The organism is Arthrobacter sp. CC3 (assembly GCF_039907775.1).
Taxonomy (GTDB): Bacteria; Actinomycetota; Actinomycetes; order Actinomycetales; family Micrococcaceae; genus Arthrobacter.
In genome coordinates, this window is sequence record NZ_JARCCY010000007.1 from 1 (window position 1) to 115343 (window position 115343).

Consider the following 115343-nt stretch of genomic DNA (forward strand, 5'->3'; position numbering starts at 1 on the left):
AGCTGGACGAACTCCGGGCCCATCTGGACCTTGGCCTTGATCCACTCCGGCTTACGCTCCACCGGGGTGGCCGCATTGCGCTGCTCAATACGCAGCATCTTCCGGCCTTCTGGTGCCAGTGTCACAGTAGAGCTCCTTCGGGGCTTGAAACGAGTGCTTCTTCGTGCTTGCGGAATTCGGCCACGACCTGGTCCGCGATATCACCGGGGGTGATGGTCCTGCCGGCTTCAAGGGACATCGTGGTGACGCCGGCGTCGGTGATACCGCAGGCAATGATCTGGGCATACGGTGCCAGGTCGTTGCTGCAGTTGATGGCGATGCCGTGCATGGTGACCCCGTCGAGGACGCGGATTCCGATTGCGGCAATCTTCCGGTCCGGCCCTTTGCTGTCAGCCTTGATCCAGACGCCGGCGCGTCCCTTGATCCGCTCCGCTTTGATGCCGTAATCGGCCATGACCGCGATCATCACGGCTTCGAGCCGTTCGACGTAGTCGCGGATCCCTGACCGGTTTTTCAGCTTGAGGATCGGATAGGCAATCAGCTGGCCGGGACCGTGCCAGGTCAGCTTGCCGCCGCGGTCCACCGCGACGACGGGGGTTCCGTCGAACGGCCGTTCGTGGTCTTCTGTGAGCTTGCCGGCCGTATATACGGCGGCATGCTCAAGGAGCAGGACTGTGCTGGGTGCCTCAGCTGCGACGACTTTGTCATGGAGTTCGCGCTGGATGTCCCAGCCCTTCATGTAATCAACGAAATCCGGAGCAAGACCCAGCGTGGAAAACTCAAGAGTCATGGCATCCAGCTTAGACCCCGTCCGCCGTCGTGCCTGATTCTGTGCTTAACCTCTCACTGCACTGCCTGTGGATAACTTCTGCGGAATTCTGCCGATTCCGCTATTCCTTGGGTATGGAGAAATACGATGAGGACGGCACGGTTCCGGACGTTCCCGGCTATGAGGTGGTGCGTGAACTCGGCCGGGGCGGAAGCGCCAGCGTGTGGCTTGTCCGGGACGAGCAGACACTCCGGGAATTTGCGGTGAAGTGCTTTGACGCCGCGGAAAGCCGTTCGCCATCCGCGGACGACGGCGGTGTTCCCGGCAGGGAGGCGCGGTTCACGGCAGACGCCGTGCGCCGTGAACTCAGGATTCTTTCCGCGCTGGACCACGGCCACCTGGTACGGGCCCATGATGTGGTCGGGCTCCGAGGGGGAGCAGGCGGGGGCCTGGGGCTGGTCATGGATTACGCGGCAGGCGGCTCCCTGGCCCAGCTGGTCACCTGCCGCGGTCCGTTGAGCATCGGGGAAACAGTGACTGTCCTGACGCCCCTGGCCCAGGCACTGGCGTACCTCCACGGTCAGGGTTTCATGCACTCGGATGTTTCGCCGGGTAACGTGCTGTTCACCGCCCACGGCAAGCCCCTGCTGGCGGACCTTGGCGTGACGCGCATGGTGGGTGACGCCGCGGATCCTTCCTCGGCCGGCACGGCCGGTTTCCTGGACCCGGCGCCGGTGGATGCCCTAAGGGCAGGGCTGCAGCCCGAGCGGGACGTCTATTCGGCCGCAGCCGTCGGCTGGTACTGCCTGACCGGCAAGCCACCGGAGCCCGGCCCGGAGCGACCGCCCCTGTCACTTCTGATTCCCGGCGTTCCCGCCGCCCTCGCTTCCGCGCTGGAGGCGGGTCTGCGGGAGGACCGGCGGGGACGGCCGACGGCCTTGGAGTTTGCGGCTGCCGTCTACCGCAGCGCGGACGCTGCCCCCGTGGACCTCGCCGGCGCGGTCCATCCCACGGTCCTTCCCCAGCTGCTCACCCGCCGCAACGTCCCGCCCTCCCGCAACGCGCGCGGCGCGGCGAAACTCCGTGCCCTGCGACGCCGCCTCGGGCGCCGCGGTGGTCCCTTCAGCCGCCGGGGACGCGCCGCCGGCCGGCATGCCGGGGGCAAACGCCGCCGGATTGGCGCCCTGGCGGCAGCGGTTGCCTGCTCGGTCATCGTTGCCGCGTGGTTCCTGGCCGGGCCGCAGCAGGTCGCATGGCAGGGAGCCGAGCCGCAGTCCGTGCACACAGCGGCGGCGCCGTCGCCGGACGTCCGGCCCGGGGCGGCAGGAAGTCCAGTTCAGGCGGAGGCCCGTCAGCGGGCTCTTTCGCAGCGGCCCGAGGAGGCGGTGCGCGGGCTGGCGGAACTAAGGTCGGCTGCGTTGAGCTCCGGGGAACTCGGGCTGCTGGACGAGGTCAACCTGGAGAACTCCCCGGCTGCCGCAGCCGACGCCAAAGTCAGCGGGAAGCTCAGGGACGCCGGCCATGTCCTGGCCGGCTTCAGCACCACCGTGACCCGGGCCGAGGCGGCACCCGGCGGTTCGGATGCACGGGCAGTGGTGGCCATCACCGCAGTCAACTCCGAATATCGGGAGACCGACGCCGGCGGAAATGTCGTGGCAGTGGAACCTGCCGGTCCGGAGCAGCGGCTTCGCCTGGTCCTGGTCAGTTCCGGCGGGCGTTGGCGGATCCAGGAGATCCTGCCCGAGGCCTAGCTTCGGAATGCTCAGTCCCGGCCGGTTGCCCACGCCGCTGCGTCGGACAACGAGGGATGCTGCCACTCGAACCCGGCCTCGGCCAGCAGGGCGGGCTCCATGCGCTGGCTCCCGAGGAGGAGCTCATCGGCCAGTTTTCCCATGACCACCCGCAGCACCGGCCCCGGCACCCGGAGGAGGGCCGGCCGGTGGAGTGCGGCGGCAAGCCTTGCCACCAGGGCATTGACGTCGGCGGTCTCCGGCGCGCAGAGGTTGACCGGACCTGACAAGGGGGCTGCGAGCAGGAAACTGAAAGCCGAGGATACGTCCGGCAGCGTGATCCACGGCCAGCACTGCCTGCCGTTCCCGAGGGGACCTCCAAGGCCGAGCCGGAGCAACGGCAGCAGCCGTCCCAGCGCGCCTCCCGACCGGCTGAGGACCACCCCCGTCCGGGGCGTCACCACACGGACGCCCGCCGGAGCCGTATGCGCCGCTGCCTCCCACTCCCGGCAGATCCGCGCCATGATGCCGGAACCGTTCGGGGCGTGTTCGCGGAGAACCGCGGCCCCGCTGTCCCCGTAGTAGTTCGAGCCTGACTGGCTGATGAAGACCTTGGGCGGCTGCCCTGTTTTCGCCATCGCCGCCGCCAGCGTGTGCGTGGGGTCCAGCCGCGACCGGAACAGCTCGTCGATCCGTCCCCGGGTCCACGGCCGGTCCCCGATCCCGGCCCCTGCCAGGTTGATCACGGCGTCCGCGCCCTCAAGGTGCGCGGGATCAAGCTGCCCGGCTGCCGGATCCCACTGCAGTTCGCCTGCAGTTGCCGGTGCCCGGCGCACCAGGCGGATGACCTCATGGCCGCCCTCGCGCAGGTGGGCGGACATGTCGGTTCCGATGAGGCCTGAGGCGCCGGCCATGATGATTCGCATGATCCATCTCACCATGCCCGGCACGGCGGTGGAACCTCCCGTCCGGCCCACTGGACTTTGACTATGATCTAACGATGACCTCTTCGAGCTACTTTCGTTTCCCGCATCTGCACGGCGATCTGGTCACCTTCGTGGCCGAAGACGACGTCTGGATTGCGCCCCTGGACGGAGGCCGCGCCTGGCGGGTTTCCTCCCTTCAGCTGCCGGCCCGCAACCCGCGCTTCACACCCGATGGCAAGCGCCTGGTGTGGACGGTTGTGCAGGGAACAGCGCCCGAGGTTGTCACTGCGGAGGTCGACGGCGGAGGCTACCGCCAGCTGACCTACTTCGGCCATGCGTCCACCCGGGTCAAGGGCTTCACCGCGGCCGGTGATGTCCTGGTTACGAGCGCCTTCCGGCAGGCGGAAAGCCGTCACACGCACGCCTACAGTGTTCCGCTGGAGGGAGGCTGGTCGGAGGAACTCGCGTTCGGGCCGGTCGAGTCCGTGGCCTTCGGCCCGGAGATCGGCGACGAACGCCCCGTGGTCGTAGCCAGCGTCCTCTCCCGAGAGCCGGCCTGGTGGAAGCGGTACCGCGGCGGCACCGCCGGCAAGCTGTGGATCGACGCCGACGGCAACGGCGAGTTCGAACGCCTTGTTCCCGAACTGGACGGCAACCTTGCGGATCCCATGTGGGTTGGCGGGCGGGTGGCTTTCCTCTCGGACCACGAAGGCTACGGGAACCTGTATTCAGTGCTGCCGAACGGCACCGGGCTGCGCCGCCACACGGACCACGAGGACTTCTATGTGCGCCACGCGGCCACGGACGGCAAGCGCGTGGTGTTCGAATCCGCCGGCGAGCTCTGGCTGGTCCCTGACCTGGACTCCGACGCAGTAAAACTCAACATATCGCTCGGGTCAGCCTCGCAGGGGCGGAGGCCTGCACTCCTGAAAACCGCCAGGCACCTTGGCGGCGTGATTCCGGACCACACCGGTTCCTCAAGCGCCGTCGAAGCGCATGGCACCATCCACTGGCTCCGGCACAAGGACGGGCCGTCGCGGGTCGTTGAAGCCGCGCCCGGTGTCCGTGCCCGGCTGCCGCGGCCCCTGAGCGAGGGCCGCATTGCCTATGTGGCCGACCACGACGGCGCGGAAGCCCTGTACATCAAGGAGATTGCTCCGCAGGTGGCCGGTGCGCAGGCAGCGGCTGCCGCCCGGCCCCAGCGGCCCGCCGGGCAGGACACCGGAACGTCCCTTCCGAAGCCCGTCCCGGCCGCCGGGATGAGCACCCCCGGCGCGGCATCACCCGCCGTTGACGGCGGCAGTGACGTGGCTGGCGGGGCGCCGGAAGACGCGGTCGTCCCGGCCGGGGGCGCCGGTGCCGGGCCTCTGCAGAAGATCGATTTCCCCAAGTCCACCCGGGCAAGCGCCATGGAGGCCAGCCCCGACGGCCGCTCCCTTGCCGTGGGAACGTCCTTCGGCGATGTCTATCTGGCCGACACCCGGAGCGGCAGCATCAAGCTCATCACCAGCATCGGCGAGGGCACCATCGACGGTCTGTGCTGGTCACCGGACTCCGCGTGGCTCGGCTGGTCCGAACCGGTCACGTCCTTTGGTTCACGCAGCCGGCTCCGCATTGTTAACGTGGACGATCCGGAGTTCCGGATCGTTGATGTCACGGACGGACGCTTCCGGGACGCCTCGCCCTCGTTCACCCCCGACGGCAAATTCCTGGCGTTCCTCTCGAACCGGAGTTTCGACCCCGTATACGACGGACACTCCTTTGATTTGTCCTTCCCCAGCCCCATCAAGCCCTACCTTGTGGCGCTTGCTGCTGACACGCCGTCGCCGTTTGGTCCCTCGGTGGACCTCTCGGACGGACCGGACGGCGCCTCCGCGGAAGGCGCCGAAGACGGCGCGGGTTCTGCGGCGCCTGCCGTCCGCGTGGACGCAGAGGGCCTGGCGCATCGCGTCATCGGAGTGCCCGTTCCGCAGGGCAACTACTCGGCGCTCGAGGCGACGCCGGGCGCTTTGCTCTGGCTGGACAACGCCCTTGCCGGCGTCACCGGCGACGGCCGGGCCAGCACCGACGACAAGGACACCGCCCCCAGCCTGGTGCGGTTTGACATGGCCAGGCGCAAGACGGCCACGCTTGTGGACGCCCTGGACAGCTACCGGGTGTCCGGCGACGGCCGGAAAGTGGTTTTCCTGCACGACAAGCAGATCCGGGTGGCGCCCGCCGATTCCAAGGGCGACGAGGATTCGGGGCAACTGGTGAAGGTGGACGTCAGCCGCATCCGCGTGCTCCTGCATCCGCTGAGCGTCTGGGGCCAGGCGTTCGACGAGGCCTGGCGGCTCCAGCGTGACTTCTTCTGGACCGAAGACATGGCAGGCCAGGACTGGGAATCGGTACACCGCCGCTACCGTCCCCTGGTGGACCGGCTCGGCTCGCACGATGACCTGGTGGACCTGCTGTGGGAACTCCATGGGGAACTGGGCACGTCGCACGCGTACGTTCGTCCGGCAGCAGTCACCGAAAACGGCAGCAACGGGCAGGGCCGGCTGGGCGCGGATCTGGCCTTCACCGGAACAGGCTGGGAAATCACCCGCATCCTGGCGGGGGAGTCATCTGACCCGCTCGCCACGTCACCGCTGACCAGGCCGGGCGCAGACGCCAAGGCGGGGGATGTCCTGCTCGCAATCGACGGCGTGGAACTGTCCGAAACGCTGACGCCCGCCATGCAGCTCGTGGGCGCCGCCGGAAAGGCCGTGGAGCTGACCCTGCGCAACGGCGCGGCCCACGGTGAGGCGGCAGGCAAGCAGCGCCGCATCGCCGTGGTGCCGGTCAAGGACGAGGAGCGTCTGCGGTACCAGGAATGGGTGGCCGGCAATCGGCGGACAGTGCGTGAAGCCTCCGGCGGAACGTACGGTTACCTCCACATCCCGGACATGCTCGCGAACGGCTGGGCGCAGCTCCACCGCGACCTCGACACCGAGACCGCCCTGGACGGGCTGATCGTGGATGTCCGGCGCAACCGGGGCGGGCACACGTCCCAGCTCGTTGCGGAACTCATCGGCCGCAAGGTGACCGGATGGAGCATGCCGCGCGGTGAAAGGCCCCGGACGTACCCCCATCACGCGCCGCGTGGACCGGTGGTCATCCTGACGGACGAATTTGCCGGCTCGGACGGGGACATCATCACCCAGGTGTCCAAGCTGCGCGGGATCGGGCCGGTCATCGGCACCCGGACCTGGGGCGGTGTGGTGGGCATCGACAACCGTTTCTCGCTGGCGGACGGAACCGGCGTGACGCAGCCGCGGTACGCCACCTGGTTCAGCGGCGGCGTGGGCTGGGGCGTCGAGAACTACGGTGTGACGCCGGACATTGAGGTGACGTTTCCGCCGCACGCCTATGCTGCCGGCAGGGACCCCCAGCTCGAGTACGGCATCGGCGCCCTCAAGGAAATGATCCAGGAACTTCCCACGGACCGCCCCCCGCTCCGTGAAGGCTACCGGCGGCTCCTCCCGGCGCCCCTGCCTGCCCGCACCGCCAAGGACTGAACCGGCGGGCTGCCGGGGACGACGAAGGCCCCGCCGCTTCCTGGTGACAACCAGGAAGGGGCGGGGCCTTTGCCGTGCGGCGGTGCGGCATCCCCAGGAGCGGCCGCACCCCTGCAGCCTAGGAAGCGGCGAGCGTCGCGTCCATGGTGATGTCGATGCTGGCCAGGGCACCGGAGACAGGGCAGCCCACCTTGGCTTCCCCGGCGATCTTCTGGAACTCTTCTTCCGAAATGCCCGGGATGGTGGCGTTCACCGTCAGGTGGCTACCGGTGATGCCGGTGCCCGGAACGAAAGTGACATCGGCCTTGGTGTTGATCTCTTCAACGGTGAAGCCGGCCTGGCTCAGCGCCAGGCTGAACGCCATGGAGAAGCAGGACGAGTGCGCGGCGGCGATCAGCTCTTCGGGGCTGGTCTTGCCTTCCGACTGTTCTGCGCGGGCCTTCCACGTGACGGCGTAAGTACCCAGCCCGGAGCTGTCCAGCGTGGTGTTGCCGGACCCCTCGAACAGGTCGCCGTTCCATACGGTGTGCGCGGTGCGTATTGCTGCCATATCCACTCCTCAGCTTAGATTCGATCCGGTCCGGGCTTCCGCCCAGACCTTCCGCATCAATCCTATGGATTCAAGAGCCGCGGCGCACGGGCTGTCCGCTGTCAGAGGATTATGACCGTCTACACTGGCGCAATGGAAACTCAACGCCGAAGGGATCCTGCCGTGGTGGCCCCGCAGGCCAGGATCGCGGCCATCATGGTCAATGCCGTGAACGCGGAAGAGCTTGCGGCATTTTGGGCTGCGCTGCTGGGAACCACGGTCTCCGCCCGCTTTGACCAGTTCGTCTGGCTCAAGCCGGCCGCCCCCGGAGCCCCGCAGCTTGCCTTCCAGGAGGTCCCTGACGCCACCCAGGGCCGGCGGCGGCTGCACCTTGACGTCCACGGACCGGACCCGGAGAGCCTGCGGGCCCACGCTGAATCGCTGGGAGCCGTGTTCGTCGAAGGGCATGACATCGGCGACTTCCACTGGGACGTGATGCATGACCCCGAAGGAAACGAATTCTGCATCGCCAGCGACTGACTGGCCGACTCAACCTGCCACCGGACTACCGCTGGCCAGCCACAACGACGACGGCGACCCTCCCGGCCAGGGAGGGTCGCCGTCGTCGTTGGCGCAGTGAGTTACTGCCGGAGTCGCGTTACTGCCAGAGGGTGGCGATGGCAACGTTCAGCAGCGCCAGGCCGCCCACGCCGTGGGCCAGTCCCTTGCTGATCGGCTCGTCCTTCTTGTATTTGCGGCGGCCCATGAAGGCGAGGACCCCGACCGCCAGCGCGATGGCGAACTTGATGCCGAGCTTGAAGTAGTTCGCCTCCATGTCCAGTGCCGGGATGAGCCCCATCATCACGATGCCCGTGATGATCTGCAGGGCTGCGCCGTCGAATTGCCGCGGATGCACGGTGGGCTTTTTCATGTTGCCGATCCAGATGCCGACAATCATGGCTGCGCCGACGATGTGCAGGAAGACCATGATGTTGTAAACGATGTCCATGGGCCCAGTCTAGCCAGACGGTTCTACGCTACGTAGTAAGCCCCGCGGAAGCTTTGGAGACGATTCGGTAACCAAAAACGACGGCGGTGCGGGCCTTCCGGTGGTTGCCCACCGGTGCCCGCACCGCCGTCGTTGTTTGTTGCTGGTTACAGCCCCAGGTCCGCCTCGAAGGCGCCGGCCTCAAGGCGGGCCTTGAGGGTCTGCAGGAAGCGTCCTGCGTCGGCGCCGTCCACCAGGCGGTGGTCGTACGTCAGGGAGAGGTACATCATGGAGCGGATGGCGATCGAGTCGTCGCCGTTTTCGTCCGTGACCACCACGGGGCGCTTGACGATCGCACCGGTGCCGAGGATGCCCACCTGCGGCTGGTTGATGATCGGGGTGTCGAACAGTGCGCCAACAGAACCGATGTTGGTGATGCTGAACGTTCCGCCGGACAGCTCGTCCGGGCCGATCTTGCCGTCGCGGGTGCGGCCGGCGACGTCCGCGATCTTGCCGGCCAGGCCGGCAAGGTTCAGGCTGCCGGCGTCGGAGATGACGGGAACCAGGAGGCCCTTGTCCGTGTCAACGGCAATCGCCAGGTGCTCGGTGTTGTGGTAGGTGATCTCCTGCTTGTCTTCGTCGTAGGCCGCGTTCACCTTCGGGTGCTGCTTCAGCGCTTCGGCGACGGCCTTGGCGATGAACGGCAGGAAAGTCAGCTTCACGCCGTTCTGGGCCTGGAAGGAGTTCTTGGCCTTGAGGCGCAGCTTGGCGATCTTGGTCATGTCCACTTCGTGGACCTGCGTCAGCTGCGTGGAGACGTCAAGCGACTCACGCATGCGCCGGGCGATGACCTGGCGGATGCGGGGTGCCTTCTGCACGGTGCCGCGCAGGGAGGACTCTGCACCTGAAGCCGGTGCAGCCGCTGCGGACGGGGCCGGGGCTGCGGCGGCGGGAGCTGCCTTGGCCTCGGCGGCAGCGAGCACATCCTGCTTGCGGATGCGTCCGCCAACACCGGTGCCGGTCAGCGAAGCGATGTCCACGCCCTGCTGGTTGGCGAGCTTGCGCACCAGGGGAGTGACGTAGCCGGACTCGGCTGGCGCTGCAGCTTCCGCGGCAGGAGCAGCAGCCGGGGCCGGGGCTTCCTGCTTGGGCGCTGCCGGTGCTTCTTCCTTGGCAGGCGCTGCGGCCGGGGCCGCGGGTGCTGCTGCGGGAGCCGCGGCGGGTGCTTCCTGCTTGGGAGCAGGAGCTGCCGGTGCGGCAGCCGGAGCGGCTGCGCCGGAGCCGATGACGGCAAGGACGGAGCCTACCTCGGCGGTCTCGTCCTCGTTGACCCGGATCTCCTGCAGGGTGCCGGCAACCGGCGACGGGATTTCGGTGTCCACCTTGTCGGTGGATACCTCCAGGAGCGGCTCGTCAACCTCGACGGAGTCGCCCACGGCCTTGAGCCAGCGGGTGACGGTGCCTTCGGTGACGGATTCGCCGAGCGCCGGAAGGGTTACTTCGTGGCTTTCGCCGGAGGCTGCGGGGGCTGCTTCGGCAGCGGGGGCCTCAGCCGGGGCAGGCGCCTCGGTGGAGGGTGCTTCTTCGGCGGGTGCTTCTTCGGCTGCGGGGGCCTGCTCGGCCGGGGCGGCCTCGGCGGGGGCAGCTGCTTCGGATGCGCCGGCGGAACCCGAGCCGTCACCAATGCGGACGAGCGGAGCGCCGACTTCGGCGGTCTCATCTTCGGCGACGAGGATTTCCTCAATCACGCCAGCAATCGGAGAGGGGATTTCGGTGTCTACTTTGTCGGTGGAAACCTCGAGCAGCGGCTCGTCCACCTCTACCCGGTCACCTACCTGCTTGAGCCAGCGGGTGACGGTTCCTTCGGTGACACTCTCACCGAGGGCGGGCAAGTTAACGGATTCAGACATGTCGTCCCCGTTCTCCTTATTGATCTTTAGTGCGGATGATTGCTGCCGTGTTCGAGCTTAGTGCACCCTGCGGATCATGCCGGGTGCACTAAGCCCTGTGGTAAAGCGGAAGTACTAGCCGTGGAGGGCTTTGCCCGCGAGGGCAAGGTGGGCCTCGCCCAGGGCCTCGTTCTGGGTCGGGTGGGCGTGCAGGAGCTGTGCCACGTCCTCCGGGTAGGCTTCCCAGTTCACGATCAGCTGTGCTTCACCGATCTGCTCGCCCATGCGGGAACCGATCATGTGGACGCCCACCACGGGGCCGTCCTTCTGGCGGACCAGCTTGACGATGCCGCCGGTGCCGAGGATGGAGCTCTTGCCGTTGCCGGCGAGGTTGTATTCCTGGGTTTCGACCTGGTCGTCGCCGAACTTTTCCTTGGCAGCCTTTTCGGTGTAGCCCACGGTGGCGATTTCAGGCTCGGAGTAGGTGACCTTCGGGATGTTGACATCCTCGACGATGACCGGCTTCAGGCCTGCGATTTCCTCTGCCACGAAAATGCCCTGCTGGTAGCCGCGGTGGGCCAGCTGGACGCCCGGGACGATGTCGCCCACGGCGTAGACGTTGCCGACGCCGGTGTGCAGGCGTTCGTTGGTGATGACGAAGCCGCGGTCGATGGTGATGCCGGCTTCTTCGTAGCCCAGGTTGGCGGTGACCGGTCCGCGGCCGACTGCCACCAGGAGCAGGTCGGCTTCGAAGGTCTTGCCGTCAACGAGGGTGACCTTGACGCCGTCGTTGTTCTGCTCAACGCCCTGGAAGAACACGCCGGTGGAGAACTTGATGCCGCGCTTCTTGAATGCACGCTCGAAGTTCTTGACGATCGCGGCATCCTCGTTCGGAACCAGCGACGGCAGGCCTTCAACGATGGTGACGTCCACGCCGAACGACTTCCAGACCGAAGCGAACTCGACGCCGATCACGCCGCCGCCCAGGATGATCGCGCTCTTGGGGATGTAATCCATGGTGAGGGCTTCGTCGGAGGTGATGACCTTGCCGCCGATTTCCAGGCCCGGCAGGGTGCGGGAGTAGGAACCCGTGGCGAGCACGATGTTCTTGCCCTTGTAGGCAGTGCCGTTCACGACGACGGTGTCGGTGCCCTGCAGTTTGCCTTCACCTTCGATGACGGTGATGCCCTTGGACTTGATCAGGCCCTGCAGGCCCTTGAACTTGCCGGCGATGATGCCGTCTTTGTAAGCGTTGACTGCGCTCATGTCGATGCTGTCCAGCGTGACGTTGACGCCGTACTTTGCGGAATCGCGGGCGTGGTCGGCGAGCTCGGCCGAGTGCAGGAGGGCCTTCGTGGGGATGCAGCCGTTGTGCAGGCAGGTGCCCCCGAGTTTCCCCTTCTCCACGAGGCCTACAGTGAGGCCCAGCTGAACTGCACGGAGTGCCGTGGCGTATCCGCCGCTGCCACCGCCGAGTACCAGGATGTCGAATTCTTGCGCAGTTGCCTGATCGGCCACTTAGACGCTCCCTCGCGTGAACGATGACACGAGAGTACGCATCATCTGGTCTTGGAACTTGCTCTGCCGTGATTATGCCAGCAGGCCGGTTCTCTTGCATTTGTGACTACCGCAGTTCACCTTAGCGAACCACTTATCCATGCTCCACCTTGTCACGGCGTTTGTGGAGCGCTTGTGTCGAGTGTCACGCGGCTTTGTGGCGGACGGATCATGACCCGCCACAAAGCCTCGAACGGCCTCACCGGCCCTGCGGAGGGCGGTGAGGCGGAGCCCGTTACGCGGAGGCCGCCAGGACGTCCTCGACGTAGGCCACCAGGGTGCGCACGGTGCAGCCGGTGCCCTGCTTGGGGGTGTAGCCGTACGGGCTGCCGTTGTTAAAGGACGGGCCGGCGATATCGATGTGGGCCCACGGGATCTGCTCGCCGTCCTTGCCCTTGCCGACGAATTCACGCAGGAACACGGCAGCGGTCATCATGCCGCCGTGGCGCTCACCGATGTTGGCCAGGTCCGCCACCTCGGAATCGATGCTGGCGCGGAGCTCTTCCGGCAACGGCATCGGCCACACCAGCTCGCCGGCGCGGTCCGCCGCGGCCTTGAGCGGTCCCGTGACGCTGTCCGAGCCCATGACGCCCGCGGTCCGGTTGCCCAGCGCGATCAGCTGCGCACCGGTGAGGGTGGCGACGTCGATGATGGCGTCCGGGTATTCCTGGCTGGCGGCCACGATGCCGTCGGCCATGACCAGCCGGCCTTCGGCATCCGTATTAAGGACCTCGACGGTCTTCCCGCCGAACATGGTGAGGACGTCCGCCGGGCGCTGCGCCGCGCCGGAGGGCATGTTTTCAGCAATGCACAGCCATGCGGTCACCTTAACGGGAAGGCCCAGGCCCGCGATTGCCAGCACGGTGTTAAGTACGACGGCGGCGCCGGCCATATCGCTCTTCATGTCACCCATGCCGAGGGCGGGCTTGATGGAAATTCCGCCGGTGTCGAAGGTGATGCCCTTGCCCACAAGCGCGATCTTGGCCGCTGCCTTGGACGGGGCATATTCCACCTTGACCAGCCTGGGCTGCCGGGTGGATCCCTTGCCAACACCCATGATCCCGCCGAAGCCCTCCTTTTCGAGGCGCTTTTCGTCCCACACAGTGACCTTGACCGGCAGGCCCTTGGAGAGTTCCTTGGCGGCGTCGGCAAAGGACTCGGGGAACAGGTGGCTGGGGGGCTGGTTCACCAGCGAACGGGTCGCGTTGACTGCTTTCCCGATGAGGGCGGAACGGTCCAGCAGGGGCTGCAGGTCCTTGTCGGCGGCGAAGTCCGTGAAGATGACGACGTTCTTCACGGGGTCCTTGCGGCCGTTGGCAGCTGAACGGTATTCCGTGAATGAGTACGAACCCATGGCCGCGCCTTCGGCGACGGCGGCGACGTCGGCGAGGGACGCCGTCGGGAGCGCCAGCGTCACGGTGGTGAGTCCGGCAAGCTGCCGGACAGCGGAACCGGCGGCGCGGCGCAGCGCCTCTTCGGCGAGCTTTCCTCCGGCGCCGGGTTTGCCAACCCCTGCCAGGACCAGGACGGCGGCGCCGGCTTCCGGAAGCCCGGGCAGCCTGTGGACCTGGTCGGCCGCGCCGGTGAGGCCAAGAACCTTCAGGGACTCCGCGATGGCCTCGGCGGACTTGGCCGTCAGCGGGTTGTCCAGCAGTACTGGTCCGTCGGGACCCTGCGCCACTCCAATGACCAGTGCGTCCGTGGGCGACTTCTTAACGTCACGCGCAATGACGCTAAGTTTGATTTCAGTATTCTTGACCACGAGGATCAGTCCTCAATTCTCTGTGATTTTCGGCAGGATGCGCATGTTGGGCGCCCCGCCATGGAACAGGCCGTCGTCGGCTTGAGACGCAACCCGGTGTCTGCCAGGCCGTCCGTAGGGCCAGTTCCGATCGTAGTCTCTCCGTCCCGGTCGCGTTGAATTTGATGAGACCTGCAGCACATTGCCGCTGCGCGCGCCGGACCCGGAATGCATCGGGCGGCCGGTGCGTTGTAGAAAATATCCGGCGGACCTGTGCGGACCACCCCACCCAAAGCGCTGCCGACCCCCGCCTCCGCCGCCACCTCGAAAGGAACACGCCGTGCTTGAACGGATTTCCGGCTCCCTGCTGGACCCCGACGCTCTCTTTGTGAGCAATGCCGAGCTGTTCGACGACCCGGCCCTCCGCGGACTCAACCTGGTGATGGGCTTCACGGGATTCGCGGACGCGGGCCACGTGGTCAAGCAGATCACTGCTGAATTGCTGGACACCCTCGACTCTGAGGTGGTGGCTGTTTTCGACGCCGACCAGCTCATCGACTACCGCTCGCGCCGCCCGCACGTCACCTTCGTGGAGGATCACCTCCAGGACTACCAGGCCCCCAGCCTCGCCCTGTACCGGCTGGTGGACGGACTGGGCAAACCCTTCCTGTTCCTTGCCGGCTTCGAGCCCGATCTCCAGTGGGAGCGGTTCGCCCGGGCCGTTGTCCGGATCGTGGAGCATCTCGACGTGAACCTGGTGACCTGGATCCATTCCATCCCGATGCCCGTTCCCCATACCCGGCCGGTGGGAGTCACGGTCCACGGCAACCGACCCGAACTCATCGAGGGCATCTCCGTCTGGAAGCCCACAGTGGAAGTTCCCGCCGCGGTGGGCCACATCCTGGAACTGCGCCTCACCGAGGCCGGCCGCAATATTGCCGGCTACGTCATCCACGTGCCGCATTACCTTGCGGACGCCGAGTACCCCAACGCGGCCGTGGCCGGGCTTGAGTACCTTGGCGCGGCCACCTCGTTGATGCTTCCCACTGACCGCCTGCGGGAGGCCGGCCGCGAAGTCGGGCGCCAGATCGCCGAGCAGCTGGAAGCCTCCGAAGAAGTGCAGCAGGTGGTGTCGCGCCTGGAGACGCGCTATGACGAGAAGGCTGAGGGCACCGTCCGCCGCTCACTGCTGGCTGATGAAAACGACGAACTGCCGAACGCCGACGCGCTCGGCGCTGCCGTGGAGGCGTATCTCGCCCGGGAAGAGCCCCGTCAATAATCCCGAGAAGGCCCCCGTCAATAAATAGGACTTATCCAGCCAGCGGGCATAATGGAGGCGTGACTGCACCGCGCGCCTGGCTCATCTGGACCGTCGGAATTTTCGCGTATCTGGTTGCGGTCAGCCAACGCACATCCTTTGGCGTCGTGGGCCTGGAGGCAACCGAGCGGTTCCATGCCACCGCAGCGGAGATCTCCTTCTTTACCGTGCTGCAACTCCTGGTCTACGCCGGCCTGCAGATCCCGGTCGGCGTCCTCGTCGACCGGCTGGGGTCACGGACCATGATCGCCGGGGGAGCCGTCCTCATGGGACTCGGCCAGCTTCAGCTGGCCTTCGCGGACAACATCCCGGGCGGCGTGCTGGGACGGGTACTGGTGGGCGCCGGGGACGCCATGACGTTCATTTCGGTGATCCGGTTGATCCCGCTGTGGTTCGCCCCGGCCAGGGTGCCGCTCATCACGCAGCTGACAGGAATGTCGGGCCAGCTCGGCCAGCTCTTCAGTGTGGTCCCGTTCGCAATGATCCTCCATTCGGCCGGCTGGACCCCCGCATTCCTGACGCTGGCAGCCATGTCATCGCTCGCCGTCGTCCTGGTCCTGGCGGTGCTGAAGGACCAGCCGCCCGGGCACCCCCGGCCGGACACAGGCCAGGGCCTCAAGGCCACCGGCATTTCACTCTCCCGCGCCTGGCGCCAGCCCGGCACCCGGCTGGGGCTTTGGAGCCACTTCACCATCCAGTTCAGCGGCACGGTGTTCGCCATGACCTGGGGCTACCCGTTCCTGATCTCCGCCCAGGGCCTTAGCGCCGGGACCGTGTCCGGCCTGATGGCCATCTACGTCGCCGCTGCCATCGCAGCGGGTCCGCTGATCGGCAGGTTCGTCTCCCGGCACCCGCTCCGCCGCTCCACCATGGTGCTCCTCATCGCAGGCACTACGGCTGCGGCCTGGGCCGCCGTGCTGCTCATGCCCGGCCGTTCTCCGCTGTGGATGCTGGCCGGGCTGGTGGTGGTGCTGGCCATCGGAGGGCCGGGATCCATGATCGGCTTCGACTTCGCAAGAACCTTCAATCCTGCCCACCGGATCGGAACCGCCACCGGAATCGTCAACGTCGGCGGCTTCATTGCGGCGCTCGTGGCCATCTACCTCGTAGGCGTCGTGCTGGACGTGCTCCACGCCGCCGGGTTCTCGCAGGGCGAGCTCTACGGCCTCGACCCGTTCCGGATCGCACTCAGTGTCCAGTTCGTGCTGATCGGAATCGGTTCCGCGGCGATTATCTACACCCGGCGCAAGGTGCGGCGGCAGATGGCGGCCCAGGGCGTCGTGGTTCCGCCGCTGCTCAAAGCCCTCGCGCAGCAGCGCCGCCGCAACCTGGAACGCCGCCGCGCCGAGTAGGGCTGTTTCCACATAGCGCTGAAAAGCTATTAACGCGGGACGCCGGCCGTTCCAGTCTGGATACATGACACCTCCAGAACGACTGACCATCACCGGCCCCGAGGACATCCTGGGCTTCATTCCACATTCCCTTGGCTACTGGCCGGCCAACAGCCTGGTGGCCATGACCATGCAGGGAAAGCGGCTGGGTGCCACCCTCCGCGTCGACCTCCCGGACCTTGATTCGGATCCGGGGCTGCTTCGGTTTGCCCGTACCGTCAGGGACTACCTTGACGCGGACCACGACGCCGACGGCGCCCTCCTGGTGCTCTTCAGCGAGGAAGGATGGATGGACGGGTCGGGCGGATGGCCCGGTGGTGTCCCCGCCGGGGCGCCGATGGAGGGGACATTGGCGAGGCTGCTGGCGGCTCTGGAAGTCGAGCTGGAATTATCCGGGCTCCCGGTCCGCGACGCCTGGTACGTCGGCGGGTCCTTCTGGCGGAACGCATACTGCTTCGATCCCGCCTGCTGCCCGTTTCCCGGCCGCTCGGTGGATGAGATCCGGGACAGCCGGCTCAACGCCGAGATGGTGTTCCGCGGGAGCAGCGTGGGCGAGGACCCCTCGTCCGCGGGCGCCCTGCCCGCGGCCGCGGCCGCGGAGGCTGATGCGTGCGTGCTGGAATCGGAACAACAGTGGTCCACTGAATTTGCTCCGCTCCGGGGGAGTTGCACCCAGTTCGCCAAGATACTGGACGTGTGGGGGTGCGTGCTGGCCGACGGAGGGCAGGGGCACCTGCCGGCCGAGCTGTCCGGGTATCTCCGGGCTTCCCTGCGCATACCGCATTGGCGGGACGCCGTGCTGGTGATGAGCGCGGCGGGACGGCCGGCCGCGGAACAAGGCGCGGAGGACTTCGGGATCTTCGCGCCGGACGCAGGCCTGCGGGTGGTGTCACCTCCTCCTGGCGCTTGGTCGGCACTCGGACCGGCGGAAGACATGCCGGACGAGGGGGCATTCCCGATTCCCGGGTACGGGGAGGTGCTTCTGGGGCTGGCACCGCCATCGCCCCGCTGGGACCGGATGAGGGCACTGGAGCGCGTGCTGCAGCAGCTCGGCATGGCCGGCGGGGGAGAAGGCGGCGCTGCATCGCTCACGGGACGGGCCTGGATTGAGTGGTGCCGCGGCAGGGGGTCGTTCGCCCATGCGCTGCTGGACCGGGCCGTCGCGGAGCACCCCGGATACCGGCTCGCGGAACTGCTGTCCGAACTGGTCAGCCGCGGAACGCTGTGCGGATGGGCCGGGCGCCGTGACGCGGCCTGGCAGAAGTTTGAAACGGATGCGGCCTAAGGCGGGCCCGCATACTGATGCGCCGGGCGGGGAGAGAGGCCGGTCCGCCGAAACATTCGGCCCCGGCGGCGGCCCTGAGGGGCCGATTCGGAAAATCATGAGACAATGGATGCCGAGACCCGGTTGGGTCCGTGAATCAAGTGCATGTAGTGATGCCCGGAAACGGGAACATTACGGCCGTTCCGGCAGTTCTACTTAATGGCTCTGCTGGCCGCGATCGCACCTGATGTGAATCACGGACTTGACAGGGTCATAGTGGTGTTGCCCGTATGGTGATTCCACAGACCGCCGCTAGAAAGGTTTTCTGTGACCCCGTCTTCCGCCAAGAAGGAACCCGCCGACCAGGCCGAATTGTCCCCTGAGGAGAAGAAGGCGGCGACGAGCGCCAAGCGTGCCGCCACGCGCGCAGCCAATAAGGCTGCGGCCGCCGAAGGCGGCGCCCCGACAAAGCCCGAGCCTAAGAAGCGCGGACCCAAGCCCGGCGCCAAGGCTGCCGCCGAGGCTGCCGGAAAGTCCGACGACGATGCAGAGGACGTCGAGCTGGACGAAGATCTGGACGACGTCAGTCCGGATCCGTCAGAGCTGAGCGAGGAAGAGGCCGCCAGCAAGACCGGTGCCGCCGCCACCGGCACAGGCTTTGTCTACTCCGACGCCGATGACGACGATGCTCCGGTCCAGCAGGTCATGTCGGCCGGCGCCACGGCCGACCCCGTCAAGGACTACCTGAAGCAGATCGGCAAGGTTGCCCTGCTGAACGCGGAGCAGGAAGTGGACCTTGCCCTCCGGATCGAGGCGGGCCTGTTCGCCGAAGAGAAGATCGCGGCGGACGACGGTTCCATGGATCCGAAGCTCAAGCGCGAGCTCGAGTTCGTCATCCACGACGGCAAGCGCGCCAAGAACCACCTGCTGGAGGCCAACCTCCGCCTCGTTGTTTCGCTCGCCAAGCGCTACACCGGCCGCGGCATGCTGTTCCTGGACCTCATCCAGGAAGGCAACCTGGGCCTGATCCGTGCGGTCGAAAAGTTCGACTACACCAAGGGCTTCAAGTTCTCCACGTACGCCACCTGGTGGATCCGCCAGGCCATCACGCGTGCCATGGCCGACCAGGCCCGCACCATCCGCATCCCGGTGCACATGGTGGAAGTCATCAACAAGCTGGCCCGTGTCCAGCGTCAGATGCTGCAGGACCTTGGGCGCGAACCTACGCCCGAGGAGCTGGCCCTCGAACTGGACATGACACCGGAGAAGGTTGTCGAAGTCCAGAAGTACGGCCGCGAGCCGATCTCGCTGCACACGCCCCTGGGTGAGGACGGCGACTCGGAGTTCGGTGACCTCATCGAGGACTCGGAAGCCGTGGTTCCCGCCGACGCAGTCAGCTTCACGTTGCTGCAGGAGCAGCTGCACTCCGTGCTGGACACCCTGTCGGAGCGCGAAGCCGGCGTTGTGGCGATGCGGTTCGGCCTCACCGACGGACAGCCGAAGACTTTAGACGAAATCGGCAAGGTCTACGGCGTCACGCGTGAGCGGATCCGCCAGATCGAATCGAAGACGATGTCCAAGCTGCGGCACCCGTCCCGGTCCCAGGTCCTGCGCGACTACCTGGACTAAACAGCAGAAACACATACGTGAGGCCCCGCCGTCCGGCGGGGCCTCACGTATGTGTGGATTTGTCTGGGTCCAGGGCAAAACGAACAGGGCCCCTCCGAACGGAGGAGCCCTGTTGCTGTCAGAGAGTTGCCTAGTCCACCGATACCGGCGGCTTCTCGTGAAGCCGGCCCGTCTCGTCGTGCCAGTCGGAGCTCAGCGGCTTAAGCGTCGCTTCGACTGCCCGCGCGTGGTGGCCGCAGAAGAGCAGCTCCCCGCCGGAGGACTCGAGAACAACCCGGACGTACGCCTGTGCTCCGCAACGATCGCACCGGTCCAGTGCGTTGAGCGTGCGGTCCGCAACTGCTGTTGTCATTTCGGCCTCCTTAGTAGATCTGTACATCCATATAACCAGCATTCGTAGCAAAACCATGACAAGGATGGATCACTTTCGCTGTGCGCGTATCACCATTCCGTAACGGGTACTGCCGGATGACGCCGATGTTGGAGTGGCTGGCAGGGGTCCCGGCGCGGGCCGACTAACCTAGGAGGAGCGTCAAAAGCCTTAGCTGTTCCGTCACTGAAGGAGTTCACAACCCGTGGCACCAAGTTCTGATTACACTGCCCGGCACCTGTCTGTACTGGAAGGCCTCGAGGCCGTCCGCAAGCGCCCGGGCATGTACATCGGTTCCACCGACTCCCGCGGCCTGATGCACTGCCTGTGGGAAATCATTGACAACTCCGTCGACGAGGCACTGGCCGGCTTCGGCCACGACATCCAGATCATCCTCCACGCCGACAACTCCGTGGAGATTCACGATGACGGCCGCGGCATCCCCATCGACGTTGAGCCCAAGACCGGACTGACCGGCGTCGAAGTCGTCTTTACCAAACTGCACGCAGGCGGCAAGTTCGGCGGCGGATCCTATACGGCGTCAGGCGGCCTGCACGGCGTCGGTGCCTCGGTGGTCAACGCGCTGTCCTCCCGGCTGGACGTGGAGGTGGACCGCGGCGGCAAGACGTACAAGATGTCCTTCCGCCGGGGCGAACCGGGGCGGTTCAAGGACCCGGGGACCAAACCCGATCCGGCGGCGACGTTCGAACCGTTCGTCAACGACTCGGTCCTTGACGTGGTGGGCAAGGCCAAGCGCGGCGTCACCGGCACCCGGATCCGCTACTGGGCGGACCGCCAGATCTTCACCCCGGACGCCAAGTTCTCCTACGAGGAACTGGCCGCCCGGGCCCGTCAGACATCCTTCCTGATCCCGGGCCTGAAACTCACCGTCCGGGACCAGCGCAGGCTTCCGGGCACTCCCGGCGAGCTTGCCGGCCATGAGGAAGTCTTCCACCACGACGGCGGCATCTCCGAGTTTGTCGATTTCCTTGCCGCCGATCCTGCGGTCACGGACACCTGGCGGCTGCACGGCTCGGGCAAGTTCAAGGAAACAGTCCCTGTCCTGGACGAGCGGGGCCACAGCCAGCTGGCCGAGGTGGAACGCGACTGTGAAGTGGACGTGGCGCTCCGGTGGGGGATCGGTTACGACAACACCGTGCGCAGCTTTGTGAACATCATTTCCACCCCCAAGGGCGGCACGCACCAGTCCGGCTTCGAGCAGGCCCTGGTGAAGACGTTCCGTAAGGCCGTGGAAACAAATGCCCGCAAGCTCAAGGCCGGCAACGACAAGATCGAAAAGGACGACATCTTCGCGGGACTGACCGCGGTGTTGACGGTGCGCCTGGCCGAGCCGCAGTTCGAGGGCCAGACCAAGGAAATCCTCGGCACGTCCGCGGTCCGGGCCATCGTGGCCCGCGTGGTGGAGAAGGAGATCAATGCCAAACTGACCTCCGCCAACCGCAATGACAAGGCGCAGTCCGCGCTGCTCCTGGAAAAAATCGTCAGCGAGATGAAGTCCAGGATTTCCGCGCGTGTCCACAAGGAGACGCAGCGCCGCAAGAACGCGCTGGAGACATCCTCGATGCCCACCAAACTGGCGGACTGCCGCACGGATGACGTGGCCCGCTCGGAACTGTTCATCGTGGAGGGAGACTCCGCGCTGGGTACTGCCAAGCTGGCCCGCTCCTCGGACTTCCAGGCGCTCCTGCCCATCCGCGGCAAGATCCTCAACGTTCAGAAGGCCTCGGTGGGGGACATGCTGTCCAACGCCGAGTGCGCCGCGCTCATCCAGGTGGTGGGCGCCGGGTCCGGGCGCAGCTTCGACATCACGGCGGCACGTTACGGCAAGGTGATCCTGATGACGGACGCCGACGTGGACGGCGCCCACATCCGGACACTCCTGCTCACGCTCTTCTTCCGCTACATGCGGCCCATGATCGATGAGGGCCGGGTGTTCGCCGCAGTGCCGCCGCTGCACCGCGTGGAGGTGATCAACGCCGGGCAGAAAGCCAACGAGATGATCTACACCTACTCCGAGGCTGAACTCCACGTGCTGCTGGCGCGGCTGGCCAAGGAGGGCAAGCGCTACAAGGAGCCCATCCAGCGTTACAAGGGCCTCGGTGAAATGGACGCGGAACAGCTGGCGGAAACCACCATGGATCCGCGCCACCGGACCCTGCGCAAAGTGGGGATCGAAAACGCCAAGCAGGCAGAAGAGACCTTCGACCTGCTGATGGGCTCCGACGTTGCGCCGCGCAAGGACTTCATCATCGCCGGTGCTGCGAGCCTGGACCGGGAGCGGATCGACGCCTGAGGCCGGCGGCCGGGGAACACCCGGCCGCCTGGCCTGTTAGCCAAGCAGCCCCGGGACTATCAGCAAAGCGGTGGGCACCGCCAGCAGCAGCAGGCAGCCCGCAAGGACCAAAGCCCTCAGCGGGGCCGGCAGCGGCTCCTGGGGGGACAGCAGCCGGCGGACCCGGGACATGGTGGTGCCTGCCGAACTCGCGCTGCCCGGCGAACCCTGGAGACCGGCGTCGACCATTCCGGCCGCGCTGATTCCAGCCGTGCTGATGCCGGCCGTGCTGATGCCGGCCGCGCCGGCTTCGGCGGACGGCAGGTCGCCGCCGTTGAACGCCACGCGGCCGCCGGGGACGCCGGCGGGACCGCTGGCAACGATGGCGATGGCCTTGATAAGTGTTGCCTTGCTTTCGGTCTTCAGGGCGACGTCGTCAGCAAGCATTTCGATCAGGGTGCTCACGGATTCCTGGGCAAGGCGGGTGGTGGGCAGCCAGGGGAGGGCCTGGCGCCAGGCCGCGAATGCCCACAACAGGAGGTGGTGGCGCTGGCTCAGGTGGGCGTTCTCGTGGATGAGCACGGCGCGGAGTTCTGCCGGCTCCAGCGCAGCCATCAGGCCGTCGCTCAGTACCGTGACGGACCGCGCGCCCCCCGGAAGGCAGTAGGCAACAGGCGAATCGTGGTTGATCACCACGGTTCCCGGACCGTCCGTGGACGGTGACGCCAGGAGGGCAAGGAGTTCGCGGTGGCGCCGGCGCTGCCGCTCGATCCGGTAGTAGGTCAGCAGTAGCGTAAAGACGAGGTGTGCCGTGAGGAGCGCCGCCGCGGACAACGCGAAGAGATGCCAGAAACCCAGCGCGGTGGTGGGGGCATTAAATAGGACCATGCCGGCCAGGCCGCGCAGGCCGGCCAGGAGGTTGTCACCGATCGGCTCGAGGCCGTAGACCAGCATGGCGCCGATCATGGACAGGCCGCCGGCAAGGGCGATTGCCTGCCAGAGCAGCATGGCCGTGAACGGTGACCGGGCCGGCCATTGCGCGCGCGAAAGAAGGATAGGCACCGGCCATGCCAGGACTATCGCCAGGACCGCCAGCAAATATGAGGTCCAGAACATGCGCTGTTAGTTGTGGCCAAGCAGTTTGCGCAGTGTTTCGGCTTCACTTTCGGTGACGGAGCCAATAAAGCGGGCAAGCACGGCTTCGCGGTCCGGCGCCGAACCGAGGACCTCGTGCATGAGTTCGGCCGTGTGGTCCGCCCTGCTGGAAACAGCCTGGTAGCGGTGCGGACGGGTGCCGCGTTCGCGCTCAACGAGTCCCTTCTTCTCCAGGCGTGAAAGCACGGTCAGGACGGTGGTTACGGCGAGATCCTTTCCCTCATGGCCGGCCGTGCCGCCCTGGGCCTGGGTGCTCTGCGCCAGCAGGTCCCGTAGGGTGTTGGCGGTGGCCGCTTCCTGGCCTGCCCAGAGCAAATCCATCACTGCCCGTTCCAGTTCACCAAGACTTGCCATTCCGTACATCCTTCTTAAAGTTCCGCTCCGCGAAGCCGTGGCGGCCTTCGCGGAGCGTAGTTGAATACTTAGGTTCTAAATTTACCTCTTTTTGCAGTTTCTTTCTACGTGAGGTAGAACAATCGGCGCGTCGCGCCCTTGCCAGTGGGTCCGGCCGGTGGAACTGTTGATTACAGCGCTCGCCGAAAGTGTTCTACACTCTGTAGAAGTTAGTCTTCTACGCAGCGTAGAAGACTTGGACTGATGAAAGCCTAGCCAAAAGTAGGGACTGCCTTGGACGCTTTGGAAATCGCACGCTGGCAATTCGGAATCACCACCGTGTACCACTTCATGATGGTCCCGCTGACCATCGGGCTGGGCCTCGTGGTGGCAGTCATCCAGACAGTCTGGTACCGCACCGGCAAACCGGAATACCTCCGCATGACCAAGTTCTGGGGGAAGCTGTTCCTCATCAACTTCATCATGGGCGTCGCCACCGGTATCGTGCAGGAGTTCCAGTTCGGCATGGCCTGGAGCGAGTACAGCCGCTTCGTGGGCGACGTTTTCGGGGCGCCGCTGGCGCTTGAAGCACTCCTCGCCTTCTTCGTGGAGTCCACCTTCCTGGGGCTCTGGATCTTCGGCTGGAAGCAACTCAAGAGGGGCGTCCACCTGGCCTGCCTCTGGATTGCCGTGATCGGCTCGGTGTTCTCCGCGTACTTCATCATCGTGGCGAACAGTTGGATGCAGCATCCCGTCGGTGTGGAAATGATCAACGGGCGTCCGGTCATGACCGATGCCTGGGCCGTCTTCACCAACAACACCGCCCTCGTTGCAGTCCCGCACACCCTCTTCGGCGCGCTGGCCGTTGCCGGAGGCTTCCTGCTGGGCATCGCCTGGTACCACCTGTGGCGCCGCCGCCATGACGGCATCGACACCGTGGGCCCCGACGGCAAGGTCATCCCCGGTGAAGCCGACATCCCCGGCCGCGACAAGGCCGACTACAAGGTCTGGATCACCTCGCTGAGGATCGGCGCAATAGTGGCCATGATTTCCTTCGCCGGAACCGCGCTTACCGGCGACCTCCAGGGCAAGCTCATGTTCGAACAGCAGCCCATGAAGATGGCAGCGGCCGAGGCTGCCTGCCACGACGGCACGGGCTTCTCCGTCCTCAGCGTCGGCAACATCGGCTCACAGAACTGCGACGAGATCGTGGCGGTCATCGAAGTTCCCGGAATCCTGTCCTTCCTGGCCAAGGGCGACTTCACCACGGAGGTGAAGGGCGTCAACAGCCTGCTGGAACAGTACAAGGCCGACTACGGAACGCACCTCGCGGACAACCCCATCTACGGTGACCGTGCGGGGCAGGAAATCGAGTACGTTCCCGTCATGGAGGTGACCTACTGGGGCTTCCGGATGATGATCGGCTTCGGTGGCCTCGCCGCCCTTGCCGCCCTCGTGGCACTCTGGGCCACCCGCAAGGGCACGGTGCCGGCCTCCCGCGGACTCATGCGGCTCGCCGTCGTCGGCATTATGGCGCCGTTCGGCGCCAATGCCGCCGGCTGGATCTTCACCGAGATGGGCCGCCAGCCGTTCGTGGTGGCACCCAACCCGGACCCCAGCGGGATCGACCAGGTGTTTATGTTCACCGCCGCTGCGGTCTCACCCGGCGTTTCCGCCGGAGAACTTCTCACCTCCCTGGTGGTGCTGACCGCCGTGTACGCCGTGCTGCTGGTGGTGGAGGTGAAGCTGCTGGTGAAGTACATCCGCGGCGGCGTGGTTTCCGCAATGCCCGAACTCGCCCACGCACCGGCCGGTGAAAACGAGGACGCCGCACCCGGCCCCGGCAAGCCCGGCGGCTCCGACGACGTCCTGGCATTCGCCTACTAAGCGCAGAGGAAATTCGACCATGGAACTGCTGCCCACCATCTGGTTCATCGCCATCGCGGTGTTGTGGACGGGATACCTTTTTCTCGAAGGGTTCGACCTCGGCGTCGGCATGCTGATGAAGCTCTTCGCCCGCAACAACACCGAACGCCGTGTCCTGCTCAACACGATCGGCCCGGTCTGGGACGGCAATGAGGTCTGGCTGCTGACCGCCGGCGGAGCGACGTTTGCCGCCTTCCCGCTCTGGTACGCTTCCCTGTTCTCCGCACTGTACCTTCCGCTGCTGCTGGTCCTGGTGGCACTCATCTTCCGCGCCGTGGCCTTCGAATACCGCGGCAAGGTGGACACGGACCGCTGGCGCGCGGTGTGGGACTGGGCCATCGCGGCCGGATCCCTCGTGGCTGCCTTCGGCGTCGGCGCGGCGCTGGCACTGACCACCACCGGGCTTCCGCTCAACGCCAACGGCGACCGTGAGGGCGGACCGTTCGCCTGGTTCAGCGGCTACGCCGTGCTGGGCGGGCTCGCCGTTGTGTGCTTCTCCCTGCTGCACGCACTGGCGTTCCTCGCCCTGAAGACCGACGGCGATGTCCGGCACCGCGCCCGGAACTGGTTCGTCCGGCTCCTGCCGGTCCTCCTGCTCCCCATCGCAGGCTGGGCCATCAGCGTGCAGCTGCTCAGCGGCGAAGCCTGGACCATCGCCGCGGTTGCCGCGGCTGTGGTGGCCGCGGTGTTCGCCTGGCAGTTCGGCCGGAACGGACTCGAAGGGAAGGCGTTCCTGTCGCTCGGGGTGTTCCTGCTCCTGGGCAGCGCGTCGATCTTCGGCGCAGCCTTCCCGGTGGTGCTTCCCTCCACCCTCAACCCGGACTTTAACCTGACCATCTCCAATGCCTCATCCTCCGACTACACCCTGGGGCTCATGACCATCGTGGCGGGCGTGGGACTGCCGCTGGTGCTCGCTTACCAGGCCTGGACCTACTGGGTGTTCCGCCGCCGGGTCAGTGCCGCCCACATCCCGGAAGCCCACAGTTTCCTGCCCGCCATCGCCGCCAGGGCGCTGGCCCCCAAAGACTAGGACCCCATGAGACCGCAGTTCCCGGCCGGACCCGCAAACCGGCTCGCGCTTTATTGGCTGGGCTTCCTCGCCGCCCTCAAGGCATTGTCCCTGGTGCTGATGGCGCAGGCGGTCGCATCGGTCCTGGCCGGGCTGGTGTCCCAGAACCCGGCGTGGGCGGACCAGCTGGGCTGGGGTCTGGCCGGTGTGGTCCTCCGGTCCCTCACGGTGTGGGCGCAAGGGGTGGCCTCGCGCCGGGCGGCCCTCGGGGTCAAGGAGGAACTGCGCGCAGCACTGCTCGAACGCGCGCTGCGGAACGGCACACGGGCGGCAGGCCCCTCCGACGGCGGCTTGGCGATCCTCGCCACCAGGGGCCTGGACGCACTGGACAGCTACTACACCCAGTTCCTGCCCGCCCTCGTCAACTGCGCCGCCATCCCGCTCCTGCTGGGAGTCCGGATCCTGTTCGCCGATTGGGTCAGTGCAGTGGTGGTCGTCCTGACCGTACCGCTCGTGCCGGTGTTCATGGTGCTGATCGGCCGGTACACCGAAGACCGGGTCCGCGCCGCGCAAACGGCCCTGGCCCGGCTGTCGGGCCACATGCTGGAACTGGCCAAAGGGCTGCCCGTGCTGGTGGGCCTGGGCCGGGCCAGCGCCCAGCGGAAGGCACTCGAGGACATTTCGGAGCAGTACCGCTCCCGGACGATGGACACCCTGCGGACTGCCTTCCTTTCCGCGCTCGCCCTCGAGCTCATCGCCACGATTTCGGTGGCCGTAGTGGCCGTCTTCATCGGCGTGCGCCTGGTCCACGGCGACATGGCACTCGAAGCCGGGCTGCTGGCCCTGATCCTGGCCCCCGACTGCTATCTGCCGTTGCGGGAACTGGGCACCGCCCACCACTCAAGCGACGACGGACGGGCCGCCCTGGCCGAGGTCACCGCGGTCATGGACGCGCCGGAGGTCCGGCCGCTGCAGCCCCAGAATGACGGCTCGCAGCCGCACAACGGTTCTCTTCCGCTGAATGGCTCACGGCCGCAGGGCCGCCTGCATCCCCGGAACGGAGCGTCCGACGGCGGTGCGGGACTTCCGGCGGTGACCGTCAGGAACCTGACGGTCACGTACGGCGGGCGGCTGGAACCCGCCGTCGGACCGCTCAGCTTCGACGCGCCCGCAGGGCTGATCACCGCCCTCGATGGGGCCAGCGGGGCAGGCAAGAGCACCATTCTGGGCGTCCTGGCGGGAATCGTCGGAACCGGCGGCGGTGCAGCGGTGAACGGCCGGATCTCCGGGTTCTCGCCGGCGGACGTCGCCTGGGTGCCGCAGCATCCCGTCATGGTGGAGGCCAGCGTGCTGGCCGAGGTGACGCTCTACCTGGCGGGCGGCGCTGCCGGCACGGGCTCCGCCGCTGCCGCCACCGAGAAGGCCAGGGCCTGCCTTGAGGCGGCGGGAGCCGGGCACCTGGCTGCGAAGCACCCCGCCGAGCTCAGCCCGGGGGAGCTACGCAGGGTTGCCCTGGCGCGCGGCCTGGCCCGGATCGAGGCCGGTGCCACCCTGCTGCTGCTGGATGAGCCCACCGCGCATCTGGACCGCGAATCCGCCAACGTGGTCAACGGCTCCATCCTGAAGCTTCGCGGCCGGGCTACCGTGCTGCTCGTGGCCCACGACCGCCTCACCAGGGAACTGGCGGACCACGTAGTGCCTGTCACGGCCGGTTCCGCACTGCGACGGCCGGCCGCAGACGCCGCCCCGTCACGGCTTTCCACGGTTCTTCCGGCCCCGGACGCGGGACTGGATGCGGCACAGGCGGCGACGCGGGCGACCACGCAGGCGGCGACGCGGGCGACCGCGCGGGCGGCCGGGCGGCCTGCCGCAGCGGGTACCCGAGGCCGGGCCGAGGGTCCCGCGGGGGGCCGGACGCACAACACTCCCGCCCGGATCTTCAGGCTCCTGCGGCCGGAGTCCCTCAAGTTCGGCGCGGCCGGCGTCGTGGGGGTGCTGGCGGCCCTGTTCGCCGTCGCCCTCGCAGGATTGTCCGGCTGGCTCATCATCCGTGCCAGCGAGCAGCCGCCCATCCTCTACCTCCTGACCGCCATCGTGGGCGTGCGGTTCTTCGGCATCGGCAGGGCCGTCCTGCGCTACACCGAACGGCTCCTGCTGCATGATGCAGTCTTCGCCTCGCTCACCAGGCTGCGCGGCCGGCTCTGGGATTCCCTGAGCCGGCGTGCCCTGTCCCTGCGGCGGCTGCTGCAGGGCGGAAATGTCCTGGGAACGGTGATTGACGACGTCGACACGGTCCGGGACCTGCTGCCCCGGGTGGTCCTGCCGCCCGTGACCGCCGTGGCCGTAGGCGCATCCGCCGTCGCGGCCACAGCCCTCCTGCTGCCCGCGGCGCTGCCCGCGGTCATCTCAGCTGCCGTGGTTTCCCTGGTCGCCGCGCCGGCCGCGGCACTCCTGGCAGACAGGATGTCCGCACAGGCCGAGCAGCGGCTCCGCTCAGGGGTCCTGCGGGACATCGCCGCGGCGCTGGACGCGCGGGCTGAACTGCACGCCAACGGTGTTGCCGCACCTGTCCTGTCCGCCATCGGCGTTGCCGATAAGGAAGCAACAGCCGCCTCGCAGCGGTCCGCGTGGGCCGAAGGGCTGGGCCAGGCGCTCACCGTCCTGGCCTGCGGTACCGCCGCCCTGGCCACTGCCGTGCTGGCCGGCCCCGAGGTGACGGGCGGATCCGTTGCCCCGGCCACGGCCGCCGTCGTAGTCCTGCTGCAACTGGCGCTGGTGGATCCGTACGCCGCCATCACGACGGCGGTACGCCAGTACCCGGCGCTCCGCCTGGTCCTGGACCGGATCAGCGAGGCCGGCGTTCTGGAGGCCTCCGAAGCAGTTGACGCAAACGTTCCTGCCGGAGTCACACCCGCTGCGGAAGCCGCTGGACGGAACGGCGGGACACCCGGACTGGAACCTGTTGCCCAACGCCCCGGCGCGCTGCCCGGCATCGAGCTTGAGTCGCTCTCCGCCGCCTGGCCCGCGGGCCCGGAAGTCTTCAGCGCTGTTTCCGCGACGGCGGAACCCGGCCGCTGGCTCGCCGTGACCGGAACTTCGGGCTCCGGAAAGTCAACCCTGCTGGCCGTCCTGCTCGGGTTCCTGCCGCCACGCTCCGGCCGCATCGCCGTCACCGGACGCGCCGCCTGGTGTCCGCAGGAAGCGCATCTTTTCGACTCCACCATCCGCGGCAACCTCCTGCTCGGCCGGCCGGAAGGCAAAGACGGCGACGCCGGTCAGGAAATCGCTGAGGCCCTGGCAGCCGTGGGGCTGGAGCCGCTGCTGCGCCGGCTGGAGGACGGCGCCGACACCCGGATCGGACCAGGCGGCGCCTTCCTCAGCGGCGGGGAACGCCAGCGGCTCGCGGTTGCCCGCACCCTCATGACCGGGGCGGACGTGATCCTGCTGGACGAACCCACCGCGCACCTGGACGCCGAAGCCGGCCGGGAAATGCTTGCTGACCTTCGGCGGGGTCTCGCCGGGCGGACCGTGGTCCTGGTGACCCACAATCCCGACGACATCGACCCGGCAGACCGCAGGCTGGACCTCGACGCAGGGGCGCGGGCCGGCGTTGGGCATGTTCTGGCGCGGGGCGGGGCCGGCAGTTAGCCTGTTGGCATGCTGATCAACGATGCTCCGATGCCCGGATCCTGGCGGGACGCACTGGCCGGTGAGGGACTGGCCTGGCGTCCGGCCGACGAACCGGACATTGCGGCGTGGGCTGCCCTGATTGCCCGGACGGCCGAGGCGGAACGGCCGGTGTGGTTTGAACGGGCCGCCGACCTTGAACAGGTCCTGCAGTCGACGAAGAACCATCCGGCCGCCAACACCCTGCTGGTGCTGGACGGCGGGTCCATTCCCCGGGCCTATGCGCGCATCACGAAAAACCCGGACGGCGACAAGGCCTACGGTTTCGGCTGCGTCGACCCGGCCTGGCAGCGCAGGGGGATCGGCACGGCGCTGCTGGGATGGCTCAGCGAGCGGACCCTCGAGCGCTTCGCGGAAGACCCTGGGGCGGACGACGGCGGCCCGGAAGGCAGCGGCACAAAAGGCAGCGGCACGGAAGGCAGCGGCCCGGTGCCGCGGCTGCGCGTCCACATGGAGCAGCAGCACGAGCACCAGCAGCGGCTGCTCCGCCGGAACGGATTCCGCGTGGTGCGCTATTTCAACGAGATGCACCGGCGCCTGGACGGCGTTCCGCTTCCCGAAGTGCGGCTCGATGACGGGCTGGAGCTGGCCACCATGCGGCCGGAGCTGACTGAGGAGGTCCGGCTGGCCCACAACGCAGCCTTCCGTGACCATTGGGGAAGCGAGCCCCGGGATGAGGAATCCTGGGGCTTCACCGTCAACGATCCGCAGGCCAGGCCGGACCTGAGCGCAGTGGTCCTGGACCGCAGCTCCGGAATCGTGGCAGGCTACCAGCTGGCCAGCCACGACCCGGACAGTGCGGTATCCCGGGGGTACAGCGAGGGGTATACGGAACTGCTGGGCGTCCGCCGCGAGTACCGCGGACGAGGGGTCGCCCGGGCCTTGCTGGCCGATGCGATGCGGCGCTTTGCGGCGGCGGGGATGGACCGCGCCTCCCTCGACGTCGATTCAGAGAACCCCACCGGCGCGCTCGCCCTCTACGAAAAGATGGGGTACGCCGCCGTCAACCGGAGCCTGGCGTGGGACAAGGAACTCGCGCCGCCCACCTGAAACCCGCCTGGCTCAGCGCGCCTAGGCGTCGACGTCGTGCAGGTGATGGACGACGTCGTGCAGGAAGTACTGCGCGAGGGTCATCACCGTGAACTCCGAACCGTTGCTCCGGAGGCCTTTCCGGCCCCACTCGTCCTCGTGCACGCCGGCGAACGATGCCGCGATCTGCTCGCCCTCGGCGGTCAGTTCCGCACTGACGATGGCGGGGTCGGCATTGGCGTAATCCTGCTCCACGGCGGTCTTGTCCTGGTCCCAGTTCTCGAACCGGGCATCATCGGAAGTCAGCATCAGGTTAAGCCGGCGGTCGAAGAGGCTGAAGACGTCCCGGACATGCGATGCGTACTCCAGCACGGACCAGGTGGCCTCGTCCGGTCGTTCAGCGACATCGGGCCGGCGCAGTGCCGCCCGCCAGCGCGGCAGCATGTTCGTGACGCTGCCGGGAACCGTGGCCGGAGTGACCGTTGAGGCGTCGAATCCGCAGTCCGGGCATACCCTGGTCAGCACCCAGGTCCAGTCTTTTTCATCGGGGATGATAGGCATGCCAGTAGTCTAGGCCCAGGTCATGCTGGGCCCAATGGCGTCCACGGCCTGCGACAGCGGGATGCCGGAACCGTCCCGTCGGCCATGCTCCTGCGGTAGCGACCGCGCCACCCCTGCCAGCGAGGACGCCTTGGCCGGACCGTGTCCGGCCCATGCAATGAGCAGGGTATCTTCGCCCTTCAGGAACCGGTGTGCCCGCACTCCCGCAGTGGCCCTGCCCTTGGCCGGGTACTCCGCGAAGGCCGTCACCTTTCCGGCTCCCGGAGCCGTGCCCGGCAGGGCGCCGTCGGTCCCGGAAACAGTCACGACGACGGCCTCCTCGTCGCCGGGGGCAACGGTCCCGAAGAACAGCACTTCGTCCCCGGCTCCCAGTTTGATGCCCGCCATGCCGCCCGCGGTGCGGCCCTGCGGCCGGACATTGGCCGCGGAGAAGCGCAGCAGCTGCGCCTGCTTGGTGAGGAACACGAGGTCGACGTCGTCCGCCCCGGCAGGCTCAACGCCCACCACGGTGTCCTTGTCCTTGAGGGCAATGACTTCCCAGTCCTCGCGGTTGAGGGGGTAGTCGGGCTGCACGCGTTTGACGATGCCCTGCGCCGTCCCGATCGCCAGGACTTTATCCAGCGGGGCGAAAGCGACGAGCGTCTCGCCCTTCAGCAGCGTGATGAAGTCCTTGGCAGGCACGCCGCCGGCCAGGTTGGGAAGCCCGGACATCGGCGGCAACACGGGCATGTCCATGACCTGCAGGCGCAGCATCCTGCCCTGGGAGGTGACTGCCGCGATCTCGCCGCGCGCGGAGGTCTTCACCACGGACCGGAAGACGTCGTGCCGTGACCGCGGACCGGACTCGGCCAGCGGTTCCTGGTTTGAGGTCCGGGCGATCTGCCCGCTGGCGCTCAGGATGGCCCAGCAGGGATCGTCGGCTATTTCCAGGGCGAGCGGGGCCGCCTTGCCCTTGCCGCCGGGCGCAGCGGCCAGCGCGGCAACGGTGGGGGAGACCGCCTCGGATTCAAGCAGCACCGTCCGGCGGGGAGTGCCGTACTTTTCCGCGATGTCACCCAGTTCGTCGGAGACCAGTTCACGCAGGCGCTGGTCCGAGCCCAGGATGGCCTCGAGCTCCGCGATCTCACGTTTGAGCTGGTCCTGCTCTTTTTCGAGCTCAATCCGGGAGTACTTGGTGAGCTGCCGGAGCCGGAGCTCCAGGATGTAGTTCGCCTGGATTTCGGTGAGGTCGTAGATGGACATGAGGCGTTCACGGGCGGCGGCAACCTCGTCGGAGGACCGGATGATCTGGATGACCTCGTCGATGTCCACGATGGCGATCAGGAGGCCCTCCACCAGGTGGAGCCGATCCTTTTTCTTTGCCAGCCGGAACGCCGTGCGGCGCCGCACCACGTTGATGCGGTGGTCCACGTAGACGGAGAGCAGCTGCACCAGGCCGAGCGTCTGCGGCTGGCCGTCCACCAGCGTCACGTTGTTGATGCCGAAGGAATCCTCCATCGGCGAGAAACGGTACAGCTGCTGGAGCACTGCGTTGGGGTTGAAGCCGTTCTTCAGCTCGATCACCAGCCGCAGCCCGTGCTTGCGGTCGGTCAGGTCCACGATGTCGCTGATGCCGGTCAGCTTCTTGCCGTTGACGGCGTCCTTGATCTTCTCGATCACCTTCTCCGGGCCCACCATGTAGGGAAGTTCGGTGACCACCAGGCCGGTGCGGCGGGCGGACAGCTGCTCGATCTCCACCTTCGCCCGGGTCTTGAACGAGCCGCGGCCCGTGGCATAGGCGTCGCGGATGCCGTCCAGGCCAACGATCCGGCCGCCCGTGGGCAGGTCCGGGCCGGGCACGAACCGCATGAGGTCCTCCAGGGTGGCCTCGGGGTTCGCGATCAGGTGCCGGGCTGCGGAGATGACCTCCACGAGGTTGTGCGGGGCCATGTTCGTGGCCATGCCCACGGCGATGCCCGTGGCGCCGTTGACCAGCAGGTTGGGGAATGCCGCCGGCAGGACATCCGGCTGGGTCAGCTGGTTGTCGTAGTTGGGGACGAAATCCACCACGTCTTCGTCGAGGTGGTCGGTGAGGGTGAGCGCAGCCGCCGCGAGGCGGGCCTCGGTGTACCGCGGGGCTGCCGGGCCGTCGTCGAGCGAGCCGAAGTTGCCGTGGCCGTCGATCAGCGGCAGCCGCAGCGAAAAGTCCTGCGCCATGCGGACCATGGCGTCGTAGATCGCGGTGTCGCCGTGCGGGTGCAGCTTGCCCATGACCTCGCCCACCACGCGGGCGCTCTTGACGTGGCCGCGGTCAGGGCGCAGGCCCATTTCGCTCATCATGTAGAGGATGCGCCGCTGCACCGGTTTCAGGCCGTCACGGGCATCCGGGAGGGCCCGTGAATAGATGACCGAATAGGCGTACTCGAGGAACGAGCCTTCCATTTCCGACGTGACGTCGATGTCAACGATGTTCTCGGTGTAGTCCTGGACGGCGTCCCCTGCCGGGGCGGAACTTTGGCGGCGGGCCATGGGGCTGGTGGATCCTTAACGGTTTACTGGCGAGTTTTAGCTAGGCTAACCCTATGGTGGATCAGCCCGGGGACGGCGTATATCCGGAATATTGGGAAGCCGATGTCGTTCTGCGGGACGGAGGGACGGCTCATCTGCGCCCGATCCACCCCTCAGATGCCGACGCCGTGCAGGCTTTCCATACCGGCCAGTCGCAGAAGTCCATCTACATGCGGTTCTTCGCCTTCAAGGCGAGGCTCTCCAGCAAGGAGCTGAAGCGCTTCACGGAGGTGGACTACAAGGACCGGGTGGCGCTGGTGATCACCATTGGCGGTGAAATCCTGGGCATCGGCCGCTACGACCGGCTGACCGATCCCGAAGAAGCCGAGGTTGCCTTCAATATAGCCGACGCCCACCAGGGCCGCGGCATCGGATCCATCCTGCTGGAACACCTGGCCGCCGCCGCACGCGAAAACGGCATCCGCAAATTCAGCGCCGAAGTGCTGCCGGAAAACCGCAAAATGCTGATGGTCTTCTCCGACGCCGGTTACGACGTCAAGAGGCATTTCGACGACGGCGTGGTGAGCCTCGAGTTCAACATCGACCCCACGGAAAAATCCCGGGCCGTGATGGAGTCACGTGAGCACCGCGCGGAGGCGCGCAGCATCCAGGAGCTGCTGGCGCCGTCGTCGGTCGCGGTGATTGGGGCCAGCCGCAAGTGGGGCACCATCGGCTACCAGCTGCTCGAACACATCATCGAAGGCGGCTTCACCGGGCCGGTCTATGCCATCAACCCCGAGGCGCTCGAACTTGCCGGGATGCTGTCCTTCGCAAGGCTCTCCGAGGTACCGGACCCGGTCCGGCTGGCCATCATCGCCGTCCCCTATGAGGAAGTCCCCAAAGTGGTGGCGGACTGCGCGGCCGCGGGCGTCAAAGGCGTTGTGGTGGCGACGGCCGGGTACGCCGACGACGGTGAGCGCGGGCTTGCCCGGCAGCGGGAGCTGGTCCGCCAGGCCCGCTCCAACGGGATGCGGGTGATCGGCCCCGCATCCCTGGGCATCGTCAACACCAACCCGGCCGTGTCCCTGAACGCCTCCATGGCGCCAAGCCTGCCGCGCCGGGGCGGCCTGGGACTCTTCAGCCAGTCCGCCGCCATCGGCGTGGCGTTGTACGCCGCCTCCAGCCGGCGCCGCCTGGGCCTTTCCACGTTCCTGTCCGCCGGCAACCGGGCGGACGTCTCGGGCAACGACATGATGCAGTTCTGGGAAGACGACGCCGACACCGCCGCGGTGGGGCTGTACCTCGAATCCATCGGCAATCCGCGCAAGTTTTCCCGGCTCGCCCGCCGCCTTGCCCGCACGAAGCCCGTCATCGTGGCGAAATCGGACTCGATGGGCCTGCAGTTGCCTCCGGGGCATGCGGTACGGACCACGCAGGCGCCTGCCGGCGCCCTGGACGCGATGATGCGCCAGTCCGGCGTGATCAGGGTGGAAACGATCGAGCAGCTGATGGACGTGGCCCAGATCGTCGCCGGCCAGCCGCTGCCGGCCGGGGCGGACATCGCCGTGTTCAGCAACTCCCGGGCCCTCGGCAAAGTGGTCGCGGACAGTGCCGCCGCCAACGGGCTCGGCGTTGAACGGATCGTCACCGACGTGGACCTCGACGCGGGCATGTCCCTGGCGCTGCCGGCCCTCCGGGAGAGCCTGGCCGGGATCCTTGCCTCGGACTCCATCCACGCCGTCGTAGTGGCGCTGCTGCCGGCACGGGGCCTCACTGTGGAGAAAATTGCCGGCGTCCTCGCGGAATGCTCCGCCGCGGCCGGAAAGCCGGTGGTTGCCGCCTTCACCGGAATCCTGGACCCGTCCGTCTATGTTGAGGGCATGGTGGGCGCGGACCCGGCGGGGGCTGGACCTGTCCACGCCGTGGGCGCCGAATCCGTACCGTGCTACTCCAACCCCGGCGCCGCCGTCGCAGCGCTCGCCGCCGTGGTCAAATACGCCGAGTGGGTGGAACGCGACCAGGGCCTCTTCGCGGAGCCGGAGGGATGCGACCCCGAAAGCGTCCGGGCCGAGCTGGAGGACCTGCTCCATGACGTCCCCGGCGAACAACTGGTGCAGCTCGCCCCGGCCAAGGCGGCAACGCTGCTGGCCCACTATGGCATCGACGTGGTGCCCTCCGTGGGCTTCGAGACACCCGACCAAGCTGTTGCAGCCGCTGAGCGGCTTGGCTGGCCCGTGGTGCTGAAGACCACCGATCCGACCCTGCGCCACCGGCTGGACCTTGGCGGTGTGCGGCTGGACATCCAGGACGCCGAATCGTTGCGGCGCAACATCGTCGAGATGCACCGCGCCCTGGCGCCCTACGGCTCGCCGTCCATGGAAGTACAGATGATGGCTCCGGTGGGCCAGGCGTGCACGTTCCGGGCCATTGAGGATCCGTTGCTGGGCCCGGTGGTTTCCTTCGGACTGGCCGGGGACGCGGTGAATTTGCTGGAGGACTGGGCCCACCGGGTTCCGCCGCTGTCCGGCGCCGATGTCCACGACTTCATCCGTGCGCCGCGCGCGGCCAGGAAACTGTTCGGCTACCAGGGCCTTCCCGCGGTGGATGTGGCCGCGCTGGAGGACCTTGCCGCGCGGTTGACCCGGCTCAAGGACAACCATCCCGAAATAGCGCTGGTCGAGTTCAACCCTGTCCTGGCCGGGCTTCGCGGCGTATCGATCCTGGCCGCTGATGTCCGGATCGCGAACGCCGCCCAGCGGACAGACAGCGCCCGCCGGGCGATGCGCAGCTAGCCCGCCGCGGGCGCACAGTTAGCAAGTGCCCAGTCGATCTGTGAAAATGGAGTAATGAGCCCCCAGCCTCCCACGTCGAAGCCGCACGCACCCCGCCCCGGTCACCAGGCCTCGCACGGGCATAGCGCACATGACCACGGCGTCCAGGGCCAGAGCCTGGAAGGAGCGCTCCAGCAGGCAGGCTTCTACCCCCGGCTGGTGGCCGACGTCGTTGATGACGCCCTGGACGGGCGCGACTGCATGGCGCACCTTGTGCATCTTGAAACGCATTTCGACCGCGCGGAGGTGCGCCGCCACATCACTGTGCTGGTGCTGACGGACGACATGCTGGTCATCGCCCACGTTGACGACCAGCAGCTCGACGAGGCCGGCGAACAGATTGTCGCCCAGATTTCCACCGAGTCAGTGCCCGTGGCGCAGATCCGTTCCGTGGTGCTGAGCTACATGTACGCCCAGCCGCAGAACTACAAGCCCTCCGATCCCGTGCGGGAACTCACCCTTTCCATCGCCTGGTCCGGCGGCCAGCGCCTGGACATGGGGCCGGCCAGCTGCGGGGATCCCCAGTGCGAAGCGGACCACGGCTACAGCGGCACCATCGCCCAGGAGGACATTGTGCTGCGCATCAGCGCCGAAGCCGACGGCCTGCAGGCCGTCCAGGACGCCAAGCTGTTCGCCCGCGCGCTGCGCGCCGTCAACACCGGTTCGGCGCCCCTGCCGCACAGCGGTCCGGTGGCCGCGCCACGTCCGCGCACCGGCGTTTTTGGAAACCGCCTCAGCCGCGGGCACCAGCGCTGAGATGATTCCCGGAAACAATGCTGAGCCGTCAGCCCTCGCCATCGCCGAGGGTGCCCCCGTTCCTTCACCGATGCCCCCGGCGCCTGCCTTCGGCCAACGTTCCATCGCCGAAGTACTGACCAGCGCGGCAGCGAGCCTGGGGATTGAGGGCTTCGAGAACCGGCTGAACCTGCCCGCCGCCAAGCGGGTGTGCGTTGTCCTCGCCGACGGCCTGGGCCGCGGCCTGCTCAAACAAAAGTCGGCGCACACGCCCTTCCTCCGGTCCGTGATGCAGCAGGGGCAGGGGGCGGTTCCGGTAGCGCTGGACTCCGCTTTCCCCTCAACCACTGCATCCTCCCTCGCCAGCTTCGGAACAGGGCTCCCGGCCGGCCAGCACGGAATGGTGGGCTATGACGTCCTCGATCCCGGACAGGACAAGGTGGTCAACATGCTGGGCAACTGGGATGCCGGCGTGGACCCGCTCGAGTGGCAGCCGTTTCCCACGGTGTTCGAGCGCGCCGCCGCCCACACCGACGTCACCACCATCAGCCTTCCGCAGTTCGGCGCCTCGCCCATGACCCAGGCCGCCCTTCGCGGCGGCCGGTTCATCGCCGCCGGTACTCCGCATGCCAGGACTGCTGCCGCGGCGGAAGCCATGCTGCACGCCGAAAGCTCCCTGATGTACTTCTACGTCAACGACCTGGACAAAGCCGGGCACCGCTACGGCTGCCAGTCCGCCCAGTGGGAACACCAGTTGGAAGAACTCGACGCAACGGTTCGCCGGCTCAATGCCACGCTTCCGCCGGGGACCACCGTCCTGTTGACGGCGGATCACGGCATGCTCGACGTCCCGGAGTCGCAGCGGTTCGACTACTCCGCGGAACCGGCCCTCATTGCCGGTGTGCGGCACACAGCGGGGGAGCCGCGCATGGTCCACCTGTACTTGGAGCCCGACGCCGGTGAACAGGACCGGGCACGGCTGATCGAGTCGTGGCGGGAGCGGTTTGGTGACAGGATCTGGGCGTTCACCCGCGACGAGGCCGTGTCCGCCGGACTCTTCGGCGACGTCCGGCCCGAGGTCAGTGCGCGCATCGGCGACGTCATGATCGCCGCCCGGGACGCCCTCGCGCTCTACGACACGCGCCGCGTCCGCTCCACCGCCCTGGAGGTCGTCGGGCAGCACGGGTCGCTGACCAAGGCCGAGCGGGAGGTTCCGCTGTTGTATTTCCAGGCCCAAGGCAGAAAGGGAGCGCGTGGCTGAACTCGTCTTCTTCTCAGGAACGATGGACTGCGGAAAATCCACTCTGGCCCTGCAGATGGACCACAACCACCGGGCCCGCGGCCGCGGCGGCGTCCGGTTCAGCCGCAACGACCGTGCCGGCGGTGCAAGGATCTCCAGCCGGCTCGGGCTCGAAACGGACTGCGTGGAAGTCCTGGACTCCACGGACTTCTGGGACGAGGTCATCCAACGCCGCACCCGCGGCCTCCGGGTGGACTACCTGATCTGTGACGAAGCCCAGTTCTACTCACCGCTGCAGGTGGAACAGCTCGCCCGGATTGTGGACGAGATCGACGTCGACGTGTTTGCTTTCGGGATCAGCGCCGACTTCCGCACCCGCCTCTTCCCGGGGTCGCAGCGGCTCATCGAGCTGGCGGACCGTGTCCAGGTCCTGCAGGTGGAGGCGCTGTGCTGGTGCGGACGCCGGGCCACCCACAATGCCCGCACGGTCGACGGCGTGATGGTCACCGAAGGTGCGCAGGTGGTGGTGGGCGACGTCGACATGGCCGGCGACCAGGCCTCCACCGGCGCGGCGGACCACGCCCCCGTGGTGGGCTACGAGACGTTGTGCCGGCGGCACTTCATGCGGCGGGTCACCGCCCACGGCGCCAACGTCATGGCCCAGCAGGACCAGCTGCTCCCGTTCGAGGTGGACGCCTGCCTGTGGCACGGTGCCGGAGAAACCCGGCCCGGCTGACACGCTACGCCGGGCGGTTCAGTCGCCGCGTGCGCCGAAAACTATCTCATCCCAGCTCGGTACGCTGGAACGCTTGGGTTTGGACGGCTGCCGTTCGGGCTGCTCCGCGTCCCGGTCGTTTCTGGGGGTGGCCGGTGCCTCGTCCCGGGTCCGGCGCGGGCTCCCTCCACCCAGCAGTTCATCCAGCCCCACGTTCGGAGCGGATTCGCGGTTCCAGCCGGTCTGGCGGGGACGCGCCGTTTCCCTGACCGGAGCAGTTTCCGCCGCGGCGGCTTCATCGCCGTCCGGGCTGGCGGCGGGTACCGCCGGCGTGCTGCCGGAGTCTTCAGCGGACGCTTGGTCCGGGTCCGTCACCGGACGCAGCGGGGAGGCCACGATGGTGATTTCGCGGGTTTCCGTGCTGACGCCGTCGTGGAGTTTCAGCCGTTCATCGTCGTCCCCGGTGTGCCGGGGAGCCAGGCTGAGGCGGGACAGCATTGACGCGCGGACTTCACGCTTGCGGGTGAACGAGTCTCCCTTGGCGGCCGGGGATTCGGCTTCTTCGCGGCTTTCCGTCCCCGTTGCGTCGTCGTCGGAGTCGGGCTCCGCTACCACTTCGGAGGGCCGGGGGTGGGCCGCCGGAACACCGTTGGTGAGCAGCAGTGCCAAGGCGTCGTCGGCGTCCTCGTCCACACCGAGCCGCTGTCCGCGGCGTGAGCGCAGCATCTCGAGCAGGCCGTCCGAGTCCTTGCCGGGCTGGCCGGATGCCGTCCGGGCAGCGGCCGCCTCGGCGTCGGTCTCAAAGTCAAACGGGCGGTCGGACACTGCCGACAGGCGGCGGGCGGGCACAGGACCGTCGAGCGGTTCCAGCTCGCTGAGCTGCTGTGCCCAGCGGTTGGCGTTCTGCAGGGATTTCCGGGCGGGACTGAAAGTCCACATGGCGGGCGGTTCCTCGCCGATGCTGGTGTGCGCGCCGGTATTGGTTTCGAAGCGTGCCACCACGGTCCAGGTGCCGTCCGGGCGCCGCCAGGAGTCCCACTCGACGGTGGAGGATTCGATGCCGTGGGCGTTGAGGCGGTGTGCCACCATGTCGCCGAGGGTTGCCGGGTTGTCGCCGAAGGCGGAGCGGAAGACGTCATGGCCCGGCGCAGGGGAGGCCACCTCGATTTTTCGCGCCTGCTGTGCCACGTAGTCGCGTTCGGCAAGTACGGGGCCTTCATAGCGCTGGACCTTGGCCAGGGGGATGCCCGAGAGTTCCGAAACCTCCGCGGCCGTGGCGCCGCTTCTGATGCGCGCCTGGATGTCCCGCGGGGACATGGCAACAGGCGCAACTGCAGCGGCCGCTTTCGCCGGAGAGCGGCTGGCCGCGAGCCGAAGGGCTTCGTTGATCGGCAGCCGGAACATCTCGCCGCCGGTGCCGCTCAACAGGAGATGCTCCCCGTCGTCGTGGACGCCTACAAGCCGTAGATCCTGCATACAAATCCTCCACCCTGGCATTACTGACATTCGAAACTCTGCCACTCGGCAGTCGCAATTCGGGGGAGGGGAGAGGGCGCGCCGCAATATTCCAGGGTTTTCCAGTCGTCAAGGGCGTTTTTACTGCTTCCGGCCTCCGGCGGGCGGGCCCGGCCGGCACCCGCCTCGCACAGACCACGCTTTCCCATTCCGCTCAGGGAAAAATGGGCGCCTGAGTCGGGCACAAAATGAGTCAAGCCAGCGTTGACATCGGTGAACCGGCCCGGGGGACCAGCCCGGCGGACGATGTCCGTCCCGAAGAGGCCACCGGCGCCCGGCCATCCAACCGAAAAATCGGAGTGTGAACAGAAGATAATGGCGACAGACTACGATGCGCCGCGGAAATCAGAAGAGGACCTGAACGAAGATTCCATCGAGGCATTGAAGACCCGCCGCGTGGACAAGCCAACGGCAGTGGTGGATGAGGACGAAGCCGAGCTGGCTGAAGGCTACGAACTCCCGGGGGCAGACCTGTCCGGCGAAGAACTCCTGGTCCGCGTCCTGCCGGCCCAGGCTGATGAATTCACCTGCTCGTCATGCTTCCTGGTCCGTCACCGCTCGCAGATCGCCCGGGAAAAGGACGGTTTGCTCTTCTGCAAGGAGTGCGAGGGCTGACAGAGGGGCCTTAGGCGCGGGTGAGGGCGGCGGTCAACTGTGCCGGGTGCCGCGTGGAGGTGAGCCAGTAAGGCGTGGGGTCGGATGGATCCGTGATGTCGATCCTCACCACCGGGTCCACCCAGCCCCGGATGCAGAGGTATGCCAGTCCGTTCAGGCGTGTGCCGCGTTCCGCCGTCGCCTCCTTGCCGGTGAACGGTGTCACGGTCCCTATATAACGACGCTCGATGGTGGCCCGCCCCACTTGGAGCGTTTCTGCCGTCACCGTTATCGACGGCGTGGACAGGATCAGCAGCACCGTGATGATGCTGAACAGCACCAGTGCCGCCGTGATGCCGGCCGCCATGCTGATCGGAGCAAACACGAGGATGCCTGCGCCGGACAGTCCGGCTGCGACGAGCCAGATCCAAAGGTTGGGGTGGAGTTTCTCGCTGTACAGAACGGCTGTTCCGCGGGGTGTGCTGTTGGGGGCAGGCACAGCTGCACTAGATTCCGGCATAGGCCCAGCTTTCCACTTTTTCCGGAGTATTTCACCTTGGCCCGGCAGCGGCCGCTGCCCGCGGCGGCCAGTCCGCGGCTAGGCCAAGGTGCGCCGCTCGCGTTAGAGTAAATGACTGTGACTGAAGAAACTGCAGCCGTGAGTACTTTGCCGCCGAACTCCCTGGAAGGCAGCGCCGCGGCCTACGGATCGCCCACGCTGTCGGTCCAGCTGAAAATGCTCGACGCCGGCCTCGAAGCCCCGTCCTACGCGCACCCCGGCGACGCCGGTGCGGACCTTCGCGCCCGCGAGGACGTAGTCCTTGAACCAGGCGAACGCCGGCTGGTGCCCACGGGGGTTTCCATCGCCCTCCCCAACGGTTATGTCGCCCTCATCCACCCCCGGTCCGGGCTGGCCACCAAGCATGGCCTGACAGTGGTCAACGCCCCCGGGACCGTGGACGCGGGATACCGCGGCGAGATCGCCGTGACGCTGCTGAACACGGACCGTGAGAAGGCCATCGAGCTGCGGCGCGGCGATAGAATTGCACAGATGGTCATTCAGCGCGTGGAGTACGCACAGTTTGTGGCCGTTGCGGAATTGAGCGACTCGGTCCGCGGTGACGGCGGCTTCGGTTCCACCGGCGGATTCGGTTCCGCCGCCGGGTTCGGAACACCGCAGGCCTAGCCGCGGGCGCTGCCCGGCTCAGCCGGTGCTGCATGACTTACCGCGCGGCCCACAGTGGCACGGCGGGAATTGATCACTACTAAGGAGACAAACCCGATGGTTTTTGGGCGTGGCAAGAAGGCCAAGAAGGACCAGGCGGCAGAGACCGCGGAAAGCCCGGAAACTGCAGGCTCCGTTGCCGAGGAGCGCACTGGCCGGGCAGCCACGGGGCCCTTTGACGTCTCCGAAGTCGACAGCACTGACGGCTACGTTGACCTGGGAGCCCTCCTGATTGCTCCCCGGGAAGGCCTCCAGCTCCGTCTCGAGATCGAGGAAGCCACCCAGCGGGTTGTGGCTGTGACCATGGACCTCGACGGGTCGAGCCTCCAGCTCCAGGCCTTCGCCGCGCCCCGCACCGAGGGGCTCTGGGACGAGATCCGTGAACAGATCGGCCAGTCCGTGGGAAGCCAGGGCGGCCAGGTCGAGGAGATTCCCGGCGTTTTCGGTACCGAACTGGTGGCCAAACTTCCGGCAGGAACGGCCGACGGCGCGGGCGGCTACCGCGTGGCCCGCTTCATCGGCGTCGACGGCCCCCGCTGGTTCCTCCGCGGCGTGCTGGGCGGCGAAGCTGCCCTGGACCGCGACGCCGCGGCGAACCTGGAATCGCTGTTCCGGCAGATCGTGGTGGTCCGCGGCGAGAGCCCCATGCCGCCGCGTGACCTGCTGCAGCTCCGCCTGCCGAAGGATTCCGCTCCCGCGCCGCTGCAGGGCGCACCCGAGTTCGAGCAACCCGAGCGCGGACCGGAGATCACCCAGATTGGCTGACCCGGCCGGCGAATATCCGCAGCCCGAACTTTCCATCAGTGGATTGCCGGACCGTGGACGGGTGCTGTGCCGTGGCTTCATCGAGTCCGTGACCTACGTACCGGCCGCACAGGTTGCCAGCTTCACCGCGATCATCACGGACCACGACCTGCCGCGCACCAAGGGAGGCGTTGCCCCCGCCGCGGTGGAACCGGCGTCGGCCCGAAGGCCCGGAGGACCCGGCCGGCGCGACCGGCTGCGGGTCGTGTGGCTCGGCCGGCGTCGCGTTCCCGGCGTCGACCCCGGCTGCGAACTCCGGCTGGAAGGCATGCTGACGTTGCGCGACGGGCTGCCCACCATGTTCAACCCCCGCTACGAAATACTGTCCCGCCAGGAGAACCAATGACGCCGTCCGAGACTCCGGATCCCGCTGCCGGACCGGCCGCATCCGAACCGGTCAAACCACGGGCCGCGCCCGAGCCGCCGTCAGTGGCAGACCTCGCGGAAGGCTACGCGGTCAAGGCCGGCCTGCACCGGACCAAGGACGGCAGCATCGATGTGCTGAAGACCGCCGGCGGCGTCCAGGGTATCGCCGAGAGCATCGTCCCCGGACTCACCTTCCTCGTAGCCTTCACCATCACCCGCGACCTCACCCTGTCCCTGATCGGGGCCCTTGCCGCGGCCGCAGCCTTCACCATTGCCCGGCTGGTCCAGCGGCGTCCTCTGACCCAGGCGCTGGCCGGGATAGTCGGCGTCGGAATTTCGGCGTGGCTGGCGAACACCACCGGCAAGGCGGAGAACTTCTACGTTCTGGGGTTCTTCACCAACGCCGCCTACATTGCAGGCATGGTGGTGTCCATAGCACTGCGCTGGCCCATCGCCGGCCTGCTGTTCGGTTTCATCAGGAACGAGGGCCTGGAGTGGCGCAAGGACCCGGCCCGGGTCAGGGCCTACCGCCTGGGCACGTGGATCATCGTGGGTGTCCTGGTGCTGCGGCTGCTGGTACAGGTGCCGCTCTACCTCCTCGGCGAGCAGGGACTGAACGGCCTCGCCACCACACGGCTCCTGATGGGCGTCCCGCTGTACATCCTGGGCATCTGGGTTGCGTGGCTCATCACCAAGCCCGACCGTAGCCGCCCGAACTAACCGTCGAAGCCGTCGTCCTCGGGAGCCTGCTGCTCCCGGGGCTGGGCGGCGGCCGGGTGCCCCTCGTCCTCCTGTGCACCGTCCGTGTCCCGGTCCTGCTGTTCAGGGGACAGCAGCGCCCTGAGCTGGTCTTCGGCAGCAATGGTGGTGACGAAAAACAGTTCGTCCCCGCCGTCGAGCACATCGTCCCGGCTGGGCGTGATGGGGGCCTGGTCCCGCAGGATCGCCACCAAGGTGGAGTCCTCGGGCCAGTCAATGTCTCCCACGGTGGTTCCGATGACGTGCGAGTCGTGGGGCACGGTGAACTCGACCAGGGACGACACCCCGGTCTGCAGCGTGAGCAGCCGGACGAGGTCGCCGATTTCCACCGCTTCCTCAACGAGCGCAGTCATCAGCTGCGGGGTGTTGACTGCGACGTCCACGCCCCACGAATCATTGAACATCCAGTCATTCTTGGGGTTGTTGACGCGTCCCACCGTGCGTCCGACGCCGAATTCGGTTTTGGCCAGCAGGGACACCACAAGGTTCACCTTGTCATCACCCGTGGCTGAAACCACCACCTCGGCGTCCTCTAGCTTGGCGTCCTGGAGCGTGCTCAGTTCGCACGCGTCGCCCACCAGCCAGTGCGCCCCGCGGAGCCCGCTGCGGCCGATCACTTCCGGTTTCAGGTCGATCAGCAGGATTTCGTGTTTGTGGGCAAGAAGCTCACGGGCGATCGAGGAACCGACGCTGCCTGCCCCGACGATGACGACTTTCACTTACTGCTCCTTGGGGGGTTCTTTGGCAAGAATGTGGCCTACCTCGGCGCTGCGGTCCACGCGAAGCATGGCGTGGACGGTATCGCCCTCCTGATAGGACGTGCCGGCGGCCGGCAGCATACCTTCGCCAAACCTGGTCAGGTAGGCAACCCGGATTCCGGCCGCCTTCTCGATCTGGGCGACGGAGTGCCCGATCCACGCCGGGTCGAGGTCGATTTCGGCCAGGACCAGCCGGCCGGAGGGCTCACGGAAGTCGCCGGCGAGGTGCTGTTCGGGCAGGATCCGGCGCAGCACCTGGTCCGCGCTCCAGCGCACTGCCGCGACCGTGGGAATGCCCAGGCGCTGGTAGATCTCGGCGCGGCCGGGGTCGTAGATCCTTGCCACCACGTGCGGGACGTGGAACGTTTCGCGGGCCACCCGGGTGGCCAGGATGTTGGAGTTGTCACCGCTGGACACGGCCGCGAAGGCATACGCCTCGCTGACGCCGGCCTGTTTCAGGGTCTCCCGGTCGAACCCGACTCCGGTGACCTTGCGACCGGAAAAGCCGGTGCGGAGCCTGCGGAAGGCACGGTCGTCCTGGTCGATAATGGCCACCGAATGGCCCGCATCCTCGAGGGTGTGCGCAAGCGTTGCTCCCACACGCCCACATCCCATGATCACGAAGTGCGCCACCCGTGCCTCCTCAGTCTTTTTCCTGTTGCTGCGTAAGACTCTACCGGCCGTCGGCGCCACTCGGCCCGGTGGCCGCAACTTCCCGCCCGGTGGCCTCACCGGCGGCCGCGGGGGCGCCGCGGAGTGGCCCCGGGGCGAACAGCCACATGCCGTCATGACATCGCGTCCGAATCAGACTAGCTTTGTGGAGTGCTGACAATATTGAATGCCGTGAAGCGGGTGCTGGTGGGGAGGCCCTTCCGGAACGACCGGCTGGCCCACACCCTCCTGCCGAAGCGGATCGCGCTTCCGGTCTTCGCCTCGGATGCCCTGTCCTCTGTGGCCTACGCGCCCGACGAAATCCTCCTGACCCTGGCACTGGCGGGCGTCAGCGCGGTTGCCTTTTCACCATGGGTGGGCCTCGCCGTCATGGTGGTGCTGCTCACGGTGGTGGCGTCCTACCGCCAGAACGTCCACGCCTACCCGTCCGGCGGCGGCGACTACGAAATAGCCAACGTCAACCTGGGCAAGTACGCCGGATTGACCGTGGCCTCAGCGCTGCTCGTTGACTATGTGCTCACGGTTGCCGTCTCGATGTCCTCCGCGGCAACCTACCTCACCGCAGCGGTCCCGGCGCTTCACGGCCAACAGGCACTGATTGCCACCGTGGGCGTGGTCATCCTGGCGCTGGTAAACCTGCGGGGCATCAAGGAAGCAGGCAGCGTCTTTGCCGTTCCCACCTACATCTTCATGGCGTCCATCCTGGGCATGACCGCCGTCGGCGTCTTCCAGGCGGCAACCGGCCAGCTCGGCGAGGCCCCGTCCGCGAACTTCACGATTGTTCCGGCGGCCGGGTTCGACGAGGGGCTGGTGGGGCTTGCCGGCGCCTTCCTGCTGCTCCGCGCGTTCTCCTCGGGTGCCGCGGCCCTGACGGGCGTGGAAGCCATCAGCAACGGCGTTCCGAATTTCCAGAAACCCAAGAGCAAGAACGCCGCCACCACGCTGCTGCTGCTGGGCGTCATCGCTTCCGCAATGCTCGCCGGCATCATCTACCTGGCCAACGCCACCAAGGTGCACATTGTGCTGGACCCGGCCACGGAATTCCTGGTCAACGGGCAGCCGCTGCCGGAAGGCTACATCCAGAGTCCGGCCATCAGCCAAATCGCCCAGACCATCTTCGGGCCGGGTTCGGTGCTGTTCTACATCGTGGTGGCCGCAACCGGCGTCATCCTGGTTTTTGCCTCGAATACAGCCTTCAACGGTTTCCCGGTCCTCGGATCCATCCTCGCGCAGGACGGCTACCTCCCGCGCCAGCTGCGCACGCGCGGTGACCGCCTGGCCTTCAGCAACGGCGTGCTCGCCCTCGCCGCAGGCGCCCTGGTGCTCATCCTGGCCTTCAACGCCGACGTCACCAAGCTCATCCAGCTCTACATCGTCGGCGTTTTCATCTCCTTCACGGCAAGCCAGCTGGGCATGGTCCGGCACTGGGGGCGCGAACTCAAGCTGGCACGGGACAGGACCGTTCGCCGCCGGATGCTGAAGTCGCGCACCATCAACATGATCGGGTTCGGCATGACCGCCCTGGTCCTGACCATCGTGCTGATCACCAAATTCGAGCAGGGGGCATGGATCGCCCTGCTTGCGATGTTCGTGCTCTTCCTCATCATGTGGAGCATCCGTGCGCACTACGACAACGTGGCCAAGGAACTGGCCGTGGACGAGGACTCCTCCCCGCGCGCCCTTCCGTCCCGGGTCCACGCCGTGCTCCTGGTGTCCCACGTCCGGAAGCCCGTCCTGCGGGCCCTGGCCTATGCGCGCGCGTCCCGGCCCTCGCGGCTCGACGCCATCACGGTGGATATCAACTCCGAAGAAACGGCCCACACCCTCGCGGACTGGGAGAAGCTCGAAATTCCGGTGCCGCTGACGGTCCTCGCCAGCCCGTACCGGGAAACGGTGACCCCCATCATGGAATACGTCAAGAACATGCGGCGGGATTCGCCCCGCGACCTCATCGTGGTCTACATCCCCGAGTACGTGGTGGGCAAGTGGTGGGAACAGCTGGTCCACAACCAGACCGCCCTCCGCATCAAAACCCGCCTCCACTTCGAGCCGGGTGTCATGGTGGCCAGCGTCCCCTGGCAGCTGAAATCGTCCGAAGAAGCCAAGAAATTGCAGGATATCCAATGAACCCCGAGACCCAGACCCGCACGCATGCCGAACTTGTGGTGGATGTCGGGCCCATAGCCCACGGCGGCCACTGCGTGGCCCGCCACGAAGGCCGCGTGGTGTTTGTCCGGCACGCCATTCCCGGCGAAAAGGTCAGGATCCGGCTGACGGACGCCGGCGAGGACTCCAAGTTCTGGCGCGCCGACGTTGTGGAGGTGCTCGAAGCGTCACCGGACCGCGTGCCCCATTTCTGGCACGTGGCGGATTCCCTGCGTGCCTGGTCCCACGGCCACCCGCCCGTGGGCGGCGCCGAACTGGGCCACGTCTCCCTGGAACGCCAGCGCAGCCTCAAAGCTGAGGTCCTGGCGGAACAGCTGAAGCGGCTCGCCGGCGTCGAACATCCGGCTGCGTGGGCGGACCCCGCCGGCCGGGAGAACATCGTCGAAGCTGTGGGGGAAGCTGCGGCGGCCGACGGCACCCCCGGCGCGGCAGGCCTCGGCTGGCGCACGCGGGCAAGTTTTGCCGTGACGCCCGCCGGGAAGCTGGGCATGCACGCCCACCGTTCCGATCAGGTCATCGCCATCCGTGAGATGCCCCTCGCCGTGGCCGGAATCAACGAGCTTAAGCTCTGGGACGTCGACCTCCAGGGCGTCGAGCGCGTGGAAGTGGCAGCCCCCGCCAACGGATCGCGCCCGCTGGTGCTGCTGGCCCCGGCCGCAGGCACCCGCGCCAAGCGCCTCAGCGGCATCCTGGCGCAGCTTCCCGACGACGTCTCCGTGGCCAGTTTCGATCCGGCCAAGGGCGAGGTGCTGCAGCTGCGCGGCCGCACCTGGGTCCAGGAGACCGCCGCCGGACACGAATACCGGGTCACGGGGGAGGGCTTCTGGCAGATCCACCGGGACGCGCCAGACACCCTCGTCGGGGCGGTCAAAGGATTCCTGCACGACGGCGGATACCTTGAGCCGGGCGCGGTGGTGGCCGACCTGTACGCCGGGGCGGGCCTTTTCACCGCAGCCCTCGCCGACGCCGTCGGTGTCACCGGTTCGGTGCTCTCCGTTGAAGGTGCCCCCGGCACCAGCCGCGACGCGCGGAAAAACCTCCACGGGGCGCCGCAAGTGGAGATCGTGCAGGGACGCGTGGAACGTGTGCTGCGCCAGAAACCCCGCAACTTCGACGCCGTCGTCCTTGATCCGCCCCGCGCCGGCGCGGGCAAAGCCGTGGTCAGCCAGTTGATGGCTGCGGGGCCGCGGGCGGTCGCCTATGTGTCCTGCGATCCGGCGTCGTTCGCCCGGGACCTGGGGTACTTCCAGCCGGGCGGCTGGTCGCTCGCAGGGCTGCGGGCGTTCGATCTGTATCCCCACACCCACCACATGGAGACAGTGGCGTTGCTGACGCCCCCGGCCTGATGTGACTAGGATGGGCGTAGTAGTCCCACGTCGCGCGCCGAATTCTCGGCTGACCCCATGCTCTTTTGTATGACCTTGTACTAATTAGGATGACCTAACTAGCAAGCGGTCTACCGCGCGACAAAGATGAAACTGTTGCGAGAGGAGTCCTGCGATGAGCATTGTGGACAGCTTCGGTTCAAAAGGCAAACTTAATGTAGCCGGTACCGAATACGAAATTTTCCGGTTGAACTCCGTTGAAGGTGCAGAAAACCTTCCGTTCAGCCTCAAGGTATTGCTTGAAAACCTGTTGAGGACCGAGGACGGCGCGAACATTACGGCCGATCACGTCCGAGCACTGGCCGGTTGGGATCCCAACGCCCAGCCCGACACTGAAATCCAGTTCACGCCGGCGCGCGTGATCATGCAGGACTTCACTGGCGTGCCCTGCGTTGTGGACCTCGCCACCATGCGTGAGGCCGTCAAGGAGCTCGGCGGTGACCCCAAGCGGGTCAACCCGCTGGCTCCCGCCGAGATGGTGATCGACCACTCGGTGCAGATCGACGCATTCGGTAACTCCGGCGCACTGGAGCGCAACATGGAGATCGAATACCAGCGGAACGGGGAGCGCTACCAGTTCCTCCGCTGGGGCCAGACCGCGTTTGACGACTTCAAGGTCGTCCCGCCGGGAACCGGCATCGTGCACCAGGTCAACATCGAGTACCTGGCCCGCACCGTGATGACCCGTGAAGTTGACGGCGTTGTCCGGGCCTACCCGGACACCTGCGTCGGCACCGACTCGCACACCACCATGGTTAACGGCCTGGGCGTGCTGGGCTGGGGCGTTGGCGGCATCGAAGCCGAAGCTGCAATGCTGGGCCAGCCCGTGTCCATGCTGATCCCGCGCGTCGTGGGCTTCAAGCTGGCCGGATCCATCCCGGCCGGCGCCACCGCCACCGACGTCGTCCTGACCATCACCGAGCAGCTGCGCAAGCACGGTGTTGTGGGCAAGTTCGTGGAATTCTACGGCGAAGGTGTGGCGGCAGTGCCGCTGGCCAACCGCGCCACCATCGGCAACATGAGCCCGGAGTTCGGCTCCACGGCCGCCATGTTCCCGATCGACGACGTCACCCTCGACTACCTGCGCCTCACCGGCCGGTCCGAAGAGAACGTTGCCCTCGTGGAGTCCTACGCGAAGGAACAGGGCCTCTGGCACGATCCTTCCAAGGAGATCAAGTTCTCCGAGTACCTCGAGCTGGACCTGTCCACGGTTGTTCCCTCCATCTCCGGCCCGAAGCGTCCCCAGGACCGCATCGAGCTCACGGATGCCAAGGAGCAGTTCCGCAAGGACATCCACAACTACGTGAGCATCGAAGACGGCAGCGTCGACGAGTCCCTGGAAGAGTCCTTCCCGGCCTCCGACCCGCCCTCCTTCACCCACGCCGATTCCCACACCACCGAAACTGCGCGCGTTGAGTCTGCCGCCAACGGTGCCCATGGGCGTCCGTCCACCCCGGTGCACGTTGTCACCGCGGACGGCCGCGAGTTCGAGCTGGACCACGGCGCGGTCTCGATCGCCTCGATCACGTCCTGCACCAACACGTCCAACCCGTCCGTGATGCTTGCTGCCGCACTGCTGGCCCGCAACGCCGTGGACAAGGGCCTGGCCGCAAAGCCGTGGGTCAAAACCTCCGTGGCTCCGGGCTCCAAGGTAGTCACCGACTACTACGAGAAGTCCGGCCTCACGCCGTACCTGGAGAAGCTCGGCTTCTACATCGTGGGCTACGGCTGCGCCACCTGCATCGGCAACTCCGGCCCGCTGGACGCCGAAATCTCCGAGGCCATCCAGGCCAACGACCTTTCCGTCACCGCGGTGCTCTCCGGTAACCGCAACTTCGAAGGCCGGATCAACCCGGACGTGAAGATGAACTACCTGGCCTCCCCGCCGCTGGTCATCGCCTACGCCCTGGCCGGAACCATGGACTTCGACTTCGACACCGATGCCCTCGGCCAGGACGAAGCCGGAAACGACGTCTTCCTGAAGGACATCTGGCCGAACCCGGTCGAGGTCCAGCAGGTCATCGACTCCTCGATCGACAAGGAAATGTTCGCCCGCGGCTACGAGGGCGTCTTCGACGGCGACGACCGCTGGAAGGCACTCGACACCCCGGCCGGCGACACCTTCGCCTGGGACGAGAAGTCCACGTATGTCCGGAAGCCCCCGTACTTCGAAGGTATGAAGGCCAAGCCGGAGCCCGTCACGGACATCACCAGTGCCCGCGTGCTGCTCAAGCTCGGCGATTCGGTCACCACCGACCACATCTCCCCGGCCGGTTCCTTCAAGTCGGACACCCCGGCCGGCCAGTACCTGCTGGCCAACGGTGTGGAGCGCAAGGACTTCAACTCCTACGGCTCGCGCCGTGGCAACCACGAAGTCATGATCCGCGGCACGTTCGCGAACATCCGCATCAAGAACCAGCTGCTCGACGGCGTCGAAGGTGGCTTCACCCGCGACTTCACCCAGGCGGACGGTCCCCAGGCGTACGTTTACGACGCCGCCCAGAACTACCAGGCAGCCGGCACCCCGCTGGTCGTCCTGGCAGGCAAGGAATACGGCTCCGGCTCATCCCGTGACTGGGCTGCCAAGGGCACCGCGCTCCTGGGCGTCAAGGCTGTCGTGGCCGAAAGCTACGAGCGCATCCACCGCTCGAACCTGATCGGCATGGGCGTCCTGCCGCTGCAGTTCCCGGCCGGCGAATCAGCCGCGACCCTGGGCCTGACCGGCACGGAAACCTTCGCAGTCGAGGGCGTCACGGCCCTCAACGAAGGCACCACGCCGAAGACCCTCAAGGTCACCGCTACAGCTGAAGACGGCTCCGCCAAGTCCTTCGACGCGGTCCTCCGCATCGATACCCCGGGCGAAGCGGACTACTACCGCAACGGCGGCATCCTGCAGTACGTGCTGCGCCAGATCTCCGCCAACTAGCGGCAGAGGTCACAACCGGCACCACCCAAAAGCCCCGGACTGTCACCGACAGGCCGGGGCTTTTGCGTGGCGGCCATCGCTCCCTGCGTCCGGCCCGCCGTCGAGGCGTTAGAGTTAAAAGGCATGTCTACCACCCGAAGGAGGCCCCGTTGGGAATTTTGGACACCATCCGGAATCCGCAGGACCTGAGCAAGTTGACCGAAGAACAGCTGACCCAGCTGGCTGCGGAGGTCAGGAGTTTCCTGATCGGCAACGTGTCGCAGACGGGTGGCCACCTCGGACCGAACCTCGGCGTTGTGGAACTGACCATGGCCGTGCACCGTATTTTCGATTCCCCCCGGGACAGCATTGTCTTTGATACCGGGCACCAGTCGTATGTCCACAAGCTCCTCACCGGACGCCAGGACTTCAGCACGCTCCGCCAGGAAGGCGGCATGTCCGGCTACCCGGACCGTGCGGAGTCCGAGCATGACATCGTGGAAAGCTCCCACGCCTCCTCTTCGCTGTCCTGGGCCGACGGCATCTCCCGCGCCCGGCAGCTGACCGGCGACGGTGACCGCTACGTGATTGCCGTGGTGGGCGACGGCGCCCTCACCGGCGGCATGGCCTGGGAAGCGATCAACAACATCGCAGCGGACAAGAAGCGCCGCGTTGTCATCGTGGTCAACGACAACGGCCGGTCCTACGCGGCAACCGTCGGCGGCTTCGCCGACTACCTCGCATCCCTGCGTCCCACCATCGATTCGTTCCGCGCGGCCCCGGCCTACGAGGGCACCCTGGACTGGTGGAAGCGGAAGCTCCAAAACGGCGGACCCGTGGGGCAGTTCACCTACCGGAGCCTGCATGCCATGAAGAAGGGCATCAAGGACTGGTGGGCGCCGCAGGGCATGTTCGAGGACCTGGGCATGAAGTACATCGGCCCGGTGGACGGACACAACCTCCAGGCCATGGAGCACGCCCTCTCGACTGCGAAGAACTACGCCGGTCCGGTCATTGTGCACGCGATGACCGAAAAGGGCCACGGCTACGCGCCGGCACGCGCGCACGAAGCCGATCAGTTCCACGCCGTCGGCATCATCGATCCTGAAACCGGGGAGCCCACCGAGGCGGGTGGCGCCCAGTCCTGGACATCGGTCTTCGCCGACGAAATCGCCGCGATCGCCGATGAACGCCAGGACATCGTGGGTATTACCGGTGCCATGCTCATTCCGGTGGGCCTGCACAAATTCGCCGCACGGCACCCGGAACGCGTCTTCGACGTCGGCATCGCCGAGCAGCACGCGCTGACCTCTGCCGCCGGCATGGCCTTCGGCGGGCTCCACCCCGTCGTCGCCGTCTACGCGACCTTCCTGAACCGCGCCTTCGACCAGCTGCTCATGGACGTTGCCCTGCACCGGGCCGGCGTCACCATCGTGCTGGACCGCGCCGGCGTGACAGGGCCCGACGGCGCCAGCCACCACGGCATGTGGGACATGGCCATGGTCCAGATCGTCCCGGGGCTCCACCTGGCAGCGCCACGCGACGCCACAAGGCTCCGCGAAGAACTCCGCGAAGCCGTGGCTATCAAGGACGCGCCCTCCGTTGTCCGCTATTCCAAGGGCAGCGTTGGCGCCGAAGTGGAAGCGCTGGAGCGCCTGGGCGACGGCGTGGACGTGCTGGCCCGCCGTCCCGCAGGCTCCAGCGAAAACGACGTGCTGATCGTGAGCGTGGGCGCCATGTCCGAGCTCGCCCTGGATGTCTCCAACCGGCTGGGCGCCCAAGGCATCAGCTCCACGGTGGTGGACCCCCGCTGGCTGCTGCCGGTCCGGAAGTCCATCATTGCGCTGGCTGCCCGCCACCGCCTGGTCATCTGCATCGAGGACGGCGTCCGCGCCGGCGGTGTGGGTTCACGCATCCGGCAGGAAATGCGCGCCGCGGGCGTGGACACCGCCCTCAACGAGGTGGGCCTGCCGGTGGAGTTCCTGGACCACGGCACGCGTGCGCAGGTGCTGGAACGGGTCGGTTTGACGGCCCGCCAGATCACGCACGACGTCGTTGCCCAGGTCCTGGGGACCAAGGTGCCTTTCGCCCGTCCCCTGCCCGGCCAGGAACACCCGACTACGGGCAGCCTGCCAAAACTGTGATCCCGCACGAGGCCGAACCTCCCGGGGACCTGGCACCGGGAGACCTGGTGGTGGCGCGGAACCGCAAATGGGACGGTGGCGCGCACTGGGTGGTACCGGGCAGCTACCTCGGCGCCGACAGCCACGGCTGGTGGATCTTCCAGCCCAAGGGATCGTTCATTTCGCGGCCCGGAGCGGCTTTCCACGCCCGGTCCGACGCGGTCTTGCTTGTTCCGCGGACCGGCGATTACGTGGCGACGTTCTACGACGACACCTACCCCGGGGACTTCCGGGTGTACGTGGACCTCGCCGTGGGCCACGGTTGGAACGTCCTCCGGCCCGGCACGCTGGAGTTCCACGTGATCGATATGGACCTGGACGTCATCCGGTCCGTGACCCGCGGCGTCTACATCGACGACGAAGACGAATTCGCCGAGCACCAGGTGCGTATGGAGTATCCGCGGGACCTCGTGGACCGCATGCTCCGGGAGACAGAACAGCTTTACCAGGCCGTGAAGGCACAGCAGGCACCGTTCGACGGCACAGACGCCGAGTGGTTCAGGAGAGGACGGGCATGAGCGGAATTATCAGGGTCTACAAACGAGACGACGAAGGGGTCCTGCTGTTCCGGGAAGCCTGGTTCGATGAGGACTACAGCCAGTTCGTCATGAACCACGGCGTGGTCGGGCACCAGAGCAAGACGGACGAAACGGACGTCGCCGATGCCGGGGCCGCCGAAGGCCTCATGGACGCCTTCGCGGTGCAGTGCGCCGAGGACGGCTACGCCGAGATTGCCGACGAAGAGCAGTTCTGGGTGGTTGCGCAGTACGCACTGAAAACCAAGGACGGCACCGACCGTGACCGCTACCTGGAGGAAAAGGCCAAGGACGCCCTCATCAGCCACCTTGCCTGGCGCGGACTCGGCACCGTGGAGCGGTCAGAATTCGGCGATGCCAAACTCAACATCTTTTGCCTCTGCCCGGACGTCAACAAGGCCGTCAATGCCATCAAAGTCTGCATCCGCGGCGAGGACCTGGACTTCACCAAGCTCAGCATCGGGGCTGCGCCGTTCGGGGCACCAGAGGCCTTTAAGCTGAAGCACTCGCCGAAACCGGCTTCGGGCTTTACTCTCTAAGAGGGGGGGCAACCGACTGACTGGGAGGCAACCGCTATGGCGCCAAAATCCGTTCAACCAGGCCACACCCCGATTCCCCGCGGAATCGGCGCGCCTGCCCGCCGGGCCATGGCCCACGCGGGGCTGGAAACCTTGGAACAGGTGGTCCAGTACCCCCAGCGGGAATTGTTGAAGTTGCACGGAATGGGCGTCAAGACCATGGCACAGCTCCAGGACGCCATGGACGAGCACGGACTCGAGTTCCCCGCCACCTGACACGGCTTCCGGCCTCCGGCCACGGTCCGGACGCAGCCCCGAAGGGCTGCGTCCGGACCTGTATTGCGGCCGTTATACGCTGAATTCATGACTGAATACCGCCGCCTTGGAAAATCCGGATTGACCGTCTCCGTTGTTGGCCTCGGCTGCAACAATCTTGGCCGGGCCAATACCGTGACGGAGTCGCAGGAGGGGACCGACGCCGTCGTGCATGCCGCCCTGGACGCCGGCATTACGCTCTTTGACGTCGCGGACACCTACGGCCGGGAGCCCGGACTCAGCGAGACCATGCTGGGCAAAGCCCTTGCAGGCCGGCGCGGTGACGCTATTGTGGCCACGAAGTTCGGCATGGACATGCGCGGAGCCAACGGCAACGACTTCGGGGCCCGCGGATCACGGCGCTACATCGTCAAGGCCGCCGAAGCCTCGCTGCGGCGGCTCGGCACCGACTGGATCGACCTCTACCAGTTCCACACCCCGGACCCGCTGACGCCCATCGACGAGACACTTGCCGCCCTGGACGACCTCGTCACCAGCGGCAAGGTCCGCTACCTCGGGCACTCCAACCGGGCCGGCTGGCAGGTGGCCGAGGCCGAATTCGTTGCCCGCGCCCGCGGAGGTTCTCGCTTTGTGTCCACCCAGAACCACTACAACCTGCTGGACCGCCGCGCAGAAGCCGAAATCACGCCCGCCGCAGAAGCCTACGGCCTGGGCGTGCTGCCCTACTTCCCGCTGGCCAACGGACTGCTGACCGGCAAGTATGCGCCCGGCAAAGCTCCGGAAGGCTCCCGCCTCAGCCACACCCGCACCAACCTGGTCCACGACGCCGACTGGGACCAGCTGGAGAAGTTCAGCGCGTTCGCCGCAGAGCGCAACCTCACCGAAATTCAGGTGGCGTTCTCCTGGCTGGCGGCCCAGCCGTCCGTCAGCAGCGTGATCGCGGGCGCCACGAAGCCGGAACAGGTCCGCGAGAACGCCGCCGCCGTGGCCTGGGTGCCTGCTGCCGACGAACTTGCCCGGCTCGATGAGATCTTCCCCCGTGCGCCCAAGGTGGCACTCTTCTGATGCAGTCGGTCCTGATGGACGTGGACACCGGGATTGACGACGCCCTGGCCCTGGTGTACCTCGCCTCGCTACCGGACGTGGAGTTCGTAGCGGTTACGGCGTCGCCCGGAAACGTGGACGCGCACCAGGTGGCACGCAACACCCTGGCCATCCTGGAACTGTGCGGCCGCCGCGGCGTTGAGGTGGCCGTCGGCGCTGAGGGTCCGCTGTCGATTCCGCTCGTGACTACGCCGGAGACCCATGGCCCGCAGGGGCTGGGGCATGCCGTGCTGCCACCGCCTGCGGGAACCGTGTCCGCCCGGCACGCCGCGGACCTGTGGGTGGAGGCGGCGCGGGCTCGGCCGGGGGAGCTGACCGCCCTGATTACGGCGCCCCTGACCAACTTCGCGCTGGCCATCCGGCGGGAGCCGCGACTGCCCGAACTGCTGGGCAAGGTGGTCATCATGGGTGGCAGCTTCTATCACCAGGGGAACACCACGCCCACGGCCGAATGGAACACCCACGTTGATCCGCATGCGGCAAAGGAAGTCTACGCGGCCTACCGCGGGATGCCCTCTGAACGCCTTCCGATAATCTGTTCGCTGGACACCACGGAACGGATGGAGATGCGGCCGGAGCACCTGCTGCGGCTCGCGCAGGAAGCGGGGTGCGCAGAGCCGGAACTGGTGCTCCCGGAAGATCCCGAAGGCCGCAGGAGCACCGCCGGAAACGCCCTGGTCCGCCGCCTGTCCGATGCCCTGCGGTTCTACTTTGAGTTTCACCGCCGCTACGACCAGGGATATCTGGCCCACGTGCACGACGCTTTCGCCGCCTGCGTGGCGGTGGGGCGGACGGACGTGGCCACTGCGCTGGCCACGGTGGACGTCGAAACCGTATCCCCGCTGCTGATGGGCACCACCGTGGCGGACTACCGGGGGCTGTGGGGCCTGCCGCCCAACGCCCGGATTGTGATGTCGAACAATCCGAAGCAGTGCTTTGATGAGCTCATCGAATCAGTGGGGGCGCTGGCAGGGCGACTGCCCTAAGATGGTAGCTGCGCCGAGGTGACATAGGCGCACGTCTGCCGATCCCGGTACCGGTGTACCCAAGTCCGTGTACCCGAGGAACGCAGCCCACAGCCAAAGGAACAGCCATGTCACAGCAATCCCGGACCCTGCCCGCCCCTGGACAGGCGGCGGTCCGCAACCGCCGCCTGCTTGAAATCCTTGGTGCGGTGTCCATTGCGGCAACCTTCATTTTCCTCGTCCTGACGCAGCCCGCGGACATCACCAACGGGCTGGCGGGCGGATCCACCCTCGTGGCCCTGGGCGGTTTCCTGCTGGGAGCCATCCTCCTGATCATCGGTGTGCTCCCCACCCTCCCCACCTCCACACTCGTGCTGATTCCGGTGGCACTCGTCCTCAACATCGCCCTCGGGCAGATCATGGGCTCCACCGGACTGCCGTTCTACTTCGATGCGATCGGCACGGTGCTTATTGCCGTCCTGGCCGGTCCGGCCGCCGGAGCCGCAACGGGTGCCCTCAGCAGCGTCGTGTGGTCCTTCATCAACCCCACCGTGCTGCCCTTCGCTGCCGGTGCGGCGCTCATCGGTTTCCTGGCGGGCCTCGCCGCCCGCTACGGGCTGTTCCGCCGCTTCTACCTGGCCCCGGTGGCAGGCTTCGTGACGGGCATCCTGGCCGGCGTCGTCTCCGCACCGATCGCGGCTTTCGTCTTCGGCGGCACCTCCGGTGTCGGGACCGGCGCGATTGTCAGCGCTTTCCGGGCCATGGGCGATACCCTGCTGGCGGCCATCACCAAGCAGGCGCTCATTTCGGACCCCATGGACAAGGCCATTGTCTTCGCCGTCGTCGCGATGCTGGCGTACGCGCTGCCGCGCGGGACCACGCTGCAGTTCGCCTTCGTCCGCCGCTTCAACGTGCTCGCAGGCAAGAAGCGGGAAGCGCCGGACGCCTGATTCCGTGCCTGCCCGACTGAACCCTCCCGCCGCGCCCAACCCCCTGACCGCACTCGCGGCTGCCGTCGCGACCGCAGCAATCACGACGGCGGTGTCCAGCTGGGCCGTTTCCCTCGCCGTTGCCCTCGCCTGCGCGATGCTGGCAGTGCGGTCCCGAGTGGCCGGCCGGCTGGCTCCGGCGGCAGCGGTGATCCTGGCGCCGTTCTGGCTGTCGCTTCTGGTCATGCACGGGCTGTTCTTTCCCGAGGGCAGGACGGTCCTGGCGGACTGGGGCGCAGCCAGGGTCACGGCGGAGGGGCTGGGTTTCGCGCTGGACATGGGTGCGCGGACGGCCGCATACGTCATGGTCTTCCTGCTTTTTTCGTTCACGGTCCGTGTGCCGGACCTGGTGGCGGTGATGGCGGCGCGGCGCGTGCCCCCGCAGTTCGGCTACGTCCTGGCATCCACCCTGACGCTGGCACCGGCCATCAGCGGAAAGCTGGCGCGGATCCGGCAGGCCCAGGAATCCCGGGGACTGGTGCTGGGAGGCGGACCGCTGCGGCGGCTGGCGGCCGCCCGGCTGCAGATGGTTCCGTTGGTCCTCTCGCTCATCGAGGATGCCGGTGAGCGGGCACAGGCGCTGGATGCCCGGGGCTTCAACGGCAGCCGGACCCGCACCAGCTACCGGGACGTGCCGGATACTGTTGCCCAACGGGCATTCCGGGCCGTCGCCCTGCTGCTGGCCGCAGCCGCGGTGGCGCTGCGGCTCTCCGGACAGTGGCCCGAGCTCCAGGGGGTCCCGCTCCAGGGGTTCGCAATGCTGTGGCCCGGCGGAGTGCCGGGATGAGGAGTGTGGCCCTGCTCGAGGCCCGGATTGAAGCCTTCAGCTATCACGGCGAGGACGCGTCCGTTCTCCACGACGTCGAGGTTGTTGCGGCACCGGGTACGCTCACTGCCGTGCTGGGCGGTTCCGGCAGCGGCAAGTCCACCCTCGGCCGGCTGCTGGCCGGCTGGCTGTCCGGTGGGAACTCCGGACAGTTCAAGGGCAGCCTGCACCTGCGTACTTCCGACCTGCGTGCTTCCGACCTGCGTGCTTCCGACCTGTCTGATTCGGGCAGGCACGCGGCGCCGGGGGACGACGGGCCCCTCGTTTTTCACGGCACGCCGGACGACCCCCGGATTAACGCGGCCCTCTGGTCCGATCAGGTGGGGTTCGTGCCGCAGGATGCCGCAGCCCTGTTGTCCACCGTGGGGTTCACAGTGGCCGAGGAGCTGGCGTTCGGCCTCGAGAACCGGGGCATGGACAGGACCCTGATGCACGCGGAGGTGTCGCGTGCCGCCGAATCCGCCGGACTGACCGGGCTGCTGGAACGCGATCCGGCCACCCTCTCCGGCGGCGAACTGCGGCGGCTCGCGGTGGCCTGTTCCGCCATGACGCGCCCCGGCGTGCTGGTGCTCGATGAACCGCTGGGCTCGCTGGATGCCGCAGGCTCAGCCTCGGTGCGTGCGCTGGTCCGTCAGCTTCTGGACGCCGGCACCGCCGTCGTTGTCCTGGGCCAGGCCGTGGACGAGCTGGCGATGTCAGCCACCCGCTGGCTGGTGCTCGACGGCGGCACGGTCACCGCACGCGGCACCCCCGGTGAGCTGGCGGGCTGCCCCGCGCTGCTGCAGTCCGGCGTTGTGGTTCCCGCGCCGGCGGACGACGGTTCCGGCCTGCGCTGCCGGACCGTTGACCGGCAGCTGGCCGCTGCCGGTCCCGGAACGGAAAATCCCGCTGCTGCCGTCCTGGAACTGGACCGTCTCAGTTTTGGCTACCCGGCAGGCAGGGGAAAAACGGGTCCGGGCGTGCTGGGCGATCTCAGCCTCGCAGTGGCTGCCGGACAGGTCGTCGCCGTGACGGGTCCGAACGGAGCCGGCAAGTCAACGCTGCTGAGGCATCTCAACGGCCTGCTCCGCCCAATGCGGGGGGCCGTCCGGATCGAGGGCAAGGACATCGCCGGCATTCCGACGGGGCGTGTGGCGGACCGGGTGGGCCTGCTCTTCCAGCATCCGCGGGACCAGCTCTTTGAGCGAACGGTCCTGCGCGAGGTGCTGTTTGGCCTCGAGCGGAAGGTCGGTGCGGCGGCGGAAGCAGCCGCGCGGGCGGCGCTGGCCGCCGTCGGACTCGGTGGCCAGCTGGCGGCCCATCCGCATGAGCTTCCGGCGTCCCGGCAGCGGCTCCTCGCCCTTGCCACGGTCCTGGCCCGGGAACCGGTCCTCATTGCCCTGGACGAGCCCACCGTGGGCCTGGACCGCCACGGCCTCGAACGCCTGGATGAGGCGCTAGGCGCGGCGGCCGAGCGTGGTGCAGCCGTCGTTATGGTCACGCACGAGCTCGCCTATGCCCGGGCCACGGCCCACCGGGTCCTCGAACTGCGGGACGGCACGCTCCGGGAGGTTTGAACGTTTGTCCCTCCACACGCAGCAGCACCGAACGCAGAAACGCCGCCGCCCGCACCGGATAAGGTGCGGGCGGCGGCGCCGTCGGTTGGGCAGTGGGGGTGGACTGCTGCCCCGCGGCCCTAGGCCGGTACTGCCGCGGACGCTACGCCGGGAGCGAGGAACTTCCTGCCGTTGACCCGTTCGGAGGCCCCGACGCGGTCCAGGTAGGGGGTGATGCCCCCGAGGAACATCGGCCAGCCGGCTCCGAGGATCATGCAGAGGTCGATGTCTTCCGGACCTGCCACCACGCCTTCTTCCAGCATGAGTCCGATTTCCTCCGCCAGCGCATCCTGCGTGCGGCGGAGGACTTCCTCCCCGGTGGAGGGGGAGGTGCCGAAGGACAGCAGCGCCAGCGTGTCGGCGGGGATGAACGGCTTTCCGTCCGGCCCCTTTTCCGGCACCCCGTTCTGCACGGCCCAGATGGATTTTACGCCGTTGTCGATCAGCTTTTGCAGGTTCTGCGAAACGCTGAAGCGGTCCCCGAACGCGGCATGCAGGGATTCCTGCACGTGCTGCGCCACGGGCAGGCCAACCATCGCCCCGAGCGTAAACGGCGTCATGGGCAGCCCCATGGTCCGCAGCGCGTTGTCGGCCACGTCCGCCGGAGTTCCCTCGTCGAACGCCGCTGTCACTTCGCCCATGAGGCGCAGCAGGATGCGGTTGACCACAAACGCGGCGGCATCCTTGGCCAGGACGGCGGTCTTCTTCAGGCCCTTGGCAAGTTCGAACGCGGTGGCCAGCACGGCGTCGTCGGTCTTTGGCGCCCGGACGATCTCCAGCAGCGGCATCACGGCCACCGGGTTGAAGAAGTGGAAGCCCACCAGACGCTCAGGGTGCTTCAGGTCCTCAGCCATGGCAGTGACAGACAGTGAGGACGTGTTCGTGGCCAGGATGCACTCGGGGGAGACAATCGCCTCCACCTCCGCGAACACCTGCTTCTTGACGTTCAGTTCCTCAAACACGGCCTCGATGACGAAGTCGGCGTCGGCGAACGCCGCCTTGGAAACCGAGCCCGTCACAAGTGCCTTGGTGCGGTTGGCGGCGTCAGCACTGAGCCGCTTCTTCGCGAGCATCTTGTCCACTTCGGCGTGGACGTAGCCCACACCCTTGTCCACGCGGTCCTGGTCGATGTCCGTCATGACCACCGGCACCTTCAGCTGCCGGGCGAAGAGCAGCGCCAGCTGGCTGGCCATCAGGCCTGCGCCCACCACGCCCACCTTGGTCACCGGCCGGGCCAGCTTGCGGTCAGGTGCCCCCGCCGGGCGCTTGGAACGCTTTTGCACGAGGTCCAGGAAGGCGTACACCGTCGAGCGGAATTCGTCGGTCTGCATGAGTCCGGCCAGGGTCTCGCATTCGAGTGCTGCCGATTCCGCCTGGCTCATGGTCCGGTTGGCCTCCATGATGTCCAGCACTTCGGCCGGCGCGGGCGAGGCATTGGACGTCTTGGCCTCCACGAAGGCCCGCCCGGCGGCAACGGCCGCCGCCCAGCGGCCGGCAACCTCCGGATCGGAAGGCTCGACGGCGTTGGGCCGCTTCGGGGAGACCTCGCCGGAAATGACGCCGGCCGCCCAGGCGAGGGACTGCTCCACGAAGTCGGCCGGTTCGAACATGGCGTCGGCGATGCCCAGGCTGAAGGCCTGCGGACCGGTGAGCGTCCGGTTGTTGCTGAGCGGATTCTCGATCATCACCTTGACGGCGTTCTCCGGTCCGATCAGCCTCGGAAGGATGTAAACGCCGCCCCAGCCGGGCACCAGGCCGAGGAAAGCTTCGGGAAGCGCCAGGGCACCGGCGCCGGTGGACACCGTCCGGTAAGTGGACTGCAGGGCGATCTCCAGGCCGCCGCCCAGGGCCACGCCGTTGATGAAGGCGAAGCTGGGCACGCCCAGGTTGGCGAGGGTGGCGTAGACGTCGTGGCCGAGCTGCGCCATCCAGAGTCCGTGGTCCCGGTGGTTCAGGGACTTCACGGCGGACAGGTCCGCGCCGGCCACGAGGTAATAGGGCTTGCCGGTCACGCCGACGCCCACAATCTCGCCGCGGGCGGCCCGGTCCTTGAGGCCCTCCAGGACCGTACCCAGTTCCACCAGGGTATTCGGGCCCAGCGTGGTGGGCTTGGAGTGGTCAAAGCCGTTGTCCAGGGTGATCAGCGCGAACGTTCCCGGGCTCGGCTTGCCGGCGGCAGCCGGCAGCTCGATGTCCTGGACATAGGAGTGCGTGACGGCCTCGTCAGGGAAAAGGTCGGCAAGCTTGCGGAAATCGGCGGCGCTCATGCTGCTGCTCCTTCAGTCTGGGTGATGGCGGGATCGGTGCTGGCGGTGTCATCGGCGGGCGACACGGCGCCGCTGTAGTCTGTGTATTCCGAGTGACGAGGGTTTTCCCAGATGACGGTGGCGCCCATGCCCAGGCCGATGCACATGGTGGTCATGCCGAAACGGACCGACGGGTCCTCCTCGAACTGGCGCGCCAGCTGGTTCATCAGCCGCACTCCGGAGGAGGCCAGCGGATGCCCGACGGCGATCGCACCGCCGTAGCGGTTGACGCGGGGATCGTCGTCGGCAATGCCGAAGTGGTCCAGGAAGCTCAACACCTGGACGGCGAATGCCTCGTTGATTTCGAACAGCCCGATGTCCGAGATGTCCAGGCCTGCGTTCTTCAGCGCCTTTTCCGTGGCGGGGACCGGTCCGATGCCCATGACTTCGGGCTCCACGCCGGCAAAGGCGTAGCTGACCAGGCGCATTTTCACCGGCAGCCCAAGCTCCGCCGCGGCCTCCGCGGAGGCGAGCAGGGCCGCCGTCGCGCCGTCGTTCAGACCGGCGGCATTGCCGGCGGTCACCCGGCCGTGGGGGCGGAAAGGCGTGCGCAGCGCGGCAAGGTCCTCGAGGGAGGTTCCCGGCCGGGGCGGTTCGTCAACGGTGTTGACCGTCCAGCCCTGCCCTGGCTTCATGGTGGCCACCGGCACCAGGTCCGGCTGGATCTGGCCCTTTCCGTAGGCCGCCGCCAGTTTGTCCTGGGATGCCACGGCGTAGGCGTCCGTGCGGTCCTTGGTGATGGCCGGGAAACGGTCGTGCAGGTTCTCGGCGGTGTTTCCCATGTTCAGGGCGGCGGGGTCCACGAGGCGCTCGGACATGAACCGCGGATTGGGATCGGCGCCCTCGCCCATCGGGTGGTTGCCCATATGTTCCACTCCGCCGGCGATGACGACGTCGTACGCTCCGAAAGCGATGCCGCTGGCAGTGGTGGTGACAGCGGTCATGGCGCCGGCGCACATGCGGTCCACGGCGAAGCCGGGGACGGTGCGGGGGAGTCCGGCCAGGAGGGCCGCCGTGCGGCCGATGGTGAGCCCCTGGTCGCCGGTCTGGGTGGTGGCGGCTACTGCCACCTCGTCAATGCGGTCGGCCGGGAGGGAAGGGTTGCGGCGCATGAGTTCGCGGATGCACTTGACCACGAGGTCATCGGCGCGGGTTCCGGCGTAGATGCCCTTTTCGCCCGCGCGGCCGAACGGGGTGCGGACACCGTCCACAAAGACGACGTCGCGGACGGTCCTGTTCCTTCCACTGCTGTGGGTTCCGCTGCTTTGTTCTCCGCTGTGGCGGGGCTGGCTCACGTGATACTCCTCATCGAGACATTGGTGCCGGACGCGCGCCAGTGGCAGCGGCAATCCGGGCGGCATTGATTCCAATGTTACTCGTGAGTAACTTAGCTGGCAAGGACCCGCGCGACGGTTGTTGTCCGGCCCCGGCGGGACTGCCGACGCAGCCTGTCGATTGAGGTCGAGGAAGCCTAGCTCGCGGTTCCGGGCGCGGCCCGGGGCTCCTTCGGTTCCTTGGGAGGCAGCGGCTGCGGATTGAGGAAGGCGGCAGTGATCAGGGGGGCCGTCAGCTCGATCTGCCACGGCCGTGCACCCAGTTCGCTGAGCTCTTCGGCGATCGCCTCTTCGTTGAGTTCCGCCGGCGGACGCCATGCCACCCGGCGGAGGAAGTCGGGCGTGAGCAGGTTTTCGACAGGGAGGTTCAGTTCGTCGGCTTTGTCCTGGAGCAGCGGCCTGGCGGTCGTCAGGCGTTCGGCTGCGGCCGGGTCCCTGTCCGCCCAGACGCGCGGCGGCGGCGGAGCATTCGTGGGCAGGTGCAGCGGCGGCAGTTCCTCCATGCTCCTGGCTGTCGCGATGCACCGCAGCCAGCGCGGAGCCTCGCGCTGCGCGGCACGGCCGTGGAAGCCCTTGGTTCCCAGCAGCTGTGGAACGGTGGTGGGCATGGCCTTGGCGGCTGCCACCAGCGAAGAGTCGGGGATGAGCCGGCCGGGAGCGACGTCGCGCTTGCGGGCCAGGGAGTCGCGCTCCAGCCACATCTCGCGGACCGCTGCCAGCTGCCGGCGGTCCCTGATCTGGTGCAGCCCCGAGGTCTTGCGCCAGGGATCCACGCGCGGCGGGGCGAGTCCGGCCGCGAGGATGGCGGCGAACTCCTGTTCGGCGAATTCAAGCTTCCCGTCGGCCTGGAGCAGTTCGATGAGTTCCTCGCGTAGTTCGGTGAGGACCTCGACGTCGAGGGCCGCGTAACGAAGCCAGGGTTCCGGGAGCGGACGGGTGGACCAGTCGGCGGCTGAATGCTCCTTGGCGAGGCCGAAGCCCAGGAGTTGCTCGATGACAGCCGCGAGACCCACCCGCGGCAGGCCGGCAAGCCGCGCGGCCAGTTCGGTATCGAAGAGTTTGTGGGGCCACATGCCAAGCTCCGACAGGCACGGAAGGTCCTGGCTCGCCGCGTGCAGGATCCATTCGACGCCCTCGAGGGCGTCGTTGATGATCCGCAGGTCCCCGAAGGGTTCCGGGTCGATGAGCCACGTTCCCGAGCCTTCGCGCCGGATCTGGACCAGGAAGGCCCGTTGCCCGTAGCGGAAGCCCGAAGCGCGTTCCGCATCCACCCCTGCCGGGCCGGTCCCGGCGGCAATGGCGGCCGCGCAACGCTCCAACCCGGCCGGAGTTTCAATGACTAGCGGCACTCCGTCGCGGGGGGAATCCAGGTCGATGACCTCGGGGACCAGGCTGTCGAAGCCTTCCACCGTGATGTGGGGAGTAATGTCAGCAGCCGGGACGCCGGCCGTGGTGTGTTCCGGATTTTGAGGGGTCATGATGCCTTCAGTTTACCGACATCGCGCTGCAGGGCGTCCCGCCGTGGTCCGCCATGGTCAGTTGCGCCGCCGGCGGGGCAGGGCGGATACGCCCTCGGGCAGCGGCGGGAGCCCGGCGAAGGTGCAGACCATGTCCGACCACGCCTCCAAATGGGAGCGGATATCACGCCCCGCAGGGGTCCAGGACGCCCGCAGCTCGATGTCGATGGAACCGGGCCTGTCGGCGAGGGTGCCGAAGCTTTCGGACAGGATCCGGGTGGCTGTTCCGCCCGCCGCACGGTAGGGCGCGTTGTGGTTCTCCAGCGCCTCCACGAGCCAGGTCCACGCTACCGAGCCCAGCATTTCGTCGTTGCCCATCTCCGCCTCCAGCTGGGCACGGATGTAGGTGACGATCCGGAACTCGCCGTCCCACACCGCCGAGCCGTCGGGATCGTAGAGCAGGATGAACCGTCCGGTGGCGAGTTCCTCGGCGTCGTCACCGACGGTTCCTGCGGCCCGCACCAGTGCGGCGGAAACCGGTCCGTGCACGGCGGCGGGGGCCGGCCCCGGAACAGGGCCTATGACCTCCGCGCCCAGGGCCACTGCGAAGGGGGCCAGCCTGGACGGCGCGGGGATCTCGTCCAGGTACAGCTCACCGCGGCACCGTGCTTTTCGTAGGGATTCCAACGCGGTAAGGAACTCCGCGGGAACCTGGGCGAGTGCGTTCACATTGGCAGGTTACGCAAAAGGTGGCGTCGAACCCGGCAGGCTCGCCGCCCCGTGCGCCCGCTCAACGGGCCGCCAACTCCCCCTTGATGGCAGCGACAAACGAATCCACGTCTTCTTCACTGGTGTCGAAGGAGCACATCCAGCGGACTTCCCTCGCAGCTTCATTCCAGTCGTAGAAGCGGAAGGATTCACGCAACCGGTCGGCCACGCCCTCGGGCAGGATGGCGAACACGCCGTTGGATTCCGTCTTCTGGGTGGGTTCCACGCCGTCGATCCCGTCCACGGCAGCGCGCAGCCGGGCAGCCATGGCGTTCGCGTGCCGGGCCGATCGCAGCCAGAGGTCGCCCTCGAGCAGCGCGATGAACTGGGCGGACATGAACCTCATTTTGGAGGCCAGCTGCATGTTCATCTTGCGGAGGTAGACCAGGCCGTGCGCGGTGTCGGGGTTGAGTGCCACCACCACCTCACCGAACAGCAGTCCGTTCTTGGTGCCGCCGAAGGAGAGGATGTCCACACCGGCGTCGCGCGTGAACGCCCGGAGCGGCACGTCGAGGTGGGCTGCGGCGTTGGCCAGCCGGGCGCCGTCCATGTGGAGCTTCATGCCCTTGGCATGGACGTGGTCCGCGATGGCGCGGACCTCCTCCGGCGTGTAGCAGGTGCCCAGTTCGGTGGTCTGGGTGATGGAGACGGCCAGCGGCTGGGCGCGGTGCTCGTCGCCCCAGCCCCAGGCTTCCCTGTCGATCAACTCGGGGGTGAGCTTTCCGTCGGTGGTGGGGACCTGCAGCAGCTTGATGCCGCCGATCCGCTCCGGGGCGCCGTTCTCGTCCATGTTGATGTGCGCCGTCGACGCACAGATCACTGCGCCCCAGCGGGGGAGCAGGGACTGGAGCGAGAGGACGTTGGCGCCTGTTCCATTGAAGACAGGGAAGCATTCGATGCCGGCGCCGAAGTGCTCCTCCATGAGCACCTGCAGCCGAGCGGTGTAGTCGTCTTCGCCGTAGGAGACCTGGTGCCCCTCATTGGCCGCAGCCAGGGCAGCCAGGACTTCGGGGTGCACGCCGGAATAGTTGTCCGAGGCGAACCCCCGCACGGCAGGGTCGTGGAGCCGCGCCGCGGTGGCGGCAGGGGCAGTTTCAACTGTGGTTGTCATCGCTTTGGTCACGCTTTCAGTCTAGGGATGTGGGCCGTTATCGGCTAAGAACCAGCCGCCGGCCGTTCAGTTCCGCCGCCGGGGCGGTAAAAAGTCCGACGGCGGCTGCCGCCAGGTCCGAAACGTCGGTGAAGCCGGGGAAGCTGCGTTCGGGGGACCGGGCACGCATCCCGGCGTCCACGAGGCCTTTTGCCACGAAGATGACGGCGGCGCTGTGCGTCCCCGTGCTGAAGCCTTCGGCAACAGCAAGGGTCCATGCCTCGGCGGCCGCCTTCGCCGCAGCATAGCTCGCACCGGACGCCGTCGGGGTTGCAACAGCCGTGGAAGTGACCATGGCGAACCGGCCGGCCTCCGAGGCTGCGAGGTCGTCGTAAAACACCCTGGTGACATTCCGCACGGTGGTGAGGGCGCTGCGTTCCAGGAAGTCCCAGTCCTCGTCGGTCTGGTCGGTGATGCCCTGGGCGCCGCGCCAGCCGCCCACCAGGTGGATAACGCCGTCGATCCTTCCGGCAGTGGCGGAAATGGTGGCGTGCAGCGCCCGGACGTCTGCCAGGTTGGCGAGGTCGCAGACGAGGGGGATGACGCCGTCGCCCGCTTCCGCGGCGGCAGCCTCAATCCGGGGACCGTCCGAACCGACCGTAAAGACCGTATGGCCTGCTTCGCGCAGCGCGCGTGCCGTGGCGATCCCGGACGGTCCGCTGCCGCCCGTGACCACCACGTTCAAGGGGCGTCCGGCACTCATCCGGCGTTCATGGCCAGCGTGTTGATGCCGGTGCCGGTGGCTGAAGAACCGGTGATGCCGGCCGTTGATTCGATGACGGGGCGCATCTTCTTTTCGAGGGCTTCATAGAACATCGACAGCGGGAATTCGTCATCGAGCACCTGGTCCGTCAGACCGCGGGGCGGCCCGGCCAGCGGCAGCGCGTCCGGACCCTTGGCCCAGACGGACGACGGGTTCGGCGTGACGGTCCCGGCGATCAGTTCGTACGCGGCCAGCCAGTGGGCCATCTTGGGGCGGTCGATGGAGCGCCAGTAGAGCTCCTCGATCCTGGCGCCGAGTTCCACCACGACGTCGGCAACTTCGTCCCAGTCGATGCTGAGCTTGCTGTCGGTCCAGTGCAGGACGCGGTGCTGGTGCATCCAGGCGAACAGCAGCTGTCCGCCGAGGCCGTCGTAGTTGCGTACGCGGCTGCCGGTGATGGCGAAGCGGAAAATCCGGTCGAAGATGACGGCGTACTGGACCAGCTTGGCGTGCCGGCGTGCTTCCGGGTCCGCCTCCTCGTCCTTTTCGATCTTCACCGATTCGCGGAATGCCGTCAGATCGCAGCGGAGTTCCTCCAGTGAGTAAAGGAAGTACGGCATGCGCTGTTTGATCATGAAGGGATCGAAGGGGAGGTCGCCGCGCATGTGGGTGCGGTCGTGGATCAGGTCCCACATCACGAACGTTTCCTGGGTGAGCTTTTGGTTCTCCAGGAGCTCGGCGGCTTCGGCGGGGAGCTCGAGGCGGGTGATGTCGGCAGCAGCTCCGAGGACCCGGCGGAAGCGTGCTGCTTCCCGGTCCGCAAAGATGGCACCCCAGGTGAACGTCGGGGTTTCCCGGACCGCCACGGTTTCCGGGAACAGCACGGCCGAGTTGGTGTTGTAGCCGGGGGTGAAGTCCAGGAAGCGGATGGGAACGAAGAGCTTGTTGGAGTACTCGCCCTCCTCGAGTCCGGCGATGAACTCCGGCCAGATGACCTCGATCAGGACTGCTTCCACAAGGCGGCTGCTGCTGCCGTTCTGGGTGTACATGGGGAAGACCACCAGGTGCTGCAGCCCGTCGATGCGGTGCTGCTGGGGCTGGAAGGCGAGCAGCGAGTCGAGGAAGTCCGGCACCCCGAAGCCGTTGGAGGCCCAGCGGCCGAAGTCGCTCACCAGGAGCTCGAGGTACCGGGAGTCGTGCGCAAAGGACGGAGCCAGCGCTTCCACGGCCGCGCAGATGGTGCCGACGTGCGCGGAAGCGGCTTCGTGGTCAGCGGCGTCCGGGACCGAGCCGTCCTGGGCCTGCAGGGCCTGGATTGCCGTCGCGGCAGCTTTGAGCCTCACCCACTCGGGGTGGTTTGCGGTGAGCGGAGCGTGTGCGGTGAGAGCGGTCGTGGTCATCGTCGGCGATCGCCTTTCTGGGTTGCTTGGAGCTTCTACGGCGAGCGTAGCAAGCAATCAGAGCTCCTAATGCAAAATTAGCCCGAGCATAAGAAAGACTGGTGCAAGTGGTTGAGCAGACCCGCCCCAGCCATAGCGGGGGCGGGTCCTTGCAGAGACGTCTGGCGGCGCTTACTTTTCGGCGTCGTCCGCTGAAACGAGCGTCAGCGAGACGGAGTTGATGCAGAAGCGTTGGTCCGTGGGTGTGCCGTAGCCCTCGCCCTCGAACACGTGGCCCAGGTGCGAATCGCAGCTTGCGCAGCGGACCTCCACACGGTCCATGCCCATGGTGCGGTCATGGACGTAGCGGACCGTTCCGTCTGCGAGCGGTGCCCAGAAGGACGGCCATCCGCAGTGGGAATCGAACTTCTCATTGCTGGTAAACAGTTCGGCTCCGCAGGCGCGGCAGTTGTAGACACCCGCCGTGTGGGTATCCGTGTACTTGCCGGTGTAGGGGCGCTCGGTCCCCGCCTGCCGGAGCACCCGGTACTCCTCCGGTGTCAGCTCCTGCCGCCATTGCTCATCTGTCTTTTCAATCCGCGGAGTGCTGTTTTCCGCGGCGGATCCGTCGCCGGGAACCTGGACGGGCGCGACTTTTGGCTTGTTGCTAAAGATGCTCATGGTTTCAACAACGCTCAGGAGTCGCCGATAAATCCCGAACCGGCATACAGGTGCAGCACGGGCAGTCCCAGCTGGTCCTGGGCCTTGTTGGCCCAGTCGGTATGGAAGGTGTCCGCGATGGCATGGGGGCGTGTGATGACGACCGCCTGGCCGGCGCCGACTTCCTTGACTTTAGCCACCAGTCCTTGCACGGCCCCGCCCTCCACCACTTCGCCGGTGACGCCGCCGCCGATTCCGGCCAGCGCGTTAAGTGATACCGCGAGCGTTTCGGCGGCGGCAGCGCGTTCGGTGGCGGGATCCGGGGCATGGGAAGTCAGCTCCCGGAAAGCTTTGGCGACGTCCAGGAGGGACAGGTTTTCGAGGAAGTCCACCAGCAGGTGCCGTTCCGTGTTGGCCGGCACCAGCACCAGGAGGGGCGCGTCACCCCCGTCCACCAGGCGTTCGATGTTCACGCGGTCGTCCGCACCCAGCGGCTCTTCTGTCAAAATGACGATTGGATCGCTCATGACCCCAGCCTAGTCCCGGCCTGACCTTCCCGCACGGATTTCGTCCGGGCCTCCGGCCGCCGGCGGTGTGCCCGAATATGATCGGAGGGCCGGCAGCAGTAAGAATGGATCCATGGCATCAATTCCGGGGCTGCGCCCGGCCACTCCGACGAATCCGCCCCGTGCCTTGGACCGGGTCCAGGGCACCCCCGAGGCGGGCATGTCCGCCAGCGCCAAATGGGCCGTGGGCGGCGTAATCGCCGGAGGTGCCGCCGCGGGACTGCTGGGTGCAGGGTCCTCTGCCCTCGCTCTCTATTTCGCCCGGCGGGTCATCACGCCCGTGCGGGTCCGGGATGAGAACCAGGAAGTGCTGGCTGTCATCCGGGCCGCGGACGGACTCCAGATCATCCTTGCCGCCACCGAAGACACCACGGTTGAGGGCACCTACGGGCTGATCTTCGACGGCGGCCGCGGGCACGCACGGATTGGCAGGATCCTTTCGTACTCACCCGCGGAACGCACCGTCCTGCGCGAGGTCGAAGCAGTCTATTCCGGCGACCTCACCACCGCCCGCCGTGGCTACTGGAGCGGGGCTTCCTACCCGGACCCGGCGTCCATCGGGCTGCCGGTCGAGGACGTTGAAGTCGACGTCGAGGGCGGTGTTGCGCCGGCGTGGCTGGTGCGCGCGCCGGCGCCGTCGGACATCTGGGCCATCATGGTCCACGGACGCGGTGCAAGCCGGCAGGAATGCCTACGGGCGCTCCGGCCGGCACAGGTTCTCGGCATGACCGGCCTGGTGATTTCCTACCGCAACGACGGCCTGGCGCCTTCGGCCCCGGACGGGCGCTACGGCCTCGGGTCCACCGAATGGCGCGACGTCGAGGCAGCCATCACTTTCGCCGTCGCCAACGGCGCCAGGGAAGTGGTGCTGTTTGGCTGGTCCATGGGCGGCGCGATCTGCCTGCAGACGGCCGACCTCTCACGGCACCACCACCTGATCCGGGCGATGGTGCTCGATGCGCCGGTCATCGACTGGGTGAACGTGCTGGCGCACCATGCGCAGCTGAACCGCATCCCGTCCGCCGTCGGGCGGTACGGGCAGCTGATGATGGGCCACCGCCTGGGCCGGCGGCTGACGGGACTGGCGGCGCCCGTGGACCTGAAATCGATGGACTGGGTCTCCCGCGCCGTGGAACTCAGGACTCCCACACTGATCCTGCACAGCGTCGACGACGAATATGTGCCCTACGGGCCATCGGCCACCATTGCAGAAAAAAACCCGGAGATGGTCACGTTCGAGTCTTTCCAGGATGCCCGCCATACCAAGGAGTGGAACGTCGATCCGGAGCGCTGGGAAGGCCTGGTCACCGCCTGGCTGCGGCGTCAGCTGGCCCCGCGGGCCAACCCGGGCTCCCGCCCCCGGAAGTCCGTGCCGTCCGGAACGGACGCTAATATGACAGACGCTAGCGGTCCGGAGTAGCTTTCGGGCCTGTGCCGATGCGGGCGGTGATGGCGCCGGTGAGCCGGACAAGGTGGCCCGGGTCCAGTTCGATATCCAGCCCGCGCCGGCCGCCGGAGACCAGAATGCTTTCCTGGCCCAGGGCGCTCTCGTCCAGGACGGTGGGCGAGGGCTGGCGCTGCCCCAGCGGTGATATTCCGCCCAGTACGTACCCGGTCCTGCGCTGCGCCGTGGCAGGATCTGCCATGGCGGCCTTCTTGGCGCCCAGTGCAGCCGCGATTGCCTTCAGGTCCAGGTTGCCGTGCACCGGGACTATCCCCACCGCGAGCCTGCCGTCGACGTCCACCATGAGCGTCTTGAAGACTTTTGCGGGATCCACGCCCAGCACTTCCGCCGCTTCCATCCCGTAGCTGGCAGCCGAGGGATCGTGGCTGTACGGATGCAGCACGAAAGGAACGCCGGCCGCAGCAAGTGCTGCTGTAGCCGGCGTTCCCTGTGAAGCCTGTTTGCGCGCCATATGGTGCCCGGGCCTTCCGGCCTAGGCCTTCAGTGCGGCGGAGGCAGCCACCTTGCGCTTGATGCGTCCCAGCATGGCCGTCATTCCCCGCATCCGCAGGGGAGTGATGGCGCGGGTGAGCCCCAGCAACTCGGGCATGTCATCCGGCACCGAGAGGATCTCCGGCGCCGTGAGGCCGTTGAGTCCTTCATAGAGGACACCGGCGAATCCGCGGGTGGTGGGTGCTTCCGGCGGCGCCTTGAAGTACAGGCGCACACTGTCCGGGGAACCGGCGTCGTGCTTTTCCGTCTCAATGGTCAGGAACAGCGGCGACTGGCACTCAACTACCTGCTCTAGAAGCTCCGGGTGGTCCTTCAACCGGTCCGGAAGCTCGGGGAGACCCTGGGAGAACTCCAGCAGCAGTTGCAGCCGCTCGGGTTCGGTCAGGGCCTGGAAGTCGTCAACTATTTCCGCCAGCGCGGCGGGAAGGGCTTGGGTATTCATCAAGTCCAGTTTACGCCGGTACCGTGCCGCGTTCGGTTCCCTTGGTGATGGGCACGCGGACGGCGTTGCCCCATTCGGTCCAGGAACCGTCGTAGTTGCGCACGGTCTCGAAGCCCAGCAAGTACTTCAGGGCGAACCAGGTGTGGCTGGAACGCTCGCCGATGCGGCAGTATGCCACGACGTCGTCGCCCTCCTTGAGGCCGGCCTCGCCCAGGTACAGGGCCTCGAGCTCGGCCCGGTTGCGGTACGTGCCGTCGCCGGCTGCCGCCCGTGCCCAGGGGATCGAGGCAGCAGTGGGGATGTGGCCGCCGCGCAGGGCGCCTTCCTCAGGGTAGGCCGGCATGTGGGTGCGCTGGCCGCTGTATTCCTCGGGGGAGCGGACGTCGATCAGCGGCTTGCCGAAGTGCGCCAGCACGTCTTCCTTGAAGGCGCGGATGGGGGCATCGTTGCGCTCCACCTCCGGGTATTCGGCGGGGGAGGGGACAGTGACGTCGGTGGTCAGCCTGTGGCCTTCGGCGATCCATTTGTCTCGGCCGCCGTCAAGCAGGCGGACGTCTTCGTGGCCGAAGAGGGTGAAGACCCACAGGGCATAGGCGGCCCACCAGTTGGACTTGTCGCCGTAGATGACCACGGTGGAATCGCGGGAGATGCCCTTGGCGGCGGCCAGGGCGGCAAACGCCTTGCCGTCGACGTAGTCGCGGGTGACCTCATCGTTCAGGTCGGTGTGCCAGTCGATCTTGACGGCGCCCGGGATGTGGCCGGTTTCGTAGAGCAGGACATCCTCATCGGACTCCACCACTACGAGCTTGCCGTCGGCGACGGCGCCGTTTTCAATGGCCTCTGCGAGCCATTCGGTGGACACAAGGCGTTCCGGGTTCGCGTACTCGGCGAACTTTTCGTTCTGTTCAACGGGGTAGGACACAGGGATGGCCTTTCACTGAAACGGTCAGGGGACCCATGCCACCGGGAAGCGTCGCTGCGGCCGGGCCAGTTCCAACACTAGCCACGGGCCGGCACTTATGCGCCCCTGCGTTCACAGAGGGAAATATGGCCTTGGTCACGTGTGCGCACCGCGTAATGGGGCCGGTGCCCCATTGCCGGTATCCTTTCTGGGGACACGAGACCAGCAGAACGGACCACCTTGGTACAGATCGAACAGCTCTCCGCGCGGACACCGTCGGTTTCCGTGGATGAACTCCTCAAGGGTTTTTATCCCTCCCCGCGGTTCGGAGAGGTTTCCTTCGCAAGCTACCGGCCCGACCCGTCGCAGCCGAGCCAGTCCGGGGCGGTCACGGCGCTGCAGTCCTTCGCCACCGGCGTTGGCGCCAACGGAAGCTCCGGACTTTTCAAGAAGCTGTTTGGCAAGAAGGACAAGGACAGTTCCCGCGCCGGCATCTACCTGGACGGCGGTTTCGGCGTGGGCAAGACCCACCTGCTGGCCTCGCTGTGGCACGCGGCTCCCGGCCCCAAGGCCTTCGGCACCTTCGTCGAATACACCAACCTGGTGGGCGCGCTGTCCTTCCGCAAGACCGTTGAAGCGCTCAGCAGCTACAAGCTCGTGTGCATCGACGAGTTCGAACTCGACGACCCGGGGGACACCGTCCTGATGTCCCGCCTGATGCGCGAACTGGCCGATGCCGGCGTCAAACTGGCCGCGACGTCGAACACCCTCCCCGGTTCGCTGGGCGACGGACGGTTCGCCGCCGTCGACTTCCAGCGTGAAATCCAGGTGCTGGCAGACCAGTTCGACGTCGTCAGGATCGACGGCGAGGACTTCCGCCACCGCGGCCTCCCGGCGGCGCCGGCTCCGCTGAAGAACGCAGACCTGACGCACCACATGCAGGCGGAATTCCATGGCAAAACGGTGGCCCGGGATGATTTCAAGACCCTCATCAACCACCTGGCGGGCGTCCACCCCAGCCGGTACCGGCAGCTCCTGGCCGGCATCGAGGGTGTTGTGTGGCGTGATGTGGAAACCATCACCGAGCAGGCAGTCGCCCTCCGGTTCGTGGTGCTCGCGGACCGGCTCTATGACAAGGACGTTCCGATCCTCGCCAGCGGGGTTCCGTTCGACCAGCTCTTTACCGAGGAAATGATGACCGGCGGCTACACCAAGAAGTACTTCCGTGCGGTGTCGCGTCTGACGGCGCTCGCCCGGGAAGGGCAAAACCACGAACCGTCATAGCCTTAAACGTTGCCCTTAAACGCTGCGCTTAAACGCTGCGCTTAAACGCCAAAGGTGCCGGCGCCGCCTCACGGCGGGACCGGCACCTCGCTGACGTTCCTGGGTTAGAGGCCCTGCTGCCGGGGTTCACCGGTTACAGGGGGCTCTCCGGCGACGGGAGGTTCTTCGACCGGAGCCGGGTGCGGCTTCGGGTCGACCTTGTCCACGAGGCCGGCTGCGCCTTTCTGGACGGTATCGATCTTATCGGCGTACTTTCCGCCGGTCTTTGAGTCGATGAAATCACCGGCTTTGCCGATGCCGTCCTTGATGGCCTGTTCATTGCCACCAACCAGTCGCTGAGCCTTGCCCTTTAGATCGTCAAGAATACCCACGGGCACCTCCCTTCTGTCGCGGAGCCAGATCGCTCCTCCGCTTTCGATCCTAGCCCGGGACCCCGGGTGTGCCAAGGGCACGCGCCGCGACCTGTCTAGGGTCCTGATGCCCCATTTGGGTGCCCACGACATTTTTGGCCCCGGAATCCGGGCAAGAAAAAAGCAGCTCCGGAGAGCTGCTTTGTGGTGGGCGATACTGGGATCGAACCAGTGACCTCTTCCGTGTCAGGGAAGCGCGCTACCGCTGCGCCAATCGCCCGCACCGGAAGGATCCGGAGTGGAATTGTAAATAACAGAGCGGACGACGAGATTCGAACTCGCGACATCCACCTTGGCAAGGTGGTGCTCTACCAGCTGAGCTACGTCCGCATTTAGTCCATGCCGGCTGGGCCGGTGGTACTGGATCAAGCAAGTTTCCTTGCTTTGGTGGGCGATACTGGGATCGAACCAGTGACCTCTTCCGTGTCAGGGAAGCGCGCTACCGCTGCGCCAATCGCCCAAATGTTCTCCGGGATGAACCGGATACCAAGGTTTTCACCGAGGTGGGTACGGGATTCGAACCCGTGTATACGGCTTTGCAGGCCGCTGCCTCGCCTCTCGGCCAACCCACCGTGTAAGCCAGGTTCCTGGGAACCTTTGCCATGACAGTGTCCTGCGAGCGGACGACGAGATTCGAACTCGCGACATCCACCTTGGCAAGGTGGTGCTCTACCAGCTGAGCTACGTCCGCATTATTGTCAGCATTTCCGTGCCGCATTCGGCATTTCCTCGCGTTCCAACGAGTAAGAACTCTATAGGAGGTTCGGGGAACTTACAAATCGGCGCCTTGTCCTCGGCGCCCGATGCCCTTACTTCCTTGGAATCTAGGGGATAAAGCTAATGACAGCCGTGTAATTCGACGGTTCGTTTCGGCGTCGAGGGGCTCGATTTCCAAATGCCGCCAGGGTGGGCTAGCATTCAATGGCATTGGGGCGATTGGCGCAGTGGTAGCGCGCTTCGTTCACACCGAAGAGGTCACTGGTTCGAACCCAGTATCGCCCACCAATGAATGGCCCGTTCCGCTGAATCAGCGGGGCGGGCCATTTCGCTTTCCGGCCACGTCTCCTGCCGCCGGGTAATCCTGTCAGCCCTTCATGAAAGAGTGTTTGCATGACTGATCCACTCCTTGCCCACGCCACGGACTACGGGCGGATGTATGCACGCTCGACCTCCGAGTCGTTTTCCGTGCCGTCCATTACCACCGTCATCGGCCAGCAGCCGCACGGCCTCGACGGCTGGTTCGGGTACATGGGGGCAAACAGCCTGGCCAGCGATCCGCTGCTTCCCGGGATCCTGGGGAGCCCCGCAAAGGTCCGCCAGGCGGTCAGCCGCGCTGCCAAGGCAGCGGAAACCTACCGTGACGACGCTGCCCGGCGAGGCGACCGGGTGCACAACTACTGTGAACAGGTTGCGCTCAGGGCCCTCGGGCGGCCGCATCAGATGAAGGAAACGCGGGAGGCGCTGGCAGCAAACGGCGAGGAAGGCTTTGCTGCGCGGTTCGATGAGTGGTGGGAACTGTTTGGCGTGGAGCCCGTCGCACCCGAAGTCACCGTCTGGAATAAGACGGTGGGCTATGCGGGCACCCTGGACCTTGTAGCCAGGATCAACGGCAGGACCTGCATCATCGATTACAAGACCAAGGGCACATCCCGGGACGGCACGGTCAAGCCGCTGGACGACAAAGTGGTGATGCAGCTGGTGGCCGGAATGAAGGCCGAGGAAAGCCTTGTTGATCCTGTCGCCGGGGAGTGGGAGCCCTGGCAGCACGGCGAATCCCCGATCCTGCTGGCGGTCGCCATCGGGGAGACGGAGGTCCGGCCGATGCGTGCCAACCCGGAGGTGCTCAAGCACCATTGGTGGAAGTTCTGCGCCCTCCGGCGCGTCTGGGAGATGTCGGCTGACACCGTCAGCGCCGGAACAGCCCTGCTCCCGCTGGCGCCGCCGCCGTTGCCTGTGGCAGCGCCCGCACTGCAGGCTGTGCCCGGCAGGTAGCCGGCCAACTAAACTGGACTGGATCCCGTACAGCTCACCCAGCACCACCGAAGGACAGATTGCACATGGCCATTTTGAGTATCCGCATCATCGGCGACCCTGTGCTGCGCACAGTTGCCGATCCCGTGACGGAATTCGGGCCGGAACTCGCAAAGCTCGTCGCCGACATGACCGAAACCATGGAAGACGTGGACGGCGCAGGACTGGCCGCACCCCAGATCGGCGTCAGCAAGAGGGTCTTCACCTACCGGATCGGCGGAGTGGAAGGCCACATCATCAACCCGGTGCTGGAGAACAGCGACGACTTCCAGCCCGATGAAGTGGAAGGCTGCCTCTCCATACCTGGCCTCGGTTTCCCGGTCCGCCGGCGCCGTGCCACCCGGGTTACCGGCGTCGACCTGCACGGAAACCCCGTCACGGTGGACGGCGAGGGCATGCTGGCCCGCTGCTTCCAGCACGAAACGGACCACCTGGACGGCATCCTGTTCACGGACAGGCTCGAGGGCGAAGACCGCAAGGCCGCCCTGCGTTCCATCCGCAACGCCAATTACGACGCCATTACCGAGCGGACGACGTCGAAGCGGGCCAAGACTGTCGGCTCCAGTTTTGGCGGCGGCAGCTTCGGCGGCGGCAGTTTCGGCGCCGCCGAGTGAGGGTCCTGTTCGCCGGGACGCCCGCTGTCGCGGTCCCCTCCCTGGACGCTTTGGTGCAGGCCGGCTTTGACGTCGTCGCCGTCCTGACCCGTCCGGACGCTCCGATCGGACGCAAACGCGTGCTCACGCCGTCGCCCGTTGCCGCCCGCGCCGCCGAACTCGGCATCGAGGTGATCCATGCGGCGAAGGTGGACGCGGACGTGACGGCAAGGATTGCCGCCACGGCACCGGATGCCGCGGCCATCGTCGCCTATGGCGGCCTCATTCCGCGCGCCGCGCTGGACGTTCCGCGGCACGGCTGGATCAACCTGCACTTCTCCCTGCTCCCCGCCTGGCGCGGCGCCGCGCCCGTGCAGCGCGCGGTCATTGCCGGCGACGACATCACCGGCGCCGTCACGTTCCTGCTCGAGGAGGGGCTGGACACCGGCCCGGTCTTCGGCACCCTGACCGAAGCTGTCCGTCCTGACGACACCTCCGGGGCACTCCTGGAACGGCTTTCCCATAGCGGCGCCGTGTTGCTCGCCCAGACTCTTTCGGCGATCGAGGCCGGACGGGCGGTTGCTGTTCCGCAGTCGGGGGACGTGTCCCTGGCGCCAAAACTGGGCATCGACGACGGCCGGATCGACTGGCACCAGCCCGCCCTTGCCATCGGGCGCCGGGCCCGCGGGGTCACGCCCGAACCAGGGGCGTGGACCACACTGGAGGGGCAGCGGGTCAAACTCGACCCCGTTGTACTCAGGGCCGGGGCGCCGTCGCAGAAGCCGGGACAGGTGCTGCTCGACGGCAAGAGCGTTTTGGTGGGGACAGGTTCCCATCCCGTTGAGTTGACGCGGATCCAGCCTTCGGGCAAAAAGATGATGGCCGCCGCCGACTGGGCGCGCGGACAGGCAGCACTGGAAGGCGTGGTATTCGAATGAGTGAGTCCGGAACGGGCGGCAGCAGCCGCGGCAGGACCCCCCGTCAGGGGCGAACAGGCGGCGGCGGGCAATACGGCGGATCCGGCAACAGCCGCAGCGGCAGCCAGCGGGATGCCCAGGGCAGGGAACGCAACCGTGGCCCCAAGCGGAACTTCACCGAGAATGCCCCTTCGCAGCGCACCCGGCGTGCCGACCCGGCCCGGCTGGTGGCGTTTGAAGTGCTGCGTGCGGTCGCGGCGGAAGACGCCTATGCAAACCTGGTCCTGCCGGCCCGGATCCGCCACCACGGCCTGGACAAGCGTGACGCCGGGTTCGCCACCGAGCTGAGCTACGGGGCGCTTCGCGGCCAGGGAACCTATGACGCCGTCCTGGCCCGCTGCGTCGACCGGCCGCTGGACCAGCTGGATCCGGCCATCCTGGACGCCCTTCGGATCGGCGCCCACCAGCTGCTGGCCATGCGCGTACCCGCCCACGCAGCCCTGGACCAGACCGTGGGACTGGCCCGCGCGGTCATCGGGGCCGGCCCGTCGGCCCTGATCAATGCCGTCCTGCGCAAAGTCTCCGCCCACACCCTGGACGAGTGGCTGGAGATGCTCCTCAGCGACGAGCAGGACGAAACCCGGGTGGCGTCCATCCGCTACGCACACCCCGAGTGGATTGTCCGCGCCCTGCGGCAGTCCCTGGTGGCACACGGACGCCCGGTGACCGAAATCAACGAACTCCTTGAGGCTGACAACGCCGCACCGGTGGTCAACCTCGTCGCACTGCCCGGGCTGGGAAGCCTTGACGAAGCACTGGAAGGCGGAGCCACTGCCGGCGAGCTGGTGGAGGGCTCGGCCCTGTCCAGCGGCGGCGACCTCGGCCGGCTGGCATCGGTGCGGGAAGGCAGCACCAGGGTCCAGGACGTCGGCTCGCAGCTGGTTGCCCGCGCCATGGCAGCCGTGGACCTGGCGCCGGCTCCGGAGGCACAGTCCGCCGGCGAAGGCGGCGAAAAATGGCTGGACCTCTGCGCCGGACCGGGCGGCAAGGCGGCCCTGCTGGGTGCCCTCGCACGGCAGCAGGGTGCCACCCTGCTGGCCAACGAACCCGCCCCGCACCGTGCCAAGCTGGTACGGCAGGCCCTGGCCGCCGTCCCGCACGAGGTGTGGCATGTCCGGACCGGCGACGGCCGCGACGTAGGTACTGAAATGGCGGGGACTTTTGACCGCGTGCTCGTCGACGTTCCCTGCAGCGGACTCGGCGCCCTCCGGCGCAGGCCCGAATCGCGGTGGCGACGCACGCCCAAGGACCTCGCGGATCTGGGCCCGCTGCAGCGCGAACTGCTGAAGTCGGCACTGGACGCTGTCCGGCCCGGCGGCGTGGTGGCGTACGTGACCTGCTCGCCGCACCCCGCCGAGACCACCGCCGTCGTAACCGATGCGCTGCGCAAGCGCGACGACCTGGAACTGCTCGACGCCGGTGCTGCCCTGGACAAGGTGAGCCTGTCCGGCCACCTGGAGGCCGGCCATGACCTGACCGCCCAGCTGTGGCCGCATGTCCACCGCACGGACGCCATGTTCCTGGCACTCATCCACAAAAAACCCTGATCCCTCAGCCTTCAGTGAAAGGAGCCGACATGGCTCAGTGCTGCATCAACCCCAGCATTCTCTCCGCCGACTTCGTCAACCTTGAGGCAGAGCTGCGCAGAATCAGCAACGCGGATGCCGTCCACGTGGACGTCATGGACAACCACTTTGTGCCGAACCTGACCCTTGGCCTGCCCGTGGTGCAGCGCATCCAGGCCGTGAGTCCGGTGCCGCTGGACGCGCACCTGATGATCGCCGACGCCGACCGCTGGGCGCCCGCTTACGCGGACGCGGGACTCGCGTCAGTAACGTTCCATGTTGAAGCCTCGATCGCCCCCATCAAACTGGCCCGGGAACTGCGCGCGCGCGGGGCCAAGGCCGGAATGGCGCTGCGCCCCGGGACGCCGGTGGAGCCCTACCTGGACATGCTGTCGGAACTGGACCTCCTGCTGATCATGACCGTGGAACCCGGTTTTGGCGGCCAGTCCTTCCTCGACCTGACGCTCCCGAAGATCAGGCGTGCCCGCGCAGCGATCGACGGCTCCGGCACCGGGGTGGCGCTGCAGGTGGATGGAGGCATCACCGAGGAGACCATTGTCCGAGCAGCCGAAGCCGGCGCCAATGTGTTTGTTGCAGGCTCCGCGGTGTACGGCGCGGAGGACCCCGCGACGGCGATTGACCGCCTTCGGGCAGCCGGCTCGCGCCCGGTTTCAGCCGGCTCCGGCTCTGTTTCGCAATCATGACGGAGTCTGACGGGAATACACGGACCAGTCACTCAGTTGTGACAGAATAACAACACACACTACGTGCTCCGGGGTCGGTGTAAGTCCGAACCGGCGGTGACAGTCCGCGACCCGCGAGCCGGCACAGATCCTTTTGGGGAACTGGTCCGGCGGACGGTTGAACCGGTGAAATTCCGGTACCGACAGTTAAAGTCTGGATGAGAGAAGCACGTACAGCTGTTACTGCACTGCCCTTTCGGCGGTGCGGTATTGCGCTGTCGTATACCCCCGGAGCCAACTCGGTTTCGAGGGAAGGAACGACGAACGCTTTGACGCCGCAGACAACAGCGCCGCAGACTACGGACCAGTTCAGTGCTGCCGAGATCGACGCCATGGAGGCTGCCCTCGCCGCAGCGCTCCACGGTCCCCGCGGGGCAAACCCGCTCGTGGGCGCCGTCGTCATCGGATCCGATGGACGGCAACTGGTGACCGGTTACCACCGTGGCGCCGGTACGGCGCACGCGGAGGCCGATGCCATTGCCCAGGCCGGCATGAAGGGCATCGACCTGGCAGGATCCACCATGGTGGTCACCCTGGAGCCCTGCAACCACTGCGGACGGACCGGGCCATGCGCCCAGGCAATCATCGACGCCGGCATCGCTTCAGTGGTGTACGCCGTGGACGACCCCCACGATCCTGCCGCCGGCGGAGCCGCAACGCTGCGCGCCGCGGGCGTCCGCGTCCGTTCAGGCCTGTCCGCCCGCGCCGCCTACGAGCTGAACCGCCGCTGGTTTGAAGCCGTGTTCGGCCAGCGCCCCTTCGTCACCCTCCACATTGCCCAGACCCTGGACAGCCGCATCGCGGCGGCTGACGGCACCAGCCAGTGGATCTCCAGCCCCGAATCCCTCGCCGACAACCACGGACTCCGCAGCCGGGTTGATGCCATCCTGGTAGGCACGCAGACCCTCCTGGTGGACAACCCGCGGCTCACCGCCCGGGATTCGTCCGGCCGGCCGGCCGGCAGCCAGCCGCTGCGCGCCGTCATGGGCCTCCGGGGAATTCCCTACGACGCCGCCATCCACGGGGATGACGGCCGCGTGCTGCACCTGCCCACCCGGGACCCGCATGAAGCCCTGGCCCGGCTGTTCGCCGCCGGGGTCCGCCACGTCATGGTGGAAGGCGGGTCCAGCATCCTGAGCGCCTTCCTCGCCGCCGGACTCGTGGACGAACTGATCGTCTACCTCGCGCCCACCCTCCTCGGGTCCGGCACGGCAGCCCTCGGCGACCTCGGCATCAGCACCCTCGCAGAGGCCCAGGCCTGGGACTGGGACCAGGCATCAGGGGGAGCCGTTCAGACCCTCGGCCGGGACCTGCGGCTCCACCTCTTCCCGGGCGACACCGTAGCTGCGCACACAGTATCCGCGCACACTCAGCATGCGCCTGCCGAACAGACAGCCGCCCCGGAACTGATTTCATCCCTCACCAGCTCACCCGAATCCTTACCGCACCGCACCGGCGCGGGCACCGCCACAGGAGGCAACTGATGTTTACCGGAATTATTGCCGAACAGGGCAGGGTCCTGTCCGTAGAACGCGACGGCGCCGTCAGTGCCACGGTGCGCCTCCATGCGCCCACCAGCACAGAGGGATTGGCCCTGGGAGGTTCGGTGGCCGTCAACGGAGTATGCCTGACCGCTACGGACATCGACGGCAAGGACTTCAGCGTCGACGTCATGGGTGAGACCCTGGTCCGCAGCACCATCGGCGAGCTGAAGGCGGGCGACACCGTCAACCTGGAGCGCTGCGTTCCTGCCGGCGGGCGCCTCGACGGACACGTTGTCCAGGGCCACGTAGACGGGGTGGGCGAGCTCCTCGAGCGCGAAGCACTGGGCAACTGGGACCGCCTGCGGTTCGGCGTGCCCGTGCGCCTTGCCCGCTACATCGCCGAAAAGGGTTCCATCGCCGTCGACGGCGTCTCCCTCACGGTCACTGCCGTCAGCGATGCGTCGGAACCTGCCCCGTGGTTCGAAGTGGGCCTTATTCCCACCACCCTGGCAGACACGGGCCTGGGGGCGAAGAAGTCCGGCAGCAAGGTGAACCTCGAAGTCGATGTCCTGGCCAAATACACGGAACGGCTGCTCGCCTTTGCCGGTGGCGCCGCCACCGGCGCTGACGCCGCCGCTGCTGCAGCCGGAGCGGGGGAGTCCAAGTGAGCCAGCTCAAGAACACGCCCCGACCCGGTGCCACTGCGGATGTCTTGTCAGGCAACACGCTCCTTGATCCGATCGAGGACGCCGTCCGCGCCATGGCGGCCGGCCTTCCGGTGCTGGTGGTGGACAATGAGGACCGCGAAAATGAAGGCGACATCATTTTCGCTGCCCAGCACGCCACTCCCGAGCTGATGGGCTGGACCGTCCGCTACAGCTCCGGGGTCATCTGCGTACCCCTCGACGGAGCCCGGGCTGATGCCCTGCTCCTGCCGCCCATGGTCGAGGTCAACGAAGACTCCAAGGGCACGGCCTACACGGTGTCCTGCGATGCCGCCCTTGGCGTCAGCACGGGAATTTCCGCGACGGACCGTGCACTCACCGCCCGCGTACTGGCAGATCCCGCCAGCCGGCCGGAATCGATCACCCGTCCCGGGCATGTTTTCCCGCTGCGGGCCGTTAACGGTGGAGTGCGTGAACGCCCGGGCCACACCGAAGCGGCCGTGGACCTGTGCCGGCTTGCCGGCCTGGAGCCGGTGGGCGTGATCGCCGAGGTGGTGTACGACAACGGAGAAATGATGCGCCTGGACGGACTTCGCGGCTTCGCTGCTGAGCACGGGTGCCCGCTGATCTCGATCGAGGATCTGGTGGCATACCTGGAAACAGCAGAGCCGGGCGGACCGGTGGCAGCGCCGGCAGGGAACGAGGAGATGCGATGACGGCTTCAGAGGCACGAAAAGACGTTAAGGCGGGGCGCCGGCCGCACCCGGTCAGCGGCGGACCCGTGGTCCAGCTGCCCAGCGAATTCGGGGTCTTCGTGGCCCAGGCCTGGACCGACCTGGTGACAGGAATCGAGCACCTCGCCGTCAGTTCGCCGATTCCGCCCGTGGACGGCAAGGCGCCGCTGGTGCGGCTGCACTCGGAATGCCTCACCGGCGACGTTTTCGGTTCGTACCGCTGCGACTGCGGCGAACAGCTGGCGTACGCCCTTGAGAAGATCAGCGAGGAAGGCGGCACGCTGCTGTACCTGCGCGGACAGGAAGGCCGCGGCATCGGCCTGGCCAACAAGATCAAGGCGTATGCCCTGCAGGAAGCCGGCTTCGACACCGTTGAAGCCAACGAGCAGCTGGGCCTGCCCGTCGATGCCCGCTGCTACAACGCCGCCGCGCAGATCCTGGCCGAGCTCGGACTGCACGAAGTGCGCCTGCTGAGCAACAACCCGGACAAGCAGAACCGGCTGGCGGACGCCGGCGTCACCGTCGTCGAAATGGTTCCCACCGAGGTGCCCTCGCGCGAGCAGAACATCCGTTACCTGCAGACCAAAAAGGACCGGATGGACCACCGGCTCGTCCTGGACAGCCAGGACGCTGAACCGGTGGCCGCGTCGCCGTCGGCCGGCCAGGCGCCATACCAGCACGAACAAGACTGACTCAAGCACCAAGACCGATTTCAGCACCAAGACCGACCCCAAAAGAACGAACCAGGAGACTTTTAGATGAGTGGACACGGCGCGCCGGAGATTGACCTCACCACCCTTAACCCGGCGGAGACGTCGCAACTGAAGCTGGCCATCGTGGCCGCGAGCTGGCACACCCAGATCATGGACGGGCTGCTGGACGGCGCGCTCCGGGCCGCAAAGGACGCCGGAATCAGCGAGCCCACCGTCCTGCGGGTGCCGGGCAGCTTCGAGCTCCCCGTGGCAGCAGCCCGGCTCGCCAAGCACTTCGACGCCGTCGTGGCGCTCGGCGTCGTGATCCGCGGCGGAACACCGCACTTCGAGTACGTCTGCGAGGCGGCCACCATGGGACTGACCGACGTCAGCGTCAACACCGGCGTCCCGGTTGGCTTCGGCGTGCTCACCTGCGACACCGAGCAGCAGGGCCTGGACCGCGCGGGCCTGCCGGGCTCGAAGGAAGACAAGGGCCATGAGGCTGTCACCGCCGCGCTGGCCACTGCGGTGACCCTGAAGCAGTACAGCTAGCCGTTCCGCTGCCTGCTCCGGACCTGTGCATTACCTCACATCGGCGCCGTCATGGAACGGCCCGACAGGCGGGGTCAGGCCCGGAGCAAGTAGGCTGGAGGGCGTGAAGAATTTCGAGACGCTGTTCGCAGAACTGAGTGAGAAGGCAGCCACCCGTCCGGCAGGCTCCCGCACCGTCGCAGAATTGGAGTCCGGAGTCCACGGCATCGGCAAGAAGGTCGTGGAGGAAGCCGCCGAAGTGTGGATGGCTGCCGAATACGAATCCGATGAGGCCGCCGCCGAGGAGATCTCCCAGCTCCTGTACCACCTGCAGGTTCTGATGCTCGCCAAAGGCCTGACCCTGGAAGACGTCTACAAGCATCTGTAGCCATGCTGAGCGTGGCCGATTGCCTGTAACCAAGACTTCCTAACCCCAGAAAGACCCCCATGCTGCGTGTTGCCGTCCCCAACAAGGGATCCCTGTCCGAAGCGGCTTCGGCCATGCTGTCCGAAGCCGGCTACCGCCAGCGCCGCGATACCCGCGAGCTGGTCATGGTGGACCCGGACAACGACATTGAATTCTTCTTCCTGCGCCCGCGGGACATCGCCGTTTACGTCGGACGCGGAACGCTCGACGTCGGCATCACCGGCCGCGACCTGCTCCTGGACGCCGAGGTGGAGGCTGAGGAACTGCTGCCGCTGGGCTTTGCCGCCTCAACGTTCCGCTTCGCCGGCCCGGTAGGCGACTTCAGCAAGGTCGAGGAGCTCGAAGGCAAACGCCTCGCCACAAGCTATGACGGCCTCCTGCGCGGCTACCTCGCCGAGCGCGGCGTCAACGCCAAGGTGGTCCGCCTGGACGGTGCCGTCGAATCGTCGGTGCGGCTCGGCGTCGCGGACGCGATTGCCGACGTCGTCGAAACCGGGAACACGCTCAAGGCCGCCGGAATGGAAATCTTCGGCGAACCGATCCTGAAGTCCGAGGCCGTGCTGATCCGCCGCACCGGCCAGGAAGGCTCCGCAAACGGCACGGCCAAGGAAATCGAAGTCCTGATCCGCCGCCTGCAGGGCGTGCTCGTAGCCCGGCAGTACGTCCTGATGGACTACGACATCCGCAAGGAACTCGTCGAGCAGGCTGCGGCCCTCACGCCGGGCCTGGAATCACCCACCGTCTCGCCGCTGCGTGATTCGGAGTGGGTTGCCGTCCGCTCGATGGTTCCCAAGAAGGAAACCAACAGGATCATGGACGAGCTCTACGACCTGGGTGCCCGGGCCATCCTGGTCAGCAGCATCCACGCCTGCCGGATCTGAGCCGGCCCGTCACAGTGCGGTCCGTTTCCAACGGACGGGCACCGCATCTCCCACCAGCGAATCACCAGGAGAAATCATGGCTGTAGCAGTGCGCGTAATTCCGTGCCTGGACGTTGACGCCGGCCGCGTGGTCAAGGGCATCAACTTCGAGGGCCTCCGGGACGCCGGCGACCCCGTGGAGCTTGCGCACCGCTACGACAACGGCGGGGCGGACGAACTGACGTTCCTGGACGTGACGGCCTCATCGGGAAACCGCGAGACCACCTTCGATGTGGTCCGCCGCACCGCCGAGGAAGTCTTCATCCCGCTCACCGTCGGCGGCGGCGTCCGCGGCGTGGCCGAGGTGGACAAGCTCCTGCGCTTCGGGGCGGACAAAGCGTCCATCAACACTGCCGCCGTCGCCCGGCCGGACGTCATCGACGAAATCACCCGGCACTTCGGGTCCCAGGTCCTGGTGCTGTCCCTGGATGCCCGGCGCACCCGCCCCGGTTCCGAGCCCACTGCGTCCGGCTTTGAAGTCACCACGCACGGCGGCCGGCAGGGTACCGGGATTGACGCCATCGAGTGGGCACGCGAAGCTGCGGACCGCGGCGTAGGCGAAATCCTGCTCAACTCCATCGATGCTGACGGCACCAAGGACGGCTTCGACATCGAACTCATCCGCCTGGTGCGTGCGGCGGTCAAGGTGCCGATCATCGCGTCCGGCGGTGCCGGCCGGCCCGATCACTTCCCGCCCGCCGTGGCGGCCGGTGCGGACGCCGTCCTGGCGGCGTCGATCTTCCACTTTGGGCCGGTGGACATGATTTCGCAGGTCAAGACGGCGATCCGCGAAGCAGGCTTCGAAGTCCGCTAGTCCCTACAGCCCGACTTCACAGTCCGACTTCGGCTGACTGCAGGAGCGCGACGGCGTCCGGTTGGCCTTCGAACGTCACCAGCGCATGGCGGGTGCGGCCGTGGGCGTGCATCAGCAGTTCGCCCGGTTCGCCCACGATGGCCACCGATACGGGAGCACGTTTGGCCACATGCCGCGGACCGGAAGGACGCACCAGCACGATGCCCAGGTCCACGCCGCGGTACAGGATGGCTGCCCGCTTGACGAGTTCATCCCACAGGGCATCGGAGTATTCCTCGTCCAGTGCCCGGGGAGCCCACCGGTCCACGGCGCGCCGGACGTCCTCGGTGTGCACGAAGTACTCGATCAGGTTGGAGCTCTCGGCCAGGGCCCTGATCCTCAGCGGCGACAGGGCCGGGGGACCGGCACGGAAGGCGTTGACCAGCCGGGTGTAGTCCTCGGGGGTCTTGAGTTTGGCGGCCAGCTTCGCAGTGGCCTCGTCGGAGGCTCTTGCGAGGCTTTTGATAATGAGGCCGAGCCCCACACCGGCCTTGCGTTCGCGCAGGTAGAGGTGCGCGGCGAGGTCGCGTGTGCGCCAGCCCCTGCAGAGCGTGGGGGAGTCAGGACCGGCCGCCAGCAGGGTTTCGGCCAGGACTTCTCGGGACGGGTCGACGAAATGCATCACTTGTGAAACTAGCACGAGAGGCCGCGAGTTGCGCAGTGGAAGTGCCGCCGATTTTGACCCTGATCGTCACACTGCGGTGAGGCACTAGACTTGGTCTGATGTCTGAGCAGCCCGCCCCCGCCCCCGTGCCCGCCCTTCCCGCTGAAGTGGCGGACGCCCTCAAGCGCGACAGCGCAGGCCTCGTGGCCGCCGTCGTGCAGCAGTTCGACACCAACGAAGTGCTCATGCTGGGCTGGATGGACGACGAGGCGCTGCGCCGGACGATGACCACCGGGAGGGTGACCTTCTACTCCCGCTCCCGCCAGGAGTACTGGCGCAAGGGCGACACCTCCGGCCACGTGCAATGGGTGAAGTCCGTTGCGCTGGACTGCGACGGCGACGCCCTGCTGGTCCGCGTCGACCAGGTTGGCGCAGCCTGCCACACCGGCACGCGGACCTGCTTCGACGGCCGCGGGCTGGCCGTCGTTGCCGGTGACGCCAGCAGGGCAGGGACCGCCGGCTAGCACCGACCAGGCAGGTCTCCGGCGCAGGCGCCGGGCACCCCACCACACGATTCAGGCACCACTTAAGAACAGGCGGAAAACCATAGCCATGCAGGACCTTGGAATCATCAGCCCGGGCCTCGAGGAATTCCGGGAGCTCGCCAGCCACAGCCGTGTCATCCCGGTCCGGCTGAAGGTACTGGCCGACGCCGAGACGCCCATCGGGCTCTACCGTAAGCTGGCCAACGGCCAGCCCGGCACGTTCCTGATGGAGTCCGCGGCCGTGGGCGGCGCCTGGTCGCGCTATTCCTTCATCGGCGCCAAGTCGCGCGCCACCCTGACCACCAAGGACGGGCAGGCGCACTGGCTGGGCGAGCCGCCGGCCGGCGTGCCCGTGGACGGGAACCCGGTGGATGCCATCAGGGATACCGTCGAGGCCCTGCGCACCGACCGCTTCGACGGCCTGCCGCCGTTCACTTCGGGCCTGGTCGGTTTCCTCGGCTGGGAAACCGTGCGGCACTGGGAGAAACTCACCAGCCCGCCCGAAGACGACCTGGAACTGCCGGAACTGGCCCTGAACCTGGTCACCGACATGGCAGTGCACGACAACATGGACGGCACCGTCCTGCTCATCGCCAACGCCATCAACTTCGACAACAGTTCGGAGCGGGTGGACGAGGCATGGCACGACGCCGTGGCCAGGGTCAAGGCCCTCCTTGCCAAGGTCAGCACCCCCGTGGAACAGCCCATTTCCGTGCTGGAACCCGCCGCACTGGACTTTGCCTCCAGCGTCCAGGAACGCTGGAACGAGCCCGACTACCTCGCCGCCCTGGACCGCGGCAAGGAAGCCATCGTGGACGGCGAAGTGTTCCAGGTGGTCATTTCCCGCCGCTTCGAAATGGAGTGCGGCGCCGACCCGCTGGATGTCTACCGGGTGCTTCGGAACACCAACCCCAGCCCGTACATGTACATCTTCAGCCTCGAAGACGCCGCCGGCCGGCAGTACTCGATCGTCGGCTCCTCCCCGGAAGCCCTCGTGACCGTCACGGGCGAGGAAGTCATCACCCACCCGATTGCCGGCTCGCGTCCCCGGGGGAAGACCGTGGAAGCGGACAAGGCCTTCGCCGAGGAACTCCTGGCCGACCAGAAGGAACGCGCCGAACACCTCATGCTGGTGGACCTGTCCCGCAACGATCTCTCCAAGGTCTGCGTTGCGGGCACAGTGGACGTCACCCAGTTCATGGAGGTGGAGCGCTTCAGCCACATCATGCACCTGGTTTCCACCGTGGTGGGCAAGCTCGCCCCCGCGGCCAAGGCGTACGACGTCCTGAAGGCAACCTTCCCCGCAGGGACGCTATCCGGGGCCCCCAAGCCTCGCGCACTGCGGCTCCTCGACGAATTGGAACCGCACCGCCGCGGCATCTACGGCGGCGTGGTGGGTTACCTCGACTTCGCCGGCGACATGGACATGGCCATCGCCATCCGTTCCGCGCTGCTCCGTGAAGGCCGGGCCTACGTCCAGGCCGGCGGCGGCATCGTCGCCGACTCGGTCAACCCGACCGAAGCCCTGGAGACGGTCAACAAGGCTGCCGCGCCGCTGCGCGCCGTGCACACGGCCGGGTCCCTGCACAACATCACGGCCGAGTCTGTGCCGGACGCGGCGGACAATACGCGCACGAATGCCGCCAGCCCGGATGCCGCCAGCCGGGATGCCGCCGGTCCCGCCGCGGCGGGCAGCTGATGGGTGTCATGGAAGACGGCATCACCGACGACGGTGTCACGGCTGGCAAGACCGGCCGGCCGGCAACCAAGCGGCCCGGCGCTCCGGTGTGGGCGCGGAAGTCCACGCTGGTGCTGATCATTGCCGCCATGGCACTGGCGGTCTTCGGCACCACCACCCAGACATGGCTGACCGTGCATCTGGACCCGGCCCAGCTGGGCCGGGCCGTCAACAGCCAGGACGGCCTCCAGGTGCAGGGCAGCAAAGCAGCCACAACCGTCACCGCGCTGGCACTCGTGGCGTTGGCTGGCGGTCTTGCCGCCTCGATCGCGGGCCGGATTGCGCGCTGGATCATTACCGCGATCATCCTCCTGGCCTCCGTTGGCATCGTGACCGCCGCCGTCACGGTGATGGCAGACCCCCTCGCGGCCGCTCAGGGTTCGATCGCGGCTGCCACCGGCATTACCGGGAGCAGCGTCCAGGTGAGCGCGTCGGCCTTCCCTGCACTCGCCGTCGTCGCCGGTGTCCTGCTGGGGCTGGGAGCCTTGCTCATCATCCCGGCCGGACGCCACTGGAAGACGCGGACGAAATATGACGCCGCACGGGCTGGCGCTGCCGGCACGCCGGAAGGTCCAGCGGACGAGATCGACAGCTGGGACAGGCTGTCGCGGGGCGACGATCCGACGTAGGCGGCCCGCTGCCGTCCAAGCCGCCGATGTCCAAGGCACCGCCAAAAAATGGCAGAATGTAAGCAGTATTCATCCTGAGGAGATTTCCATGAGCAAAGCCACTGTTTCCGCATCCAAAGCCGCTGCTGCCGAAAGCGTCTACACCGGCGTCGACCACAGCGCAGACCTCGGCCACGGCAACAGCCCGGCGGCATGGACGTGCGTGATCGTTATGCTGGTGGGCGCGCTCATCGCGGCCATCGCCTTCGTCATTGCCAGCACCCCGATCTTCATTGGCGGCGCCGCTGTAATGGTCATCGGCCTGCTGCTCGGCTGGATCATGCGCAAGGCCGGCTACGGCGTGGACGGCAGCAAGCTGAAGAACTCCGGCCACTAGCAGTGACTGTTCTCGACGACATCAATGCCGGTGCGCGTGAGGACATGGAGGCCCGCCGGCGCCTGGTGTCCCTTGCCGAACTGAAGGACCGTGCCGCGGCGGCAGCTCCCGCGCGCGATGCGTGGGCTGCCCTCGGCGGGGATTCCTCGCCACGGAACCAGCTGAAGGTCATCGCGGAAATCAAGCGGCGCAGCCCCTCCAAGGGCGATCTGGCGAGCATCGCCGATCCAGCTGACCTCGCGGTCCAGTACGCCGACGGCGGAGCTTCCGTCATCAGCGTGCTCACCGAACAGCGCCGGTTCAGCGGGTCGCTTGCCGACCTCGACGCCGTCCGGAAAGCCGTGGATGTTCCGTTGCTGCGCAAGGACTTCACGGTTGACGAATACCAGATCTGGGAAGCCCGCGCGCACGGCGCGGACCTGGTCCTGCTGATCGTTGCATCGCTGAGCGACGCCGAGCTTCGCGATTTCAGCCAGCTCACCCGCGAACTGGGCATGAACGCGCTGGTGGAGACGCACACGGCGGAAGAGATCGAGCGCGCCGTCGCGGCGGACGCCCGGATCATCGGCGTGAACGTCCGCAACCTCAAGACGCTCGACGTCGACCGCTCCGTCTTTGCCTCCCTCGCCGGCGGCATCCCTCCGGAAGCGGTCATTGTTGCCGAATCCGGAGTCCGCGGCGTGGACGACGTCAGGCATTACGCCGCGAGCGGCGCCAATGCCGTGCTGGTGGGCGAAGCGCTCGTGAGCGACGCCACCCCGCGTGAGCGGATTGCCGAATTTACCGCTGCAGGGGCGGAAGCCATCGCAGCACGGGTCTGATGACCGGGGCGCCGGCGGCAGCCTGCTGAAGCCGTGCGCCACCCGAAATTTCTTTATGAACAGTGGAACAGGATGGTGAGACCGATGGTCGACGCGCCAACAACCGGCTCTGATGAGGGCACCGCGGACGCATTTCTGCAAGGAGACCGGTCCCTGCGCCACGCCCCGGGCCCGTACTTCGGCTCCTACGGCGGGCGCTGGATGCCCGAATCCCTCATCGCGGCCCTGGACGAGCTGGAAGACACCTTCGAGAAGGCCAAGGCCGACCCGGACTTCGTCGCCCAGATCAAGGACCTGAACAAGAACTACTCCGGCCGCCCGTCCCTGCTCACCGAGGCCAAGCGCTTCGCCGAGCACGCCGGGGGAGTGCGCGTGTTCCTCAAGCGCGAGGACCTCAACCACACCGGTTCGCACAAGATCAACAACGTCCTGGGCCAGGCCCTGCTCGCCAAGCGCATGGGCAAGACCCGCGTGATCGCCGAGACCGGAGCCGGCCAGCACGGCGTGGCCAGTGCGACGGCCGCTGCCCTGCTGGGCCTCGAGTGCGTGGTCTACATGGGCGCCGAGGACTGCCGTCGCCAGGCGTTGAACGTTGCGCGCATGGAGCTGCTGGGCGCCACGGTCATTCCGGTGACCAGCGGATCGCAGACCCTCAAGGACGCCATCAACGAGGCACTCCGCGACTGGGTGGCCAACGTTGACCACACCCACTACCTGCTCGGCACGGCTGCGGGTGCCCACCCGTTTCCGGCGATGGTGCGGTACTTCCACGAGGTCATCGGCGAGGAAGCCCGCGCCCAGATCCTGGAACAGGCCGGACGCCTTCCGGATGCGGTCTGCGCCTGCATCGGCGGCGGCTCCAACGCGATCGGCATTTTCCACGGCTTCCTGGACGATCCTTCCGTCCGGATCTACGGCTTTGAGGCTGGCGGCGACGGCGTGGACACCGGACGCCACGCAGCCACCATCACCCTGGGCAAGCCGGGCGTGCTCCACGGCGCACGCTCCTACCTGATGCAGGACGACGACGGACAGACCATCGAGTCGCACTCCATCTCGGCCGGCCTGGACTACCCTGGCGTCGGTCCGGAGCACGCCTACCTGGCGGACATCGGACGCGTCAGCTACGAGCCCATCACGGACGCCGAAGCCATGGACGCCTTCCGGGTCCTGTGCCGGACCGAGGGCATCATCCCGGCGATCGAATCTGCGCATGCCCTGGCCGGCGCCATCAAGGTGGGCCAGCGCCTCGCAGCCGAAGCTGCTGCCGAAGGCCAGACCGCGGACAGCAAGATCGTTATCGTGAACCTCTCCGGCCGCGGCGACAAGGACGTGGCCACGGCCGCTGAATGGTTCGACCTGCTGGACAAGGATTCCGTAGAGGCCGAGATCGGCAAAGAAGGGGAACAGCTGTGACCGGCGTTCAGGACATCACCAGCACCAGCAAGTCAGCAGCCGCCATTGACAAGGCACGCGCTGAAGGGCGCGCCGCCCTCATCGGCTACCTTCCCGCCGGCTACCCCAGCGTGGAGGAGACCATCGCGGCCGGCATTGCGCTGGCCGAGAACGGTGCCGACCTGATCGAGATCGGGATCCCGTACTCCGACCCCGTCATGGACGGCCAGGTCATCCAGGCCGCCACCACCGAGGCCCTTGCCAAGGGCTTCCACGTCCGCGAGGTCTTTGACGTGGTCCGCGGGATCACCAGCAAGACCGACGCCGCCGTCCTGGTGATGACCTACTGGAACCCGGTGGTCCGGATGGGCGTGGACGAATTCTCCCGCAGGCTCGCAGAAGCGGGGGGAGCAGGCCTGATCACCCCCGACCTGATTCCGGACGAAGCCTCCGAGTGGATGGCCGCCTCGGACAAGTACGGCCTGGACCGTGTGTTCCTCGTGGCGCCGTCGTCCTCGCCGGAGCGCATGAAGCGCACGGTGGATGCCAGCCGCGGCTTCGTGTACGCCGTGTCCATCATGGGCGTCACCGGGGCCCGGTCCTCCGTCAGCGATGCTGCGGAAGGCGTCGTGGCAGCAGCGCACGCTGCAGGGGCCGAGCGGGTGTGTGTAGGCCTTGGCGTCTCCAACGCCGGCCAGGTCCGCGAGATCGCGGCCTACGCTGACGGCGTGATCGTGGGTACGGCGCTCGTCGCCGCCATCCGCGACGGCGGCGTGGATGCAGTTGCCGCCCTGACCAAAGACCTCAGCACCGGCCTGACCAGGGAAGAAGCCTAAACAATGCAGACTGTCCTCCACGCGGCGGCCATGCTCCCCGCCAGCATTCCGAGCCCGGACTGGTCCGGGTTCGACATCCCGCTGCCGTGGGGGTCGCTGCGCATTCACGCGTACGCGCTGTGCATCCTGGCCGGAATCGTGGTTGGCCTGTGGCTGACGTCGGTCCGCTGGGCCAAGCGCGGCACTCCGGAGGGCAGCCTGTGGGACATCGCCATCTGGGCCATCCCGTTCGGCATCATCGGCGGCCGCCTCTACCATGTGTTCTCGTCCCCGGACGCCTACTTCGGGCCGGGCTTCGACGGCACCGGTGACCTGTCCCTGATCCCGCAGATCCAGCGCGGCGGCCTGGGGATCTGGGGAGCTGTCCTGCTCGGCGCGGTGGGCGCGTGGATCGGCTGCCGCCGTGCGGGCGTCAAGCTCACTGCCTTCCTGGACGCCGCCGCCCCCGGGCTGCTGCTGGCCCAGGCCGTGGGGCGCTGGGGAAACTACTTCAACCAGGAACTGTTCGGCGCACCCACCACGCTTCCCTGGGGCCTCCAGATCGACGCCGACAACGCCAACTTCCCGGCAGGGATGCCGGCGGACACGCTCTTCCACCCGACGTTCCTCTATGAGTCCCTCTGGAACATCGCGGGCGTGGTGATCCTGCTGGCGCTGGACCGGAAGTTCAACTTCCGCCGCGGGCGGCTGTTCTGGCTCTATGCCATGTACTACACGCTGGGCCGGGTCTGGATCGAGGCCATGCGGATCGACGACGCAGAACAGATCAGCCTGTTCGGCATCACCACCCGCCTCAACGTGTGGACCAGCATCGTGGTGTTCCTCGTGGCGCTGATCGTGTTCGTGGTGCTGGGGCTCCGCAAGCGCGACGAGCCGGACACCGCGTACCTGGCCGGGCACGTCCCGGCCGACAAGGACAGCGACGCCGGCGTCCGTGAGGACGGTGAGTTGGCGACTGTTCCGGCGGACGGCAAAACCATCCGGCATGCGGACAAGAGTGTCTCAGATAGTGAGTCCCGTGGTAATCTCCCTGATAACCAAAGCGGTCCGGGGCACACTTCCGCCCCAACTGAAGCGGTGAAGGAACCAGCTGTCGGCACCACGCCCGCAAAGGGCGGGCAGGCAGCTGAAAACTCCGTTCACCAGGACTCCGGATCCGCGCCGGACACTGACCGCACCAAGTAGTCAGGGCCGGCAAACCGGGCAGCAGGGCTACCGCCCGCACCGCCCGTTCCCACAGCGTCGTGGCACCAGGGCCCCTTCCCGTCAGCACAGAGCTGCTGCCGGGTCAAGCCCAGGTCAGGGCCTGCGTAACTGTTAGTTCAGCAGGCCGGGCTGACCTACAATTTCCAGTAAGTAACACTTTGTTGTGCCCATCACACAGGCACCGCGAGTGGGGCCAACGTTGTCCCTTCCATACGCACGATCAGGAGGAAGGACGTCTCCCATGACCCAAACTCTTCACAGCCCCAGTTGGTCCGAGCCGAACCAGCCGGCCGCCGCCATGTCGCCGTTCAAACGGTTCGCGGCGCTGCCGGAGGCCAGTGGTCTCTACAACCCGGAGCAGGAGAAGGACGCCTGCGGCCTGGCGATCATCGCCACGCTCCGCGGTGAGCCGGGCTACGACATCGTCGATGCCGCCCTGACTGCGTTGCGCAACCTCGAGCACCGCGGTGCCGTGGGCGCCGACGAAGGAACGGGCGACGGCGCCGGGCTGCTCATGCAGATCCCGGACGAGTTCTTCCGCGCCGTTACCGAGTTCGAGCTTCCGGCACCCGGGCAGTACGTGGCAGGTACGGCGTTCCTGCCGGCCGAGCAGCGTGAAGCCGACGCCGCCAAGGCAGGCATCGAAGGCCTCGCAGCCGACGAAGGCCTCACCGTCCTGGGCTGGCGTGAAGTCCCGATCGTCGCCGACCTTGTCGGTGCCATGGCCCGGGCCTGCATGCCCTACTTCTCCCAGCCGTTCTTTGCCTCCAGCACCGGGGAAGTGCTGGAGCGCAACGAACTCGACTCCCGTGCCTGGCGCATCCGCAAGCGCGCCCAGAACAAGTTCGGCGTGTACTTCCCGTCGCTGTCCTCACGGACCATCGTCTACAAGGGCATGCTGACCACGGCCCAGCTGGAGCCGTTCTACCCGGACCTTTCGGACAAGCGGTTCAAGACCAAGCTCGCGATCGTCCACTCGCGCTTCTCCACCAACACGTTCCCGTCCTGGCCGCTGGCCCAGCCGTTCCGCACCATCGCCCACAACGGTGAAATCAACACCGTCAAGGGCAACCGGAACTGGATGCGTGCGCGCCAGTCCCAGCTGGCCAACCCGCTGCTGGGCGATTCCCCTGAAGAGCTGTACCCCATCTGCACGCCGGGCGCCTCCGACTCGGCGTCGTTCGATGAAGTGGCCGAGCTGCTCTGGCTCTCGGGACGCCCCATCACGCACTCGATCATGATGATGATCCCCGAGGCCTGGGAAAACCACGCCACGATGGATCCGGCCCGCAAGGCGTTTTACGAGTACCACTCCCTGCTGATGGAACCGTGGGACGGCCCCGCTGCCGTCTCGTTCACCGACGGCAGCCTGGTGGGCGCAACGCTTGACCGCAACGGCCTCCGCCCCGGCCGCTACTGGATCACCGAAGACGGCCTGGTGGTTTTCGCTTCCGAGGTGGGCGTCATCGACGTCGAACCTTCCAAGGTGGTCAAAAAGGGGCGTGTCTCGCCCGGCAAGATGTTCCTGGTGGACACCGAAGCCGGCCGGATCATCGACGATGAAGAGGTCAAAGCCGAAGTCGCCGCCGCCAACCCGTGGGCGGAGTGGGTCAAGGACAACCTGATCGACCTCGACGAGCTGCCGGAACGCGAGCACGTGGTGCACACGGCCGCGTCCGTGAACATCCGCCAGCGGACCTTCGGCTACACCACCGAGGAACTGAAGATCCTGCTGGGTCCGATGGCCCGCACCGGTGCCGAGCCCCTGGGTGCCATGGGTTCCGACACCCCGGTGGCCGTGCTGTCCAAGCGCCCGCGGCTCCTCTTCGACTACTTCGTGCAGTCCTTCGCGCAGGTGACCAACCCGCCGCTGGACGCCATCCGCGAAGAGCTGGTCACGTCGCTGATGTGCGCTATCGGCCCGAACGGCAACCTGCTGGACACCAAGCAGGTCCGGCAGCCGCAGGTTTCGCTTCCGTTCCCGGTGATCAACAACGACCAGCTCGCCAAGATCGCCAACATCGAAAGCCCGGACGGCGACAGGATCGCCATGAAGGTCCGCGGCCTGTACCGCCCCGAAGGCGGCGAAAACGCCCTGCGTGCCCGCCTGACCGAAATCTGCGAGCAGGTTTCCGGCGCCATCAACCGCGGCGTGCAGTATGTGGTGCTCTCGGACCGCGACTCGAACGCCCAGTGGGCGCCCATCCCGTCGCTGCTGCTGGTCAGCGCAGTGCACCACCACCTGCTGCGCAGCGCCAACCGGACCAAGACCGCCCTGGTGGTTGAAGCCGGCGACGTCCGCGAGACGCACCACGTGGCCGTCCTGATCGGCTACGGCGCCTCCGCCGTGAACCCGTACCTGGCCATGGAATCCGTGGAACAGCTCATCAGCACCGGTGACGTTGTTGGCGTGACTCCGCAGGACGGCGTCTACAACCTGATCAAGGGCCTCGGCAAGGGCGTCCTGAAGATCATGTCCAAGATGGGCATCTCCACGGTTGCCTCCTACACCGGTGCGCAGACGTTCGAAGCCCTTGGCCTCGGCCAGGAACTGGTGGACGAATTCTTTGCCGGCACCCACTCCCAGCTCGGCGGCGTCGGACTCGACGTCATCGCGGCTGAAGTGTCCGCCCGGCACCAGATGGCCTACCCGGAAGGCGGCATCGAGCAGCCGCACCGTCCGTTGCTCGGCGGCGGCGAGTACCAGTGGCGCCGCGACGGCGAACCGCACCTGTTCAACCCGGAGACGGTCTTCCGGCTGCAGCACGCCACGCGTGAACGCCGCTACGACATCTTCAAGTCCTACACCCGCGGTGTGGACGACCAGTCCGAGAACCTCATGACCCTCCGCGGCCTTTTGAAGTTCAAGACCGATGCGCGTCCGGCGGTGCCGCTTGAGGAAGTGGAGCCTGTCTCCAGCATCGTCAAGCGCTTCTCCACGGGCGCCATGAGCTACGGGTCCATCTCCAAGGAAGCCCACGAGACCCTGGCGATCGCCATGAACCGGCTGGGCGGCAAGTCCAACACCGGTGAAGGCGGCGAGGATGTGGACCGCCTGCTGGACCCCGAGCGCCGCTCGGCTGTGAAGCAGATCGCCTCGGGCCGCTTCGGCGTCACGAGCCTGTACCTGAGCAACGCCGACGACATCCAGATCAAGATGGCGCAGGGTGCCAAGCCCGGCGAAGGCGGCCAGCTGATGGCGCAGAAGGTGTACCCCTGGGTTGCCCGGACGCGACACTCGACCCCCGGCGTCGGACTCATTTCCCCGCCCCCGCACCACGACATCTACTCGATCGAAGACCTCGCCCAGCTGATCTATGACGCGAAGCGCGCCAATCCTTCGGCCCGGGTGCACGTCAAGCTCGTTTCCGAGGTGGGCATCGGCACAGTTGCCGCCGGCGTCACCAAGGCCAAGGCCGACGTCGTACTGGTTTCCGGTCACGACGGCGGTACCGGCGCCTCGCCGCTGAACTCGCTCAAGCACGCCGGTGTTCCGTGGGAGCTGGGTCTCGCAGAGACCCAGCAGACCCTGATGCTCAACGGCCTGCGCGACCGCGTGGTGGTACAGGTAGACGGCCAGCTCAAGACCGGCCGCGACGTCGTGATCGCCGCGCTGCTCGGCGGCGAGGAATTCGGCTTCGCCACGGCACCGCTGGTGGTGGAAGGCTGCATCATGATGCGCGTCTGCCACCTGGACACCTGCCCGGTGGGCGTTGCGACGCAGAACCCCGAACTGCGGGCCCGCTTCAGCGGCAAGCCGGAGTTCGTGGTCAACTTCTTCGAGTTCCTGGCCGAGGAAGTCCGCGAAATCCTCGCGGAGCTCGGTTTCCGCAGCATCGAAGAGGCCATCGGCCACGCCGAAATGCTGGATACCCGTGAGGCGATCAACCACTGGAAGGCCGAAGGGCTGGACCTGGACCCGATCCTGCACGGACTCGAGTTCGACGACGACGCCCCGCTGCGCAACCTCACCGGCCAGAACCACGAGCTGGACAAGCACTTCGACCAGCGGCTCATCACCATGGCCGCCGAGGCGCTGACCGACCGCAGCCCGGTGAAGATCGCCGTGGACGTCATCAACACGGACCGCTCCGTGGGCACCATGCTGGGCCACGTCGTCACCAAGACGTTCAGCACGGATGTCCTGGCGACGGACACGATCGACATCACGCTGACCGGCACCGCCGGCCAGTCGCTGGGCGCCTTCCTGCCCGCCGGCATCACGCTGCGCATGTTCGGAGATTCGAACGACTACGTGGGCAAGGGCCTCTCCGGCGGCCGCATCATCGTCCGTCCGGACCGCACCAACGTGTTCCAGGCCGAGAGCAACGTCATTGCCGGCAACGTGATCGGCTACGGTGCCACCAGCGGCGAGATGTTCCTGCGCGGCCAGGTGGGCGAACGCTTCCTGGTCCGCAACTCCGGCGCCACCGCGGTGGTCGAAGGCATCGGCGACCACGGCTGCGAGTACATGACCGGCGGCCAGACGCTCATCCTCGGACGCACCGGCCGCAACTTCGGTGCGGGCATGTCCGGCGGAACGGCCTACGTGCTGGACCTGCGGACCACCCGCGTGAACAAGCAGGCGCTGGAATCCGGCGAACTGCAGCTGCGCGAACTGGACGCCGAGGACCGCGACATCGTCCACGGCCTGCTGGTCAAGCACGTCGAGGAAACCGAATCCCTGCACGCGCAGCGGCTGCTGGAGAACTTCGATGACACCGCAGCCCGCATTACTAAAGTCCTGCCGCGCGACTACGCGGCCGTATTGCAGACACGTCTCGACGCGATCGAAGAGGGCCTAGACCCCGATGGCGAAGAAGTATGGTCTCGAATCCTGGAGGTGACCGGTGGCTGACCCACGCGGATTTCTTAAAGTACGTCAGCGTGAAACCCAGCCGCGCCGTCCCGTTCCCGTCCGGATCATGGACTGGAAAGAAGTGTACGAGGCCCAGGAAAAGGGTGTCCTGAAGAGCCAGGCCGGCCGCTGCATGGACTGCGGCGTGCCGTTCTGCCACCAGGGCTGCCCGCTGGGCAACCTGATTCCCGAGTGGAACGACCTCGTGTGGCGGGACAAGGGCGAGGAAGCGATTGAGCGGCTGCACGCCACCAATAACTTCCCCGAATTCACCGGCCGCCTGTGCCCGGCTCCCTGCGAAGCGTCCTGCGTGCTGGGGATCAACCAGCCTGCCGTGACCATCAAGCAGGTCGAGGTCTCCATCATCGATGAAGCCTTCGACAACGGCTGGGTCAACCCGCTGCCGCCGACCCGCCTGACGGGCAAGACGGTCGCCGTCGTCGGTTCCGGCCCCGCCGGACTCGCCGTGGCGCAGCAGCTGACCCGCGTGGGCCACACTGTTGCCGTCTACGAGCGCGACGACAAGATCGGCGGCCTGCTGCGGTACGGCATCCCCGACTTCAAGATGGAGAAGGAACAGGTTGACCGCCGCCTCGAGCAGATGAAGGCCGAAGGCACCCGCTTCCGGACCGGAGTCGCAGTCGGTACCGACGTGACCTGGGAGCAGCTCCGCCGCCGGTACGATGCCGTGGTGGTTGCCACGGGCGCCACCGTGCCGCGCAACCTGCCCATCCCGGGCCGCGAGCTTGAAGGCGTGCACTACGCCATGGATTACCTTGTCCCGGCCAACCGCGTGGTGGCAGGGGAGCAGGTCGAAAACCAGATCCACGCCAAGGGCAAGCACGTGGTGATCCTGGGCGGCGGCGACACCGGTGCTGACTGCCTCGGTACCGCCCACCGCCACGGTGCCGCCTCCGTGACAACGCTGGCGATCGGCAAGCAGCCGTCCGTGGAGCGCATGCCGAACCAGCCCTGGCCCACGTTCCCCACCCTCTTTGAGGTTGCGAGTGCGCACGAAGAGGGCGGCGAGCGTACGTACCTGGCTTCCACGGTGGAGTTCGTCGGCGAAAACGGCAAGCTCACCGGCGTGAAGGTTGCCGAGACCGAGTTCGTGGACGGCAAGCGCCTCCCGAAGGCCGGCACCGAGCGGATCATTCCTGCGGACCTGGTGTTCCTGTCCCTGGGCTTCACCGGTGCGGAGCCTGCCGGCATCACCGAGCAGGTCCACGCCGAATTCGACGGGCGCGGCAACGTGGCCCGTGACGGTTACTACATGACCAACACCGAGGGTGTGTTCGTTGCCGGCGACGCCGGCCGCGGCCAGTCGCTTATTGTGTGGGCCATCGCCGAGGGCCGCGCCTGCGCGGCAGCGGTGGACAAGTTCCTGATGGGAACCACGATCCTGCCTGCCCCGGTTGCCCCGACCGACCGGGCGATCGCCGTTCTCTAGTCACAACTCTGCAGTCACAATCGGGGGACCACGGAAGTTCACCTGCGGTATAACTCCAATCCAGAAACACACCAATAGGGTAGGTATATGAGACGCGCAAAAATCGTGGCAACGTTCGGACCGGCTATTTCCAGCTTCGAGAACACCCTCGCAGTTGTTGAAGCCGGCGTGGATGTTGCCCGCATGAACATGAGCCACGGCGACTACTCGGTGCATGACGTGACGTACGAGAACGTCCGCAGGGCATCGAAGCAGCTCGGCAAGCCCGTGGCCGTCATGGCTGACCTCCAGGGCCCCAAGATCCGTCTTGGCCGCTTTGTTGACGGTCCGCACGAACTGGCTGTTGGCGACATCTTCACCATCACCACCGAAGACGTTCCCGGCACCAAGGACATCTGCTCCACCACGCTCAAGAGCCTGACCGACGACGTCAACGTCGGCGACGCCCTGCTGATCGACGACGGCAAGGTGGCCCTGCGGGCCATCGAGGTCGACGACGTCAAGGTGGTCGCCCAGGTGACCGTCGGCGGCTTCGTTTCCAACAACAAGGGCATCAACCTGCCCGGTGTTGCCGTTAACGTTCCCGCGCTGAGCGAAAAGGACGAGGACGATCTGCGCTGGGCCATGCGCCGCGGTGTGGACATGGTTGCCCTGTCCTTCGTCCGCGACGCCTCGGACATCAAGCGCGTCCACGAAATCATGGACGAAGAGGGACGCCGCGTTCCGGTCATCGCCAAGATCGAGAAGCCGCAGGCTGTCGACCAGCTGCACGAGATCATCGACGCGTTCGACGCCATCATGGTGGCCCGTGGCGACCTCGGCGTGGAGCTCCCGCTCGAAGAGGTGCCGATCGTCCAGAAGCGCGCCATCGAACTGGCCCGCCGCTGGGCGAAGCCCGTCATCGTGGCCACCCAGGTGCTCGAGTCCATGATCGACAACCCGCGCCCCACCCGTGCAGAGGCTTCGGACTGCGCCAACGCAGTGCTCGACGGCGCCGATGCAGTGATGCTCTCCGGCGAGACGAGCGTGGGCAAGTACCCGATCGAAACCGTCAAGGTCATGGCACGGATCATCGAATCCACCGAGGTCCACGGACTCGAGCGCGTCCCCCCGCTGGGCACCAAGCCCAAGACCCGCGGCGGCGCGATCACCCGTGCCGCCGTCGAAATCGCCGACCAGCTGGACGCAAAGTACATCTGTGCTTTCACCCAGTCCGGCGACTCCGCACGCCGCCTGTCCCGCCTGCGTCCGGTCAAGCCGGTCTTCGCGTTCACTCCGGTGGAGCACGTGTGGAACCAGCTTGCGCTGACCTGGGGCATCCAGCCGGTCCTGGTTCCCATGGTGGACCACACCGACGAAATGACGGCCCAGGTGGACCGCAGCCTGCTGGAACTGAACCTGGTGGAGGACGGTGACCTGGTGGTTATCGCTGCCGGTTCCCCTCCCGGAAAAGCCGGTTCGACCAACTCGCTGAAGGTGCACAAGGTGGGCGACCTCGCCGACTCCACCTTCGCTGGCGAAGCTACCAGCAACAAGGAAAAGCTCGGACCCTGGCCGGAAAAGAAGAAGAAGGCCTAGTACGTCACCTGCGTGCGGCGAAAGCCGCACGCAGAACAAAAGGGAGGATCTCCGCCGGTTGGCGGGGATCCTCCCTTTTTTGTCTTGATTTGTCTTAGACCCGCGGCCTGCCGGTGGCAGGAGCCCGGCGGGCCGCCGTCGGGCGTTACCTACCGGGCTGCGGAGGTTAGTTGACCTGGTTGATGATGGTTTCGGCGACCTCGCGCATGCTGAGGCGGCGGTCCATGGAGGTCTTCTGGATCCAGCGGAAGGCCTCGGGTTCGGTGAGGCCCATCTTGGTGGTCAGGAGGCTCTTGGCGCGTTCTACGAGCTTACGGGTGGCGAACTGCTCCTGGAGGTCGGAGACCTCGTTTTCGAGGGCCTTGATCTCCTCGTGGCGGGACAGTGCGATCTCCAGTGCGGGGATCAGGTCCGCGGGAGTGAAGGGCTTGACCACGTAGGCCATGGCGCCGGCGTCGCGGGCACGCTCCACGAGTTCCTTCTGGCTGAAGGCCGTGAGGAGCACTACGGGGGCGATGCGGGCCTTCACGATTTTCTCGGCGGCCGAGATGCCGTCCATGACCGGCATCTTGACGTCCATCAGGACGAGGTCGGGCTTGAGTTCCTCGGCAAGCTGGACGGCCTTCTCGCCGTTGTCCGCTTCGCCGATGACGTCATAGCCCTCGCCACGGAGGATTTCGATGATGTCCAGGCGGATAAGGGTCTCGTCCTCGGCGACAATAACGCGTCGCGCCGGCTGGCTGTTGGGGTTTGACTCCGTCTGTTCTGACACGGGAACTCCTTGAAAGGTACGGCGGGAACTAGTCCATCTTAGTTGTGCCCGCTGTTGTACTTGGAACTGCTTGGGTTCGTTGCGGCTTCACTGGCGCGATTCTGGAATTCAGCCTATCTGCATGTAGAGTAATTTCGCGCACTGGAAGCGATCGCGTTGCTCACAACACAGCCGTGAGCCTAAGATTGTTACTCCCGTGTAATCCGCGCCCGAGTGGCGGAATTGGCAGACGCGCCGCACTCAAAATGCGGTATCGAAAGGTGTGTGGGTTCGAGTCCCACCTCGGGCACAGTGTTTCCGCAGGTCAGCGGGGTTTTGACCCCCGTGGTGTGCACAAAATCTCGTTTTTTGTGCACACGAAGCCTAGAATTTTAGGCATGGCCAGCATTTGGGAACGGAAAAAATCGGACGGATCCACGTCGTTCACGGTCCGCTGGCGTAACCCCGAAACGAAGAAGCAAGAGGGGATCACCCTCGCCACGTCAGCCGAAGCCCAGACGCTGAAACGCCTCCTTGACGCGAACAATCAGTCCTTCGAAATCGCACAGCATGCGATGGTCAAGAACCAGACCAAGAAGCCCACGGTTGCTGCGGTGATCCAGGAACACATCGACCTTCTGGTCCGCCCGTCCGTCGGGACTGTCCACACGTACCAGACGATGTTGAAGCTCCACATCGCTGACGTCATCGGACACATACCTGTCGACAAGCTCGACTACCGGCACCTGACCTACTGGATCAAGACGATGCAGAAGAAGGGTCGATCTCCGAAGACCATCAAGAACAACCATGGCCTGATCTTTGCGGCCATGGAGACAGCGGTTATGCTCCGCTACCGGAAGGACAATCCTTGCCGCGGCGTAAAGCTTCCGTCAGGTGAGAAGGCAGAGGATGAAGCCCGGTTCCTGACGCACGCCGAATTTGGAATGATCCTTGAGTCGATGGGGGACCGGTACAGGGCTTTCACCGAGTTCCTGGTCATGACCGGCACGCGCTTTGGCGAGGCGACTGCCGTGACCGTTGCAGATGTGGATCTGATGTCCAAGCCGGCAACTATTCGGATCAACAAGGCGTGGAAGCGCGGTACTGATTCCGAGTACTACATCGGTGCCACCAAGACGGGCGCCGGCAAGAGGACGGTTTCCCTGAACCCTCATTTGGTGGAGGTGCTCATTCCCTTGGTGGCCAGCAGGCCCGGTTCGGATCTCTTGTTCACCACCCCTAAGGGTGAGCGGATCATTCACAAGCTGTATTGGCATCACTATTGGGTTCCCGCAGTCAAGGCCGCCCAAGCCCGTGGGCTGACCAAGTCGCCCCGGATTCACGATTTGCGCCATACCCACGCATCCTGGCTGATCCAGGACGGAGTTTCCTTGTTCACGGTGTCCAGGCGACTGGGGCACGCCTCCACGCGTACGACGGAGGAGGTGTACGGCCACCTGATGCCTCAAGCACTTCAAGATGCCGCGGACGCCGTTGAGCGGTCCGCCGTCGTCTGGCGTGGTTAGCGGCGGCGCTCGCTCACACTATGAGTATTTCTGTCGCGCCTGGGCCCGGGTGCCGATCATTCGGACGGAGGCGGGGGACGTACTCGTTGACCGGACTTCGCGCAGCTGGGCGATCTCCTTCAAGTGGACAGACGTAAAGACGATCTTTCCTTTGCCCCAGACAGAATGCGGAAACTCTCCCTTGGCGGCCCCGTCACGGAGCCAGGCTTCGGAGCACTTGAGGACCGAGGCGGCCTCGGCCGGTTCGAAGAATTCGAGTTTCATGCCTTCTTCGGTCCTTTCGGGATTTTGCTGCGACAGGGGCTTGATGCTGAGTCCTGCCCTAGTTCATTGGAGCAAGGCCATCCTGCTGCATGACCGGGCAGTGGAAAGTCGCTGCAAAGTCATCGGTCTGGCGCTGCACTTGTTCCGGTGACGCCGTGAACTGGCTCGTGGCTCGTTGGACGAGACCGGCGTTTCCAAGGACGTTGAGCTGCCTGCGGATGGTCGACGGCGATGCCTGGAGCCCGGCTCCGATTTCGCTGCACGTTGACGGGCCGTTCTTGAGTAAGAAGCGGACAATTTGGCTTCGCGTTCGGTTCATCAGGATGTTCGACATGGAGACCGGAACCTAAGGAATGAAGTGAGTGCGTTGCTGTAGACGGGTCTACAGGAGCAGGTTACCCCTACTGAGGTCATGATGGAAGGTCTAGTTTCTGCCCATGAATCTTCCAAGGCACGGGCTGCTGATTGCCGACTCGTAAGACTCGCGGAATACTGGGCGGTAGGGTGGCCCACGCGGTCTGCGGGGCCGCCGGCGTTTACGTGGCTGATCAAGGGGCGGTTATGCGGATTGACGAGGCAGGGCATGGTGAGGGGCTGTCGCCTCAGGCCCAGCTTGCCCGTCGCCTGAATCTCCTCCTCGACGTTGTCGTAGCCGAGCGAGGGAAGCCGGTCACGTTCAGAGAAGTTCAAGCGGACCTTGCCGGCAGGGGAATCAAACTGTCGCGCGCACGCTGGTTCTACATGAAAGAGGGGACTGGGCGCCTGGTCAGCGATCCTGTGTTGCTCGCTGGCCTCTGCGACATCTTTAAGGTCGACCCGTCCTATCTGGCTGGCGATGATGCTGCCCTGCCTGAGCGCATCGATTCGCAGCTTGAGTTCGTCAAGTCCCTTCGCGCGGCCCGCGTGAAGACCTTCGCCGCACGAACCCTTGGGGATGTGTCACCAGAGACTCTGCAGGCCATCTCTGAGTATCTCAACAAGGATATCGGCCGGCATCCGGGAGGGGAGCGGGCGGCGGCTAGCCCTCCAGAAGATATTCAAGATGAGCCGCCAGTAGTTCCTTGATCCGTCCCGGGTTGGCTGAATAGCGCGGCGAGCGGCCGTGGCGACGGCCCGGTTCCACGTCGACTACGATGGCGCCCGTTTCCTCCAATGCCAGCAGGTGCTTGGCCACGCTTGGTTCGCCGGCGCTGACTGATGCCGCAATGTCCCCGCGGGAAGCTGGGCCGTGCGCCGAGAGGTAGCGGAGGATCTCGTTCCGTGAACGGTTGCCAAAGGTCGCGACGGCGGCTTCGACGTCGGCCGACCAGGCGTCGTCGTGAGGCTGCGTAATCCTTGGCATGGAACCATTCTCATCCACAGTTGGAAGAAAAGTAAGACTCGTCGTCTTGACGATACTTTAACTATCCTTGAGAATAGTTTGCATAGCCTTATTGCATTCGTGGTCGGCCCTGTTTAGCGGCCATTCTTGAGGTGTCGGGCATGCCGCCACCGGACTTATCGGAAGCGTTTAGTCGAAGCGGTGAAGACCAATGCGAGTCGAAGCCAGAGCAAATCAGGCCCAACATGACGAACCAAATACAGTTACCGTTGATGTTTCCCTGCGCAGACCACCAGCGCCGGCGGTGCTGGCAGTCCCGGTGGATCAGATCATGGTCGCCGTTGACGGTGTGCGCCGATATGTCGTTTCGCATCTTTCCCGGCTCGGCAGAGCCTGCGACGTGGACGACGTTATGCAGGACATCCGGGTTGCAGTGTGGGATGGAGTGAACCGAGGACAATATCGCCAGCTTCCGGGAGTCCCGTTCGGTGCCTGGGTCCAAGGAGTGTGCACCAACGTGTGCGCCGCGCACATCCGCCGGGAGCTGAGCCATCCGACGCTGCCGCTGTTGATCGAAGCCGGGGATCCGGACGGATCGGCGTCGCTCGATGCTCTGGCGATGCTGGTTATCGGCGGTGCGGATCGCAGCGCTGAGAAAATCATCGATCAGGAATGGGCGCGAAAAATTATCCAACTGACCGGGGCAAGTGTGCCGGACGGCGTTTGGGAACTTGCCGTTGACAGCCTGACCGGGCCACGCCAGTACGGTCCGCCTTCGCCGCAGGACCGGCGCCGCTGGCATGCGGCGACGGTGGTGCGCCAGACGGCAAGGACTGTTCAAAGCGCGCTGGAAGTTGAGCCGCGGGAGATCCGCAACATCGGGGACGTGTGCCAGCGTGCGGCAGAATGCCTGCCCACGCCGGTACTCCGTCGAACTGCGGAAACCATCGTTCGTACGGGTGTTAGCGGGCCGGACCGCGCCAGGGCATTGGCGTCGTTGGCCGCTGAACTCGGCGTTACGGAGCGCTATGTTGCCGTGCAGATTGGATTCGCCCGGCGTCTGTATCAAACGGCCTGGCGGATTCTCCAGAGTGCAAGGCGACCTGCACGCTAAGTCATGTCCTCAGCCGCTCATTTGCAATGAACTGGCGAGGAGGCTGGAATGTCGTTGACCCGGAGAAACGCATTGCTTGTCTTGAGCCGCCGACGGCGATGGTTGTTCGTAGCGTTCGTGGTTGTCAGTGTGGCGACCGTGTTGTTCGCTCTGACACGGCCGACGCCGGGGCCCGCGCCTGAGCCGGGTCCAGCGAGGTCGAGGGGGCCGGCTCCCCAAGTGTCGGCGGCTCCCTCCGGTGGGCCGCAGTCGAAGACTTCGACGACGCCTCCCGCCGTCGCAGGACCCGCCACCTATGGTGTGCCTCGCACGGCCGACTTCCGCAAGCTGGCTTCGGCGGCGGCCACAGCGATTTACACATGGGACACGCGGAAGGCGTCGTACTCCGAGGTGTACTCCGGGCTCCGCAACTGGTGGCATGTGCTCCCGGACGGGTCCAATCCTCTGGCTGTGTTCGTCCAGGAGTTCGAGGCGACTGGGATCAATGCCGGAACCTATCAGTATCTGGCCGGGCAGCAGGCGGTCCGTTCGGCAACGGTGGAATCCATAATGTGTGACAGCGAGCTTGCGAAGGTGCGAGAGCGACCGGCACCGTGGGCGGGACTCCACGTGTGCACCGTCTCTCTCCGCGTCTTGGACCAGTCAATTTCAGTCCGCAACACGTATGCGGCCCCAGTCAGCGTCATGGTCAACTGTCCGCCAGCTTCGACGGCACCGGCGGACCATTGCGTCATGGTCGGCTTTTATGCCGCGCCGAACAGGATCGTCTACTAATGGTGGCTCCGGCGGTGCTTGCCGCAGTGGCAAGGCGTCGCACGATCGTGCGGGCTTTGGTTGCCGCGGCTACGACGGCGATCCTAGCGGGCGCCTTTGCGCTCTGCGCGGCTGTTGCGGTGCTCGGTGCAAACGCGATGAGCACGGGCTCGATATGCTCCTCCGCCGGTTGGAGCCGTCAGCCAGGCGCCAACGAGGGTGGTGGCTTGGACATCGGCGCTCGCAGCCAGGTGCCGGTCAACCTGACAGCTCGGCAAATGGATCTTGCAAAGGGTTATGTTTCAGTCGGCAAGCAGCTGGGCGTGCCACGAGATGGCCAGATCATCGCAATTATGATGGCTCTGCAGGAATCCAGTCTCAGAATGCTCGCCAACGTGAACGTGCCCGAATCACTAAACTTCCCGCACGACGGCGTTGGAAGCGACCACGATTCACTTGGCAGCGCTCAGCAACGTCCGGCTGCCGGCTGGGGGAGCGTCGAAGAGCTGATGGATCCGATCTTTAACGTACGGGCCTTCTATGGCGGACCGGCCGGTCCTAATCAGGGCAGCCCGCGCGGGCTGCTGGATATTCCCGGATGGCAATCCATGACCAAAGGCCAGGCTGCCCAGGCTGTCCAGGTCTCGGCGTTTCCTGAGCTGTACGCGCGATGGGAGCCGGACGCATCGGCCATCGTTGATGCGCTCGACGGCGGGACGGCACCTGCTCCTTGCGTGGATACGCCGCCCGTCTCAGCGCCGACAGCGCCGTCGGCTGACCTAAGCCAAATCCGAAAGGATATCCTGCGGTTTACCCAAGCCGGCCTCGGCGGGTCCTATGTGTGGGGCGGGACGGCCTTCAAGGCGTGGGACTGCTCTGGCTTTGTCCAGTGGATCTACCGGCAAGCCGGAATCAACCTCCCGAGGGTGGAGCAATGGAGGGTCGGTAAGCGGACGGACGATCCGCAGCCAGGAGACTTGGTGGTGCAGAACGCGAAGGGGCCGGACGCCTGGGGCCATGTTGGGATCTACGCCGGCGATGGGATGATGTACAGCGCGCTCAACCCTTCTGTGGGGACGCTGCTGCATCCGATCGCCTGGAATTCGGATACGGCCTATTTTGATCTTGTAACGTACCGGTAGAACTTGCTGCCGCCGACGACGAAACTACCGCACGCTGTCCGGTTCTTCGGGCACATGGCGCATCGGGCGAGCTCAACCTCCCGAACTGCCTGCTGGAACCAATCGAGGGCGTTCGACCACTCCGCCGAGACACGCCTGTGCGCAATGAAGGGTATCGTCCTAGGGCAGGTCTTGCCAGGATGACCTTGGCCGAGTAGAACTTCACTGCTCGGCGGCATCTTGATGCCAGCCCAAGGGGCCAGACAAAACTGAATTTTTCATCAAGTCGAGTGCGTCACACCAGTTTCAGGTAGCTGTCGAGATACCAGTCGCTCTCGAACATGGCTGTGTGCGTTGCTCCTTCCCAGGAGTTCACGCGGCCGCCGGACTGTTGTATCGCGGTTAGCCGAAGGTGTTCGCGGGCTCGCTCCCGCGTCATGGATTGCCCATAGTCGCTCCTCAGCAGCGTTTCGAAATTATCCAGCGATTGAGCGGCCCATATCCCGAACCTTTTCCAGAGCTTGAAAACAGTCATGTGCTGGTTCAGCCGGGCCTCAAGCTCTGGGTGTGGCTGGGAGAGTCCCACCTTGAAGTCAACGACTGGTGTCCCGAGCAGACCGCCGACGACAGAGGCGGTCAACCATGGAACGTCGAAGGCAGTATCGAAGTAGGGGTGGAGTACCGCAGGCTTATCACGGCCGGGCTTGTACGCAAGCTTTTCGAAGTTGCAGTCGCCACAGGCCGGCACCAAGTTCGCTGGATGCACAGTCGTCCCAGCAAACTTGTTCTTCGGTAGGTAATGATCTAGTTCTGATGCGTAACCCTCGCCGCAATAGGGGCAAAGCGCATTCTTTGCTGCGTTTTTGATGCCATTGCGGATCGCTTTCGTGCCTTCATTGCGACTGAATTGGTTGTCGTAAAGCTCGACCATTGCCTTGCCAAGGAGCCCCGCGATGTCGAATTCGCTGCTCTCTGCGAGGTCAAACTGACCGTCCCTAGCGAGGAGTTCGAAGGCATCGCACTTCTTCTGGACAGTCGGTGCTGCCGCAAAATAGGGTGTGCGATCCACCTTTTTCTGAATTGTTCCCACCGCGGCTGAGTAAGCATCCGCCGCGGTGAATGACGGAGGATTCAAGCTATACATGGTCTTCGCCCTGGTGGTATTCAAGAGCGCTCAAAACGAAGCGTCCCTCACTACCCAGATGCCCTCCAAGGGCGTCCATGACCCGGTTCGCCGAGCTATTGTTCTGATTGAGTAGCGAGCGGAGCACCTGGTTGTATCCGGTCCGATTGGCGTCAAGATGAAAGACTTCAGAAGTAAGTCGGGAGACCGACTCACCGAACGTCTCCGTGCTAAGCCGCGAGGCACGAAGATCATCCCCGCTGCGTTGGAGCATCCAGATGCATGAGCGCGGTACCTCCTGCAGCACGACAGGTGAATGCGTCGCAATAATTGCGACACCGTTGCGGTCAATCACGAGGTCGGAGACAGCTCGGGTCAATGCCGACAGCAGTGGCGGATGTAGGTGTGTCTCGGGCTCGTCAACCAGTATAAGGGAACGCTCTTCAACAAGCTCTACAAGGCGCGTCACCGTCAAGAGGACGATCTTGTGCCCTGAACTCATGGCGGCGAAGGCCGCTTCAGCATCATCAGAGGTGATGAGATAGTCCAGGTCTGCATCGGCAAGGATCCCATCCGCTGCTGCGAGCGTCCCAACGGCCGCAAGCCATCGGTCGCGTCGCGGGCCTTTTGAGCAGACGCGGAGGCTCTCGGCGAACTGGGTGTGGAGCGGGACATCAGCCCCGCTCGACAAGCCAACAGCATGAACATCAACGTCGTTACCGAGTGGCTCCCCATTGTCGCGGTCAAACGCAGAGAAGGCTACGTGCACGACGTTTGCAAACGGAACATCTTGCGTGCCGGCCAAAAAGTCGGCCGGCATCTGGTCCCGGAATGTACCGGACGCCCCTATTGAACGGCTGGCCGCCTGGACGAAATCGCGAAGCAAGCTTGACTTGCCCACACCGTTAGCGCCGATGAGAACATGCACATTCGTCGGTGGCATGACGTCGAGTTGAACTCCGAACTCGAGCCTGAGAGGCGGAGCGGTCGAGCCGGACGAGCGCGAGTAGCTGAACCGGTACGGTGTCAGGGGTGCACGCCCGTCAATGATTCGATTGAATTGGACGGCCACAGTTTGTTTCGGGACTGAACGGAGAAGCGAGGTTGCGAGAGCGGGCTCGTCCTGCACATCTTCGAAGATGGAAGGGTTTTCAGCCACGTCTCGGAGCGCGCGAAGGGCTGGGCGGCCGATGTCGTTCGGAAGGTTAGCGAGCGCTACGTAGTATTCGCGGTCCTGTCCGAGAGAGTAGAACTCGCGGGTGAGCTGCCTGAAGGTGCTCGGCAACTTTGTGTGAGGGTCTCCCTCCCTCATTCCTCGAGCCGCGATCTTGACGGAGCCGATCTCAGTTGTCGTATCTCCGGTGCCGTAATGGAGCATGTAGCTGGTCTTGTAGTGGAAGTCATCCCACGATTCGACGATCAAAGTGAACGTACCGGCTGTCTTGATTGGCCACGTGTCTTTGCTCACAACGACAAAGCGAGTGGTGATCATGCGTCAATAATTCCAGAGCAACCGGCCTCCGGTTGTTGTTGGGTTGCTCCTCGTGAGGAGCCTCGGTTTGAAGTGTCAGTGCTTGGGGGTGTCGTGCTCATCTCCGCCTTACTTTGAATTATTTGCCCAATTGTTGCATGAGGTAACGAAACGAAGTCGCGAGACAGTTGGAATCCAGGGGTCTGTGCCTGCGAGAGGCGTCAAATGTACGGTCAAGGTCGCAATTACATTTCTGCCGGTGTAGTTGAGTCTGCGCGCGATGAACGTCAGACGGGCTCACTTGATCTCCAAGGTGGACCTGCGTGTCTAGGGCGAAGAAAAGGGATGGGTCGATGTCCTCGATCTGGAATCAGACCGAGGGTTCGAGGCGGCAATCGAGAGCGCCACAGTCGTGAACTACGTGTACGATCCTGAAGACTTGCCGCACGTTCTCGTGGCACATTCGAGAGTCCAGGCGGACGACCTCGAGCGTCTATTAGGACAAACTGAACCGTCCCGGGTTTGATGCCGCTATCTTCTTTGAGA

The 115343-nt window shown here is 66.4% G+C and carries 99 protein-coding genes, 7 tRNA genes, 1 pseudogene and 1 riboswitch; of the genes and pseudogenes, 65 read left to right on the forward strand and 42 right to left on the reverse strand.

Features of this window, described 5'->3' with window-relative positions:
• Positions 1-125, reverse strand: a pseudogene (locus PV761_RS05460) (lipoyl synthase); the annotation flags it as partial.
• Positions 122-799: a lipoyl(octanoyl) transferase LipB gene (lipB, locus tag PV761_RS05465; protein ID WP_269319505.1), complete on the reverse strand. Its 678-nt coding sequence runs from the start codon at positions 797-799 to the stop codon at positions 122-124. The gene lipB and the pseudogene PV761_RS05460, both read right to left, overlap by 4 nt.
• A 104-nt stretch (positions 800-903) precedes the next feature.
• Here lipB and PV761_RS05470 point away from each other — a divergent pair, with 104 nt between their 5' ends.
• Complete coding sequence (locus PV761_RS05470) at positions 904-2520, forward strand: serine/threonine-protein kinase (protein WP_347894996.1); 1617 nt, start codon at positions 904-906, stop codon at positions 2518-2520.
• Positions 2521-2531: 11 nt separating this feature from the next.
• On the opposite strand, the gene PV761_RS05475 is transcribed toward PV761_RS05470, so the two are convergent.
• Positions 2532-3425 (reverse strand): TIGR01777 family oxidoreductase, encoded by an 894-nt coding sequence (locus PV761_RS05475; protein WP_347894998.1) that lies wholly within the window; start codon positions 3423-3425, stop codon positions 2532-2534.
• A gap of 74 nt (positions 3426-3499) precedes the next feature.
• Between PV761_RS05475 and PV761_RS05480 the strand changes: the two genes are divergently transcribed.
• Positions 3500-6964 (forward strand): S41 family peptidase, encoded by a 3465-nt coding sequence (locus tag PV761_RS05480; RefSeq protein ID WP_347895000.1) that lies wholly within the window; start codon positions 3500-3502, stop codon positions 6962-6964.
• Positions 6965-7082: 118 nt separating this feature from the next.
• Here PV761_RS05480 and PV761_RS05485 read toward each other — a convergent pair whose 3' ends face one another.
• The gene (locus PV761_RS05485) at positions 7083-7514 is read right to left on the reverse strand and encodes an OsmC family protein (RefSeq protein ID WP_028270854.1); all 432 of its coding nucleotides are present in this window, start codon (positions 7512-7514) and stop codon (positions 7083-7085) included.
• Positions 7515-7646: 132 nt separating this feature from the next.
• Here PV761_RS05485 and PV761_RS05490 point away from each other — a divergent pair, with 132 nt between their 5' ends.
• The gene (locus tag PV761_RS05490; RefSeq protein ID WP_028270853.1) at positions 7647-8033 is read left to right on the forward strand and encodes a VOC family protein; all 387 of its coding nucleotides are present in this window, start codon (positions 7647-7649) and stop codon (positions 8031-8033) included.
• Between the two features lie 118 nt (positions 8034-8151).
• Here PV761_RS05490 and PV761_RS05495 read toward each other — a convergent pair whose 3' ends face one another.
• The 4 genes from PV761_RS05495 to PV761_RS05510 all read right to left on the reverse strand — a co-directional run bounded on the left by PV761_RS05495 (position 8152) and on the right by PV761_RS05510 (position 13689).
• Positions 8152-8502 (reverse strand): hypothetical protein, encoded by a 351-nt coding sequence (locus PV761_RS05495; protein ID WP_028270852.1) that lies wholly within the window; start codon positions 8500-8502, stop codon positions 8152-8154.
• A gap of 146 nt (positions 8503-8648) precedes the next feature.
• Positions 8649-10391 carry a 2-oxoglutarate dehydrogenase, E2 component, dihydrolipoamide succinyltransferase gene (gene sucB, locus PV761_RS05500; protein WP_347895003.1) on the reverse strand — a complete coding sequence of 581 codons (1743 nt, stop codon included), beginning with the start codon at positions 10389-10391 and terminating at the stop codon, positions 8649-8651.
• Between the two features lie 114 nt (positions 10392-10505).
• Positions 10506-11888: a dihydrolipoyl dehydrogenase gene (gene lpdA / locus PV761_RS05505; RefSeq protein ID WP_028270850.1), complete on the reverse strand. Its 1383-nt coding sequence runs from the start codon at positions 11886-11888 to the stop codon at positions 10506-10508.
• 274 nt (positions 11889-12162) lie between these two features.
• Entirely contained in the window at positions 12163-13689 is a 1527-nt protein-coding gene (locus tag PV761_RS05510; RefSeq protein WP_028270849.1) for a leucyl aminopeptidase, read from the reverse strand.
• A gap of 319 nt (positions 13690-14008) precedes the next feature.
• Between PV761_RS05510 and PV761_RS05515 the strand changes: the two genes are divergently transcribed.
• From PV761_RS05515 to PV761_RS05530, 4 genes are all read left to right on the forward strand, one after another.
• Positions 14009-14947: a PAC2 family protein gene (locus tag PV761_RS05515; RefSeq protein ID WP_028270848.1), complete on the forward strand. Its 939-nt coding sequence runs from the start codon at positions 14009-14011 to the stop codon at positions 14945-14947.
• Positions 14948-15006: 59 nt separating this feature from the next.
• Complete coding sequence (locus PV761_RS05520) at positions 15007-16338, forward strand: MFS transporter (RefSeq protein WP_347895006.1); 1332 nt, start codon at positions 15007-15009, stop codon at positions 16336-16338.
• Positions 16339-16402: 64 nt separating this feature from the next.
• Positions 16403-17662 (forward strand): DUF4192 family protein, encoded by a 1260-nt coding sequence (locus PV761_RS05525; RefSeq protein ID WP_347895008.1) that lies wholly within the window; start codon positions 16403-16405, stop codon positions 17660-17662.
• Positions 17663-17968: 306 nt separating this feature from the next.
• A complete protein-coding gene (locus PV761_RS05530) occupies positions 17969-19270 on the forward strand; it encodes an RNA polymerase sigma factor (protein ID WP_347895010.1) in 1302 nt (433 codons plus the stop codon).
• A 130-nt stretch (positions 19271-19400) separates the two neighbouring features.
• Here the strand turns inward: PV761_RS05530 and PV761_RS05535 are convergent, their stop codons facing one another.
• A complete protein-coding gene (locus PV761_RS05535; RefSeq protein WP_028270844.1) occupies positions 19401-19622 on the reverse strand; it encodes a hypothetical protein in 222 nt (73 codons plus the stop codon).
• A 223-nt stretch (positions 19623-19845) separates the two neighbouring features.
• Here PV761_RS05535 and PV761_RS05540 point away from each other — a divergent pair, with 223 nt between their 5' ends.
• On the forward strand, positions 19846-21954 hold the full coding sequence (locus PV761_RS05540; protein ID WP_347895013.1) for a DNA topoisomerase IV subunit B: 2109 nt from the start codon (positions 19846-19848) through the stop codon (positions 21952-21954).
• 36 nt (positions 21955-21990) lie between these two features.
• Here the strand turns inward: PV761_RS05540 and PV761_RS05545 are convergent, their stop codons facing one another.
• The gene (locus PV761_RS05545; protein ID WP_347895015.1) at positions 21991-23049 is read right to left on the reverse strand and encodes a M56 family metallopeptidase; all 1059 of its coding nucleotides are present in this window, start codon (positions 23047-23049) and stop codon (positions 21991-21993) included.
• Between the two features lie 6 nt (positions 23050-23055).
• Entirely contained in the window at positions 23056-23442 is a 387-nt protein-coding gene (locus PV761_RS05550; protein ID WP_028270841.1) for a BlaI/MecI/CopY family transcriptional regulator, read from the reverse strand.
• 273 nt (positions 23443-23715) lie between these two features.
• On the opposite strand from PV761_RS05550, the gene PV761_RS05555 reads away from it, so the two are divergent.
• From PV761_RS05555 to PV761_RS05570, 4 genes are read left to right on the forward strand one after another with little or no spacing between them, the layout of a single operon-like run.
• Complete coding sequence (locus PV761_RS05555) at positions 23716-25308, forward strand: cytochrome ubiquinol oxidase subunit I (RefSeq protein ID WP_347895017.1); 1593 nt, start codon at positions 23716-23718, stop codon at positions 25306-25308.
• 19 nt (positions 25309-25327) lie between these two features.
• Positions 25328-26377 carry a cytochrome d ubiquinol oxidase subunit II gene (gene cydB, locus PV761_RS05560; protein WP_347895019.1) on the forward strand — a complete coding sequence of 350 codons (1050 nt, stop codon included), beginning with the start codon at positions 25328-25330 and terminating at the stop codon, positions 26375-26377.
• A 6-nt stretch (positions 26378-26383) separates the two neighbouring features.
• Complete coding sequence (gene cydD, locus PV761_RS05565; protein ID WP_347895021.1) at positions 26384-30004, forward strand: thiol reductant ABC exporter subunit CydD; 3621 nt, start codon at positions 26384-26386, stop codon at positions 30002-30004.
• A 9-nt stretch (positions 30005-30013) separates the two neighbouring features.
• Positions 30014-31093 (forward strand): GNAT family N-acetyltransferase, encoded by a 1080-nt coding sequence (locus PV761_RS05570; protein WP_347895023.1) that lies wholly within the window; start codon positions 30014-30016, stop codon positions 31091-31093.
• A 21-nt stretch (positions 31094-31114) separates the two neighbouring features.
• Here PV761_RS05570 and PV761_RS05575 read toward each other — a convergent pair whose 3' ends face one another.
• Both PV761_RS05575 and PV761_RS05580 read right to left on the reverse strand, forming a co-directional pair.
• Entirely contained in the window at positions 31115-31633 is a 519-nt protein-coding gene (locus PV761_RS05575) for a DinB family protein (RefSeq protein ID WP_028270836.1), read from the reverse strand.
• A gap of 9 nt (positions 31634-31642) precedes the next feature.
• Positions 31643-34141: a DNA topoisomerase IV subunit A gene (locus tag PV761_RS05580; RefSeq protein WP_347895026.1), complete on the reverse strand. Its 2499-nt coding sequence runs from the start codon at positions 34139-34141 to the stop codon at positions 31643-31645.
• Between the two features lie 53 nt (positions 34142-34194).
• On the opposite strand from PV761_RS05580, the gene PV761_RS05585 reads away from it, so the two are divergent.
• The 4 genes from PV761_RS05585 to PV761_RS05600 are packed head-to-tail and all read left to right on the forward strand — an operon-like array spanning position 34195 to position 39662.
• Positions 34195-36912 carry a GNAT family N-acetyltransferase gene (locus PV761_RS05585; RefSeq protein WP_347895028.1) on the forward strand — a complete coding sequence of 906 codons (2718 nt, stop codon included), beginning with the start codon at positions 34195-34197 and terminating at the stop codon, positions 36910-36912.
• Between the two features lie 54 nt (positions 36913-36966).
• Complete coding sequence (locus PV761_RS05590) at positions 36967-37707, forward strand: DUF5998 family protein (protein ID WP_347895030.1); 741 nt, start codon at positions 36967-36969, stop codon at positions 37705-37707.
• A 1-nt stretch (position 37708) separates the two neighbouring features.
• Entirely contained in the window at positions 37709-38947 is a 1239-nt protein-coding gene (locus PV761_RS05595; protein WP_347895032.1) for a nucleotide pyrophosphatase/phosphodiesterase family protein, read from the forward strand.
• Entirely contained in the window at positions 38940-39662 is a 723-nt protein-coding gene (locus PV761_RS05600) for a thymidine kinase (RefSeq protein WP_028270831.1), read from the forward strand. The genes PV761_RS05595 and PV761_RS05600 overlap by 8 nt, the downstream gene beginning before the upstream one ends.
• An 18-nt stretch (positions 39663-39680) precedes the next feature.
• On the opposite strand, the gene sepH is transcribed toward PV761_RS05600, so the two are convergent.
• Positions 39681-41117 (reverse strand): septation protein SepH, encoded by a 1437-nt coding sequence (sepH, locus tag PV761_RS05605; RefSeq protein WP_347895035.1) that lies wholly within the window; start codon positions 41115-41117, stop codon positions 39681-39683.
• Between the two features lie 354 nt (positions 41118-41471).
• Between sepH and PV761_RS05610 the strand changes: the two genes are divergently transcribed.
• On the forward strand, positions 41472-41771 hold the full coding sequence (locus tag PV761_RS05610) for a DUF4193 domain-containing protein (protein WP_028270829.1): 300 nt from the start codon (positions 41472-41474) through the stop codon (positions 41769-41771).
• Between the two features lie 10 nt (positions 41772-41781).
• Here the strand turns inward: PV761_RS05610 and PV761_RS05615 are convergent, their stop codons facing one another.
• Positions 41782-42270, reverse strand: coding sequence for a DUF3093 domain-containing protein (locus tag PV761_RS05615; RefSeq protein ID WP_028270828.1), 489 nt, complete (start codon positions 42268-42270; stop codon positions 41782-41784).
• A gap of 117 nt (positions 42271-42387) precedes the next feature.
• Between PV761_RS05615 and dut the strand changes: the two genes are divergently transcribed.
• From dut to PV761_RS05635, 4 genes are all read left to right on the forward strand, one after another.
• Complete coding sequence (gene dut, locus PV761_RS05620) at positions 42388-42936, forward strand: dUTP diphosphatase (RefSeq protein ID WP_028270827.1); 549 nt, start codon at positions 42388-42390, stop codon at positions 42934-42936.
• A 96-nt stretch (positions 42937-43032) separates the two neighbouring features.
• A complete protein-coding gene (locus PV761_RS05625) occupies positions 43033-43740 on the forward strand; it encodes a DUF3710 domain-containing protein (RefSeq protein WP_028270826.1) in 708 nt (235 codons plus the stop codon).
• Positions 43733-44125, forward strand: coding sequence for a hypothetical protein (locus PV761_RS05630; protein ID WP_347895039.1), 393 nt, complete (start codon positions 43733-43735; stop codon positions 44123-44125). Before PV761_RS05625 ends, PV761_RS05630 begins: the two co-directional genes overlap by 8 nt.
• A complete protein-coding gene (locus PV761_RS05635) occupies positions 44122-44865 on the forward strand; it encodes a DUF3159 domain-containing protein (RefSeq protein WP_347895041.1) in 744 nt (247 codons plus the stop codon). Before PV761_RS05630 ends, PV761_RS05635 begins: the two co-directional genes overlap by 4 nt.
• Here the strand turns inward: PV761_RS05635 and PV761_RS05640 are convergent.
• Together PV761_RS05640 and PV761_RS05645 are read right to left on the reverse strand one after the other, a co-directional pair.
• Positions 44862-45623: a TrkA family potassium uptake protein gene (locus PV761_RS05640; RefSeq protein ID WP_028270823.1), complete on the reverse strand. Its 762-nt coding sequence runs from the start codon at positions 45621-45623 to the stop codon at positions 44862-44864. The genes PV761_RS05635 and PV761_RS05640 overlap by 4 nt on opposite strands.
• A complete protein-coding gene (locus PV761_RS05645) occupies positions 45624-46295 on the reverse strand; it encodes a TrkA family potassium uptake protein (RefSeq protein WP_028270822.1) in 672 nt (223 codons plus the stop codon).
• A 189-nt stretch (positions 46296-46484) separates the two neighbouring features.
• Between PV761_RS05645 and PV761_RS05650 the strand changes: the two genes are divergently transcribed.
• The 12 genes from PV761_RS05650 to PV761_RS05705 all read left to right on the forward strand — a co-directional run bounded on the left by PV761_RS05650 (position 46485) and on the right by PV761_RS05705 (position 61743).
• Entirely contained in the window at positions 46485-48461 is a 1977-nt protein-coding gene (locus PV761_RS05650) for an APC family permease (protein WP_347895067.1), read from the forward strand.
• Positions 48458-49846: a TRAM domain-containing protein gene (locus PV761_RS05655; RefSeq protein WP_347895069.1), complete on the forward strand. Its 1389-nt coding sequence runs from the start codon at positions 48458-48460 to the stop codon at positions 49844-49846. Before PV761_RS05650 ends, PV761_RS05655 begins: the two co-directional genes overlap by 4 nt.
• A 154-nt stretch (positions 49847-50000) precedes the next feature.
• Complete coding sequence (gene acnA, locus PV761_RS05660) at positions 50001-52811, forward strand: aconitate hydratase AcnA (RefSeq protein ID WP_347895071.1); 2811 nt, start codon at positions 50001-50003, stop codon at positions 52809-52811.
• Between the two features lie 149 nt (positions 52812-52960).
• Entirely contained in the window at positions 52961-54934 is a 1974-nt protein-coding gene (gene dxs / locus PV761_RS05665; protein ID WP_028270818.1) for a 1-deoxy-D-xylulose-5-phosphate synthase, read from the forward strand.
• The gene (locus PV761_RS05670) at positions 54931-55491 is read left to right on the forward strand and encodes a DUF402 domain-containing protein (protein WP_028270817.1); all 561 of its coding nucleotides are present in this window, start codon (positions 54931-54933) and stop codon (positions 55489-55491) included. Before dxs ends, PV761_RS05670 begins: the two co-directional genes overlap by 4 nt.
• Positions 55488-56048 (forward strand): hypothetical protein, encoded by a 561-nt coding sequence (locus tag PV761_RS05675; RefSeq protein ID WP_028270816.1) that lies wholly within the window; start codon positions 55488-55490, stop codon positions 56046-56048. The genes PV761_RS05670 and PV761_RS05675 overlap by 4 nt, the downstream gene beginning before the upstream one ends.
• A gap of 36 nt (positions 56049-56084) precedes the next feature.
• A complete protein-coding gene (locus tag PV761_RS05680; protein ID WP_028270815.1) occupies positions 56085-56303 on the forward strand; it encodes a hypothetical protein in 219 nt (72 codons plus the stop codon).
• 87 nt (positions 56304-56390) lie between these two features.
• Positions 56391-57368, forward strand: a complete 978-nt coding sequence (locus tag PV761_RS05685) for an aldo/keto reductase (protein ID WP_028270814.1) — start codon at positions 56391-56393, stop codon at positions 57366-57368.
• Positions 57368-58393 carry a nucleoside hydrolase gene (locus tag PV761_RS05690; protein WP_347895075.1) on the forward strand — a complete coding sequence of 342 codons (1026 nt, stop codon included), beginning with the start codon at positions 57368-57370 and terminating at the stop codon, positions 58391-58393. Before PV761_RS05685 ends, PV761_RS05690 begins: the two co-directional genes overlap by 1 nt.
• Before the next feature lie 107 nt (positions 58394-58500).
• Positions 58501-59322 carry an ECF transporter S component gene (locus PV761_RS05695; protein ID WP_347895077.1) on the forward strand — a complete coding sequence of 274 codons (822 nt, stop codon included), beginning with the start codon at positions 58501-58503 and terminating at the stop codon, positions 59320-59322.
• Between the two features lie 4 nt (positions 59323-59326).
• Positions 59327-60148: an energy-coupling factor transporter transmembrane component T gene (locus tag PV761_RS05700; RefSeq protein ID WP_347895079.1), complete on the forward strand. Its 822-nt coding sequence runs from the start codon at positions 59327-59329 to the stop codon at positions 60146-60148.
• Positions 60145-61743 carry an ABC transporter ATP-binding protein gene (locus PV761_RS05705; protein WP_347895081.1) on the forward strand — a complete coding sequence of 533 codons (1599 nt, stop codon included), beginning with the start codon at positions 60145-60147 and terminating at the stop codon, positions 61741-61743. Before PV761_RS05700 ends, PV761_RS05705 begins: the two co-directional genes overlap by 4 nt.
• 119 nt (positions 61744-61862) lie before the next feature.
• On the opposite strand, the gene PV761_RS05710 is transcribed toward PV761_RS05705, so the two are convergent.
• The 9 genes from PV761_RS05710 to PV761_RS05750 form a co-directional block, all read right to left on the reverse strand.
• Entirely contained in the window at positions 61863-64049 is a 2187-nt protein-coding gene (locus tag PV761_RS05710) for a 3-hydroxyacyl-CoA dehydrogenase NAD-binding domain-containing protein (RefSeq protein WP_347895083.1), read from the reverse strand.
• The gene (locus tag PV761_RS05715) at positions 64046-65383 is read right to left on the reverse strand and encodes an acetyl-CoA C-acyltransferase (RefSeq protein ID WP_028270807.1); all 1338 of its coding nucleotides are present in this window, start codon (positions 65381-65383) and stop codon (positions 64046-64048) included. The genes PV761_RS05710 and PV761_RS05715 overlap by 4 nt, the downstream gene beginning before the upstream one ends.
• Before the next feature lie 176 nt (positions 65384-65559).
• Positions 65560-66900, reverse strand: a complete 1341-nt coding sequence (locus tag PV761_RS05720; RefSeq protein ID WP_028270806.1) for an HRDC domain-containing protein — start codon at positions 66898-66900, stop codon at positions 65560-65562.
• Positions 66901-66957: 57 nt separating this feature from the next.
• A complete protein-coding gene (locus PV761_RS05725; protein WP_347895086.1) occupies positions 66958-67608 on the reverse strand; it encodes a DUF3000 domain-containing protein in 651 nt (216 codons plus the stop codon).
• 61 nt (positions 67609-67669) lie between these two features.
• Positions 67670-68758 carry a low specificity L-threonine aldolase gene (locus PV761_RS05730; RefSeq protein WP_347895267.1) on the reverse strand — a complete coding sequence of 363 codons (1089 nt, stop codon included), beginning with the start codon at positions 68756-68758 and terminating at the stop codon, positions 67670-67672.
• A gap of 37 nt (positions 68759-68795) precedes the next feature.
• Positions 68796-69500 (reverse strand): SDR family oxidoreductase, encoded by a 705-nt coding sequence (locus PV761_RS05735; protein WP_347895088.1) that lies wholly within the window; start codon positions 69498-69500, stop codon positions 68796-68798.
• Complete coding sequence (locus PV761_RS05740) at positions 69497-70900, reverse strand: DUF6421 family protein (protein ID WP_347895089.1); 1404 nt, start codon at positions 70898-70900, stop codon at positions 69497-69499. The genes PV761_RS05735 and PV761_RS05740 overlap by 4 nt, the downstream gene beginning before the upstream one ends.
• 171 nt (positions 70901-71071) lie before the next feature.
• Entirely contained in the window at positions 71072-71560 is a 489-nt protein-coding gene (msrB, locus tag PV761_RS05745; protein WP_347895090.1) for a peptide-methionine (R)-S-oxide reductase MsrB, read from the reverse strand.
• A 14-nt stretch (positions 71561-71574) separates the two neighbouring features.
• A complete protein-coding gene (locus tag PV761_RS05750; protein ID WP_028270801.1) occupies positions 71575-72066 on the reverse strand; it encodes a hypothetical protein in 492 nt (163 codons plus the stop codon).
• 199 nt (positions 72067-72265) lie between these two features.
• Between PV761_RS05750 and PV761_RS05755 the strand changes: the two genes are divergently transcribed.
• Complete coding sequence (locus tag PV761_RS05755) at positions 72266-73525, forward strand: alpha/beta fold hydrolase (RefSeq protein WP_347895269.1); 1260 nt, start codon at positions 72266-72268, stop codon at positions 73523-73525.
• On the opposite strand, the gene ybaK is transcribed toward PV761_RS05755, so the two are convergent.
• From ybaK to PV761_RS05770, 3 genes are read right to left on the reverse strand one after another with little or no spacing between them, the layout of a single operon-like run.
• Positions 73509-74021 (reverse strand): Cys-tRNA(Pro) deacylase, encoded by a 513-nt coding sequence (gene ybaK, locus PV761_RS05760; RefSeq protein ID WP_055802263.1) that lies wholly within the window; start codon positions 74019-74021, stop codon positions 73509-73511. The genes PV761_RS05755 and ybaK overlap by 17 nt on opposite strands.
• Positions 74022-74042: 21 nt before the next feature.
• Positions 74043-74504, reverse strand: a complete 462-nt coding sequence (locus PV761_RS05765; RefSeq protein ID WP_028270799.1) for a SufE family protein — start codon at positions 74502-74504, stop codon at positions 74043-74045.
• A gap of 10 nt (positions 74505-74514) precedes the next feature.
• Positions 74515-75426 (reverse strand): sulfurtransferase, encoded by a 912-nt coding sequence (locus tag PV761_RS05770; protein ID WP_347895092.1) that lies wholly within the window; start codon positions 75424-75426, stop codon positions 74515-74517.
• A 219-nt stretch (positions 75427-75645) separates the two neighbouring features.
• Here PV761_RS05770 and zapE point away from each other — a divergent pair, with 219 nt between their 5' ends.
• Positions 75646-76689: a cell division protein ZapE gene (gene zapE / locus PV761_RS05775; protein ID WP_028270797.1), complete on the forward strand. Its 1044-nt coding sequence runs from the start codon at positions 75646-75648 to the stop codon at positions 76687-76689.
• 104 nt (positions 76690-76793) lie between these two features.
• Here zapE and PV761_RS05780 read toward each other — a convergent pair whose 3' ends face one another.
• From PV761_RS05780 to PV761_RS05805, 6 genes are all read right to left on the reverse strand, one after another.
• Positions 76794-77060 (reverse strand): antitoxin, encoded by a 267-nt coding sequence (locus PV761_RS05780; protein ID WP_028270796.1) that lies wholly within the window; start codon positions 77058-77060, stop codon positions 76794-76796.
• Positions 77061-77244: 184 nt separating this feature from the next.
• Positions 77245-77319 (reverse strand) — tRNA-Val (locus PV761_RS05785).
• A gap of 37 nt (positions 77320-77356) precedes the next feature.
• A tRNA-Gly gene (locus tag PV761_RS05790) sits at positions 77357-77429 on the reverse strand.
• A gap of 55 nt (positions 77430-77484) precedes the next feature.
• Positions 77485-77559 (reverse strand) — tRNA-Val (locus PV761_RS05795).
• A 41-nt stretch (positions 77560-77600) separates the two neighbouring features.
• Positions 77601-77671, reverse strand: a tRNA-Cys gene (locus PV761_RS05800).
• Between the two features lie 46 nt (positions 77672-77717).
• Positions 77718-77790 (reverse strand) — tRNA-Gly (locus PV761_RS05805).
• A 239-nt stretch (positions 77791-78029) separates the two neighbouring features.
• Between PV761_RS05805 and PV761_RS05810 the strand changes: the two genes are divergently transcribed.
• The 14 genes from PV761_RS05810 (at position 78030) to hisF (ending at position 89275) form a co-directional block, all read left to right on the forward strand.
• Positions 78030-78104 (forward strand) — tRNA-Val (locus PV761_RS05810).
• A gap of 105 nt (positions 78105-78209) precedes the next feature.
• Complete coding sequence (locus tag PV761_RS05815; protein ID WP_028270795.1) at positions 78210-79091, forward strand: hypothetical protein; 882 nt, start codon at positions 78210-78212, stop codon at positions 79089-79091.
• Positions 79092-79156: 65 nt separating this feature from the next.
• Positions 79157-79744 (forward strand): peptide deformylase, encoded by a 588-nt coding sequence (def, locus tag PV761_RS05820; protein WP_347895095.1) that lies wholly within the window; start codon positions 79157-79159, stop codon positions 79742-79744.
• The gene (fmt, locus tag PV761_RS05825; RefSeq protein ID WP_347895097.1) at positions 79741-80661 is read left to right on the forward strand and encodes a methionyl-tRNA formyltransferase; all 921 of its coding nucleotides are present in this window, start codon (positions 79741-79743) and stop codon (positions 80659-80661) included. Before def ends, fmt begins: the two co-directional genes overlap by 4 nt.
• Entirely contained in the window at positions 80658-82247 is a 1590-nt protein-coding gene (locus PV761_RS05830; protein ID WP_347895099.1) for a transcription antitermination factor NusB, read from the forward strand. Before fmt ends, PV761_RS05830 begins: the two co-directional genes overlap by 4 nt.
• A 29-nt stretch (positions 82248-82276) precedes the next feature.
• Positions 82277-82969, forward strand: a complete 693-nt coding sequence (gene rpe, locus PV761_RS05835; protein WP_028270791.1) for a ribulose-phosphate 3-epimerase — start codon at positions 82277-82279, stop codon at positions 82967-82969.
• A 59-nt stretch (positions 82970-83028) separates the two neighbouring features.
• Positions 83029-83183, forward strand: a riboswitch (FMN riboswitch).
• Positions 83184-83340: 157 nt separating this feature from the next.
• Positions 83341-84492 carry a bifunctional diaminohydroxyphosphoribosylaminopyrimidine deaminase/5-amino-6-(5-phosphoribosylamino)uracil reductase RibD gene (gene ribD / locus PV761_RS05840; protein ID WP_347895271.1) on the forward strand — a complete coding sequence of 384 codons (1152 nt, stop codon included), beginning with the start codon at positions 83341-83343 and terminating at the stop codon, positions 84490-84492.
• The gene (locus PV761_RS05845) at positions 84492-85160 is read left to right on the forward strand and encodes a riboflavin synthase (RefSeq protein WP_028270789.1); all 669 of its coding nucleotides are present in this window, start codon (positions 84492-84494) and stop codon (positions 85158-85160) included. The genes ribD and PV761_RS05845 overlap by 1 nt, the downstream gene beginning before the upstream one ends.
• A gap of 44 nt (positions 85161-85204) precedes the next feature.
• The gene (gene ribB, locus PV761_RS05850) at positions 85205-85873 is read left to right on the forward strand and encodes a 3,4-dihydroxy-2-butanone-4-phosphate synthase (RefSeq protein WP_156037110.1); all 669 of its coding nucleotides are present in this window, start codon (positions 85205-85207) and stop codon (positions 85871-85873) included.
• The gene (gene ribA / locus PV761_RS05855) at positions 85870-86583 is read left to right on the forward strand and encodes a GTP cyclohydrolase II (RefSeq protein ID WP_028270787.1); all 714 of its coding nucleotides are present in this window, start codon (positions 85870-85872) and stop codon (positions 86581-86583) included. Before ribB ends, ribA begins: the two co-directional genes overlap by 4 nt.
• 66 nt (positions 86584-86649) lie before the next feature.
• The gene (gene ribH / locus PV761_RS05860) at positions 86650-87135 is read left to right on the forward strand and encodes a 6,7-dimethyl-8-ribityllumazine synthase (protein ID WP_011691538.1); all 486 of its coding nucleotides are present in this window, start codon (positions 86650-86652) and stop codon (positions 87133-87135) included.
• Between the two features lie 103 nt (positions 87136-87238).
• On the forward strand, positions 87239-87502 hold the full coding sequence (locus tag PV761_RS05865) for a phosphoribosyl-ATP diphosphatase (protein WP_028270786.1): 264 nt from the start codon (positions 87239-87241) through the stop codon (positions 87500-87502).
• 59 nt (positions 87503-87561) lie between these two features.
• The gene (gene hisG, locus PV761_RS05870) at positions 87562-88422 is read left to right on the forward strand and encodes an ATP phosphoribosyltransferase (protein ID WP_028270785.1); all 861 of its coding nucleotides are present in this window, start codon (positions 87562-87564) and stop codon (positions 88420-88422) included.
• A gap of 76 nt (positions 88423-88498) precedes the next feature.
• Positions 88499-89275, forward strand: a complete 777-nt coding sequence (hisF, locus tag PV761_RS05875) for an imidazole glycerol phosphate synthase subunit HisF (RefSeq protein ID WP_028270784.1) — start codon at positions 88499-88501, stop codon at positions 89273-89275.
• A 16-nt stretch (positions 89276-89291) separates the two neighbouring features.
• Here the strand turns inward: hisF and PV761_RS05880 are convergent, their stop codons facing one another.
• Positions 89292-89936, reverse strand: a complete 645-nt coding sequence (locus PV761_RS05880) for a TIGR03085 family metal-binding protein (RefSeq protein WP_347895104.1) — start codon at positions 89934-89936, stop codon at positions 89292-89294.
• Between the two features lie 101 nt (positions 89937-90037).
• On the opposite strand from PV761_RS05880, the gene hisI reads away from it, so the two are divergent.
• The 11 genes from hisI to pyk all read left to right on the forward strand — a co-directional run bounded on the left by hisI (position 90038) and on the right by pyk (position 105350).
• Entirely contained in the window at positions 90038-90442 is a 405-nt protein-coding gene (hisI, locus tag PV761_RS05885) for a phosphoribosyl-AMP cyclohydrolase (protein WP_347895106.1), read from the forward strand.
• A gap of 88 nt (positions 90443-90530) precedes the next feature.
• A complete protein-coding gene (locus tag PV761_RS05890; protein ID WP_347895108.1) occupies positions 90531-92162 on the forward strand; it encodes an anthranilate synthase component I in 1632 nt (543 codons plus the stop codon).
• Between the two features lie 8 nt (positions 92163-92170).
• Positions 92171-92830, forward strand: coding sequence for a Trp biosynthesis-associated membrane protein (locus tag PV761_RS05895; RefSeq protein ID WP_347895274.1), 660 nt, complete (start codon positions 92171-92173; stop codon positions 92828-92830).
• 88 nt (positions 92831-92918) lie between these two features.
• A complete protein-coding gene (locus PV761_RS05900) occupies positions 92919-93206 on the forward strand; it encodes an HGxxPAAW family protein (RefSeq protein WP_028270780.1) in 288 nt (95 codons plus the stop codon).
• 2 nt (positions 93207-93208) lie between these two features.
• Positions 93209-94027 carry an indole-3-glycerol phosphate synthase TrpC gene (gene trpC, locus PV761_RS05905; RefSeq protein ID WP_028270779.1) on the forward strand — a complete coding sequence of 273 codons (819 nt, stop codon included), beginning with the start codon at positions 93209-93211 and terminating at the stop codon, positions 94025-94027.
• A gap of 84 nt (positions 94028-94111) precedes the next feature.
• The gene (trpB, locus tag PV761_RS05910; RefSeq protein ID WP_347895111.1) at positions 94112-95443 is read left to right on the forward strand and encodes a tryptophan synthase subunit beta; all 1332 of its coding nucleotides are present in this window, start codon (positions 94112-94114) and stop codon (positions 95441-95443) included.
• Positions 95440-96258, forward strand: coding sequence for a tryptophan synthase subunit alpha (gene trpA, locus PV761_RS05915; protein ID WP_028270777.1), 819 nt, complete (start codon positions 95440-95442; stop codon positions 96256-96258). Before trpB ends, trpA begins: the two co-directional genes overlap by 4 nt.
• Positions 96259-96261: 3 nt before the next feature.
• Entirely contained in the window at positions 96262-97443 is a 1182-nt protein-coding gene (lgt, locus tag PV761_RS05920) for a prolipoprotein diacylglyceryl transferase (RefSeq protein ID WP_347895113.1), read from the forward strand.
• A gap of 262 nt (positions 97444-97705) precedes the next feature.
• Positions 97706-102322, forward strand: a complete 4617-nt coding sequence (gene gltB / locus PV761_RS05925; protein ID WP_028270775.1) for a glutamate synthase large subunit — start codon at positions 97706-97708, stop codon at positions 102320-102322.
• Positions 102315-103772 (forward strand): glutamate synthase subunit beta, encoded by a 1458-nt coding sequence (locus PV761_RS05930; RefSeq protein WP_028270774.1) that lies wholly within the window; start codon positions 102315-102317, stop codon positions 103770-103772. Before gltB ends, PV761_RS05930 begins: the two co-directional genes overlap by 8 nt.
• Positions 103773-103859: 87 nt before the next feature.
• Positions 103860-105350, forward strand: a complete 1491-nt coding sequence (gene pyk, locus PV761_RS05935; protein ID WP_028270773.1) for a pyruvate kinase — start codon at positions 103860-103862, stop codon at positions 105348-105350.
• 166 nt (positions 105351-105516) lie between these two features.
• Here the strand turns inward: pyk and PV761_RS05940 are convergent, their stop codons facing one another.
• Positions 105517-106122 carry a response regulator gene (locus tag PV761_RS05940; protein WP_028270772.1) on the reverse strand — a complete coding sequence of 202 codons (606 nt, stop codon included), beginning with the start codon at positions 106120-106122 and terminating at the stop codon, positions 105517-105519.
• A gap of 207 nt (positions 106123-106329) precedes the next feature.
• On the opposite strand from PV761_RS05940, the gene PV761_RS05945 reads away from it, so the two are divergent.
• Together PV761_RS05945 and PV761_RS05950 are read left to right on the forward strand one after the other, a co-directional pair.
• A tRNA-Leu gene (locus tag PV761_RS05945) sits at positions 106330-106411 on the forward strand.
• An 88-nt stretch (positions 106412-106499) separates the two neighbouring features.
• The gene (locus PV761_RS05950) at positions 106500-107630 is read left to right on the forward strand and encodes a site-specific integrase (protein ID WP_347895117.1); all 1131 of its coding nucleotides are present in this window, start codon (positions 106500-106502) and stop codon (positions 107628-107630) included.
• Positions 107631-107648: 18 nt separating this feature from the next.
• On the opposite strand, the gene PV761_RS05955 is transcribed toward PV761_RS05950, so the two are convergent.
• Entirely contained in the window at positions 107649-107894 is a 246-nt protein-coding gene (locus PV761_RS05955; protein WP_305940619.1) for a hypothetical protein, read from the reverse strand.
• Positions 107895-107952: 58 nt separating this feature from the next.
• Positions 107953-108228: a winged helix-turn-helix domain-containing protein gene (locus PV761_RS05960; protein ID WP_347895120.1), complete on the reverse strand. Its 276-nt coding sequence runs from the start codon at positions 108226-108228 to the stop codon at positions 107953-107955.
• A 227-nt stretch (positions 108229-108455) separates the two neighbouring features.
• On the opposite strand from PV761_RS05960, the gene PV761_RS05965 reads away from it, so the two are divergent.
• Positions 108456-108959: a hypothetical protein gene (locus PV761_RS05965; protein WP_347895122.1), complete on the forward strand. Its 504-nt coding sequence runs from the start codon at positions 108456-108458 to the stop codon at positions 108957-108959.
• Here PV761_RS05965 and PV761_RS05970 read toward each other — a convergent pair.
• Positions 108913-109236 carry a helix-turn-helix transcriptional regulator gene (locus tag PV761_RS05970; protein ID WP_347895124.1) on the reverse strand — a complete coding sequence of 108 codons (324 nt, stop codon included), beginning with the start codon at positions 109234-109236 and terminating at the stop codon, positions 108913-108915. The genes PV761_RS05965 and PV761_RS05970 overlap by 47 nt on opposite strands.
• A gap of 190 nt (positions 109237-109426) precedes the next feature.
• On the opposite strand from PV761_RS05970, the gene PV761_RS05975 reads away from it, so the two are divergent.
• Together PV761_RS05975 and PV761_RS05980 are read left to right on the forward strand one after the other, a co-directional pair.
• The gene (locus PV761_RS05975) at positions 109427-110329 is read left to right on the forward strand and encodes a sigma factor (protein WP_347895126.1); all 903 of its coding nucleotides are present in this window, start codon (positions 109427-109429) and stop codon (positions 110327-110329) included.
• Positions 110330-111309: 980 nt separating this feature from the next.
• A complete protein-coding gene (locus tag PV761_RS05980; protein ID WP_347895128.1) occupies positions 111310-112224 on the forward strand; it encodes a C40 family peptidase in 915 nt (304 codons plus the stop codon).
• Positions 112225-112498: 274 nt separating this feature from the next.
• Here PV761_RS05980 and PV761_RS05985 read toward each other — a convergent pair whose 3' ends face one another.
• Both PV761_RS05985 and PV761_RS05990 read right to left on the reverse strand, forming a co-directional pair.
• Positions 112499-113347: an HNH endonuclease signature motif containing protein gene (locus PV761_RS05985; protein ID WP_347895130.1), complete on the reverse strand. Its 849-nt coding sequence runs from the start codon at positions 113345-113347 to the stop codon at positions 112499-112501.
• Positions 113340-114818, reverse strand: a complete 1479-nt coding sequence (locus PV761_RS05990) for an AAA family ATPase (protein ID WP_347895132.1) — start codon at positions 114816-114818, stop codon at positions 113340-113342. The genes PV761_RS05985 and PV761_RS05990 overlap by 8 nt, the downstream gene beginning before the upstream one ends.
• Positions 114819-115343 lie beyond the last annotated feature (525 nt).

What these genes read in the sequence shown, in the direction of transcription:
- PV761_RS05975 (WP_347895126.1), top strand. Translation starts at nt 109,427, where the DNA reads ATGCGAGTCGAAGCCAGAGCAAATCAGGCCCAACATGACGAACCAAAT.
- ybaK (WP_055802263.1), bottom strand. Translation starts at nt 74,021, where the DNA reads ATGGCGCGCAAACAGGCTTCACAGGGAACGCCGGCTACAGCAGCACTT.
- PV761_RS05635 (WP_347895041.1), top strand. Translation starts at nt 44,122, where the DNA reads ATGACGCCGTCCGAGACTCCGGATCCCGCTGCCGGACCGGCCGCATCC.
- PV761_RS05815 (WP_028270795.1), top strand. Translation starts at nt 78,210, where the DNA reads ATGACTGATCCACTCCTTGCCCACGCCACGGACTACGGGCGGATGTAT.
- PV761_RS05590 (WP_347895030.1), top strand. Translation starts at nt 36,967, where the DNA reads ATGAGCCCCCAGCCTCCCACGTCGAAGCCGCACGCACCCCGCCCCGGT.
- PV761_RS05765 (WP_028270799.1), bottom strand. Translation starts at nt 74,504, where the DNA reads ATGAATACCCAAGCCCTTCCCGCCGCGCTGGCGGAAATAGTTGACGAC.
- PV761_RS05615 (WP_028270828.1), bottom strand. Translation starts at nt 42,270, where the DNA reads ATGCCGGAATCTAGTGCAGCTGTGCCTGCCCCCAACAGCACACCCCGC.
- PV761_RS05890 (WP_347895108.1), top strand. Translation starts at nt 90,531, where the DNA reads ATGCAGGACCTTGGAATCATCAGCCCGGGCCTCGAGGAATTCCGGGAG.
- PV761_RS05985 (WP_347895130.1), bottom strand. Translation starts at nt 113,347, where the DNA reads ATGTATAGCTTGAATCCTCCGTCATTCACCGCGGCGGATGCTTACTCA.
- def (WP_347895095.1), top strand. Translation starts at nt 79,157, where the DNA reads ATGGCCATTTTGAGTATCCGCATCATCGGCGACCCTGTGCTGCGCACA.
- PV761_RS05900 (WP_028270780.1), top strand. Translation starts at nt 92,919, where the DNA reads ATGAGCAAAGCCACTGTTTCCGCATCCAAAGCCGCTGCTGCCGAAAGC.
- PV761_RS05960 (WP_347895120.1), bottom strand. Translation starts at nt 108,228, where the DNA reads ATGTCGAACATCCTGATGAACCGAACGCGAAGCCAAATTGTCCGCTTC.
- PV761_RS05895 (WP_347895274.1), top strand. Translation starts at nt 92,171, where the DNA reads ATGGAAGACGGCATCACCGACGACGGTGTCACGGCTGGCAAGACCGGC.
- PV761_RS05550 (WP_028270841.1), bottom strand. Translation starts at nt 23,442, where the DNA reads ATGGCAAGTCTTGGTGAACTGGAACGGGCAGTGATGGATTTGCTCTGG.
- PV761_RS05845 (WP_028270789.1), top strand. Translation starts at nt 84,492, where the DNA reads ATGTTTACCGGAATTATTGCCGAACAGGGCAGGGTCCTGTCCGTAGAA.
- PV761_RS05535 (WP_028270844.1), bottom strand. Translation starts at nt 19,622, where the DNA reads ATGACAACAGCAGTTGCGGACCGCACGCTCAACGCACTGGACCGGTGC.
- PV761_RS05610 (WP_028270829.1), top strand. Translation starts at nt 41,472, where the DNA reads ATGGCGACAGACTACGATGCGCCGCGGAAATCAGAAGAGGACCTGAAC.
- cydB (WP_347895019.1), top strand. Translation starts at nt 25,328, where the DNA reads ATGGAACTGCTGCCCACCATCTGGTTCATCGCCATCGCGGTGTTGTGG.
- PV761_RS05575 (WP_028270836.1), bottom strand. Translation starts at nt 31,633, where the DNA reads ATGCCTATCATCCCCGATGAAAAAGACTGGACCTGGGTGCTGACCAGG.
- PV761_RS05880 (WP_347895104.1), bottom strand. Translation starts at nt 89,936, where the DNA reads ATGCATTTCGTCGACCCGTCCCGAGAAGTCCTGGCCGAAACCCTGCTG.
- PV761_RS05710 (WP_347895083.1), bottom strand. Translation starts at nt 64,049, where the DNA reads ATGAGCGCCGCCGATTTCCGCAAGCTTGCCGACCTTTTCCCTGACGAG.
- PV761_RS05720 (WP_028270806.1), bottom strand. Translation starts at nt 66,900, where the DNA reads ATGACCCCTCAAAATCCGGAACACACCACGGCCGGCGTCCCGGCTGCT.
- PV761_RS05730 (WP_347895267.1), bottom strand. Translation starts at nt 68,758, where the DNA reads ATGACAACCACAGTTGAAACTGCCCCTGCCGCCACCGCGGCGCGGCTC.
- hisI (WP_347895106.1), top strand. Translation starts at nt 90,038, where the DNA reads ATGTCTGAGCAGCCCGCCCCCGCCCCCGTGCCCGCCCTTCCCGCTGAA.
- PV761_RS05485 (WP_028270854.1), bottom strand. Translation starts at nt 7,514, where the DNA reads ATGGCAGCAATACGCACCGCGCACACCGTATGGAACGGCGACCTGTTC.
- PV761_RS05475 (WP_347894998.1), bottom strand. Translation starts at nt 3,425, where the DNA reads ATGCGAATCATCATGGCCGGCGCCTCAGGCCTCATCGGAACCGACATG.
- PV761_RS05490 (WP_028270853.1), top strand. Translation starts at nt 7,647, where the DNA reads ATGGAAACTCAACGCCGAAGGGATCCTGCCGTGGTGGCCCCGCAGGCC.
- msrB (WP_347895090.1), bottom strand. Translation starts at nt 71,560, where the DNA reads ATGAGCATCTTTAGCAACAAGCCAAAAGTCGCGCCCGTCCAGGTTCCC.
- PV761_RS05735 (WP_347895088.1), bottom strand. Translation starts at nt 69,500, where the DNA reads ATGAGTGCCGGACGCCCCTTGAACGTGGTGGTCACGGGCGGCAGCGGA.
- rpe (WP_028270791.1), top strand. Translation starts at nt 82,277, where the DNA reads ATGGCTCAGTGCTGCATCAACCCCAGCATTCTCTCCGCCGACTTCGTC.
- ribD (WP_347895271.1), top strand. Translation starts at nt 83,341, where the DNA reads ATGGAGGCTGCCCTCGCCGCAGCGCTCCACGGTCCCCGCGGGGCAAAC.
- PV761_RS05470 (WP_347894996.1), top strand. Translation starts at nt 904, where the DNA reads ATGGAGAAATACGATGAGGACGGCACGGTTCCGGACGTTCCCGGCTAT.
- PV761_RS05705 (WP_347895081.1), top strand. Translation starts at nt 60,145, where the DNA reads ATGAGGAGTGTGGCCCTGCTCGAGGCCCGGATTGAAGCCTTCAGCTAT.
- PV761_RS05655 (WP_347895069.1), top strand. Translation starts at nt 48,458, where the DNA reads ATGAACCCCGAGACCCAGACCCGCACGCATGCCGAACTTGTGGTGGAT.
- sucB (WP_347895003.1), bottom strand. Translation starts at nt 10,391, where the DNA reads ATGTCTGAATCCGTTAACTTGCCCGCCCTCGGTGAGAGTGTCACCGAA.
- PV761_RS05580 (WP_347895026.1), bottom strand. Translation starts at nt 34,141, where the DNA reads ATGGCCCGCCGCCAAAGTTCCGCCCCGGCAGGGGACGCCGTCCAGGAC.
- trpB (WP_347895111.1), top strand. Translation starts at nt 94,112, where the DNA reads ATGGTCGACGCGCCAACAACCGGCTCTGATGAGGGCACCGCGGACGCA.
- PV761_RS05625 (WP_028270826.1), top strand. Translation starts at nt 43,033, where the DNA reads ATGGTTTTTGGGCGTGGCAAGAAGGCCAAGAAGGACCAGGCGGCAGAG.
- pyk (WP_028270773.1), top strand. Translation starts at nt 103,860, where the DNA reads ATGAGACGCGCAAAAATCGTGGCAACGTTCGGACCGGCTATTTCCAGC.
- PV761_RS05570 (WP_347895023.1), top strand. Translation starts at nt 30,014, where the DNA reads ATGCTGATCAACGATGCTCCGATGCCCGGATCCTGGCGGGACGCACTG.
- PV761_RS05695 (WP_347895077.1), top strand. Translation starts at nt 58,501, where the DNA reads ATGTCACAGCAATCCCGGACCCTGCCCGCCCCTGGACAGGCGGCGGTC.
- PV761_RS05830 (WP_347895099.1), top strand. Translation starts at nt 80,658, where the DNA reads ATGAGTGAGTCCGGAACGGGCGGCAGCAGCCGCGGCAGGACCCCCCGT.
- PV761_RS05585 (WP_347895028.1), top strand. Translation starts at nt 34,195, where the DNA reads ATGGTGGATCAGCCCGGGGACGGCGTATATCCGGAATATTGGGAAGCC.
- PV761_RS05690 (WP_347895075.1), top strand. Translation starts at nt 57,368, where the DNA reads ATGCAGTCGGTCCTGATGGACGTGGACACCGGGATTGACGACGCCCTG.
- PV761_RS05480 (WP_347895000.1), top strand. Translation starts at nt 3,500, where the DNA reads ATGACCTCTTCGAGCTACTTTCGTTTCCCGCATCTGCACGGCGATCTG.
- PV761_RS05675 (WP_028270816.1), top strand. Translation starts at nt 55,488, where the DNA reads ATGAGCGGAATTATCAGGGTCTACAAACGAGACGACGAAGGGGTCCTG.
- PV761_RS05685 (WP_028270814.1), top strand. Translation starts at nt 56,391, where the DNA reads ATGACTGAATACCGCCGCCTTGGAAAATCCGGATTGACCGTCTCCGTT.
- PV761_RS05950 (WP_347895117.1), top strand. Translation starts at nt 106,500, where the DNA reads ATGGCCAGCATTTGGGAACGGAAAAAATCGGACGGATCCACGTCGTTC.
- PV761_RS05965 (WP_347895122.1), top strand. Translation starts at nt 108,456, where the DNA reads ATGCGGATTGACGAGGCAGGGCATGGTGAGGGGCTGTCGCCTCAGGCC.
- hisF (WP_028270784.1), top strand. Translation starts at nt 88,499, where the DNA reads ATGGCTGTAGCAGTGCGCGTAATTCCGTGCCTGGACGTTGACGCCGGC.
- gltB (WP_028270775.1), top strand. Translation starts at nt 97,706, where the DNA reads ATGACCCAAACTCTTCACAGCCCCAGTTGGTCCGAGCCGAACCAGCCG.
- ribA (WP_028270787.1), top strand. Translation starts at nt 85,870, where the DNA reads ATGACGGCTTCAGAGGCACGAAAAGACGTTAAGGCGGGGCGCCGGCCG.
- PV761_RS05495 (WP_028270852.1), bottom strand. Translation starts at nt 8,502, where the DNA reads ATGGACATCGTTTACAACATCATGGTCTTCCTGCACATCGTCGGCGCA.
- PV761_RS05595 (WP_347895032.1), top strand. Translation starts at nt 37,709, where the DNA reads ATGATTCCCGGAAACAATGCTGAGCCGTCAGCCCTCGCCATCGCCGAG.
- sepH (WP_347895035.1), bottom strand. Translation starts at nt 41,117, where the DNA reads ATGCAGGATCTACGGCTTGTAGGCGTCCACGACGACGGGGAGCATCTC.
- PV761_RS05755 (WP_347895269.1), top strand. Translation starts at nt 72,266, where the DNA reads ATGTCCGCCAGCGCCAAATGGGCCGTGGGCGGCGTAATCGCCGGAGGT.
- acnA (WP_347895071.1), top strand. Translation starts at nt 50,001, where the DNA reads ATGAGCATTGTGGACAGCTTCGGTTCAAAAGGCAAACTTAATGTAGCC.
- lgt (WP_347895113.1), top strand. Translation starts at nt 96,262, where the DNA reads ATGCAGACTGTCCTCCACGCGGCGGCCATGCTCCCCGCCAGCATTCCG.
- ribH (WP_011691538.1), top strand. Translation starts at nt 86,650, where the DNA reads ATGAGTGGACACGGCGCGCCGGAGATTGACCTCACCACCCTTAACCCG.
- PV761_RS05740 (WP_347895089.1), bottom strand. Translation starts at nt 70,900, where the DNA reads ATGACCACGACCGCTCTCACCGCACACGCTCCGCTCACCGCAAACCAC.
- PV761_RS05990 (WP_347895132.1), bottom strand. Translation starts at nt 114,818, where the DNA reads ATGATCACCACTCGCTTTGTCGTTGTGAGCAAAGACACGTGGCCAATC.
- PV761_RS05680 (WP_028270815.1), top strand. Translation starts at nt 56,085, where the DNA reads ATGGCGCCAAAATCCGTTCAACCAGGCCACACCCCGATTCCCCGCGGA.
- hisG (WP_028270785.1), top strand. Translation starts at nt 87,562, where the DNA reads ATGCTGCGTGTTGCCGTCCCCAACAAGGGATCCCTGTCCGAAGCGGCT.
- PV761_RS05970 (WP_347895124.1), bottom strand. Translation starts at nt 109,236, where the DNA reads ATGCCAAGGATTACGCAGCCTCACGACGACGCCTGGTCGGCCGACGTC.
- PV761_RS05525 (WP_347895008.1), top strand. Translation starts at nt 16,403, where the DNA reads ATGACACCTCCAGAACGACTGACCATCACCGGCCCCGAGGACATCCTG.
- cydD (WP_347895021.1), top strand. Translation starts at nt 26,384, where the DNA reads ATGAGACCGCAGTTCCCGGCCGGACCCGCAAACCGGCTCGCGCTTTAT.
- PV761_RS05545 (WP_347895015.1), bottom strand. Translation starts at nt 23,049, where the DNA reads ATGTTCTGGACCTCATATTTGCTGGCGGTCCTGGCGATAGTCCTGGCA.
- PV761_RS05750 (WP_028270801.1), bottom strand. Translation starts at nt 72,066, where the DNA reads ATGAGCGATCCAATCGTCATTTTGACAGAAGAGCCGCTGGGTGCGGAC.
- PV761_RS05955 (WP_305940619.1), bottom strand. Translation starts at nt 107,894, where the DNA reads ATGAAACTCGAATTCTTCGAACCGGCCGAGGCCGCCTCGGTCCTCAAG.